General features: G+C 60.0%; 111 protein-coding genes and 2 pseudogenes (2 of these 113 cut by a window edge). 76 read left to right on the top strand and 37 right to left on the bottom strand.

From position 1 onward, the window contains the following. A protein-coding gene (locus NE357_RS28670) for a LysR substrate-binding domain-containing protein (RefSeq protein WP_169432510.1) crosses the window boundary here: on the top strand, positions 1–146 show its end. It extends 766 nt beyond the left edge of the window; only the last 146 of its 912 coding nucleotides appear in the window; its start codon lies beyond the left edge, outside the window; its stop codon occupies positions 144–146. Between the two features lie 97 nt (positions 147–243). Here the strand turns inward: NE357_RS28670 and NE357_RS28665 are convergent, their stop codons facing one another. After that, positions 244–858 carry a hypothetical protein gene (locus NE357_RS28665; RefSeq protein WP_169432509.1) on the bottom strand — a complete coding sequence of 205 codons (615 nt, stop codon included), beginning with the start codon at positions 856–858 and terminating at the stop codon, positions 244–246. Between the two features lie 510 nt (positions 859–1,368). Between NE357_RS28665 and purE the strand changes: the two genes are divergently transcribed. From purE to NE357_RS28645, 4 genes are all read left to right on the top strand, one after another. Then, positions 1,369–1,860 carry a 5-(carboxyamino)imidazole ribonucleotide mutase gene (gene purE, locus NE357_RS28660; RefSeq protein ID WP_007954291.1) on the top strand — a complete coding sequence of 164 codons (492 nt, stop codon included), beginning with the start codon at positions 1,369–1,371 and terminating at the stop codon, positions 1,858–1,860. A gap of 10 nt (positions 1,861–1,870) precedes the next feature. Then, complete coding sequence (locus NE357_RS28655) at positions 1,871–2,953, top strand: 5-(carboxyamino)imidazole ribonucleotide synthase (RefSeq protein WP_169432508.1); 1,083 nt, start codon at positions 1,871–1,873, stop codon at positions 2,951–2,953. Positions 2,954–3,066: 113 nt separating this feature from the next. Next, complete coding sequence (locus NE357_RS28650) at positions 3,067–3,312, top strand: GlsB/YeaQ/YmgE family stress response membrane protein (RefSeq protein WP_003229635.1); 246 nt, start codon at positions 3,067–3,069, stop codon at positions 3,310–3,312. 103 nt (positions 3,313–3,415) lie between these two features. Further along, positions 3,416–3,952, top strand: coding sequence for a DUF3299 domain-containing protein (locus NE357_RS28645; protein ID WP_169432507.1), 537 nt, complete (start codon positions 3,416–3,418; stop codon positions 3,950–3,952). Positions 3,953–4,000: 48 nt separating this feature from the next. On the opposite strand, the gene NE357_RS28640 is transcribed toward NE357_RS28645, so the two are convergent. Together NE357_RS28640 and NE357_RS28635 are read right to left on the bottom strand one after the other, a co-directional pair. Continuing rightward, complete coding sequence (locus NE357_RS28640) at positions 4,001–4,900, bottom strand: D-hexose-6-phosphate mutarotase (protein ID WP_169432506.1); 900 nt, start codon at positions 4,898–4,900, stop codon at positions 4,001–4,003. Positions 4,901–4,957: 57 nt separating this feature from the next. Continuing rightward, on the bottom strand, positions 4,958–5,362 hold the full coding sequence (locus NE357_RS28635) for an acyl-CoA thioesterase (RefSeq protein WP_003229628.1): 405 nt from the start codon (positions 5,360–5,362) through the stop codon (positions 4,958–4,960). Positions 5,363–5,741: 379 nt separating this feature from the next. Here NE357_RS28635 and NE357_RS28630 point away from each other — a divergent pair, with 379 nt between their 5' ends. The 8 genes from NE357_RS28630 to NE357_RS28595 all read left to right on the top strand — a co-directional run bounded on the left by NE357_RS28630 (position 5,742) and on the right by NE357_RS28595 (position 16,309). Beyond that, on the top strand, positions 5,742–7,040 hold the full coding sequence (locus NE357_RS28630; protein ID WP_169432505.1) for an MFS transporter: 1,299 nt from the start codon (positions 5,742–5,744) through the stop codon (positions 7,038–7,040). Positions 7,041–7,194: 154 nt separating this feature from the next. Further along, complete coding sequence (locus NE357_RS28625; protein ID WP_011336616.1) at positions 7,195–8,196, top strand: phosphate ABC transporter substrate-binding protein PstS; 1,002 nt, start codon at positions 7,195–7,197, stop codon at positions 8,194–8,196. 424 nt (positions 8,197–8,620) lie between these two features. Further along, positions 8,621–10,654 carry an ABC transporter permease subunit gene (locus tag NE357_RS28620; protein ID WP_169432725.1) on the top strand — a complete coding sequence of 678 codons (2,034 nt, stop codon included), beginning with the start codon at positions 8,621–8,623 and terminating at the stop codon, positions 10,652–10,654. Positions 10,655–10,669: 15 nt separating this feature from the next. After that, the gene (pstA, locus tag NE357_RS28615) at positions 10,670–12,340 is read left to right on the top strand and encodes a phosphate ABC transporter permease PstA (RefSeq protein WP_169432504.1); all 1,671 of its coding nucleotides are present in this window, start codon (positions 10,670–10,672) and stop codon (positions 12,338–12,340) included. A gap of 82 nt (positions 12,341–12,422) precedes the next feature. Further along, entirely contained in the window at positions 12,423–13,256 is an 834-nt protein-coding gene (pstB, locus tag NE357_RS28610) for a phosphate ABC transporter ATP-binding protein PstB (protein WP_065258233.1), read from the top strand. Between the two features lie 74 nt (positions 13,257–13,330). After that, the gene (phoU, locus tag NE357_RS28605; protein WP_065258232.1) at positions 13,331–14,092 is read left to right on the top strand and encodes a phosphate signaling complex protein PhoU; all 762 of its coding nucleotides are present in this window, start codon (positions 13,331–13,333) and stop codon (positions 14,090–14,092) included. Between the two features lie 186 nt (positions 14,093–14,278). After that, complete coding sequence (locus NE357_RS28600; RefSeq protein WP_169432503.1) at positions 14,279–15,226, top strand: response regulator; 948 nt, start codon at positions 14,279–14,281, stop codon at positions 15,224–15,226. A gap of 186 nt (positions 15,227–15,412) precedes the next feature. Beyond that, a complete protein-coding gene (locus tag NE357_RS28595; RefSeq protein WP_119426844.1) occupies positions 15,413–16,309 on the top strand; it encodes a peptidoglycan DD-metalloendopeptidase family protein in 897 nt (298 codons plus the stop codon). Positions 16,310–16,316: 7 nt separating this feature from the next. Here the strand turns inward: NE357_RS28595 and NE357_RS28590 are convergent, their stop codons facing one another. The 3 genes from NE357_RS28590 to phoB form a co-directional block, all read right to left on the bottom strand. Continuing rightward, positions 16,317–17,657: a hemolysin family protein gene (locus NE357_RS28590; protein WP_169432502.1), complete on the bottom strand. Its 1,341-nt coding sequence runs from the start codon at positions 17,655–17,657 to the stop codon at positions 16,317–16,319. A gap of 111 nt (positions 17,658–17,768) precedes the next feature. After that, positions 17,769–19,055, bottom strand: a complete 1,287-nt coding sequence (phoR, locus tag NE357_RS28585) for a phosphate regulon sensor histidine kinase PhoR (RefSeq protein ID WP_249314461.1) — start codon at positions 19,053–19,055, stop codon at positions 17,769–17,771. Between the two features lie 74 nt (positions 19,056–19,129). After that, on the bottom strand, positions 19,130–19,819 hold the full coding sequence (gene phoB, locus NE357_RS28580) for a phosphate regulon transcriptional regulator PhoB (RefSeq protein WP_007896474.1): 690 nt from the start codon (positions 19,817–19,819) through the stop codon (positions 19,130–19,132). 151 nt (positions 19,820–19,970) lie between these two features. Between phoB and NE357_RS28575 the strand changes: the two genes are divergently transcribed. Further along, on the top strand, positions 19,971–20,354 hold the full coding sequence (locus tag NE357_RS28575) for a COG4315 family predicted lipoprotein (RefSeq protein WP_169432500.1): 384 nt from the start codon (positions 19,971–19,973) through the stop codon (positions 20,352–20,354). 51 nt (positions 20,355–20,405) lie between these two features. On the opposite strand, the gene ubiA is transcribed toward NE357_RS28575, so the two are convergent. Both ubiA and NE357_RS28565 read right to left on the bottom strand, forming a co-directional pair. After that, on the bottom strand, positions 20,406–21,296 hold the full coding sequence (gene ubiA, locus NE357_RS28570) for a 4-hydroxybenzoate octaprenyltransferase (RefSeq protein ID WP_169432499.1): 891 nt from the start codon (positions 21,294–21,296) through the stop codon (positions 20,406–20,408). Next, positions 21,296–21,847, bottom strand: a complete 552-nt coding sequence (locus NE357_RS28565) for a chorismate lyase (RefSeq protein ID WP_169432498.1) — start codon at positions 21,845–21,847, stop codon at positions 21,296–21,298. Before NE357_RS28565 ends, ubiA begins: the two co-directional genes overlap by 1 nt. A gap of 199 nt (positions 21,848–22,046) precedes the next feature. Here NE357_RS28565 and NE357_RS28560 point away from each other — a divergent pair, with 199 nt between their 5' ends. The 3 genes from NE357_RS28560 (at position 22,047) to NE357_RS28550 (ending at position 23,849) form a co-directional block, all read left to right on the top strand. Next, a complete protein-coding gene (locus NE357_RS28560; RefSeq protein ID WP_169432497.1) occupies positions 22,047–22,214 on the top strand; it encodes a rubredoxin in 168 nt (55 codons plus the stop codon). A 20-nt stretch (positions 22,215–22,234) separates the two neighbouring features. After that, entirely contained in the window at positions 22,235–23,383 is a 1,149-nt protein-coding gene (locus NE357_RS28555) for an NAD(P)/FAD-dependent oxidoreductase (protein WP_169432496.1), read from the top strand. 190 nt (positions 23,384–23,573) lie between these two features. Continuing rightward, the gene (locus tag NE357_RS28550) at positions 23,574–23,849 is read left to right on the top strand and encodes an HU family DNA-binding protein (protein WP_003213368.1); all 276 of its coding nucleotides are present in this window, start codon (positions 23,574–23,576) and stop codon (positions 23,847–23,849) included. 99 nt (positions 23,850–23,948) lie between these two features. Here NE357_RS28550 and NE357_RS28545 read toward each other — a convergent pair whose 3' ends face one another. From NE357_RS28545 to NE357_RS28535, 3 genes are read right to left on the bottom strand one after another with little or no spacing between them, the layout of a single operon-like run. Further along, positions 23,949–24,893, bottom strand: coding sequence for a phosphatidate cytidylyltransferase (locus tag NE357_RS28545; RefSeq protein ID WP_039765128.1), 945 nt, complete (start codon positions 24,891–24,893; stop codon positions 23,949–23,951). After that, the gene (locus tag NE357_RS28540) at positions 24,890–25,489 is read right to left on the bottom strand and encodes a lysophospholipid acyltransferase family protein (RefSeq protein WP_169432495.1); all 600 of its coding nucleotides are present in this window, start codon (positions 25,487–25,489) and stop codon (positions 24,890–24,892) included. Before NE357_RS28540 ends, NE357_RS28545 begins: the two co-directional genes overlap by 4 nt. After that, positions 25,476–26,108, bottom strand: coding sequence for a CDP-alcohol phosphatidyltransferase family protein (locus tag NE357_RS28535; RefSeq protein ID WP_169432494.1), 633 nt, complete (start codon positions 26,106–26,108; stop codon positions 25,476–25,478). The genes NE357_RS28540 and NE357_RS28535 overlap by 14 nt, the downstream gene beginning before the upstream one ends. Positions 26,109–26,801: 693 nt before the next feature. Between NE357_RS28535 and tssA the strand changes: the two genes are divergently transcribed. From tssA to NE357_RS28340, 39 genes and pseudogenes are all read left to right on the top strand, one after another. Further along, positions 26,802–28,364, top strand: coding sequence for a type VI secretion system protein TssA (tssA, locus tag NE357_RS28530; protein WP_169432493.1), 1,563 nt, complete (start codon positions 26,802–26,804; stop codon positions 28,362–28,364). Between the two features lie 32 nt (positions 28,365–28,396). After that, entirely contained in the window at positions 28,397–28,900 is a 504-nt protein-coding gene (tssB, locus tag NE357_RS28525; RefSeq protein ID WP_003229587.1) for a type VI secretion system contractile sheath small subunit, read from the top strand. Between the two features lie 28 nt (positions 28,901–28,928). Further along, positions 28,929–30,404, top strand: a complete 1,476-nt coding sequence (gene tssC, locus NE357_RS28520; protein ID WP_085731350.1) for a type VI secretion system contractile sheath large subunit — start codon at positions 28,929–28,931, stop codon at positions 30,402–30,404. 9 nt (positions 30,405–30,413) lie between these two features. After that, positions 30,414–30,821: a type VI secretion system baseplate subunit TssE gene (gene tssE, locus NE357_RS28515; RefSeq protein ID WP_085708830.1), complete on the top strand. Its 408-nt coding sequence runs from the start codon at positions 30,414–30,416 to the stop codon at positions 30,819–30,821. Between the two features lie 11 nt (positions 30,822–30,832). After that, positions 30,833–31,357, top strand: a complete 525-nt coding sequence (locus tag NE357_RS28510; protein ID WP_169432492.1) for a PAAR domain-containing protein — start codon at positions 30,833–30,835, stop codon at positions 31,355–31,357. An 11-nt stretch (positions 31,358–31,368) separates the two neighbouring features. Next, positions 31,369–32,361, top strand: a complete 993-nt coding sequence (locus NE357_RS28505; protein ID WP_169432491.1) for a DUF6402 family protein — start codon at positions 31,369–31,371, stop codon at positions 32,359–32,361. After that, positions 32,358–32,744, top strand: a complete 387-nt coding sequence (locus NE357_RS28500; protein WP_169432490.1) for a hypothetical protein — start codon at positions 32,358–32,360, stop codon at positions 32,742–32,744. The genes NE357_RS28505 and NE357_RS28500 overlap by 4 nt, the downstream gene beginning before the upstream one ends. 264 nt (positions 32,745–33,008) lie before the next feature. Beyond that, a complete protein-coding gene (locus tag NE357_RS28495; RefSeq protein WP_085606169.1) occupies positions 33,009–33,431 on the top strand; it encodes a hypothetical protein in 423 nt (140 codons plus the stop codon). A 69-nt stretch (positions 33,432–33,500) separates the two neighbouring features. Beyond that, positions 33,501–35,288, top strand: a complete 1,788-nt coding sequence (tssF, locus tag NE357_RS28490) for a type VI secretion system baseplate subunit TssF (RefSeq protein ID WP_169432489.1) — start codon at positions 33,501–33,503, stop codon at positions 35,286–35,288. Beyond that, positions 35,252–36,259 carry a type VI secretion system baseplate subunit TssG gene (tssG, locus tag NE357_RS28485; RefSeq protein ID WP_085612408.1) on the top strand — a complete coding sequence of 336 codons (1,008 nt, stop codon included), beginning with the start codon at positions 35,252–35,254 and terminating at the stop codon, positions 36,257–36,259. Before tssF ends, tssG begins: the two co-directional genes overlap by 37 nt. Before the next feature lie 11 nt (positions 36,260–36,270). Next, positions 36,271–38,928, top strand: a complete 2,658-nt coding sequence (tssH, locus tag NE357_RS28480; protein ID WP_169432488.1) for a type VI secretion system ATPase TssH — start codon at positions 36,271–36,273, stop codon at positions 38,926–38,928. A gap of 10 nt (positions 38,929–38,938) precedes the next feature. Further along, a complete protein-coding gene (locus tag NE357_RS28475; protein WP_169432487.1) occupies positions 38,939–40,459 on the top strand; it encodes a sigma-54 interaction domain-containing protein in 1,521 nt (506 codons plus the stop codon). A gap of 93 nt (positions 40,460–40,552) precedes the next feature. After that, complete coding sequence (locus NE357_RS28470; RefSeq protein WP_053125091.1) at positions 40,553–40,693, top strand: hypothetical protein; 141 nt, start codon at positions 40,553–40,555, stop codon at positions 40,691–40,693. A gap of 18 nt (positions 40,694–40,711) precedes the next feature. Beyond that, a complete protein-coding gene (tagH, locus tag NE357_RS28465) occupies positions 40,712–41,905 on the top strand; it encodes a type VI secretion system-associated FHA domain protein TagH (protein WP_169432486.1) in 1,194 nt (397 codons plus the stop codon). A 5-nt stretch (positions 41,906–41,910) separates the two neighbouring features. After that, complete coding sequence (tssJ, locus tag NE357_RS28460) at positions 41,911–42,411, top strand: type VI secretion system lipoprotein TssJ (RefSeq protein ID WP_169432485.1); 501 nt, start codon at positions 41,911–41,913, stop codon at positions 42,409–42,411. A 2-nt stretch (positions 42,412–42,413) separates the two neighbouring features. Next, positions 42,414–43,745, top strand: a complete 1,332-nt coding sequence (gene tssK, locus NE357_RS28455) for a type VI secretion system baseplate subunit TssK (RefSeq protein ID WP_085731357.1) — start codon at positions 42,414–42,416, stop codon at positions 43,743–43,745. A gap of 5 nt (positions 43,746–43,750) precedes the next feature. Further along, entirely contained in the window at positions 43,751–44,626 is an 876-nt protein-coding gene (gene icmH, locus NE357_RS28450) for a type IVB secretion system protein IcmH/DotU (RefSeq protein WP_011336585.1), read from the top strand. Positions 44,627–44,639: 13 nt separating this feature from the next. Then, positions 44,640–48,179: a type VI secretion system membrane subunit TssM gene (gene tssM / locus NE357_RS28445; protein WP_169432484.1), complete on the top strand. Its 3,540-nt coding sequence runs from the start codon at positions 44,640–44,642 to the stop codon at positions 48,177–48,179. After that, positions 48,179–48,907 carry a PP2C family protein-serine/threonine phosphatase gene (locus tag NE357_RS28440; RefSeq protein WP_039765158.1) on the top strand — a complete coding sequence of 243 codons (729 nt, stop codon included), beginning with the start codon at positions 48,179–48,181 and terminating at the stop codon, positions 48,905–48,907. The genes tssM and NE357_RS28440 overlap by 1 nt, the downstream gene beginning before the upstream one ends. Next, positions 48,904–49,905 carry a serine/threonine-protein kinase gene (locus NE357_RS28435; RefSeq protein ID WP_169432483.1) on the top strand — a complete coding sequence of 334 codons (1,002 nt, stop codon included), beginning with the start codon at positions 48,904–48,906 and terminating at the stop codon, positions 49,903–49,905. The genes NE357_RS28440 and NE357_RS28435 overlap by 4 nt, the downstream gene beginning before the upstream one ends. 28 nt (positions 49,906–49,933) lie before the next feature. Further along, the gene (locus tag NE357_RS28430; RefSeq protein ID WP_169432482.1) at positions 49,934–51,976 is read left to right on the top strand and encodes a type VI secretion system Vgr family protein; all 2,043 of its coding nucleotides are present in this window, start codon (positions 49,934–49,936) and stop codon (positions 51,974–51,976) included. A gap of 51 nt (positions 51,977–52,027) precedes the next feature. Further along, on the top strand, positions 52,028–54,820 hold the full coding sequence (locus NE357_RS28425) for a glycoside hydrolase family 19 protein (protein ID WP_169432481.1): 2,793 nt from the start codon (positions 52,028–52,030) through the stop codon (positions 54,818–54,820). Continuing rightward, positions 54,820–55,752 (top strand): tetratricopeptide repeat protein, encoded by a 933-nt coding sequence (locus tag NE357_RS28420; protein WP_169432480.1) that lies wholly within the window; start codon positions 54,820–54,822, stop codon positions 55,750–55,752. Before NE357_RS28425 ends, NE357_RS28420 begins: the two co-directional genes overlap by 1 nt. A 199-nt stretch (positions 55,753–55,951) precedes the next feature. Further along, entirely contained in the window at positions 55,952–56,356 is a 405-nt protein-coding gene (locus tag NE357_RS28415; RefSeq protein WP_169432479.1) for a hypothetical protein, read from the top strand. A 175-nt stretch (positions 56,357–56,531) separates the two neighbouring features. Further along, on the top strand, positions 56,532–56,930 hold the full coding sequence (locus tag NE357_RS28410; RefSeq protein ID WP_169432478.1) for a hypothetical protein: 399 nt from the start codon (positions 56,532–56,534) through the stop codon (positions 56,928–56,930). A 27-nt stretch (positions 56,931–56,957) separates the two neighbouring features. Then, a complete protein-coding gene (locus NE357_RS28405; RefSeq protein WP_243433269.1) occupies positions 56,958–57,389 on the top strand; it encodes a hypothetical protein in 432 nt (143 codons plus the stop codon). Positions 57,390–57,398: 9 nt separating this feature from the next. Beyond that, positions 57,399–57,860: an XAC2610-related protein gene (locus NE357_RS28400; protein ID WP_169432476.1), complete on the top strand. Its 462-nt coding sequence runs from the start codon at positions 57,399–57,401 to the stop codon at positions 57,858–57,860. Positions 57,861–57,881: 21 nt separating this feature from the next. Continuing rightward, positions 57,882–58,403: a hypothetical protein gene (locus NE357_RS28395; RefSeq protein ID WP_169432475.1), complete on the top strand. Its 522-nt coding sequence runs from the start codon at positions 57,882–57,884 to the stop codon at positions 58,401–58,403. Continuing rightward, positions 58,403–58,930, top strand: coding sequence for a hypothetical protein (locus tag NE357_RS28390; protein WP_169432474.1), 528 nt, complete (start codon positions 58,403–58,405; stop codon positions 58,928–58,930). Before NE357_RS28395 ends, NE357_RS28390 begins: the two co-directional genes overlap by 1 nt. Before the next feature lie 26 nt (positions 58,931–58,956). After that, complete coding sequence (locus NE357_RS28385) at positions 58,957–59,532, top strand: hypothetical protein (RefSeq protein WP_169432473.1); 576 nt, start codon at positions 58,957–58,959, stop codon at positions 59,530–59,532. Between the two features lie 99 nt (positions 59,533–59,631). After that, positions 59,632–61,026: a TIGR01777 family oxidoreductase gene (locus NE357_RS28380; protein ID WP_169432472.1), complete on the top strand. Its 1,395-nt coding sequence runs from the start codon at positions 59,632–59,634 to the stop codon at positions 61,024–61,026. Between the two features lie 9 nt (positions 61,027–61,035). Beyond that, complete coding sequence (locus NE357_RS28375; protein ID WP_169432471.1) at positions 61,036–63,486, top strand: alpha/beta fold hydrolase; 2,451 nt, start codon at positions 61,036–61,038, stop codon at positions 63,484–63,486. Then, complete coding sequence (locus NE357_RS28370; RefSeq protein ID WP_249314359.1) at positions 63,483–63,995, top strand: hypothetical protein; 513 nt, start codon at positions 63,483–63,485, stop codon at positions 63,993–63,995. Before NE357_RS28375 ends, NE357_RS28370 begins: the two co-directional genes overlap by 4 nt. 87 nt (positions 63,996–64,082) lie before the next feature. Beyond that, a pseudogene (locus NE357_RS28365) lies at positions 64,083–64,520 on the top strand (hypothetical protein). Positions 64,521–64,524: 4 nt separating this feature from the next. Next, positions 64,525–65,019, top strand: a complete 495-nt coding sequence (locus NE357_RS28360) for a hypothetical protein (protein WP_169432470.1) — start codon at positions 64,525–64,527, stop codon at positions 65,017–65,019. Beyond that, positions 65,000–65,908 carry a tetratricopeptide repeat protein gene (locus NE357_RS28355; RefSeq protein WP_249314355.1) on the top strand — a complete coding sequence of 303 codons (909 nt, stop codon included), beginning with the start codon at positions 65,000–65,002 and terminating at the stop codon, positions 65,906–65,908. Before NE357_RS28360 ends, NE357_RS28355 begins: the two co-directional genes overlap by 20 nt. A gap of 2 nt (positions 65,909–65,910) precedes the next feature. Beyond that, positions 65,911–66,666: a lysozyme inhibitor LprI family protein gene (locus tag NE357_RS28350; RefSeq protein WP_169432723.1), complete on the top strand. Its 756-nt coding sequence runs from the start codon at positions 65,911–65,913 to the stop codon at positions 66,664–66,666. Between the two features lie 51 nt (positions 66,667–66,717). Then, complete coding sequence (locus NE357_RS28345) at positions 66,718–67,707, top strand: hypothetical protein (protein WP_249314353.1); 990 nt, start codon at positions 66,718–66,720, stop codon at positions 67,705–67,707. A 28-nt stretch (positions 67,708–67,735) separates the two neighbouring features. Continuing rightward, positions 67,736–68,824 carry a hypothetical protein gene (locus tag NE357_RS28340; RefSeq protein ID WP_249314352.1) on the top strand — a complete coding sequence of 363 codons (1,089 nt, stop codon included), beginning with the start codon at positions 67,736–67,738 and terminating at the stop codon, positions 68,822–68,824. Positions 68,825–68,886: 62 nt separating this feature from the next. On the opposite strand, the gene NE357_RS28335 is transcribed toward NE357_RS28340, so the two are convergent. After that, positions 68,887–69,255, bottom strand: a complete 369-nt coding sequence (locus tag NE357_RS28335; protein ID WP_243433273.1) for a DUF6124 family protein — start codon at positions 69,253–69,255, stop codon at positions 68,887–68,889. Positions 69,256–69,787: 532 nt separating this feature from the next. On the opposite strand from NE357_RS28335, the gene NE357_RS28330 reads away from it, so the two are divergent. Continuing rightward, positions 69,788–70,171 (top strand): SCP2 sterol-binding domain-containing protein, encoded by a 384-nt coding sequence (locus NE357_RS28330; protein ID WP_169432469.1) that lies wholly within the window; start codon positions 69,788–69,790, stop codon positions 70,169–70,171. 139 nt (positions 70,172–70,310) lie between these two features. Beyond that, positions 70,311–71,639: a hypothetical protein gene (locus tag NE357_RS28325; protein WP_169432468.1), complete on the top strand. Its 1,329-nt coding sequence runs from the start codon at positions 70,311–70,313 to the stop codon at positions 71,637–71,639. A gap of 59 nt (positions 71,640–71,698) precedes the next feature. Here the strand turns inward: NE357_RS28325 and NE357_RS28320 are convergent, their stop codons facing one another. The 6 genes from NE357_RS28320 to exbB form a co-directional block, all read right to left on the bottom strand. Beyond that, on the bottom strand, positions 71,699–73,099 hold the full coding sequence (locus NE357_RS28320) for an aminoacyl-tRNA deacylase and HDOD domain-containing protein (protein WP_169432467.1): 1,401 nt from the start codon (positions 73,097–73,099) through the stop codon (positions 71,699–71,701). Between the two features lie 79 nt (positions 73,100–73,178). After that, on the bottom strand, positions 73,179–75,254 hold the full coding sequence (gene recG / locus NE357_RS28315; protein WP_011336566.1) for an ATP-dependent DNA helicase RecG: 2,076 nt from the start codon (positions 75,252–75,254) through the stop codon (positions 73,179–73,181). A 9-nt stretch (positions 75,255–75,263) separates the two neighbouring features. After that, complete coding sequence (locus NE357_RS28310; protein WP_007954418.1) at positions 75,264–76,193, bottom strand: hydrogen peroxide-inducible genes activator; 930 nt, start codon at positions 76,191–76,193, stop codon at positions 75,264–75,266. A gap of 179 nt (positions 76,194–76,372) precedes the next feature. Next, positions 76,373–77,122, bottom strand: a complete 750-nt coding sequence (locus NE357_RS28305; RefSeq protein WP_169432466.1) for an energy transducer TonB family protein — start codon at positions 77,120–77,122, stop codon at positions 76,373–76,375. Further along, positions 77,119–77,547, bottom strand: a complete 429-nt coding sequence (gene exbD / locus NE357_RS28300; protein WP_169432465.1) for a TonB system transport protein ExbD — start codon at positions 77,545–77,547, stop codon at positions 77,119–77,121. The genes NE357_RS28305 and exbD overlap by 4 nt, the downstream gene beginning before the upstream one ends. Positions 77,548–77,553: 6 nt before the next feature. Further along, positions 77,554–78,507: a tonB-system energizer ExbB gene (exbB, locus tag NE357_RS28295; protein ID WP_169432464.1), complete on the bottom strand. Its 954-nt coding sequence runs from the start codon at positions 78,505–78,507 to the stop codon at positions 77,554–77,556. A gap of 188 nt (positions 78,508–78,695) precedes the next feature. On the opposite strand from exbB, the gene NE357_RS28290 reads away from it, so the two are divergent. Then, positions 78,696–79,553 (top strand): SDR family oxidoreductase, encoded by an 858-nt coding sequence (locus tag NE357_RS28290; RefSeq protein WP_169432463.1) that lies wholly within the window; start codon positions 78,696–78,698, stop codon positions 79,551–79,553. A gap of 137 nt (positions 79,554–79,690) precedes the next feature. Here NE357_RS28290 and NE357_RS28285 read toward each other — a convergent pair whose 3' ends face one another. The 6 genes from NE357_RS28285 to NE357_RS28260 form a co-directional block, all read right to left on the bottom strand. Beyond that, complete coding sequence (locus NE357_RS28285) at positions 79,691–80,431, bottom strand: hypothetical protein (protein WP_169432462.1); 741 nt, start codon at positions 80,429–80,431, stop codon at positions 79,691–79,693. Positions 80,432–80,504: 73 nt separating this feature from the next. Then, entirely contained in the window at positions 80,505–80,885 is a 381-nt protein-coding gene (locus tag NE357_RS28280; RefSeq protein WP_014340863.1) for a RidA family protein, read from the bottom strand. A 24-nt stretch (positions 80,886–80,909) separates the two neighbouring features. Continuing rightward, entirely contained in the window at positions 80,910–83,015 is a 2,106-nt protein-coding gene (gene spoT / locus NE357_RS28275; RefSeq protein ID WP_007954439.1) for a bifunctional GTP diphosphokinase/guanosine-3',5'-bis pyrophosphate 3'-pyrophosphohydrolase, read from the bottom strand. Positions 83,016–83,072: 57 nt separating this feature from the next. Next, positions 83,073–83,336 (bottom strand): DNA-directed RNA polymerase subunit omega, encoded by a 264-nt coding sequence (gene rpoZ, locus NE357_RS28270; RefSeq protein ID WP_003229503.1) that lies wholly within the window; start codon positions 83,334–83,336, stop codon positions 83,073–83,075. Positions 83,337–83,504: 168 nt separating this feature from the next. After that, positions 83,505–84,125, bottom strand: coding sequence for a guanylate kinase (gene gmk, locus NE357_RS28265; protein WP_169432461.1), 621 nt, complete (start codon positions 84,123–84,125; stop codon positions 83,505–83,507). A 10-nt stretch (positions 84,126–84,135) separates the two neighbouring features. After that, positions 84,136–84,999: a YicC/YloC family endoribonuclease gene (locus NE357_RS28260; RefSeq protein WP_169432460.1), complete on the bottom strand. Its 864-nt coding sequence runs from the start codon at positions 84,997–84,999 to the stop codon at positions 84,136–84,138. Positions 85,000–85,267: 268 nt separating this feature from the next. On the opposite strand from NE357_RS28260, the gene rph reads away from it, so the two are divergent. Next, positions 85,268–85,990, top strand: coding sequence for a ribonuclease PH (gene rph, locus NE357_RS28255; protein WP_169432459.1), 723 nt, complete (start codon positions 85,268–85,270; stop codon positions 85,988–85,990). Between the two features lie 29 nt (positions 85,991–86,019). Further along, complete coding sequence (locus NE357_RS28250; protein ID WP_169432458.1) at positions 86,020–86,388, top strand: DUF4870 domain-containing protein; 369 nt, start codon at positions 86,020–86,022, stop codon at positions 86,386–86,388. Between the two features lie 63 nt (positions 86,389–86,451). On the opposite strand, the gene NE357_RS28245 is transcribed toward NE357_RS28250, so the two are convergent. Then, positions 86,452–87,231 carry an exodeoxyribonuclease III gene (locus tag NE357_RS28245; RefSeq protein WP_169432457.1) on the bottom strand — a complete coding sequence of 260 codons (780 nt, stop codon included), beginning with the start codon at positions 87,229–87,231 and terminating at the stop codon, positions 86,452–86,454. A gap of 82 nt (positions 87,232–87,313) precedes the next feature. Between NE357_RS28245 and pyrE the strand changes: the two genes are divergently transcribed. Beyond that, entirely contained in the window at positions 87,314–87,958 is a 645-nt protein-coding gene (pyrE, locus tag NE357_RS28240; protein ID WP_169432456.1) for an orotate phosphoribosyltransferase, read from the top strand. A gap of 70 nt (positions 87,959–88,028) precedes the next feature. Here pyrE and argB read toward each other — a convergent pair whose 3' ends face one another. From argB to coaBC, 4 genes and pseudogenes are all read right to left on the bottom strand, one after another. Then, positions 88,029–88,934, bottom strand: coding sequence for an acetylglutamate kinase (gene argB / locus NE357_RS28235; RefSeq protein WP_003229488.1), 906 nt, complete (start codon positions 88,932–88,934; stop codon positions 88,029–88,031). Positions 88,935–88,958: 24 nt separating this feature from the next. Next, a pseudogene (locus tag NE357_RS28230) lies at positions 88,959–90,335 on the bottom strand (phosphomannomutase/phosphoglucomutase); the annotation flags it as partial. Positions 90,336–90,592: 257 nt separating this feature from the next. Beyond that, positions 90,593–91,048 (bottom strand): dUTP diphosphatase, encoded by a 456-nt coding sequence (gene dut / locus NE357_RS28225; RefSeq protein ID WP_007954445.1) that lies wholly within the window; start codon positions 91,046–91,048, stop codon positions 90,593–90,595. 5 nt (positions 91,049–91,053) lie between these two features. Beyond that, a complete protein-coding gene (coaBC, locus tag NE357_RS28220; protein ID WP_085606127.1) occupies positions 91,054–92,262 on the bottom strand; it encodes a bifunctional phosphopantothenoylcysteine decarboxylase/phosphopantothenate--cysteine ligase CoaBC in 1,209 nt (402 codons plus the stop codon). A 135-nt stretch (positions 92,263–92,397) separates the two neighbouring features. Here coaBC and radC point away from each other — a divergent pair, with 135 nt between their 5' ends. After that, positions 92,398–93,072 carry a RadC family protein gene (radC, locus tag NE357_RS28215; protein ID WP_169432454.1) on the top strand — a complete coding sequence of 225 codons (675 nt, stop codon included), beginning with the start codon at positions 92,398–92,400 and terminating at the stop codon, positions 93,070–93,072. A 67-nt stretch (positions 93,073–93,139) separates the two neighbouring features. On the opposite strand, the gene NE357_RS28210 is transcribed toward radC, so the two are convergent. Then, positions 93,140–94,726, bottom strand: a complete 1,587-nt coding sequence (locus NE357_RS28210; RefSeq protein ID WP_169432453.1) for an ABC transporter substrate-binding protein — start codon at positions 94,724–94,726, stop codon at positions 93,140–93,142. Between the two features lie 79 nt (positions 94,727–94,805). Between NE357_RS28210 and NE357_RS28205 the strand changes: the two genes are divergently transcribed. From NE357_RS28205 to rpmG, 3 genes are all read left to right on the top strand, one after another. Continuing rightward, entirely contained in the window at positions 94,806–94,973 is a 168-nt protein-coding gene (locus NE357_RS28205) for a hypothetical protein (protein ID WP_169432452.1), read from the top strand. Between the two features lie 199 nt (positions 94,974–95,172). Continuing rightward, positions 95,173–95,406, top strand: a complete 234-nt coding sequence (rpmB, locus tag NE357_RS28200; RefSeq protein WP_003177273.1) for a 50S ribosomal protein L28 — start codon at positions 95,173–95,175, stop codon at positions 95,404–95,406. A gap of 11 nt (positions 95,407–95,417) precedes the next feature. Beyond that, positions 95,418–95,573 (top strand): 50S ribosomal protein L33, encoded by a 156-nt coding sequence (gene rpmG / locus NE357_RS28195; RefSeq protein WP_003177274.1) that lies wholly within the window; start codon positions 95,418–95,420, stop codon positions 95,571–95,573. Between the two features lie 73 nt (positions 95,574–95,646). On the opposite strand, the gene NE357_RS28190 is transcribed toward rpmG, so the two are convergent. After that, positions 95,647–96,009 carry a cupin domain-containing protein gene (locus NE357_RS28190; protein ID WP_169432451.1) on the bottom strand — a complete coding sequence of 121 codons (363 nt, stop codon included), beginning with the start codon at positions 96,007–96,009 and terminating at the stop codon, positions 95,647–95,649. Between the two features lie 235 nt (positions 96,010–96,244). On the opposite strand from NE357_RS28190, the gene NE357_RS28185 reads away from it, so the two are divergent. Both NE357_RS28185 and NE357_RS28180 read left to right on the top strand, forming a co-directional pair. Further along, entirely contained in the window at positions 96,245–97,738 is a 1,494-nt protein-coding gene (locus NE357_RS28185) for an aldehyde dehydrogenase (RefSeq protein WP_085708877.1), read from the top strand. 184 nt (positions 97,739–97,922) lie between these two features. Beyond that, complete coding sequence (locus NE357_RS28180; protein ID WP_169432450.1) at positions 97,923–99,068, top strand: MFS transporter; 1,146 nt, start codon at positions 97,923–97,925, stop codon at positions 99,066–99,068. A 21-nt stretch (positions 99,069–99,089) separates the two neighbouring features. On the opposite strand, the gene NE357_RS28175 is transcribed toward NE357_RS28180, so the two are convergent. Then, positions 99,090–100,658: a phospholipase D family protein gene (locus tag NE357_RS28175; RefSeq protein WP_169432449.1), complete on the bottom strand. Its 1,569-nt coding sequence runs from the start codon at positions 100,656–100,658 to the stop codon at positions 99,090–99,092. 60 nt (positions 100,659–100,718) lie between these two features. Beyond that, positions 100,719–102,140, bottom strand: coding sequence for an aminotransferase-like domain-containing protein (locus NE357_RS28170; protein WP_169432448.1), 1,422 nt, complete (start codon positions 102,138–102,140; stop codon positions 100,719–100,721). A gap of 179 nt (positions 102,141–102,319) precedes the next feature. On the opposite strand from NE357_RS28170, the gene NE357_RS28165 reads away from it, so the two are divergent. Then, entirely contained in the window at positions 102,320–102,565 is a 246-nt protein-coding gene (locus NE357_RS28165; protein ID WP_169432447.1) for a DUF1127 domain-containing protein, read from the top strand. 113 nt (positions 102,566–102,678) lie between these two features. Here the strand turns inward: NE357_RS28165 and NE357_RS28160 are convergent, their stop codons facing one another. Continuing rightward, positions 102,679–103,989: an NAD(P)/FAD-dependent oxidoreductase gene (locus tag NE357_RS28160; protein ID WP_169432446.1), complete on the bottom strand. Its 1,311-nt coding sequence runs from the start codon at positions 103,987–103,989 to the stop codon at positions 102,679–102,681. 145 nt (positions 103,990–104,134) lie between these two features. On the opposite strand from NE357_RS28160, the gene NE357_RS28155 reads away from it, so the two are divergent. Beyond that, the gene (locus NE357_RS28155) at positions 104,135–104,488 is read left to right on the top strand and encodes a YkgJ family cysteine cluster protein (protein WP_007954485.1); all 354 of its coding nucleotides are present in this window, start codon (positions 104,135–104,137) and stop codon (positions 104,486–104,488) included. Between the two features lie 4 nt (positions 104,489–104,492). On the opposite strand, the gene NE357_RS28150 is transcribed toward NE357_RS28155, so the two are convergent. Beyond that, entirely contained in the window at positions 104,493–104,981 is a 489-nt protein-coding gene (locus NE357_RS28150) for an Lrp/AsnC ligand binding domain-containing protein (RefSeq protein ID WP_003177284.1), read from the bottom strand. Between the two features lie 154 nt (positions 104,982–105,135). Here NE357_RS28150 and dadA point away from each other — a divergent pair, with 154 nt between their 5' ends. The 6 genes from dadA to NE357_RS28120 all read left to right on the top strand — a co-directional run bounded on the left by dadA (position 105,136) and on the right by NE357_RS28120 (position 111,229). Then, positions 105,136–106,440, top strand: coding sequence for a D-amino acid dehydrogenase (dadA, locus tag NE357_RS28145; RefSeq protein WP_085708888.1), 1,305 nt, complete (start codon positions 105,136–105,138; stop codon positions 106,438–106,440). Beyond that, positions 106,412–106,765, top strand: a complete 354-nt coding sequence (locus NE357_RS28140; protein ID WP_039765240.1) for a RidA family protein — start codon at positions 106,412–106,414, stop codon at positions 106,763–106,765. The genes dadA and NE357_RS28140 overlap by 29 nt, the downstream gene beginning before the upstream one ends. 94 nt (positions 106,766–106,859) lie before the next feature. Continuing rightward, positions 106,860–107,933: an alanine racemase gene (gene alr / locus NE357_RS28135; RefSeq protein WP_169432720.1), complete on the top strand. Its 1,074-nt coding sequence runs from the start codon at positions 106,860–106,862 to the stop codon at positions 107,931–107,933. 89 nt (positions 107,934–108,022) lie between these two features. After that, positions 108,023–108,571, top strand: coding sequence for a cupin domain-containing protein (locus NE357_RS28130; protein ID WP_003229444.1), 549 nt, complete (start codon positions 108,023–108,025; stop codon positions 108,569–108,571). A 182-nt stretch (positions 108,572–108,753) separates the two neighbouring features. Continuing rightward, a complete protein-coding gene (locus tag NE357_RS28125; protein ID WP_034152043.1) occupies positions 108,754–109,170 on the top strand; it encodes a c-type cytochrome in 417 nt (138 codons plus the stop codon). Positions 109,171–109,306: 136 nt separating this feature from the next. Next, positions 109,307–111,229, top strand: coding sequence for an acetyl-CoA hydrolase/transferase family protein (locus tag NE357_RS28120; RefSeq protein ID WP_169432445.1), 1,923 nt, complete (start codon positions 109,307–109,309; stop codon positions 111,227–111,229). A 66-nt stretch (positions 111,230–111,295) separates the two neighbouring features. Here the strand turns inward: NE357_RS28120 and NE357_RS28115 are convergent, their stop codons facing one another. Next, entirely contained in the window at positions 111,296–111,868 is a 573-nt protein-coding gene (locus NE357_RS28115) for a xanthine phosphoribosyltransferase (protein ID WP_007920398.1), read from the bottom strand. Positions 111,869–111,926: 58 nt separating this feature from the next. Further along, positions 111,927–113,343, bottom strand: the 3' portion of a protein-coding gene (gene rep / locus NE357_RS28110) for a DNA helicase Rep (RefSeq protein ID WP_039765244.1). The gene runs 593 nt beyond the window's last position; 1,417 of the gene's 2,010 nt are visible here — the last part of the coding sequence; the start codon falls outside the window, past its right edge; it ends in the stop codon at positions 111,927–111,929.

The raw sequence follows: 113,343 nt of genomic DNA, 5'->3' as shown, positions 1-113,343 counted from the left end.
CCCGCGGCGAACTGGTTGTCTGCGGCGGCCCGCAATGGCATGTGCCGCTGGAGATCCGCCTGTACCGCTGCGCACTGGTGCGCAAGGCCAACGTGCGGTTGTTGTGGCGCAAGCTGGAAGGCGGTGCAGCGAGTGGCAATAACTGAATGAAAGCAGAGGCGAATGTTGTTTTTCGCCTCTGCCAAGCCGGGTGAGCTTTATTAAAATACGAGAGCTCGTGGGATGCGGCAGGTTTGCATCAGTTCAATCGTCGTCCCAATCGTCTTGGGGGCGCGGCACGGCCCGCTGTGCAATCGGTTTGTCCAGGTAATTGCGAATGTTCTCTCTGTTTTTATCACTGAAGCGGTTGGCATTGCTTCGAAGTGGTGAGAAAGTATCATCACTCATGATTGTTTCGCTCCACCAGCCGTTGTACAGGATTTCGCTGTCTTCATGAGTCGCGCCGAACATGTGGCCCGCTTCGTGAGCAGGAACCATGTCGCTTCTTATCGAGGATATGCCCGCGTAACCCTTGTTTTGTGCAATTCCCATTGTGCTCGGGTTTATATTGTCGCGAGTCAGCAATAGATATTTGTTGAATCTTGTGTGCGAGTCTTGCAGGAGCACGGAGCCGAAATGGCTTTTTAATTTTTCTGCCCAAGCGTCCAAAGAACTGGCGGCGGATATTTTTTTATAATCAAAACCACTCAAGGTCTCTGCTTCTGACGGGGTGAACATATTGACTGATAGCTTGCGGCCGGACAGTTCCTGGATTTCGTCGGTAAACCAGGAAAAATGGGTGTTGTACAAGTCTCGTCTGCTGTCGTCCGATAAGTCCTCATGGATGAAGACGTTCAGTGTTAAAGGCTGTTTGGCCATGTTCCGTTCCTTTGGATGATTGCAATTTACTTGGTAGTGACGGGCAGGCGTGATGGTGCCGACTGTCCTGCCGTTGCGATTTTGGAAGTGCTATTAATATGGATTTGTTGCTGTGCAATATAAGTTTTTGTTTTTGGGTGGGGTCTCTGTTTTTTTATTTCATGCTGGGTTGTATATCATTTAAATTTTGTTGTGGCTCTTGGGAATGTTTTGATTTTTATTACATGAACTCATGCGGAAATTTGAGTACGCTCTCCATTCGACCTGTTGATCATGTTTCCCGTGGGAAAAAACGAAGCAATATTCTTGAACCTAGAGTCAGCAAAATGTGTGGTTAGGTTCAGATGACAGATGGTCGCGACGGGGGCTGTTTATTGCTTTCTTTGCGGTATACTGCGCGGCCTTCGGCCGGTACGTCCGGCCATTTTTCGTACAATCAAGCCACGCAACCTGCGTGGCTTGTTGTTTTATGACGCGCCTGCGGGCGCTCCAGAGAGAAGAGGCGCGACGATGAGTGCACTGGTTGGCGTGATCATGGGCTCCAAGTCCGATTGGTCCACCCTTAGCCACACCGCCGATATGCTGGAAAAGCTCGGCATCCCTTACGAGGTCAAGGTGGTCTCTGCCCACCGCACCCCGGATCTGCTGTTCCAGTACGCCGAAGAGGCTGAAGGCCGCGGCATCGAGGTGATCATCGCCGGTGCCGGTGGCGCAGCCCACTTGCCAGGCATGTGTGCGGCCAAGACCCACCTGCCGGTGCTGGGCGTTCCGGTCCAGTCGGCGATGCTCTCGGGCGTCGATTCGCTGCTGTCGATCGTGCAGATGCCGGCCGGCATCCCGGTGGCCACCCTGGCCATCGGCAAGGCCGGTGCGATCAACGCAGCCCTGCTGTCAGCGAGCATCCTGGGCGCCAAGCATCCACAATTCCACGCGGTACTGAAGACCTTCCGTGCCGAGCAGACGGACAGCGTCCTGGACAATCCAGACCCACGTATTGCCTGAGGTTGTTGAGATGAAGATCGGTGTAATCGGTGGCGGCCAGTTGGGTCGCATGTTGGCCCTGGCGGGCACCCCGCTGGGCATGAACTTCGCTTTCCTCGACCCTGCGCCGGACGCTTGCGCCGCCGCGCTGGGCGAACACCTGCGGGCCGATTACGGCGATCAGGATCATCTGCGCCAGCTGGCCGATGAAGTCGATCTGGTGACCTTCGAGTTCGAAAGCGTCCCGGCCGAGACCGTGGCCTTCCTGTCGCAGTTCGTGCCGGTCTACCCGAGCGCCGAAGCCCTGCGCATCGCTCGCGACCGCTGGTTCGAGAAAAGCATGTTCAAGGACCTGGGGATTCCAACCCCGGCGTTCGCCGACATCCAGTCGCAAGCCGATCTGGACGCCGCGGTCGCTTCGATCGGTCTGCCGGCCGTGCTGAAAACCCGCACCCTGGGTTACGACGGCAAGGGCCAGAAAGTCCTGCGCAAGCCGGAAGACGTTGTCGGTACCTTCGCCGAACTGGGCAGCGTGCCTTGCCTGCTGGAAGGCTTCGTGCCGTTCACCGGCGAAGTATCGTTGATCGCCGTGCGTGCCCGCGATGGTGAGACCAGGTTCTATCCACTGGTGCACAACACCCACGACAGCGGCATTCTCAAGCTGTCGGTCGCCAGCTCCGATCATCCGTTGCAGGCCCTGGCCGAAGACTATTCCGGCCGCGTCCTCAAGCAGCTGGATTACGTTGGCGTGATGGCATTCGAGTTCTTTGAAGTCGACGGTGGCCTCAAGGCCAACGAAATCGCCCCGCGTGTGCATAACTCCGGGCACTGGACCACCGAAGGCGCCGAGTGCAGCCAGTTCGAAAACCACCTGCGGGCCGTCGCCGGTCTGCCGCTGGGTTCGACCGCCAAGGTCGGTGAGAGCGCGATGCTCAACTTCATCGGTGTGGTTCCGCCGGTCGAAAAGGTCATCGCCATCGACGATTGCCATCTGCATCACTACGGCAAGGCCTTCAAGGCCGGGCGCAAGGTCGGACACGCCAATCTGCGCTGCAAGGACAAGGCGACCCTCGAGCAGCAGATCCTCAAGGTCGAAGCGCTGATCGCCGAGTAACGAGAGTTTCATCTGGCAGCGGCGGAACCATTGCGGGGCCGCCGTTCTCTGATGGCAGGATGCGAAAGTCTGACTAGGCTTCATCGCATATCTACCATTCAGAGGGAAATGCCATGGGAATTATCGGAACCATCTTTATCGGCCTCATCGTCGGCCTGCTGGCGCGGTTCCTGAAACCGGGCGATGACAGCATGGGCTGGATCATGACCATCCTGCTCGGTATCGGCGGTTCGCTGGCAGCCACTTACGGCGGTCAGGCCCTGGGCATCTATCAGGCAGGTCAGGGCGCAGGCTTCATTGGCGCGCTGGTTGGCGCGATCGTGCTGCTGGTGATCTACGGTCTGATCAAAAAGAACTGATCCAAAGCGACAAAGTCCTCTCTGCCAATCCGGTAGGGAGGGCTAGAATGCTCGACGATTCACTTTGCCCTCCTTATTCGAGCATCCTTTACCGAGCACCTTCATGCGCCGTCTTCTGTTGACTCTCCTTTTGCTGGGCAGCGGTCTGGCCCACGCCGGCGAACTGCCGGAAACCGACTGGCTGGAACTGATGCCCAAGTCGGACCAGAAAGCCCTCGAGGCCATGCCTGAAATCGACCACAACTCCCCGGAAGCCACCGGCACCTTCACCCAGAAAGGCGGGATGAAGCAGGCCAAGGGTTTGCCGGCGGTGATGTATTCGACCAAGACCGTGGCGTCGATGAACGACAAACACATCCGCATCGGTGGTTATCCGGTACCGCTGGAATCCGACGCAAAGGGCCGCAGTACGCTGTTTTTCCTCGTGCCATACCCCGGCGCGTGCATCCACGTGCCGCCGCCACCGCCGAACCAACTGGTGCTGGTGCGTTATCCAAAAGGCTTGAAGCTGGACGACATCTACACACCGCTGTGGGTGACCGGCACACTGAAGATCGAAAAGGTCAGCAATGACCTGGCCGATGCGGCCTACGCACTGGATGCGGACAAGGTGCGGGTAGTGCAGGAGTCGGATCTGTAATTCAGACCCGCAAAAAAAATCGCAGCCCCAGGGCTGCGATTTTTGTTTTCAGAGCGGCTGACTGCCGACGCTGACACCCATCGTATGACTGGCACTCGGTGCCAGTGTCACAACGTCGTCCATCACATTCGCCGTCTCGATGCACAGCATGCGCTGCCAGCCGTCGTTGTCCATGTCGCTGAACGCGGCGGCGCGGTCGATCCATGGGTTCCAGATCACGGCGGTGCGTGAGCCGGTCGCGGTCAGCACGATGCGCCGCTCCCAGGCCGGGTCGACGATGCTCAGTTGCGGCGGGACGTCGAGATAGATGCGGTCGGTTTCCCCGGCAAAGCGCAGGTCGCCTTGCTGGGCGTGCGTCTTCCAGTCATCCAGCGTCTCGATGTAGTCCAGACCGTCCACGCCTTCGACGCGCACGTTGCGCACATCGCTGACCGCGAAATAGCTGTGCAGCGCCTGGCTGATACTGACGGTGTTGACACCGCGGTTGTGGCTGGTCAGGCTGATGTTCAACTGATCATTCAGATGCAGGGTCAGAGTCAGGTCAACCTGATGCGGCCAACCCGCAAACCCGCCTTCGGGATACGGCAGCTTGAATTCAACCTTGACGCCCTGGTCCTCGGCTTCGATGCCGCCTAATTCCCAATCCATTGCCCGGACAAACCCGTGGGCGGCGGCCGGCTCTTCGCTGACACGCATCGCCTGCACGCTCTGCGGGTTGCGTTCGAACTTGCCGAACCACGGCCAGCACACCGGCACACCGGCGCGGATGCTCTTGCCGGTCTTGAACACGGCCTTGTCGTTGAGCCAGATGATCGGCGGCTGGCCATCGATCTGATAACTGAGGATGTGCGCGCCTTGCTGGGCCACCAGCACTTCGGCCTGACCGTGGCGGATGCGCCAGCAGTTCAGTTCATCCAGTTTCACGGCTTCAACGTTGGGCGTGTTCATCGGACAACTCTCGATCAGCAACTTGGACGACTATCGACCGTGAAACGGTCGCGAGGTTTAACGTGCGCGTGGCGGAACCGAACGGGTGCGACCGCTGCCATCGATGGCCACGAACACGAACACCGCCTCGGTCACTTTACGCCACTCGCTGGACAGCGGGTCGTCGCTCCACACCTCGACCATCATCTGGATCGAGCTGCGGCCGATCTCCAGGGTCTGGGTATAAAAGGACAATTGCGCGCCGACAGCCACCGGCACCAGGAACGCCATGCGATCGATGGCGACCGTTGCAACACGACCACCGGCGACGCGGCTGGCCATTGCGGTGCCGGCCAGGTCCATCTGCGCCACCAGCCAGCCGCCGAAAATATCGCCGAAGCCGTTGGTTTCGCGGGGAAGCGCGGTGATTTGCAAGGCCAGGTCGCCTTGCGGGATCGGATCTTCTTGTTCGAGCTCTATCATGCCGGGGGTGCCTCTGACCCGTGACTCTTCGTTGGGTATTGCTGGTGGTAGCCGTCTTCAGGAAAAACGATTCAGCACCGAACATACTACGTTCGTCACGTTTTCCATAAGGCAACTAAAGGGGAAACTCTGCGAAACCGGCTGGATCCACGCGCCAGGGCGACCAACGACGTTTTCGCACAGCAACCCCCTACAAGCCGGAGCAGGATTGCGAGTATATCGGTCGGTAGACTCCGCGACGACCATCCGGTTCTCATTTCGACCGTCAAATACGCGCCTCTATGTGCTTTTTCGAACAATTTGCTATGGTGCCGAACCTGCCCGAGCCACAGCCAGCGTTGTTGTGGCGGCAGATCCGACTATAAGAGAAGACCTTGCCATGACCACAGCGCCCTCGAGTCTCGCGCAGCCAGACCAACCCGCACGACCCTTGACCCGCAATGACTACAAGACTCTGTCGCTATCGGCCCTGGGGGGCGCGCTGGAGTTCTACGATTTCATCATTTTCGTGTTCTTTGCCACCGTGGTCGGCAAATTGTTCTTCCCCGCCGACATGCCCGAGTGGCTGCGCCTGATGCAGACCTTCGGCATCTTTGCCGCCGGCTACCTCGCGCGGCCGCTGGGCGGTATCGTCATGGCGCACTTCGGCGACCTGCTGGGGCGCAAGAAGATGTTCACCCTGAGCATTTTCATGATGGCCGTGCCGACCCTGATCATGGGCCTGCTGCCGACTTACGCGCAGATCGGCCTGTGGGCGCCGATCCTGCTGCTGTTGATGCGCGTCATCCAGGGCGCGGCGATTGGCGGCGAAGTGCCGGGGGCGTGGGTCTTCGTTTCCGAACACGTGCCCGGAAAGCATGTCGGCTATGCCTGCGGCACCCTGACCAGCGGCCTGACGGCGGGCATTCTGCTCGGCTCGCTGGTCGCCACTGCGATCAACAGCATTTATACGCCAACGGAAGTTTCGGATTACGCCTGGCGGATTCCGTTCCTGCTCGGTGGCGTGTTCGGCCTGTTCTCGGTCTACCTGCGCCGCTGGCTGCACGAAACCCCGGTATTTGCCGAACTGCAACTGCGCAAGGCTCTGGCCGAGGAAGTGCCGCTGCGCGCGGTGCTGCGTGACCATCGCGGGGCCATCGCAGTCTCGATGCTGCTGACCTGGCTGCTGTCGGCCGGCATCGTCGTGGTGATCCTGATGACCCCGACCGTGCTGCAGACGGTCTATCACTTCTCGCCGACGGTGGCGTTGCAATCCAACAGCCTGGCCATCGTATTTTTGAGCGTGGGCTGCATCATTTCCGGCGCGCTGGCGGACCGCTTCGGCGCCGGTCGCGTATTCGTATTCGGTTGCCTGGGTTTGCTGGCCAGCTCCTGGACCTTCTATCACAGCCTCGCCGACCATCCGAACTGGCTGTTCCCGCTGTATGCGCTGACCGGTTTCCTGGTCGGCACCATTGGCGCGGTGCCTTATGTGATGGTGAAAGCGTTCCCGCCGGTGGTGCGCTTCAGCGGTCTGTCCTTCTCTTATAACGTCGCCTACGCCATCTTCGGCGGCCTGACCCCGATGGTGGTCAGCCTGCTGCTGAAAGAAAGCGCGATGGGGCCTGCCTACTATGTGGCGGTGCTGTGCGGGATGGGGATCCTGGTCGGCGCGTGGCTGTGGAGCAAAGGTCGCTAAGCCACCTTCACACTTGCCGTTACAACTGAAAGGCCAGCCTTCCGACAGGGATGCTGGCCTTTCATCCAATTGTCATATTTCAGCCATAGAGTGTTCACACGGCCTGCTGATACTTGGCCCCGACTTAACACACCCTATTTGCTAGGAGTAAGGCATGAAACTGAAGCGTTTGATGGCGGCAATGACTTTTGTCGCTGCTGGCGTTGCGACTGCCAACGCGGTTGCCGCTGTTGACCCTGCTATCCCGAGCTACACCAAGACCACTGGTGTGTCGGGCAACCTGTCCAGCGTCGGTTCCGATACCCTGGCCAACCTCATGACCCTCTGGGCTGAGAACTACAAAAAAGAATACCCAAACGTAAACATCCAGATTCAGGCCGCTGGCTCCGCCACCGCGCCACCTGCGCTGACTGAAGGCACCTCCAACCTGGGCCCGATGAGCCGCAAGATGAAGGACACCGAGCTGGCGGCCTTCGAACAGAAATACGGCTACAAGCCAACCGCTATCCCGGTTGCCGTGGACGCCCTGGCTGTGTTCGTGCACAAGGACAACCCGATCCAGCACCTGACCATGGAACAGGTTGACGCGATTTTCTCGTCCACCCGTCTGTGCGGCGCCAAGGCCGACGTGAAAACCTGGGGCGACCTGGGCGTGACCGGCGACCTGGCCAACAAGCCGGTTCAGCTGTTCGGTCGCAACTCGGTATCCGGTACCTACGGCTACTTCAAGGAAGAAGCCCTGTGCAAAGGCGACTACAAGCCTAACGTCAACGAACAGCCAGGCTCGGCTTCGGTCGTGCAGTCGATCAGCTCCTCGCTGAACGGCATCGGTTACTCGGGCATCGGCTACAAGACCGCCAGCGTGAAAACCGTTGCTCTGTCGAAGAAAGGCAGCACTGACTTCATCGAAGACACCGAAGAAAACGCCCTGAACGGCAAATACCCGCTGTCGCGTTTCCTGTACGTGTACGTCAACAAAGCCCCGAACAAGCCTCTGGCCCCGCTGGAAGCCGAGTTCGTGAAACTGGTTCTGTCGAAACAGGGCCAGGAAGTGGTCGTGAAAGACGGCTACATCCCGCTGCCAGCCAAGGTTGCTGCAAAAGCACTGGCTGACCTGGGTCTGCAGGAAGGCGGCGCTGAAGTCGCAAAAAAGTAACAAACTGAGTCAGGGGTGAACCCCGCCTGACTCCCGTGTGGGGCCCGGCCCGCAAGCGGCCCGGCTCCCACACTCCCCGAATTCTTCTATCCACTGCCAGTGCCCTGCTGGCGGCGGATTTGGTGCGTCACTGCATTGTCATCTTTCTGTCATACAGGATCGCTAGGGTGTGCGCATGAATGATCTGGCCAATTCCAAAATGACTACGAACCCTCCCAAGCGCATTGATTTCAATACGCCTGAGTTGCAACGCAAGCGCCGCATTCGCGCGCTCAAGGATCGCTTCACCCGCTGGTACGTCCTCGTCGGCGGTCTGGCGGTGCTGGCAGCCATCACCCTGATCTTCTTTTTCCTCGCCTACGTCGTCGCGCCCCTGTTCAAGGGTGCGGAACTGACCGCGAAAGACGCCATCACCCCGGCCTGGATGCAGGACGCCGGCAAGCCGCTGATGATTTCGCTCGAAGAGCAGAATCAGGTGGCCATGCGCGTTTCCGACAAGGGCCAGGCGCTGTTCTTCGATATCGACAGTGGCGCTGAATTGAAGCGCGTCGATCTGCCTTTGCCGGCAGGCGCCAGTGTGACCTCCATCGGCGAAGACCAGCCGGGCCATCCGCTGGTGGCCGTGGGCCTGTCCAACGGTCAGGCGCTGGTGTTCCGTCACACTTATAAAGTCAGCTACCCGGACGGCAAGAAAACCATCACCCCGGCGATCGAGTTCCCGTACGGCGAAGCGCCGATTGCGCTGAACGAGAGCGGCGGTGCGCTGGAGCACGTCAGCCTCAATGCCACCGACTCGACCCTGATGCTGGTCGGTTCCACCGGTTCGCAACTCAACGTGCTGTCGCTGACCAGCGAAGAAAACATGATGACCGGCGAAGTCACCAACGAGCAGAAGCGTATCGATCTGCCGCAGATGACTGAGCCGGTGAAAAACATCTTCGTCGACCCGCGTCAGCAATGGCTGTACGTGGTCAACGGTCGCGCTCAGGCCGACGTGTTCAGCCTGCGCGACAAGAGCCTCAACGGTCGTTACAAACTGCTGGAAAACGCCGATGCGCAAGTCACTGCCGCCACTCAACTGGTAGGCGGTATCTCGCTGATTGTTGGCGACTCCACCGGGGGCCTGGCCCAGTGGTTCATGGCCCGTGACACCGATGGCGAGCTGCGCCTGAAGCAGATCCGCACCTTCCGGATGGGCAAGACGCCGATCGTTGAAATCACCGCCGAAGAGCGCCGCAAAGGCTTCGTTGCCCTGGATGCTTCCGGCAAGCTCGGCGTGTTCCACAGCACCGCGCACCGCACCTTGCTGGTCGATCAGGTGGTCGAGGGCCAGGGTCTGTTCGGTCTGTCGCCACGGGCCAATCGTGTGATCGTCGAGGCCGGCGGCAAGCTGCAACCGCTGCTGCTCGACAACCCGCACCCGGAAGTTTCATGGAGCGCGCTGTGGAGCAAGGTCTGGTACGAAAACTATGACGAGCCTAAATACGTCTGGCAATCGACTGCGGCCAACACCGATTTCGAACCGAAACTGAGCCTGTCGCCACTGACCTTCGGCACCCTGAAAGCCGCGTTCTACGCGATGCTGCTGGCTGCACCGCTGGCCGTTGCCGCTGCGATCTACACCGCGTACTTCATGGCCCCGGGCATGCGCCGCAAGGTCAAACCGGTGATCGAGCTGATGGAAGCGATGCCGACGGTGATCCTCGGTTTCTTCGCCGGTCTGTTCCTCGCACCTTATGTGGAAGGGCATCTGCCAGGCATTTTCAGCCTGCTGATGCTGCTGCCGATCGGCATCCTGATCGCCGGTTTCACTTTCAGTCGCCTGCCTGAGTCGATCCGCCTGAAAGTCCCGGACGGCTGGGAAAGTGCGCTGCTGATCCCGGTGATCCTGTTCGTGGGCTGGCTGTCGCTGTACATGAGCCCGTTCATGGAGAACTGGTTCTTCGGCGGTGACATGCGCATGTGGATCTCCCACGACCTGGGCATCACCTACGACCAGCGCAACGCTCTGGTGGTCGGTCTGGCCATGGGCTTTGCGGTGATCCCGAACATCTACTCGATCGCTGAAGACGCCGTGTTCAGCGTGCCACGCGGCCTGACCCTGGGCTCGCTGGCCCTCGGTGCCACGCCATGGCAGACCATGACTCGCGTGGTGATCCTGACCGCCAGCCCGGGCATTTTCTCGGCACTGATGATCGGCATGGGCCGTGCAGTCGGCGAGACCATGATCGTGCTGATGGCCACCGGCAACACCCCGGTCATGGAAATGAACCTGTTCGAAGGCCTGCGCACCCTGGCCGCCAACGTCGCGGTGGAAATGCCGGAGTCGGAAGTCGGCGGCAGCCACTACCGCGTGCTGTTCCTCTCGGCGCTGGTGCTGCTGTTGTTCACCTTCGTCATGAACACCCTCGCAGAACTGATTCGTCAGCGTCTGCGCAAGAAATACTCGTCGCTTTAAGAAAGGTAGAAGTCTGTGAAACAGAACTCCCTGAAAGGATGGTTCAAGAGCGGCGCCCCGGGCGTCTGGATCAGCGGTGGCGCGGTGTCCATCGCGGTCATCATGACCATTGGCCTGCTGGCGGTGATTGCCGTGCGCGGTCTGGGTCACTTCTGGCCGGCGGACCTGATCCACGCCAGCTACGACGTGCCGGGCCAGGGCAATCACCTGGTCATCGGCGAAGTGGTGCAGAAGGAAGAAGTGCCCCGCGCACGCCTGAAGAGCGCCGGCCTGCCGGTGCCTGACCAGGGCCCGGAATTCATGACCCGCGAGCTGATCAAGGTCGGCAACCGGGACCTGAACGGCAACGACTTCACCTGGATCGTCGGCGAGTGGCTGACCAATCAGACGAATCCGCCGGAGCTGATGGCGCTGGAGCGTCGTGAGTGGGGCAACTTCTACGGCTACCTGGTCAACGTCAAGCAGGACGGCAAGGTGATCGCCGAAGGCGAAGCGGCCTGGCCTGAGCTGCAAGCGCGGATCAACCGCGTGAACGGCCTCGCCGCGCAGCTCAAGTCGCTGGAAAAGACCGACATCGGCGCGATCAACGCCGGTCTCGAGCGCATCCGCCTGCATGGCCGCAAACTGGAACTGGAAGGCAAGCTCGACGCCACCGCGCAAGCGGACATGGAATCCGAGCGCGCCGAGCTGAATGCTCGCTATCAGGACATCGAGGCGCGTCTGGCCGATCTGCACGCGCAGTTCAACCGCGACGCTTTGACCGCTCGGGATGCCAACGGCAAGGAAATCGAAATCGGCCTGGGCAAAGTGGTTCACGCTTACCAGCCCAACGCCATGGGTACCTTCACCAAGATCGGTTTCTACTTCAGCAAGGTCTGGGAATTCCTGTCTGACGACCCGCGTGAAGCGAACACCGAAGGCGGGATCTTCCCGGCGATCTTCGGCACCGTGATGATGACTCTGATCATGGCGATGATCGTGACCCCGTTCGGCGTGCTGGCGGCGGTGTACCTGCGTGAATACGCCAGGCAGAACACCCTGACCCGGATTATCCGGATCGCGGTGAACAACCTGGCGGGTGTTCCGGCGATTGTTTACGGCGTGTTCGGTCTGGGCTTCTTCGTCTACGTGCTGGGTGGTTCGCTCGACCGTCTGTTCTTCCCGGAAGCGCTGCCGGCACCGACCTTCGGTACGCCGGGTCTGCTCTGGGCTTCGTTGACCCTGGCGCTGCTGGCGGTACCCGTGGTGATCGTGGCCACCGAAGAAGGTCTGGCGCGTATCCCGCGCACCGTGCGTGAAGGCTCGTTGGCCCTCGGCGCGACCAAGGCTGAAACCCTGTGGAAAATTGTGCTGCCGATGGCCAGCCCGGCGATGATGACCGGCATGATCCTCGCCGTGGCTCGCGCCGCCGGTGAAGTGGCGCCGCTGATGCTGGTGGGTGTGGTGAAACTGGCGCCGTCGCTGCCGGTGGACGGCAACTACCCGTACCTGCACCTGGATCAGAAGATCATGCACCTGGGCTTCCACATTTACGACGTCGGCTTCCAGAGCCCGAACGTCGAGGCTGCGCGGCCGCTGGTCTACGCCACGGCGCTGCTGCTGGTACTGGTGATCGCCACCCTGAACCTGTCGGCGGTGTACATCCGTAACCACCTGCGCGAGAAGTACAAGGCGCTGGACAGCTGATCGCCGTCACAAGAATTGAAGGGCTGCCAGCCTGTATCCCGGCAGCCAACCGAACCGAATTTGTTAGCACAGGGGATCTCCCATGCAGCACGAAACACATACCCATGGCATCAACATGTCTGCCTTGGGCCGCGACAAGCAGAGCCTGAACCTCGAGCAGGAAACCGTGGCCATCGAAGTGCCGGGCCTGAGCCTGTTCTACGGCGAGAAACAAGCGCTGTACGACGTCAGCATGAACATCCCGAAACAGCGCGTGACCGCCTTCATCGGCCCGTCCGGCTGCGGCAAGTCCACGCTGCTGCGGACCTTCAACCGCATGAACGACCTGGTGGACGGCTGCCGCGTCGAAGGCGCGATCAACCTGTACGGCAACAACATCTACCGCAAGGGCGAAGACGTGGCCGAGCTGCGTCGCCGGGTCGGCATGGTGTTCCAGAAGCCTAACCCGTTCCCCAAGACCATCTACGAAAACGTGGTCTACGGCCTGCGCATCCAGGGCATCAACAAGAAGCGCATCCTCGACGAAGCCGTCGAGTGGGCATTGAAAGGCGCGGCCCTGTGGGACGAAGTGAAAGACCGTCTGCATGACTCGGCCCTCGGCCTGTCGGGTGGTCAGCAACAGCGTCTGGTGATCGCCCGGACCATCGCCGTGGAACCGGAAGTGCTGCTGCTCGACGAACCGTGCTCGGCCCTCGACCCGATCTCGACCCTGAAAGTCGAAGAGCTGATCTATGAGCTCAAATCCAAGTTCACCATCGTCATCGTGACCCACAACATGCAGCAGGCGGCGCGGGTGTCGGACTACACGGCGTTCATGTACATGGGCAAACTGGTGGAATTCGGCGACACCGATACCCTGTTCACCAATCCGGCCAAGAAGCAGACCGAAGACTACATCACCGGTCGTTACGGCTAGCAGACACTGGTTGTCGCTCACTGAATTGACGCTGCGGCCCGCCGCACCTTACCGGACGCTCCAAGGACGCCAACATGATTAGTAAAGAAGGCCTTACCCATCACATTTCCGCGCAGTTCAACGCCGAACTGGAAGAAGTGCGCAGCCACCTGCTGGCCATGGGCGGACTGGTCGAAAAGCAGGTCAACGACGCGGTCACCGCGCTGATCGAGGCCGACTCGGGCCTGGCCCAGCAAGTGCGCGAAATCGATGACCAGATCAACCAGATGGAACGCAACATCGACGAAGAATGCCTGCGCATTCTGGCCCGTCGTCAGCCGGCGGCGTCCGACCTGCGTCTGATCATCAGCATCTCCAAGTCGGTGATCGACCTGGAGCGTATCGGCGACGAAGCGACCAAGATCGCCCGCCGTGCGATCCAGCTGTGCGAAGAAGGCGAAGCGCCGCGCGGTTACGTCGAGGTGCGCCACATCGGCGACCAGGTGCGCAACATGGTGCGTGATGCGCTGGACGCCTTTGCTCGCTTCGATGCCGATCTGGCGCTGTCGGTGGCACAGTACGACAAGATCATCGACCGTGAATACAAGACCGCCCTGCGCGAGCTGGCGACCTTCATGATGGAAGACCCGCGCTCTATCTCGCGGGTCTTGAGCATCATCTGGGTCCTGCGTTCGCTGGAGCGGATCGGCGACCACGCACGCAACATCTCGGAGCTGGTGATCTACCTGGTGCGCGGCACCGACGTGCGCCACATGGGCCTCAAGCGCATGAAAGAAGAAGTTGAAGGGACAAGCGGCGAAACCGCTAATGTTCCGGGCGATGCTGACGATAAGTAAGATTGCCTGAGAAAAGCGCCCGGCCCTTTGGCCGGGCGTTTTGTTTCTGCTTTCACATGGCAGATCCGAATGAAACAGCGAATTAAAGCAGCACCCGCGAACGAAAAGTCCCGGCGTGACTGAAGAGTTTTGGCAATGTGCCATCAGCCAGCGTTATGCTTGCCGGGATTTTAATAGGGGTGTTGGATGAGCAAGATCAGTGTGTTGGTCGTGGACGATGCATCGTTCATTCGTGACCTGGTGAAAAAGTGCCTGCGTAATTACTTCCCGGGGATCCGCACCGAGGACGCCATCAACGGCAAGAAGGCCCAGGCCATGCTGGCCAAGGAAGCCTTCGACCTGGTGCTGTGCGACTGGGAAATGCCGGAAATGTCCGGCCTCGAGCTGCTGACCTGGTGCCGTGAGCAGGACAACCTCAAGACCATGCCGTTCATCATGGTTACCAGTCGCGGCGACAAGGAAAACGTCGTGCAGGCGATTCAGGCCGGTGTTTCCGGCTACGTCAGCAAACCGTTCACCAACGAGCAACTGCTGACCAAGGTCAAACAGGCCCTGAACAAGATCGGCAAGCTCGATGCCCTGATGAACAGCGCGCCAACCAAGATGAACTCGGCGTTCGGCAACGACTCCCTGAGCGCGCTGACCGGTGGCAAGGCTGCGGTTGTCGGTGCTGCACCGGCCGCCAACCCGTTTGCCAAACCTGCCGCTGCAGCCCCGGCACCTGCCGCCGCGCCACAGCGTGGCCTGCTCAACAGCCCGCCGGTGAAAGCCCCGGCAGCCTCCAGCGCTCCGGCCGGCGGTCGCGGTCAGGGCCAACTGCGCCTGCCGGGCGGTACCCAGCAATGCGTGATCAAGGCCTTGAGCATCAAGGAAGCGCTGTTGGTGGTGAAACGCACTGACAGCCTGCCACAGGTCCTCGACAGCGCCGTGCTGGACCTGGAACAGGGCGACAACGCCGAAATCGCCCGCCTCAACGGCTACCTGCACGCCGTGGTCGCCCACGAGCCGAAGCCCGACAGCGAGTGGCTGCAACTGACCTTCCGCTTCGTCGACCAGGACGCGCAGAAGCTCGACTACATCTCCCGCCTGATCGCCCGCGGCACGGCGCAGAAGCACTTCGTTCCGGGCGCGTAAGCGTCGCGGCCAAAAAGGTCGCAGCCATGTGGCATCCCCCGCAACGGATCGTATTCCAATGCGGGGAGTGCCCGGGCTGCGACCTTTTGTTTTGTGCTGTGCCAAATTTGAAACATCTGTCGACTAGCCTGGTCTGCTTCAGCTGCTAGGCTCATTCCCAGGCCTTACTCGACAGAGCTTTTGCCCATGCCCCTGCGCCTGCTGTTTTTCTGTGGTCTGTTCATGGCCTCCACCTCGACGGTGGCCATGACGATCTACAAATCCACCGATGCCAACGGAGTGGTTTCGTACAGCGACCGTCCGAGTAAAGGCTCCCAGGTGTTCGTGTTTCAGGACCGGATGGTCGAGCGCCTGGAGCGTCAGGTGTATCTCGACATCAAGAAACAGAAGGGCACTGACGTCGTGTTCGTGCGCAACGACCTGTATGCACCGGTCGAGGTTGCGCTGGCGTTTACCGGGATGAGCAACGTGCGTGGCGCACCGACGGAAACGATCCGCCGGGTGCTGCCGGCGCGCAGCAATACACGGCTGGCGTTGCTGACGGCGGTGTCCGGTGGCAAACCGCTGGTGTATACGCCGCAGTTCCAGTATTCCCTCGGCGACCCCGCTGGCGCCGCACAGAGCTATCGCTATCCGTTTCCCTGGCGTGGCGGGCCCTTCCGCCTGAGTCAGGGCGCCAATGGCGACTACAGCCACTATGGGCCGAAGAACAAATACGCGATGGACATCGCCATGCCGGTGGGCACGCCGATCATTGCGGCGAGGGCCGGGGTGGTGGTGAAGACCGAGAACTCGCAGAACGGCCGCGGCACCGATCCTTCCGGCAACTTCGTGCGGGTGCTGCACGACGACGGCACGATGGGTGTGTACCTGCATCTCAAGCAAGGGTCGGTGAGTGTGCGTGAAGGGCAACGGGTGGCGGTGGGCAGTCCGCTGGCGCTGTCCGGCAACACCGGCAACAGCAGCGGCCCGCACCTGCATTTCGTGGTGCAGCGCAATACAGGAGGGGGGCTGGTATCGATTCCGTATCAGTTCAACCAGCCGCTGGGCGCATTGCCCAACTTTGCGTTGGGCAAGCGGTAATCCCCCATCAGTCGAGCATCAGCACCTTGGCCAGAATGATCTTCGGGCCTTTCATCTTCTTGATGATGATGCGCAGGCCTTCGACTTCCAGCACTTCTTCCTCTTCCGGTACCCGTTTCAGGGTTTCGTAGATCAGCCCGGCGAGGGTTTCGGCCTCAATGTGGTCCAGATCGATACCCAGCAGGCGCTCGACCTTGAACAGGGGTGTATCGCCCCGTACGAGCAACTTGCCCGGCTGGTAGGCGAGGATGCCGCGCTCGGCCTTGCGGTGTTCGTCCTGGATGTCGCCGACCAGCACTTCCAGCACGTCTTCCATGGTCAGGTAGCCGATGATGTTGCCATCGGCCTCTTCGACCAAGGCGAAGTGCGAGCCGCCCTTGCGGAACTGCTCCAGCAGCTGCGACAGCGGCATGTGCCGCGACACGCGCTCCAGCGGGCGGGTCAGTTCGGCGAGGTTGAACGACTCGGGAATGTGATCCAGCGCCGCCAGTTCCAGCAGCAGATCCTTGATGTGCAACAGGCCGACGAATTCCTTGCGCTCGCTGTCGTACACCGGATAGCGGCTGAACTTGTGGCGACGGAACATCGCCAGGATTTCTTTCAGCGGTGCGTTGAACTCGAGGGTGATCAGGTCTTCGCGGGAGTTGGCCCAGTCGACCACTTCCAGCTCACCCATTTCCACCGCCGAGGCCAGCACGCGCATGCCCTGGTCGCTCGGGTCCTGGCCACGGCTGGAGTGCAGGATCAGTTTCAGTTCTTCACGGCTGTAATGGTGCTCGTGATGCGGGCCGGGCTCACCTTGCCCTGCAATGCGCAGGATGGTGTTGGCGCTGGCGTTGAGCAGGTAGATCGCCGGGTACATGGCCCAGTAGAACAGATACAGCGGCACCGCCGTCCACAGCGACAGCAGCTCGGGTTTGCGGATCGCCCAGGATTTGGGCGCGAGTTCGCCGACCACGATGTGCAGGTAGGAGATGATGAAGAACGCGGTGAAAAACGAGATGCCTTTGACGACTTCGGCCGACTGCACGCCGACCGCGCTCAGCAGCGGTTCGAGAATGTGTGCGAACGCCGGCTCACCGACCCAGCCAAGTCCCAGGGAGGCGAGGGTGATACCGAGCTGGCACGCCGAGAGGTAAGCATCGAGCTGACTGTGCACCGTGCGCAGGATGTGCCCGCGCCAGCCGTGCTGCTCAGCGATGGCTTCGACCCGGGTCGAGCGCAGTTTGACCATGGCGAATTCCGCCGCAACGAAGAAGCCGTTGAGCAAAACCAGGATCAGAGCGAAAAGAATCATGCCGAAATCGGCGAATATTGTTGCGAGGGACAAGCCAGGGGAAGGGTCCATGATGGAGTTTTGCGGGTTCCGTGTGATTCGAAAGAAAGAAAAATCCGCACCTGAAAGGCAGGCGCAAGTCAGCCAATGTAGCGGCTGACCTGGCGATTGCCTAGTCCGGCGTTACTCAGCGGCGCTGACGGCCCGTGCCTGGGCGACCTGAGCCGGGGCGAAATGGCAGGTGAACGTGCTGCCGTGGCCGGGCACGCTGCTGATCTCCATTCGCGCGCGGTGGCGCAGCAGCACGTGTTTGACGATGGCCAGGCCCAGCCCGGTGCCGCCGGTGTTGGAGTTGCGGCTGGAGTCGACGCGGTAGAAGCGTTCGGTCAGGCGCGGCAGGTGTTTGCTGTCGATGCCGATCCCGGAATCCTGCACGCTCAGGTGCGCGCCCTGATCGTCGCCCCACCAGCGAATGCGGATATTGCCTTCGGCCGGGGTGTATTTGACGGCATTGAACACCAGGTTGGAAAACGCGCTGCGCAGTTCCGCCTCGCTGCCCTTGAGCAGGATGCTGGCGTCGGCTTCCAGGGTGATTTTCTGATTCTTCGATCCGGACAGTTGCTGCGCATCGCTTTTGATCGACCGCAACAGGGTGTCGATGTGCACCGGCTGGTTGTCCGACGGATAATCGGTGGCTTCCAGTTTGGCCAGCAGCAGCAAGTCGTTGAGCAGGGTCTGCATGCGTCCGCCCTGTTGCTGCATCTGCTGCAGCGCGCGGCTCCAGCGCGGGTTCACTTCCTCGACGTTGTCGAGCAGGGTTTCCAGGTAGCCGCAGATCACCGTCAGCGGGGTGCGCAGCTCGTGGGAGACGTTGGCGATGAAGTCCTTGCGCATCTGCTCCAGCTGATGGATGCGCGTGACATCGCGCACCAGCATCAGGTGTTCGTTATTGCCGTAGCGCGTGAGGTACAGCTGGATACGCACGCGGTCGTTGGTCGGCGAAGGGATTTCCAGCGGTTCGGCGTAACTTTCCTGCTCGAAGTATTCCTTGAAGCGCGGATGGCGTACGAGGTTGGTCACTGGCTGACCGCTGTCCTGCGGGGTTTTCAGGCCGAGCAGGGTTTCGGCGGCGCGGTTCCACCACTCGAGGTTGCCGTCGCTGTCGAGCATGATCACCGCGTCTTTCAGTGCGGCGGTGGACTCCTGGACGCGGTCGATCACTGCTTGCAGGCGCCCGCGCACCCGTTGGTCGCGGCGTTGCAGGTGGTAGATGCTGTCGAATACTTCGCCCCACAGGCCGTAGCCATCGGGGGGGGCTTCATCGGGTTGGTGCAGGCGCAGCCATTCGTGCAGGCGCAGCAGTTGCTTGAGCGTCCAGGCCAGGTACAGGCCCAGGCCCGCTGCGAGGCTCCAGCCGTAGTAGCCGGTGATCAGGCCGATCACCAGGCAGGCGGTGACCAGCAACAGCATGTGGCGAATCAGGGTGCCATGCCAGTTTTGGTTCACGGGGAATACGGTCCTTGTCAGCGGGTCTGGCGGTCGGCTCAGGCCTTGGTGGAAAACCGGTAGCCGGTGCCGCGCACGGTTTGTACCAGATTTTCGTAGGCATCGCCGAGGGCCTTGCGCAGGCGCCGGATGTGCACGTCGACGGTGCGCTCTTCAACATAGACGTTGCCGCCCCAGACCTGGTCCAGCAACTGGCCACGGGTGTAGGCACGTTCCTGGTGGGTCATGAAGAATTGCAGTAGTCGGTATTCGGTCGGGCCCATCTCGGCAGGTTTGCCGTCGATGGTCACGCGGTGGCTGATCGGGTCGAGCAGCAGGCCGCCGACTTCGATCGGTGCTTCGCCATCGGTCGGGCCGGCACGACGCAGCACGGCCTTCAGGCGTGCCACCAGTTCACGCGGGGAAAACGGTTTGGTGATGTAGTCGTCGGCACCGACTTCCAGACCCTGGATCTTGTTGTCTTCTTCACCCTTGGCCGTGAGCATGATGATCGGGATGTCCCCGGTCAGCTCGTCACGCTTGAGGCGGCGGGCCAGCTCGATGCCGGAGGTGCCGGGCAGCATCCAGTCGAGCAGGATCAGATCCGGTTTGCGGTCGACGATGATGGCGTGAGCCTGCTGCGAGTTCTCTGCCTCAAGGCAGTCATAGCCGGCCATTTCCAACGCAACGGCGATCATTTCGCGAATGGGCGCTTCGTCGTCGACGATCAGAATGCTCCTGCCAACCATGCCTTAATCCTCTTGTCATTTAACTGTCTTGCGCCGCATTAGATAACGGAATTATTGCAGTCGTGTGACAGTATTTTAGTCCGGCGGCGATTGTGCGAATCCTGAACTAAGCTCTAAGTCCGAATCCTGACAACCACAAGAGAAGGTTTCCATGACACAAATGACTGCTTCCTTTAAGGCTTTGCTGATGGCTGCCGCCCTGGCTTTGCCTGGACTGGCGATGGCGGCCGAGCCGGCCATGATGAAAGACGGCATGATGGTCGATCACAAAGGCATGACCGTTTATACGTTCGACAAGGACGCGGGCGGCAAGTCGATGTGCAATGACAAGTGCGCCGATAACTGGCCACCGATGATGGCGCCGGCAGGTGCGAAGGCGGAAGGCAAGTGGACGGTGATCAAGCGCGATGACGGCAAGATGCAATACGCCTACGACGGCAAGCCGCTGTATACCTTCAAGATGGACGCCAAGCCTGGTGACATGATGGGCGACGGCAAGATGGAAGCGTGGCACGTGGTTCGCGAGCACAAATAAACGCAAATTCCCTGTGGGAGCGAGCAAGCCCGCTCCCACAGGTCATGCACTTCAGCGCAACGCGTAATCCAGCACGATCCCGACGAAAATCGCCAGCCCGGCCCAGTGGTTGTGCAGGAACGCCTTGAAGCAACGCATCCGGTCCCGGTCGCGGGTGTACCAGAACTCCCAGGCGTAGCACCCGGCCGCCACCAGCAGGCCGAGGTGGAACCACATCCCCAGCTCGAATTTCGACCCGGCCAGCAACAGGCAGCCCAGTGACAGTGCCTGCAAGGTCAGGATGATCACCCGGTCCGCCTCGCCGAACAGGATCGCCGTGGATTTCACGCCGATCTTCAAGTCATCGTCGCGGTCGGTCATTGCGTAATAGGTGTCGTAGCCCACCGTCCACAGCAGATTGGCGATCCACAGCAGCCAGGCCGTCGCCGGCAACTCACCGGTCTCGGCGGTGAAGGCCATCGGCATGCCCCAGGAAAACGCCGCCCCCAGCACCACTTGCGGGTAATAGGTGTAGCGCTTCATGAACGGATAGGTGAACGCCAGCGCCAGCCCCCCCAGCGACAGCCAGATCGTCGCGGCGTTGGTGCACAGCACCAGCAGGAAACTCACGCCCATCAGCAGGGCGAAGAACACCAGTGCCTCTTTCGAGCTGATCTTGCCGGCAGCAATAGGCCGCTGCGCAGTGCGTTTGACGTGGCCGTCGACCTTGCGGTCGGCCCAGTCGTTGATCACGCAGCCGCCGGCGCGGGTCAATACCACGCCGAGGACGAAAATCACGATGTTGGCCAGTGATGGCGAACCTTTGCCGGCAATCCACAGGGCCCAGAGCGTCGGCCACAGCAGCAGGTAAATGCCGATCGGCTTGTCCATCCGGGTCAACTGGATGAAGTCCCAGGCGCGCGGGTTCAAGCGATTCAGGGATTTGAGCAGGCTTTGATACATCAGCAGTTCTCCGGACGGGCGCGGACGGCTTCCCACAGCGTAGGCAGGAAAATCTCCGCCACCAGTACGCTCAATGCCCCACGGTCGAAACGTGAGCGGCGGCCCCACAGACCGGCAGCCCGGGAACCTTCGGGCAGCCAGTGCTCCGGGTAATGGCAGACTTCGATGGCGCGACGCTGGAAGGCGTGATCGCAGAACAGCAGTTCGCCCAGCGAGCGGCTGCCCAGTTCATCCATGTGCAACCCGTCGCCCTGCAAGGCACTGCGCGACGCCACGCTGCGGGCGAACACCCAGGCCTCGTCATGACCGCGCAGATACACCTCGCGCACCCAGCCTTCGCTGCCTTCGGCCAGTTCCAGCGCTGCGCATTCGTCGTCGCGCAGGGTCTGCCAGCCCTCGAACAGCGGCGTGACACTGAAGCCGTCATCGGACAGGCGCGTCAGGCGGCGGGTCAGGGAGCCTTCGTCGAACAGCCAGTCGAGCGTGGATGTGTCGGGGAGGGGTGTCAGTTCGCTTTGCGGGCGCCACAGCGGAGCGTTTGTGTGTTGCACAATGAGTCAGTATTGGCAGCAAATGAGGCGGCGAGCTTACCATGGCAAACCGCGAGTTTGATTGATCCGGGCCGCCATTGCGCCGAACAGGCTTGCATCCGGTCGGTTCGATCAGTACAAAACGCCCTGAGCCGGATGGCAGCGCAGCACCATCGACCGTCCGTGCCGGACAACGCCTGAATCCTGAGGAAGTACCTGAATGAAGAAGTGGCAATGCATCGTCTGTGGCCTGATCTACAACGAAGCCGAAGGTTGGCCGGATGACGGCATTGCGCCGGGCACCGCCTGGCAGGATGTGCCGGAAGACTGGCTGTGCCCGGACTGCGGCGTTGGCAAGATGGACTTCGAAATGATCGAAATCAACTGAGCATCAACAAGGAGTAAGGCATGAACGCACCTGTCGTAATCGTCGGCACCGGGCTTGCGGGTTACAACCTGGCCCGCGAGTTTCGCAAACTCGATGGCGAAACCCCGCTGCTGCTGATTACCGCCGATGACGGACGTTCCTACTCCAAGCCGATGCTGTCCACCGGTTTCGGCAAGAACAAGGACGCCGACGGCCTGAGCATGGCCGAGCCGGGTGCCATGGCCGAGCAACTGAACGCCGAGATCCGCACCCACACCCGCATCAGCGGCATCGATCCGGGCCACAAGCGCCTGTGGATCGGTGAGGAAGCGGTGAGTTATCGCGACCTGATCCTCGCCTGGGGCGCGGAAACCGTGCGTGTGCCGATCGAGGGCGACGGCGGGGATCTGGTGTTCCCGATCAACGACCTCGAAGATTACGCACGTTTTCGTGCTGCAGCGGCAGACAAGCGTCGGGTGTTGCTGCTCGGTGCCGGCCTGATCGGCTGCGAATTCGCCAACGACCTGATTCTGGGCGGCTATGAGGTGCAACTGGTTGCACCGTGCGAACAAGTGATGCCGACCCTGTTGCACCCGTCCGCCGCCGCAGCGGTGCAGGCCGGGCTGGAAAGCCTCGGCGCGCGCTTCCACCTCGGTCCGGTGCTGACCCGATTGCAAAAGGTCGCTGATGGGCTGGAAGCACACCTCTCCGATGGTCAGGTGATTCCGTGCGATGTGGTGGTGTCGGCCATCGGCCTGCGCCCGCGCATCGATCTGGCAGCGGCTGCCGGCATCCAGACCAATCGTGGTGTAGTGGTCGACCGTCACCTGCAAACTTCTCACGCCAACATTTACGCCCTGGGCGACTGCGCCGAGGTCGACGGGCTGAATCTTCTGTACGTCATGCCCCTCATGAGCTGTGCGCGTGCGTTGGCACAAACCCTGGCGGGCAATGCGACGGCGGTGAGCTACGGCCCGATGCCCATTACCGTGAAAACCCCGGTGTGCCCGTTGGTCGTTTCGCCACCGCCACGGGGCAGAGAAGGTGTCTGGACCGTTGAAGGGCAGGGCGCCGACATCAAGGCCCTGTGCCACAGCGCCGATGGTCAGCTCCTCGGTTACGCGCTGACCGGTGCAGCGGTGATGGAAAAACTCGCACTGAACAAACAGCTTCCGGCCTTGCTGGCGTAAATACCGGTCGTTCTGTCGGAATCACCCCGCTTTTGCCCCCACAAAGGTCGCGGGGAGACTGGCGCCGCCCTTAACCGCGTGCCATCCTCACTCCCGTCTGCCGCAGAGTAGAGCCTGCGGCGCCTTGGGCGCTGTTCCAACGAGAACAGCACGGACATAACAACAAAAAACCGTCAAAGGGGCTTCACTAATGCGTAAACCAGAACTCGCCGCTGCAATCGCTGAAAAAGCAGATCTGACCAAAGAACAGGCCAACCGCGTTCTCAACGCCGTTCTCGAAGAAATCACCGGCGCCCTGCACCGCAAGGACAGCGTCACGCTGGTGGGCTTCGGCACCTTCCTGCAACGCCACCGCGGCGCCCGCACCGGCAAAAACCCGCAAACCGGTGAACCGGTGAAGATCAAGGCCAGCAACACCGTTGCGTTCAAGCCAGGCAAATCGTTGAAAGACAGCGTCAATCCGTAATGGCGGCGAGCGCCCGGTCAGCCGGGCGCGCTGCATGAAAAATGGGCATACCGATTGCGGTCGGATGCCCATTTTTTGTGGCTGATGATTGCGTCCGGATCAGGCCGAAAAGAAGTACCGGGTCAGGTGGAAGAAGATCGGCGCGGCGAAACAGATCGAGTCCATCCGGTCGAGCATCCCGCCGTGGCCCTTGATCATCGTGCCCCAGTCCTTGGCGCTCAGGCTGCGTTTGATCGCCGACATGACCAGACCGCCGAGGAAGCCCATGACCACGATGACCAGCGACATCAGCAACGACTGCCAGAAGCTGAACGGTGTCATCCAGAACATGCAGCCACCGATCAGCGTGGCGGACAATCCGCCGCCGACCAGTCCTTCCACGGTTTTCGACGGGCTCACCAGCGGCGCAACCTTGCGTTTGCCGAAGAGCTTGCCGAACACGTACTGCAACACGTCGCTCATCTGCACCACGAACACCAGGTAGAACAGCAGCAGGGCGTTCTGACCCTGGAAACCCTGCAGATCCAGCAACAGCAGCGCCGGCGCATGGCTGATGCAGTAGATGCAGATCATCACGCCCCACTGAATCTTTGCCGTGCGCTCGAGGAAGCCCTCGGTGTCCTGGCTCAGCACGGCAATCGCCGGCAGCAGCAGGAACGCGTACACCGGCACCAGCAGCGTGAACATCGAATACCAATGGGTGCCGATCAGCAGGTATTGCAGCGGGATCAGAATGAAAAACGCCGAAAAAAGCGCGTTATGGTCACCGCGCGCGGTCGGTGTCAGGGTGATGAACTCGCGCAGCGCAAACAGCGAAATGAAGCCGAACAGCACCACCGTCGCATTGGGGCCCAGCAGCCAGGAGACGAAGAAAATAATGACCATCCCCCACCAGGCATTCACGCGCTGGTTGAGGTTTTCGATGGTCGCGATCGAGCTTTCGCTCTTCGCCCGGCGTGCCAGTACGCCGCCAATCAGCGAAGCCACCGCGAGCAACCCGGCGATTGCCGCGAAGAACCACAGGAACTTGGTTTCCAGACTCATTTCGACAACCTCACGATGGCGTCACGCGCCCGTTCCAGAAACGCCTTTTTTTCCTCGCCGGTAATTCTTTGCAGCGGGTCGCCGATGCGGATCGTACAGATGATCGGCAGCGGCACATGTTTGCCCTTGGGCATCGAGCGATGCAGGTTTTCCAGGTAGATCGGCACCAGATCGACGTCGGGAAAAGTCTCGGCCAGGCGGAAGATTCCGGATTTGAATTCCCCCGGCAGTGGCTGAGTGGAGCGCGTCCCTTCAGGAAAAATGATGATCGAATGACCGGCCCGCACCACATCGAAGATCGGCTCGAGCACGTTGGTACCCGGCGCCGGATTGCGCTCGATCAGCACCGCATTCAGTCCTTTCAGCGAGATATATGACAGAAAACGGTTCTTGCCCCAGTAGTCGGCAGCCGCCACCGGTTTCACGTTCAATCGGGCTTCCGGTGGCAGTGCGGCGATGATTGCCAAGGTGTCCATATGGCTGGTGTGGTTGGCGTAGTAGATGCGCTGGCGCGTGAGATCCGGCGGGCTTTCCCAGCGGGCGGTCACGCCGATCAAGAAGCGCAGCACCGAAATCAGCGCATTACTGATCCACATGGGCATTCCCCTTCAGTTGTCTGGCGATGGCCAGGGTGCGTGTCACGCAGGTCGCGACGGAGCCAAGGGCGATGATCACCAGCGCGATCAGCAAAGCGTAGTGGGTCGCGTAGTAGATGGTTTCGAACACGTTCAATAGCAACGCCACGGTCATCACCGCCATCCGGTGCTGCTTGGCCATCGGCCCCATGAAGCTCTGGGTGAGCCCGAGTGAACCACCGAACACCCGGACATACGCCGTGAGCGCGGCAGCCAGTGCGGCAAACCAGCCAAGATCGGACTGGCCGATGGCAAAACCCAGCCCGACGATCAGCAGGCTGTCCGCGACCCGATCCGGAAACTCGTTGTACAGGCTGCCGATGGCCGACTGCTTGCCGCCTTCGATCGCCACCATCCCGTCGAACAGATTGCAAAGCAGCCGCAGTTGAATGCCGGCGATGCACAGGATCGAACCGGCCACGCCGTTATCGATGTACAGCGTCACCGCGCCGAACAGCGCGAAGAGCATGCTGATGACGGAGATCTGGTTGGGGGAGATGTCCCGCTTGACCAGTTCATCCGTGAAGCGTTTCGCCCAGCCCGCCGAGCGGGTCTTGATGGGCCGTCTGTTTTCATCCATTTGCCAATGTCCGTATCAGTGGTAAGCCGTCAATTGATGACTGAGGCTGGCAATATAAAGGCACGTTCGCAGCATGAAATATATTGATGTAAGAACAGGTCCGCGACATTTGTCAGAACAATCCACATCAAAAGTGTGTGCTTACGCAGGGTGGATCGATTGACGAAAAGACGGCGACTTGCATGAAGTCCTGCAATTGTGCGGAAAAAGAAGTCTTGTGAAGTATGCAAAGTGTGAGCTGCCATCAAATTGATGGCACTTTTATTGTTGCCTGTTGTCGTCCGGGATTTGTTTAAAGATGCCTGTCCGTTTTCGGAAGATTCCTACTTTATTTTCTTTCCAGTGTTGTCATGCTTTCGTTCGTGTTTTGGAACGTGCGTTCAAGGAGGCTTCGGCGGGTTTCGGGCAGCCGCTCTGGGACGCCGGTTACGCCGTGGTTTGAACGGCTCGTTTGATATAAGCGGAAATCAGGGAAACCCCTGACACATATAGGGCGATCTCCTACAGCGCCCAATGAACAGTTCGTCTTGTTGTTTAATCAGATGCTTGCTAGTGGCCATCATAGTGATTACGATGCGCCCACTTGAAAGAGCACACACTCAATTGGATGAGTCTTCCGACTGCTCTTCGATACTGTCCCGCGCTGCTGCAACTCCAATAGGCGCACGACCGTAATCCAAATAAAGGCCATGGATGTCCTACTCAAGCAAACTTTCCGCCCATTACCTCGAACTCGCTAAAGTCTCTGTTTCCAAAGAGAATTTTGCGGGTGAAGACGTTCGTTTCTCGAGCGAATTCGAGGCCCTGGAAAGCGAGCTGGCCAAAGCCTCGTCGATGCACGAAAGCGGGCAGATCGACTGGCTGAAAATTCGCGAAAACAGCGAAAACCTCCTGCGTACCCAATCCAAGGATTTGCGTGTCGGCGCCTGGCTGACCTGGTCGCTGTACCAGCGCGAATCCTTCCCCGGCCTGCTGGCCGGCCTCGGTTTTCTGCACCATCTGTCGGAAAACAACTGGGCCGAGATTCACCCGCTCAAACCCCGCACCCGGGCCGCCGCCATCGGCTGGCTGGTGCCGCGTCTTGAGCAGGTGATCACCGAGAACATCGCGATCAAGGAACAGCTGCCGATGTTCCGGCAGTTGTCCGAACACCTGTCCGGTCTCGACGCGGCCTGCACCGAGCATCTGGGCGATGATGCACCGTTGTTGCTGCCGCTTTCCCGCCGTCTGAAAACCATGATCCAGCGCGCCGCCGACAACCAGCCGGCGCCCGGCGTGGTGGGGGCTGCGGTGGCCCAGGTCAAGCAGGCGGCAACTCAGTTGCTGGCCCCCGGCGCGCCGATCGACAACGAGAAAGAAGCCCACAAGGCCCTGCGCGCCCAGCAGGAAAGCGCCCGTCCGTTGTGCGCCTGGTGGCTCAAGCAGAAAGCCACAGACCTGCGCGCCCTGCGCCTCAACCGCACCTTGCTGTGGATGACGATCGACGCGGTGCCCGAGCGCAACGCCGAGCAGATCACTGTGTTGCGTGGGTTGCCGGTCGACAAGCTCAAGCAGTATCAGGACCGTTTCGATCAGGGCAAATACGCCGACCTACTGGTGGAACTGGAGGCGAGCCTGGCGAAGGCGCCATTCTGGTTCGATGGCCAGAGGATGGTCTGGGAATGTCTCCAGAACCTCAACGCCGAGCTGGCCATGCGCGAAGTGGAAATCCACTTCGCGCTTTTGATTCAGCGCCTGCCCGGCATCATTGAGCTGCGTTTCCATGACGGCGCGCCGTTCGCCGATCCGTCCACCCGGGCGTGGATCGCCGCCAACGTCATGCCGCACCTGCAAAGCGCCAGCGCGCCGCGCAAGGTCGAAACCGAAAACGCCGAAACCCAGCCAGCCTGGGAAAAGGCCCTCGAAGAAGTCCAGCCGATCCTGCGCAAGGAAGGCCTCAAGCCCGCGGTGCAGATCCTCAAGCAGGGTCTGCAATCGGCGCACGGCGGCCGCGAACGCTTCTTCTGGCAGTTCGCCCTCGCGCGGCTGTGCTTCCTGGCCAAGAAATACGAACTGGCCAAGAACCAGCTCGAAACCCTCGATCAGACATTACAGGACTCAGGCCTGCACGCCTGGGAGCCCGATCTTGCATTGGAAGTGCTGCACCTGCTGCACAGTTGCTGCGAGTTGTTGCCGCAGAACCATGCCGTACGTGAACGCAAGGAAGAGATTTATCGCAGGCTGTGCCACCTCGACCTCGAAGTGGTACTCGAATAGGCCCCAGGGCCACAACCGCAAGGAGAAAAGCCATGGCCAAAGAAGGCTCGGTAGCCCCCAAGGAACGCATCAACGTCACCTTCAAACCCGCCACCGGCGGTGCTCAGGAAGAGATTGAACTGCCGCTGAAGCTGCTGGCAATCGGTGACTACACCCACCGCAAGGACGATCGCAAGATCGAGGATCGCAAGCCGATCAGCATCGACAAGATGACCTTCGACGAAGTGCTGGCCAAGCAAGAGCTGGGTCTGACGCTGAGCGTGCCGAACCGTCTGCAGGAAGATGGCGAGGCCGACGAGCTGGCCGTGCAACTGCGCGTCAACTCCATGAAGGACTTCAACCCGGCCAGCCTGGTCGAGCAAGTGCCTGAGCTGAAAAAACTGATGGAACTGCGCGACGCGCTGGTGGCCCTCAAAGGCCCGCTGGGTAACGCACCTGCGTTCCGTAAAGCCATCGAAGGCGTGCTCGCCGACGATGAATCCCGCGGTCGCGTACTCGGTGAGCTGGGCCTGAACGCCGCAGCCCCGGACGCTTGAGACTCCAGCAGCCAAGGAAGCCAACACAATGAGCACTAGCGCAGCACAACAGAACGCCGCCGAAAACGGCGAATACAGCATCCTCGACAGCATCATCGCCGAAACCCGCCTGACGCCGGACGACGAAGCCTACGACATCGCCAAGCGCGGTGTGTCGGCGTTCATCGAAGAGCTGCTCAAGCCGCAGAACAACGGTGAGCCGGTCAAGAAAGCCATGGTTGACCGCATGATCGCCGAGATCGATGCCAAGCTCAGCCGCCAGATGGACGAAATCCTGCACCACCCGGACTTCCAGGCCCTGGAATCGTCGTGGCGTGGCCTGCAACTGCTGGTCGACCGCACCAACTTCCGCGAAAACATCAAGATCGAAATCCTCAACGTCTCCAAGGACGACCTGCTGGACGACTTCGAAGATTCGCCGGAAGTGATGCAGTCGGGCCTGTACAAGCACATCTACACCGCTGAATACGGCCAGTTCGGTGGTCAGCCGGTTGGCGCGATCATTGCCAACTACTACATGTCCCCAAGCTCGCCGGACGTGAAACTGATGCAGTACGTGTCCAGCGTAGCCTGCATGTCCCACGCGCCGTTCATCGCCGCCGCCGGCCCGAAATTCTTCGGTCTGGAAAGCTTCACCGGTCTGCCGGACCTGAAGGATCTGAAAGATCACTTCGAAGGCCCGCAATTCGCCAAATGGCAGAGCTTCCGTACCTCCGAAGACTCCCGCTATGTCGGCCTGACCGTTCCGCGTTTCCTGCTGCGTAACCCGTACGACCCGGAAGAAAACCCGGTCAAATCGTTCGTGTACAAGGAAAACGTTGCCAACAGCCACGAGCACTACCTGTGGGGCAACACCGCTTACGCGTTCGGCACCAAGCTGACCGACAGCTTCGCCAAATTCCGCTGGTGCCCGAACATCATCGGCCCACAGAGCGGCGGCGCGGTTGAAGACCTGCCTCTGCACCACTTCGAAAGCATGGGCGAAATCGAAACCAAGATTCCTACGGAAGTTCTGGTTTCCGACCGTCGTGAATACGAACTGGCCGAGGAAGGCTTCATCTCCCTCACCATGCGCAAAGGCTCCGACAACGCGGCGTTCTTCTCCGCAAGCTCGGTGCAGAAGCCGAAGTTCTTCGGCATCAGCGCAGAAGGCAAGGCGGCAGAGCTGAACTACAAGCTCGGCACCCAACTGCCGTACATGATGATCGTCAACCGCCTGGCTCACTACCTGAAAGTGCTGCAGCGCGAGCAACTCGGTTCGTGGAAAGAGCGCACCGACCTCGAGCTGGAACTGAACAAGTGGATCCGCCAGTACGTGGCCGACCAGGAAAACCCGAGCGCCGAAGTGCGTGGCCGTCGTCCGCTGCGCGCTGCGCAAGTGATCGTCAGCGACGTTGAAGGCGAGCCGGGCTGGTACCGCGTCAGCCTGAACGTGCGTCCGCACTTCAAGTACATGGGTGCCGATTTCACCCTGTCGCTGGTTGGCAAGCTGGACAAAGAGTAAGAGCGACTCATGGACGGATACGGCAGCCTTTTCGAACGCCTCAACGGCGACGCGGAACTACGCAAGGGCAGGAGCCTCGAGGCTTCGGCCATGGCGTCGGTGGCTGCCCATCTGGCCAAAATGCTCAGCACCCGGGCCGGCAGCGTGCAAACGCTGTCCGACTACGGGTTGCCCGATCTCAATGACATGCGCCTGAGCCTGCACGACTCCCTGAGTCAGGCCCGCCTGGCCATCGAAAGCTTCATCGAAGCCTACGAACCGCGCCTGAGCAACGTGCGTGTCATTTCCCTGCCGCGTGACCACGACCAGCTTCGCCTGGCCTTCAGCATCGAAGGCCTGCTGGAAGTCGAGGGTTTCAAGCGTCAGGTCAGTTTTGCCGCGCGCCTGGATGGCAGCGGTCAAGTGAAGGTCACCTAAGGAGAACCCCGATGTCTGGCAAACCTGCAGCACGCGTATCCGACCCCACCGCTTGCCCGCTCCCCGGCCACGGCACCAACCCGATCGCCGCCGGTTCCGGCGACGTGTTCTTCGACGGCCTGCCGGCGGCCCGCGAAGGCGATGCCTCCGCGTGTGGTGGTGCGATGGTCGGCGATCTGGCGACGACGGTTCTGATCAACGGCAAACCGGCCGCCACGGTCGGTTCGGTTGGATCTCATGGCAATAAAGTAACGGCTGGATCCGGGACGGTGATTATCGGCAATTCGCATTCGCCCGCGCCGTTTGTGCCGCCGTTGCCGGTGGAGATTCAGTGGCCGTTTAGTCAGCATTTTGTGGTTCGTAATCCTAGAACCGGAACACCGGTCGCTGACCGGCCGTACACCTTGCGTACAGCCTCCGGTAAAGAGGTCAAGGGCGTTACTGATGCAAAAGGCCGAACGAGGCCTATTGCTTCCCACCTCGCTGAAAGTGTCACGCTTATCGTCGAAGAACAGACTTCGCTCGTGATTGCTTAAGGAACTATCACATGCCGGCACCCACTCCTGTAACAGCTCAACTCACCCCTTCCTCTGACAAGAAGCCAGCGGAAGCGGCCGTCGATCATTTCCAGATCACAGATATTCCAGGTGTGATGAGAAAAATGGGCTGGAAGGAAAGCGCTCGAATCATGCAGCGTTGGTTCGACGGTGCGCCTTTTGTGATGTCCTCAAGTGAGAAGCGGGGACGTCTTGCCGTTGACAAGATCACCCAAGAAAAACTGTTTGATGATTTGGATTTTGAATGGCTTACCTCTTCCTCACCCCACACAGGTGAAACCATCAAAGAGCTTATTGCGAAGGCCGCAAGCCCCAGTCAATACAATGAGCTTATTGGCCGTCAAAAGGGACTGACGCAGTTAGCACCGGGGCTTTTGCAATTTATGACTTGCATGAGAACGCTTGGAGTTCTTGATGAGGCTAACCAGGACCTTGCTAGGGGTGCTCATGACTACAGTGCCCTGAGTGCACGAATGCTGGAGTCTGCAACGCAATATAATTTTCGATCTATCGGGATTACCACTTCGGAAAAGAAGAATAATCCATTGGATGATGTGTACGGCACATTGGGTGGATTTGTTATTAAATTTGCAGTCACAAAATTCAGCACTACACCCAAGACGAAAAAAATGGCTGCTACATTAACGATTGAAGAAATTGGTTGTTATGTACGTGATACATATGAGTTTCTGAATGAAGATGGCAGCGACCAACTGCTTGGGTATTGGAATCACGACGGCGTTGTCAGGCCGAGCATTTTTGCATATTTAACTTCGCCGGAAACATATGAGTCTGAGGGGAAGGTTTACTTCAAAGTGACCAATGATAGTTACAATAATTACCGCAGCAAACTTGGCAAGGGTGGTGATTTGTTTGTGTACTCTACGGTCAAGAAAATTCCTGTATCCATTCATCATCGTTTTACCTCTGCAGATTTTGCAGAGTTTTCGCAACGATCAGCCAAGCCTAAGGCAATGCCATGAAAGCGTCCCTTAGAAAGAGCTTTTTACTTTTTTCGTTGTGCGTGCTTGTGCCAGTTTTGGTTCTTTTGGGCTTGAAGGTGCTTAGCTCAAAGGCCGCGGAGCCTCTTTTCATTGACTGGAATGACTCAGGAAGCTGCTATATCGCAACGTATTCACCGAATTACAATTTTTTGGGTGTAGTGGCTGGTCGTGCGTTTAAGTACTTTAGCAGTCCGTATTTTTATCGCGTTTATACAAAAAATAACGATCTACTAAAAACATCAGAATGGTATCTCTGGCGGGATGAGGGGAGTCCCGGCGTTGCACCCGAGTTTCGCGGAGAGATGATTGTTTATCCAGGCTCTGAAGGCTGGGAAAGTTGGATAGTTTCAGAGTGTCGTTGATGCCTGATTTAAAGGCGGCCTCGCTACCTGAGAAAGTTGGAGAGCGGTATTCATGGACGCAATGAGTTTGCAGGGGTATCTGGCCGGTGTTGCTGACAGTGATCTGTTTGGCTGCCTGGCCTTGTTGAGCTTGTTATTGCTCCTGACTGCCTCACATCGGGCGGCTCGAAATTCACGTCTTCACCGCGCACTGACGCTCTCGGTTTTGGCTGCTGTTGTAGCTATCCATGGCCTTGGATCGTGGTACGGAAATCTGAGACCAGCATGAGCAACTACTACCGTATCGCCATGTGCCTGTTTGTCCATGCCTTCGGATGTGTGGCCTACGTGTTTTTGAATAATGCAGTAGTACATGCCTACAAGCATCTGAACGGTGGGTTCACCACCCGTGGGGTCGCCATCGGTATTGCCAGCTACGCGATGTTTTACATTTTTCTCGGTGTCAATTTTATTGCTGCGCTCATTCCAAGCCTCGTTGCCAAGCTGGTGATTCTGAGCCTTATGGTGGGCTTCATCCTGCTTTGGATGCTCCCCGACAACCCATTGAGAGCCTTGTTTTATGGCGTGGCTCAAGGTTGCGTCACCTTGCTGGCAATCCTCGCTTCTCAAGTCATTGAGTTGCGCTGGGTATCAAGAAACATCGCTGGACGCATCCAGCCGAACCAGCCTGAGAGTGCCATCCAATGATCAGGTCAGGTATCGAGCGTAATCCGCAGGACAGTTATTCCATGAGTTCCACTACCAGGCAGGTAACCCGTGTCCTTTAACCACTACTACCAAAGCGAACTCACCGCACTGCGCCAACTGGGCCGCCGTTTCGCCGAGCGTAGTCCGGCGTTGGCGCCGTTCCTGGGGCAGGCCGGGCGGGATCCGGATGTGGAGCGGTTGCTGGAAGGCTTTGCGTTTCTGACCGGGCGGCTGCGCCAGAAGCTCGATGACGAGTTGCCGGAGCTCAGCCATTCCCTGATGCAGCTGCTGTGGCCGAACTACATGCGCCCGCTGCCGGCGTTCAGCATTCTGCAGTTCGATCCGCTCAAGCGTTCCGGGCCGGCGCTGAAGGTCGAGCGTGACACGCCGATCGAGAGCGTGCCGATCGAAGACGTGCGTTGCCGCTTCCGCACCTGCTACCCGACCGAAGTCATGGCCCTGGATCTGGCTGCGCTGAACTACTCGGTGAAGGGCGACGGCTCGTTGCTCAGCCTGCGCCTGGAGATGAGTGCCGACGGCCACCTCGGCGAGCTGGAGCTGAGCAAACTGCGCCTGCACTTTGCCGGCGAGCGCTACATCAGCCAGATGCTCTACCTGAGCCTGCTGCGCAACCTCGACGGCATCGAACTGATCCCGCTCGACGGCGCCGGCAAGCCCATCGATGGCGTGAGCGGCAAGCCGATGGCGTTCAAGATTCCGGGCGACCGGGTCAAGCCGGTGGGCTTTGCCGAAGAAGAAGCGTTGATCCCGTATCCGCTGAACACCTTCCGCGGCTATCGCTACCTGCAGGAATACTTCGCCTTCCAGGACAAGTTCCTGTTCGTCGATGTCCACGGCCTGGACATTCTCAAGGCGCTGCCGGAAGACACCCTCAAGCAGATGCGTGGCCTGGAATTGCGCTTCGACATCCGCAAGAGCGGCATCATGCGCATGCGTCCGACCCTGGATAACGTGAAGCTGTTCTGCACGCCGATCGTCAACCTGTTCAAGCACGACGCGCTGCCGATCCGCCTCGACGGCAAACAGGACGAATACCTGCTGCTGCCGGCTGAATACGATCTGGAAAACTGCGGCGTGTTCTCTGTGGAAACCGTGACCGGCTGGAAGCCTGGCGGCCTCGGCTATCAGGAGTACGTGCCGTTCGAATCCTTCGAGCACGACCCGAGTTTCGACGTGCCCAACAGCCGTCCGCATTACAGTATCCGCCAGCGCTCGTCGCTGCTGCACGACGGCCTCGACACTTATTTGAGCTTCGGCATCCGCCACACCGAAGCCCACGAAACCCTGTCGATCGAGCTGGTCTGCACCAACCAGAACCTGCCGCGCAAACTCAAGCTCGGGCAGATCTGCATGGCCTGCGAAGAGACCCCGGAGTTCCTGAGTTTCCGCAACATCACCCCGGCCACTTCCAGTTTCGCGCCGCCGCTGAACCGTGACTTCCTGTGGAAGCTGATCAGCAACATGTCGCTTAACTATCTGTCGCTGGCCGACGTCAATGCACTGAAGGTGATTCTCGAAACCTACGACCTGCCGCGCTACTACGACCAGCACGCGGAGAAGGTCAGCAAACGCCTGCTCGGCGGTCTGAAACTGATCAAGCATCACCACGTGGACCGGTTGCACCGTGGTCTGCCGGTGCGCGGTCTGCGTACCGAACTGACCATCGACCCGGAAGGGTATATCGGTGAGGGCGACCTGTTCGTCTTCGCCTCGGTTCTCAACGAGTTTTTCGCGCTTTACGCCAGTCTCAATTCATTCCATGAGCTGCGGGTAAAAAGCACACAGGGAGAGGTGTACCAATGGACACCACGTATGGGCCTGCAGCCCCTGCTTTAAGCGGGCTGACGAAGGTAATACGCGAGTACTCGCTGTTTCAGGCCGTGCTGCTGGTGATCGACCGGCTGCGCGATGCGCACCCGTACCTGAGCGAAGACGACCTGTACGACCAGCTGGAATTCCAGGCCAACCCGAGCCTTGGATTTCCGCGCAGCGATGTCGATCGCGTGGAGTTTTTCGAAGAGCACGGACAGATGCGCGCGCGGCTGCGGTTCAACCTGATCGGCCTGGTCGGTTCCGGTTCACCGCTGCCGGCGTTCTACGGCGAGCAAGCCCTGGGCGACAGCGAAGACGGCAACCCGACGCGCAATTTCCTCGACCTGTTCCACCATCGCCTGCAACGGCTGATGCTGCCGATCTGGCGCAAGTACCGCTATCGCGCGAGCTTCCAGAGCGGCGCGGTCGACCCGTTTTCGTCGCAGCTGTTCGCTCTGATCGGCCTCGGCGGCGACGAGATCCGCAAGGCCAAGGAACTGAACTGGAAACGCCTGCTGCCGTACCTCGGCCTGCTGAGCCTGCGCGCGCACTCGGCGGCGTTGATCGAAGCGGTGCTGCGTTACTACTTCAAGCACGAAGACCTGGTCATCGAGCAGTGCATCGAGCGCCGCGTGGAAATCCTCGAAGAACAGCGCAACCGCCTCGGCTTCGCCAACAGCTTGCTGGGTGAAGACCTGGTGCTGGGCGAACGCGTGCGCGACCGCAGCGGCAAATTCCGCATTCACATCACCGAACTCGACTGGGAGCGATTCCACGAATTCCTGCCCATCGGTTTCGGTTACCAGCCGCTCTGCGCGCTGGTGCGGTTCACCTTGCGTGACCCGCTCGATTACGACATTCGCCTGGTGCTGCGCCCGGAAGAAATCCGCGAACTGCGCATTGGCGAGAAGAACGACTGTCGCCTGGGGTGGACCAGTTGGCTGGGCTGCGAAAAAGCAGACGGCGTGGTGACTCTGGGCAGCAAAATTCATTAAGGACGTGAGCCATGATCAACGTAGACCTGCAACAACTCATCCAGGCGCTGGACGCCGAAACCCGTCGCGATCTGGAGCGTTCGGCCGAGCGCTGCGTGGCCCGTGGCGGCAGCAAGATTCTGGTCGAAGACTTGCTGCTCGGCCTGCTGGAGCGCCCGAACGGTCTGCTCTCCCGCGCACTGCAGGATGCCGACGTTGACGCTGGCGAACTGAGCGCCGCGCTGCAATCTCGCGTTGAACACAGTGCCTCGCGCAACCCGGTGTTTGCCCCGGAACTGGTGCAGTGGCTGCAAGACGCGCTGTTGGTCGCCAACCTCGAACTGGGCCAGACCTCGGTTGAAGACGCCGCCCTGATCCTCGCGCTGCTGCGCAACCCGATGCGCTACGCCGGCAGCCGTTATCAGCCGCTGCTCGCCAAACTGAACATTGATCGCCTGAAAGAATTCGCTCTGTCGCAACAGGAGCAACCAGCCGCCAACGGTAAGCCGGCCGCTCAGGGCGAATCGCTGCTGCAGCGCTTCACCCACAACCTGACGCAACAGGCCCGCGACGGCAAACTCGACCCGGTGCTGTGCCGCGATGGCGCGATCCGCCAGATGGTCGACATCCTCGCCCGTCGCCGCAAGAACAACCCGATCGTGGTCGGTGAAGCCGGTGTCGGTAAAACCGCCATCGTCGAAGGACTGGCCTCGCGCATCGCTGCCGGTGAAGTGCCGCAGGTGCTCAAGGGCGTCGAGCTGCTGTCGCTGGACATGGGCCTGCTGCAAGCGGGCGCCAGCGTCAAAGGTGAATTCGAACGTCGTCTCAAAGGCGTGATCGACGAGGTCAAAGCCTCGCCGAAGCCGATCATCCTGTTCATCGACGAAGCCCACACCCTGATCGGCGCGGGCGGCAATGCCGGCGGTTCCGACGCCGCCAACCTGCTGAAACCGGCGCTGGCCCGTGGCGAACTGCGCACCATCGCCGCGACCACCTGGGCCGAGTACAAGAAATACTTCGAGAAAGACCCGGCGCTGGCTCGTCGTTTCCAACCGGTTCAACTGCACGAGCCGACCGTGAACGAAGCGGTGACCATCCTGCGTGGCCTGGCTCAGGTCTACGAGAAGAGCCACGGCATCTACCTGCGTGACGACGCCGTGGTGTCGGCAGCGGAACTGTCCGCCCGTTACCTGGCCGGTCGGCAACTGCCGGACAAGGCGGTCGATGTGCTCGACACCGCGTGCGCCCGCGTTCGCATCAGCCTCGCCGCTGCCCCTGAAAGCCTGGAGCGCCTGCGTGGCGAACTGGCTGAAGGTGGCCGTCAGCGTCAGGCCCTGCGTCGCGATGCCGAAGCCGGTCTGCTGATCGACCACGAAGCGCTGGAGGCACTGGAAGCGCGCCTGGACGAAGCCGAAGGCGAAATGGTCGCACTGGAAACCCTGTGGACCGAGCAGAAGCAACTGGCCGAGCGCCTGCTGGAACTGCGTCAGCAACTGGCCAAGGCCCGTGAAGCTGCCGCCATCGAGCCAACCGTCAGCGTTGAGGAAGACGCCGAAGGCACGGTGATCGAAACCGTGGTCGCTGAAGTTGAAGAAGGCCAAAGCGTCGAAGCACTGGAAGCACAACTCAACGAAACCCACAGCGCCCTGACCGCCGCTCAGGTCAAGGAGCGTCTGGTCAGCTTCGAAGTCTGCCCGCGTCTGGTGGCCGAAGTGATCAGCGCCTGGACCGGCGTGCCGCTGGCGCAACTGGCCCGCGAACACAACGCCAAGGTCGCGAGTTTCGCCACTGACCTGCGCACCCGCATCCGTGGTCAGGAACAGGCCGTGCACGCACTGGATCGCTCGATGCGCGCCACCGCTGCCGGCCTGAACAAACCTGACGCACCGGTCGGCGTGTTCCTGCTGGTGGGCCCGAGCGGCGTCGGCAAGACCGAAACCGCCCTGGCACTCGCCGACCTGCTGTACGGCGGCGACCGCTTCATCACCACGATCAACATGTCCGAGTTCCAGGAGAAGCACACCGTTTCCCGCCTGATCGGTGCACCGCCAGGCTACGTCGGTTACGGCGAGGGCGGCATGCTCACTGAAGCCGTGCGCCAGAAGCCGTACTCGGTGGTGCTGCTCGATGAAGTCGAGAAGGCCGATCCGGACGTGCTCAACCTGTTCTACCAAATCTTCGACAAAGGCGTGGCCAACGACGGCGAGGGGCGCGAGATCGACTTCCGCAACACGCTGATCCTGATGACCTCGAACCTGGGCAGCGACAAGATCAGCGACCTCTGCGAAGACGGCGCGCGTCCGACCGCCGAAGTGCTGGAAGAAACCATTCGCCCGGTGCTCAGCAAGCACTTCAAACCAGCGCTGCTGGCGCGGATGAAAGTGGTGCCGTACTACCCGGTCGGCGGCCCGGTACTGCGCGAGCTGATCGAAATCAAACTCGGTCGTCTGGGCGAGCGCCTGAACCGTCGTCAGCTGGATTTCACCTGGTGCCAGAACCTTGTCGATCACCTGTCCGAGCGTTGCACCCAGAGCGAAAGCGGTGCGCGCCTGATCGATCATTTGCTCGACCAGCACGTGCTGCCGCTGGTGGCTGACCGCCTGCTCGACGCCATGGCCACCGGTGAAAGCCTCAAGCGCGTGCATGCGACGCTCGACGGCGAAGCCAGCGTGACCTGCGAGTTCGCCTGAGGTGAGTGTGATGTTCACTCAAGTGCCGCAGCCACTGCTCTATGCCGAAGCCTTGCTGGCGCAGTTCGCCAGTCTGTCGCGGGCGGCGGACGGTGCTGCGCTGCTGGGTGACTTCGTGCGCGGCGTGGCCGGGTTGAGCGGTTGCGAATTGGCGCAGCTGTATCTGCTCGATGCCACCCACACGTGCCTGGGAATGAACGCCGAGTGCCTCGACGGCTTGTTGCAGCCGCGTGGGGCGGCGAGCCTGCCGGCGGACTACAACGGCGAGCAGTTGCTGCAATTTGCCCTGTGCCAGAACCGCGTGGTGAGCTTCGACGACCTGGGCGGCAGCCTGCAGGAAACCAGCTTTCTGCCGGCATCGTCCACGCCGTGGCAGTCGCTGTTGTGCGTGCCGCTGGTCAATCAGCAGAAGGCTGTCGAGGGATTGTTGCTGTGCGCCAGCCGTCGTCACATCAACCTGCAAGGGTTTGCCGATTCTCTCGGTCAGCTCGGCTCGTTCGTGCTCGGACAGTTGCACTTGCTGCAACGTCTGCGCCAGCCGGTGGATGCGGCCGCGCCGGTCGTGCGCAGTCTGCCGAGTGCCAGCGGCTACGGCCTGATCGGCAAGAGCGCGGCCATGCGCCAGACCTACTCGTTGATCAGCAAAGTCCTGCACAGCCCGTACACCGTGCTGTTGCGTGGCGAGACCGGCACCGGCAAGGAAGTGGTCGCGCGGGCGATCCACGATTGCGGGCCCCGCCGGTCCCAGGCGTTCATCGTGCAGAACTGCGCGGCGTTCCCGGAGAACCTGCTGGAAAGCGAGCTGTTCGGCTACCGCAAAGGCGCGTTCACCGGCGCCGACCGCGACCGCGCCGGGCTGTTCGACGCGGCCAACGGCGGCACGCTGTTGCTCGACGAAATCGGCGACATGCCGCTGTCGCTGCAAGCCAAGTTGCTGCGCGTGTTGCAGGAAGGCGAGATCCGTCCGCTGGGTTCCAACGACACCCACAAGATCGACGTGCGCATCATCGCCGCGACGCACCGCGATCTGTCGGTGCTGGTCAGCGAAGGAAAATTCCGCGAGGACCTGTACTACCGCCTCGCGCAATTTCCGATCGAATTGCCAGCCCTGCGCCAGCGCGAAGGCGACATCCTCGACCTGGCCAAACACTTCGCCGACAAGGCCTGCACCTTCCTGCAACGCGATCCGGTGCGCTGGTCGGACGCGGCGCTGGAACACCTGTCCGGTTACACCTTCCCCGGCAACGTGCGTGAACTCAAAGGCCTGGTCGAGCGGGCGGTGCTGTTGTGCGAGGGCGGCGAGTTGCTGGCCGAGCATTTCTCACTTCGCCTGGAACCGATGCCGGAAGACAACTGCGGCCTCAATTTGCGCGAACGACTGGAGCAGGTCGAACGCCATCTACTGCTCGATTGCCTGCGCAAGAACGATGGCAACCAGACGCTCGCCGCCCGGGAACTGGGCCTGCCGCGCCGCACGCTGCTGTACCGGCTCGGCCGCTTGAACATCAATCTGGGTGATTTCGATGGGTAGGCGAAAGTCCGTCGGATTCACCTCGTCCGCTTATATCAGCGCCGCCCGAAAGGGTCGGCGCTTTGTGCTTTGTCTACACCTGGAGACCCTCTGATGTCTGTTCGTCACTGGCACGCTGTCCTGCTGACCCTCGTCGTTCTATGCGGCCTCGGCGGCTGCAGCGGCAATTACAAATTCAACGATAACGATTACCGCCCATTGGGTGATCCGCAGGCGGCCAATCGCGGCAAGTGACCGCAAGGAGCATCAAACATGGAATTGGTTTTCGAAATGCTGAACACCAAGCAGTTCGTGCCCACCGAGCTGTGCCAGCGGACCTTCAAACAGGCCGGTGGCGTGATCGGGCGGGGTGAGGACTGCGACTGGATCATCCCTGACCGCAAGCGTCACTTGTCCAATCACCACGCGATCGTCAGCTATCGCGAGGGCACGTTTTTCCTGACCGACACCAGCAGCAACGGTGTTCAGGACGGCGACAGCGGCGCGCGCCTGCACAAGGGCGAGCCGGTGCGCATCGAGCACGGCAGCACCTACGTGCTGGGCGACTTCGAGATTCGCGCACGACTGGTGCGCGACCCGGCGACGTTCGACGGTGAAGTCGGCCTGCCACGCGCCGCCGGCAGCATCATTCCGGACGATGCGTTCCTCGATCTCGATCCGCTGAAGTCGCTGGAGCAGCAAGAGCGCGTGTACTCGGAATTCGAGGAAATGCTCGCACCGGTGACCGACCCTGAAGACTCCCGTCAGCGCGCCGACTATGCGCGCATCGACATGGAAAGCCTGATGGTGCCGGAGCTGATCGTCGAGCCCAAACCTGAGCCTGCGCCTGCACCGAAAGCCGTCGAGCGTCAGAGCGAAACGTTCTGGGACAAATTCGGCGCAGCCCTCGGCGTGGACGTGAAGCACCTCGGCCACGACGAACGTGAAGCCCTCGCGCTGAATGCGGCACGTCTGCTGCGCCAGAGCATCGGTGGTCTGCAACAGAGCCTGCGCACCCGCTCGGAGCTGAAGAACGAGCTGCGTCTGGCCCAGACTACCGTGCAAGGCACCAACAAGAACCCGCTGAAATTTGCCGTCGATCCGAGCGAAGCGCTGGACATCCTGTTGCAGCCGCACAAGCCGGGACACTTGCCGGCCGAGCAGGCGATCTCCCGTGCGTTCCGCGACTTGCAGGCGCATCAGGTGGCGCTGTTGACCGCCAGCCGCGCGGCGGTGCGCGGCACCCTGGAGCACTTCTCGCCGGAACAGCTGACCCTGCGATTCGAGCGCGACAACAAGCCACTGCTCGCCACCTCCGGCGGGCGCTGGAGAGCGTTCAACCGTTACCACCAGGCGTTGCGTCAGGACGATGACTGGAGCGAGCGCCTGCTGGCCCGCGACTTCGCCCAGGCCTACGAAGAACAGATCCGCCTGATTTCCACCCTCCACACCGACCACCAAGGATGATGCGCATGTCTCGCCGCTCGACCGCTTTTTTCAAGACGCTGACGGCGCTCACCGTACTGGTGCTGCTCGCCGGTTGTTCGTCGATGTCGCCGTATTCGAAAGTGACCAAGGTCAACCTGAAGATCACCGGCAGCGATCAGTTGAACCCGGACCTCAACGGGCGTCCGTCGCCGATCGTGGTGCGCCTGTTTGAACTCAAGCACCCGGTGACCTTCGAGAACGCCGATTTCTTCAGTCTGTACGAACGCGCCAAGGAATCCCTCAACCCGGATCTGGTGGCCAGCGAAGAACTCGAACTGCGCCCGGGTGAAACCGTGGAAATGAAGCTCAGCGTGGAGGAGGGCAGCCGTTACGTCGGCATCCTCGCCGCGTACCGCGACCTGCCGGAAACCAAATGGCGCTACACATTCCAGGTCACGCCGCTTGAGGTCACCGAAGCCGATCTGACCCTCGATCGGACCGGTATCCGCAACACCCACGAAGCGCTCGCCAAGGCAGATGACTGATCATGAATACCCATAAAGTCATCTGGCAGGAAGGCATGCTGCTGCGTCCGCAGCACTTCCAGCACAACGACCGCTACTACGATCACCAGATGAAGACCCGTACCCAGTTGCTGGGCGGCTACACCTGGGGTTTCCTGAACCTTCAGATCGACTTGCAATTCCTCAACATGGGTAAGCTGGTGATCAGTGAAGCCTCGGGGATCCTGCCGGACGGCAGCCTGTTCGAACTCGGTGGCAACACCGAACCGCTGGCGCTGGACGTGCCGCCGAACACCGGCAACATGCCGATCTATCTGGCGCTGCCACTGGTTACCGGTAACCACATCGAGGCCCGTCGCCCGGAGCAGTCGGACGTTCTTGCGCGTTACACCGCGTATGACGCCGAAGTCGCTGACTCCAACGCGGGAGACGATTCCGCCAGTCAGGTCAGTTGCGGTCGTCCGGACTTCAAGCTGTTGCTCGGCGAGCAGCAGAGCGACCAGGCCTACGTGAAGCTGAAGATCTGCGACGTGCTCGACACCACGCCCGACGGCGTGATCAGCCTCGACCCGGATTTCGTGCCGACCTACATTCAGGCCCACGCGTCCAGTTACCTGCTGTCGTGCCTGAAGGAAGTGATCAGCATGCTCGGTCACCGGGGCGACACCATTGCCGAGCGGATTCGTTCGAACGGCAAGGTCGGCGGCGCGGAGATCGGCGACTTCATGATGCTGCAACTGATCAACCGCACCGAACTGTTACTGCGTCACTACCTGGGCCTGGAGCAGGTTCACCCCGAAGAGTTGTACCGCACGCTGCTGACCATGCTCGGCGATCTGGCGACCTTCTCCAGCGACAGCAAACGCCCGCGTCTGGACAGCCGTTACTCCCACGCCGACCAGGGCGCGAGCTTCCGCAAACTGATGGAGTCGATCCGTCAGGTGCTGTCGATGGTGCTGGAACAGCACGCCATCGAGCTGATCCTGCAAGCGCGTCAGTACGGGATCATCGTGTCGCCGCTGCACGACCACAAACTGCTGGGCTCGGCGTCGTTCGTGCTGGCGGCCAGTGCCAACTGCGACTCCGAAGAACTGCGCAATCGCTTGCCTGCGCACCTCAAGGTCGGCCCGGTGGAGCGTATCCGCCAACTGGTCAACCTGCACCTGCCGGGGATCAAGGTCAAACCGTTGCCGGTGGCCCCGCGGCAGATCGCGTTCCACTCCAACAAAACCTATTTCATCCTCGAACTCAGTTCCGAAGACCTGGCACAACTCGAGCGCTCCGGCGGCTTCGCGTTCCACGTGTCCGGCGAATTCGCCGAGCTTGAACTGAAATTCTGGGCCATCAGGAACTGACCGACATGATCAAGGACATGGAACACAACCAGGACGACAAAACCGTCCTGCTCGACCGTCAGGGCCATGGCCCGGCGGCGAGTCCGCTGACCGACTTCGCCGCGCCGCCGCGCTTCGAACAACTGGAAGAACGGATGATCTACGCCGCGCGCCTGCGCCCGGCGGAAGCCTTCAACATCAGCCTCAATTCGCTGGTGGCGGCCTCGTCCGAACTGCTGTCGGAAGTGGTGCGCCTCAAACACAGCGAAACCCGCGAAGACCTCTACGCGCTCAACGAGCGCCTGACCGCCGGGCTCAAGCTGTTTGAAGTGCGCGCCCTGCACAACGGCGCCGAAAGCAGCCAGGTGATGGCCGCCCGATACGTGCTCTGCACCGTGGTCGACGAAGCTGTCGTGACCACGCCGTGGGGCAACGAGAGCGAGTGGTCGCAAATGAGCCTGCTCAGCAGCTTCCACAACGAAACCTTCGGTGGCGAGAAGTTCTTCCAGCTGCTCGATCGGCTGTCGAAAAACCCGGTCAAGCACCTGCCGATGCTGGAGCTGATGTACCTGTGCCTGTCCCTCGGTTTCGAGGGCAAGTACCGCGTGCAGGCGCGCGGCATGCTGGAGCTCGAAGGCATCCGCGACGCCCTGTACCGGCAGATCCGTCAGTTGCGCGGCGACGTGCCGCGTGAATTGTCGCCGCAGTGGGAAGGCCTCAACGATCAGCGCCGCAACCTGGTGCGCATCGTGCCGGCGTGGATGGTGGTGCTGTTCACCTTCGTCTGCCTGGTGATGATGTATTCGGGCTTCGCCTGGGTCTTGGGCGAGCAGCGCGACACCGTTCTGCAACCTTATCAGCCGCTTGATCCGGCCGCGGCCCAGCCGCAGTCGCAGCCGTAAACAGGGACGTGTGATGAAAAAGTTTTTCAAGAAAGTCGGCGCCTTCCTGCGCCAGACCTGGGTCTGGACCCTGCTGCTGGTGCTGTTCGTGGCGCTGCTGGTGTGGTTCGTCGGCCCGTTGTTGGCGGTAGATGACTACAAGTTCTGGGAGAGCGCGACGTCGCGTCTGCTGACCATCAGCGTGCTGTTCCTGATCTGGGGCCTGACCATGGTCTTCGTCAGCTGGCGCGCCGGTATCCGCAAGAAAGCCGTCGAAGAAACCGAAGACGGGCAGGACCGTATCCGCCGCGAAGAGTTGATCGACGAAGAGCAGAAAGAGTTGAAGGAGCGTTTCAAGGACGCCCTGAAAACCCTCAAGACTTCGAGCCTGTATCGCGGCCGCAGCGAGCGCTGGCGCAATGACTTGCCGTGGTACTTGCTGATCGGCCCGCAGGCCAGCGGCAAGACCAGCCTGCTGGACTTCTCCGGGCTGGAATTTCCGATCAACAAGATCGATCGCAAGCTGACCCGTGATACCCACGGTACCCGCCACTGCGACTGGTACTTCGCCGACCACGGTGTGCTGATCGACACCGCCGGCCGCTACCTGACCCAGCCGGATGCGGAAGTCGACGGCAGCGCCTGGACCACCTTGCTGGAGCTGCTGCGCAAGCGTCGTCGTGGTCGTCCGTTGAACGGCGTGCTGGTGACCATTCCGGTGGAAACCCTGACCAGTGGCAGCGAACAGGACATCGAAACCCTGGCCCGTCAGGTGCGTGCGCGTCTGCAAGACGTCTATCAGAAGCTGCACGTCGATGTGCCGGTGTATCTGGTGCTGAGCAAGGCTGACAAGCTGCTGGGCTTCGACGAGTTCTTCGACCAACTGACCCGCGAAGAAAGCGATCAGGTGCTGGGCACCAGTTTCCGCAAGGATCAGGTCGGCACCGACGTGGCGGTGCTGCGCAACGAGTTCGAAGAGCTGCTGCGTCGCCTCAACAGCCAGGTGATCATGCGCATGCACTCCGAGCGCGATACCCAGCGCCGGGGCCGCATCCTCGACTTCCCGCATCAGATGGGCCAGATCGGCGAGCGTCTGTGCCTGCTCGTCGACATGGCGTTCACCGGCAACCGCTACCAGCGTGCGACGCAATTGCGTGGTTTCTACCTGACCAGCGCACCGCACCTGACCCACGAAATGGATTCGACCACCGCCGGCATCGGCGCGAGTCTGGGCATGAGCGCCGGCGTGTTGCCGACGCTGCGCAGCGGTCGTTCGCGTTTCATCCACCACTTGCTCAGCCGGGTGATTTTCCCCGAGGCCGATCTGGCCGGTCTGGACAAGCGCGAGCGCAGCCGCATCCACTGGGGCCAGCGTGCGCTGTACGTCGGCGCACTGGGCGCGCTGGTCCTGTTCGGCATGCTCTGGGCCGGTGGTTTTTCGGCCAACTACGAGCGTCTGGAAGACCTGCGCAACCTGGCGCAGAACTGGACCCAGCAACGCACGGCACTGTCGCCGCGCGATGACGCCATGGGCGCACTGAAAACCCTCGACTCCAGCTACGCCGCCACCCAGGTGTTCCCGAACAAGAGCGACGTGTCTTACCACGAGCGTGTCGGTCTGTATCAAGGCCAGGACGTCAGTCCGGTGGTCAAGGAAGCCTACGAACGCGAGCTCGAAAAGCAACTGCTGCCGCGTGTCGCAACGATGCTCGAAGGCCAGATCCGCGCCAACATGAAGGACCGCGAAAAGCTGATCAACAGCCTGCGCGCGTACCTGATGTTGAACATGAAGGATCGTCGCGACGCGGCATGGCTCAAGGACTGGATCGCGGCTGACTGGTCGCAGCGCTACACCGGCAACACCGCGGTGCAGAACGGTCTGAACGCGCACCTTGAGCGTCTGCTCAAGCAGCCGTTCATCTACCCGCTCAACGAGCAACTGGTGACTCAGGCGCGTCAGGTCCTGCGTAGCGAATCTTTGGCCGCCGTGGTTTATCGCATGCTCCGCGAGCAGGCGCGCAACCTGCCGGACTATCGCTTCAGCCAGCACCTCGGCCCGCAGGGCTCGCTGTTCATCGGCACCGAATACGTCATCCCGGGCTTCTACACCCAGACCGGCTATCAGCAGTATTTCTCGGTACAAGGCGCGTCGCTGGTGACCGACATCCTGCGTGACAACTGGGTGCTGGGCGAAGGCGCCGGCATCAGCGACATGGACTTGCGTCGCCTGATGGTCGAGCTGGAGCAACTGTACTTCCGTGACTACGCCAACTACTGGAGCGAGGCCGTTGGCCAGGTGGCGCTGCCGCCGATCAGCGATGCCGGTGAAGGCGCCGAACAACTGGCGGGCCTGACCTCGGCCAACTCGCCGGTGCTGGCTCTGCTGACCGAAGTGCGTGAAAACACTCGTTTCCAGGCAGCCCCTGAGCCGGTGGACGAAGCCGGTGACGCCGCCGATGCGCTGGCGGGGCAGAAGGGCAAACTGGGCAAGGTCGGCAAACTGGCCTCCGCTGTCGCGGACAAGGCTTCGGCCATGAACGTGGCGAAAAACCTGCCGGACACCGCCAAGAAGGCTCTGCAACGTCGCTTCGAGCCGTTGCACAAGCTGCTCGATGACAACAACGGCCCGGCCGCTGACCTGACCCCGGCCTTCACCGCGCTCAACGACCTGCAACTGCAACTGGCGGGCCTCGCCCGTTCCAGTACGCCGGAGCAAGCCGCGTTCGAACTGGCCAAGACCCGCATGAGCGGTCAGCGTGATGCGCTGACCAACCTGCGCAATGCGTCCGGTCGTCTGCCGCGTCCGCTGAGCGTGTGGTTCAACGTGCTGGCCGAAGACTCGTGGCGCCTGGTGCTCAACGATGCCTATCAATACCTGAACGGCCGTTATCAGAGCGAGCTGTACAGCGTGTATGGCAAGACTATCAGCCAGCGTTACCCGTTCAGCGCATCGAGCACCAGCGATGTGGCGATCAGCGATTTCCGCGAGTTCTTCCGGGCTCAAGGCACCATCGACCGCTTCTTCGACAGCTACATGCGTCCGTTCGTCAGCGGTGATCCGGGCAACTACCGGATGCGCAGCATCGACGGTCGCAGCCTGCCGGTGTCCAAGGTCTTCCTCGACCAGATGGCGGCGGCCCTGAACATCCGTCAGAGCTTCTTCTCGATCAACCCGGCCGAGCCGACCGTGCAGTTCAAGCTGGAGCCGTACACACTCGATCCGGCGGTCAGCCGTTCCGAGTTCAAGTTCGGCGACAAGACCATGGAATACCGCCACGGTCCGATCCTGCCCATGAGCTTCAAGTGGCCGACCGATGCTGAAGACGGTCGCACCAGCCTGGTCATGGACAAGATGGCCGGACGCCCGATCGGCATCGAGAAGAACTCCGGCCCGTGGTCGCTGTTCCGTCTGTTCGACCTGATGCAGACCGAGTACCTGACCGGTCGTGATGTGCTGGTGCTGAAAGCCGACGTAGGTGGCCTGCGCGCCAACTACCTGCTGACCAGTCAGCGCACGCCGAACCCGTTCGACATGGGCGTGATGCGCACCTTCCGTATGCCGGTGCAGCTCTGATGCTGGTGGCCAGTCCCTGGCGCAGCGCGGCGCGAACCGACCCGGGCAAGGTGCGGTCGCGCAACGAAGATGCCTTCCTCGACACCCCGCAGCATGGGCTGTGGGTGGTCGCGGACGGCATGGGCGGTCATCAGGGTGGCGACATCGCCAGCCAGTTGATCGTCGCCAGCCTGGCTGAACTGCCGCAGCACGAAGACTTCGACGAACGCCTCAAAGCCATCCGCCAGTGCCTGCACTGGCTGAACCGGCGCCTGGGGCAGGAGTTGACCGTCACCGCCGGGCGCCACGACAGCATCATGGGCAGCACCGTCGTGGCGCTGCTGGTGGAAGGCAATCGCGCGGCCTGCATCTGGGCCGGCGATAGTCGTTGCTATATGTGGCGCGGACAGCGGTTGTATCAGCTGTCGAAGGACCATTCGCTGCAACAACAATTGATCGACGAGCAACAGATGAGTGTCGAGCAAGCGGCCGCTCATCCGGCCGCCCAGGCATTGACCCGGGCGGTCGGCGCGGCGGAACAACTGACCCTGGATGTGCTGGAGCTCGAGGTCTATCCGGGCGATGTGTTCCTGCTGTGCAGCGATGGTTTGTATCAAGGCCTGAGCAGCGATGCCCTCGGCAATGCCCTCAGCCTGGCGGCGCCACACGTGGCGCTGGAACGTCTGTTCGACGGCGCCCTGCGGGGTGCCGCTCGCGACAACCTGACGGCCGTGGTGATCCGCCAATGACTGAAATCGAATCCTCAGTCGACGACTTGCTGATGAGCGAAGAGCAGGCCAGCAACCTGACTTACTTCGCCTTCGCCAGCGAAAACAAGGCAGAGCCTTTGCTGGCGCCAACCAAGGCCAGCATCGGCGCACTGCCGGACGTACTCGCCGGCCGCTATCACCTCGAGCGCCTGCTCGGGGCCGGCGGCATGGGTGCGGTTTACCGGGCCCGGGATCTGCTGCACGAACAGTTCGGCGATCCCGATCCCTACATTGCGCTGAAAATCCTCAGCGAAGAATTTGCCGAGTCGCCGGACGCCAGTGCCTTGCTCTACAGCGAGTTCGCCCTGACCCGACGCCTGCGCCACGACAACGTGCTGCGACCGCACACGTTCGAAGTGGACACCGATTGCCAGCGGGCCTTCATCACCATGGAACTCATGCGTGGCCTGACCCTGGACAAACTGCTCTGCGAGCGGCCACTGGGCCTGCCGTGGAAAGAACTGCGCGACATCGCGCTGCCGCTGCTCGACGCGCTGGCCTACGCCCACCGTCGCGGCGTGCTGCACGGTGACATGAAACCGAGCAACGTCATGCTCAGCGAAGACGGCGTGCGCCTGTTTGACTTCGGTCTAGGACAAGCCGAGGAGGGCATCCTGCCCGGCCTGCCGCACCTGAGCCGCGAGCGCTTCAACGCCTGGACCCCGGGCTACGCCGCCCCCGAACTGCTCGAGGGCCAACCGCTGTCGGCCAGCGCGGACGTGTACGGCGTGGCCTGCGTGATCTATGAACTGGCGGGCGGCAAACACCCGTTCCGCCGCTTGCCCTCGACCCAGGCACGTGACGAACACCTGGAGCGCGAGCTGCAAGCACCGTCGAATCTACCGAAACACTGCTGGCCCGCGCTGCGTACCGCGCTGGCCTTTGACCCGGCAGAGCGCAACATCACTGCCGACCAATTGCGTGACGCCTTGGGCGCCACTTCGTCCTGGCTGCAGCGTTTGCGACTGCGGGCGTAACGGATGACATTCGAACAGGGAGCACTTTATGTTCAACCCAGCTAACGAAACGCACTTCAGCCTCACCGTTGAAGACTACGTAGGCGACCTGCAAGTGCTGTCGTTCACCGGCACCGAAGGCATCAGCCAGCCATTCCGTTTCGACCTGGAACTGGTCAGCGAAAACCCCGATCTGGACCTGGAAAAACTCCTGCACAAACAGGCGTTCCTCGCCCTCGATCCGCAAGGCTCGGGCATCCACGGCCAGATCTACCGCGTCGCCCAGGGCGATGCCGGCAAGCGCCTGACCCGCTACAAGGTTTCGCTGGTGCCGCAGCTGCAATACCTGCATCACCGCACCAACCAGCGCATCTACCAGCAGATGTCGGCGCCGAAAATCATCGCGCTGATCCTCGACGAGCACGGCATCAAGGGCAACGCCTACAGCTTTCAGCTCAGCCAGCCGTGCCCGGATCGCGACTACTGCGTGCAGTACGACGAAACCGACCTGCATTTCGTCCAGCGTCTTTGCGAGGAGGAAGGCATTCACTACCACTTCCAGCACAGCAAGAAAGGTCACCTGCTGGTGTTCGGTGACGACCAGACCGTGTTCCCCAACCTCGGCCAGCCGACCGCGTATGTGCAGGGCAGCGGCATGGTCGCCGAAGAACCGGTGATCAAAGGCTTCAAGCTGCGCCTGGAAACCCGCACCAGCCGCACCACGCGCCGCGACTACGACTTCGAAAAACCACGCCTGCAAATGGAGGCGGCCTACAAACCGGATGGCGATAGCACTGAACCGGATCTGGAAGACTACGACTACCCCGGCCGCTTCATCGACCGCGCGCGCGGCAAGTTCCTCAGCCAGCGCGCCCTCGAACGCCACCGCGCCGACTACCGCCAGGCCGAAGGTCGCGGCGATCAGACCAAACTGGTCAGCGGCCACTTCATGGAAATGTCCGACCACCCGCGCAGCGAGTGGAACGACCTGTGGCTGCTCACCGAAATCTTCCACGAAGGCAAACAACCGCAAGTCCTCGAAGAGTCGGTCACCAGCGACACCACCGACAACAAGGATGACTTCCACCAGGGCTACCGCAACACCTTCCTCGCCACCCCGTGGGACGTGTTCTACCGCCCGGCCCTCGAACACCCGAAACCCCGCGTGCTCGGCAGCCAGACCGCCATGGTCACCGGCCCCAAAGGCGAAGAAATCCACTGCGACCAATACGGCCGCATCAAGGTGCAATTCCACTGGGACCGCGAAGGCCTGGCCGACGACAAGACCAGTTGCTGGCTACGCGTCTCCAGCTCCTGGGCCGGCGACCGCTACGGCGCCATCTCCATCCCGCGCATCGGCATGGAAGTCCTCGTCACCTTCCTCGAAGGCGACCCCGACCAACCCCTGGTGACCGGCTGCCTGTACCACAAGGAAAACCCGGTGCCGTACGCCCTGCCGGCGAACAAAACCCGCAGCGTCTTCAAAACCCTCAGCTCCCCGGGCGGCGGTGGCTACAACGAACTGCGCATCGAAGACAAAAAAGGCGCCGAACAAATCTTCATCCACGCCCAGCGCGACTGGGATGAAAACGTTGAGCACGACCAGAAGATTCGGGTCGGGAATGAACGCCACGATACGGTGGTGAAGAACACCTACACCGAGCTAAAGGCTGAAGAGCACCGCACCACCATCAGCGACCGCAAGATCGAAGCGAAAGCTGACGATCACCTGACGGTAGGAGAGAGCCAGCACGTCAAACTTGGTACCGCCCAGTTGACCAGTGTGGGGAAAGAGATCCACCTGAAGTCTGGCGACAAGATGGTGATTGAGGCCGGCACCGAACTGACCATTCTGGGCGGTGGGAGCTTTATCAAGCTCGATGGCGGTGGTGTGACGGTGGTTGGGCCGGTGGTGAAGATTAATGCTGGCGGGTCGGCGGGGAGTGGCACCGGGATCGGGATCAAACCGCCGGTGCTCCCGGGGGCGGCGGATAAGGATAAGGCGGGGAGTTTGATGGATCAGGCGTTGTTGAATGCGCCTGAAGAACAGGTCAAACGCAAGCCAAAACGCATGCTCAATTTTTCTGGGTAATACATCGACGGCAATCCAAGCCACCAGGGATCAGAATTCAGGTAATTGGTAATGACAGAGACAACGAACAAAATTCAAAAATGGTCGTATCCCCTGAAGGTAGGGACAGCCGAAGCGACCGATCCACAGCAGTTCTACAAAGCGTTAGCTAAAGCAAAGGACGGTTACTACCCATTGGGGGCCAATGGTCTTTGGCATGGTGGCGTTCATTTCGATGAAGCTTCAGGGTTGGTGAAGGATCTGACGGAGGTCAGGTGCATCGCTGATGGAGAAGTCGTCGCCTACCGTATTGACGAGAAGTATCCGACTTCGGATTTTGGCTCGACGCACTCGGTTTATTCGACGGGGTTTGTGCTGGTTAAGCATCGACTTGAGTTACCGGCACCTCCGGCGCCTGTAGCCGGGGCGGCTCCCGCAAGCTCGCCGGTGGCAGGGCCAAGCCTGACGTTTTTCAGCCTCTATATGCACTTGCTGGATTGGGAGGGTTACAAAGCGAACCCTACGCTTAAAGACCGGCCGGGTTTTTGGGGAAAGGGGCTTTATGAAGTTAAGGCCAATGCTCCAGACAAGCCTTTGGGCATCCGGATGCGAAGTGGTAACGCCGGGCACTTTCCCGTCTTGGCAGTTTTGCCCCGGGGGACGACCGTGGTTACACAACCTGCCCCAGCGAATCAAATGTGGGTTGCGGTTATCAGCGTTAGTCCTGAAATCGCAGGCTTGCCTGCGGGCGGATGGGTATATAAGGGTCAATTGAAAGACTTGGGGGGTGGCAAGTATTTCGTGGGTAACGAAGCTCAAGATCCTATCCCTGGAGGCGCTCAGCACGGAGCGAATATCAGGGGCGCCCATACCAGCGGCCTCCCGCTTAGCCACTTACCAGCAGGCGCACAAGTACGGCTTGGTGACGAAGCGACACCTAACAACTTTCGTAAGCTCGCCGAAATCGTCAGTGGCCAGGCGACTCCAGCCCTAGCCGCCGGCGCGGATGGCAAGTTTCCTGGGTTTATTTGGCTGCAGTCACTTACGCCGAAGAGTGAGCCGCATAGCCCGATGGGAGATGTTGTTGTCCTCTCTCCGACATACAAGATCAAAGCTGGTGAAGTTCTCGGGCATGTTGGCAAGTATCAAAACCATTCAGATGCAGCTCCGAAGAACCTCCTGCACCTAGAGGTTTTCAGCTGTGAGGATGTGAAGGCGTTCACTGAGCAGAGTAAAGCTAAAGCCGCAGGGGCACCCGTCGCTGAGAAATCAATAGTCAAAATACCTGTAGGCACCAAGCTTATTACGCACGTGCAAGGTATGAACGCTACAAATCCTCCTAAGGCATCAGACGCTGGGAATGATGTGGGGTACGATTTTTATGTCCCTGTAGGATTGCTGGAGACGCTACCTGCGGACAAAAAAATAAAACAAACAGTCACAATGGGGCAGTCAACGACAACCACGTATTGGTGGCGTCTAGATGGTCTTTTGGGGGACAAGGACGGTAACGGGATTGATGGGTGGTTTGCGGAGCAAGACATAGTTATTTCGCGACATTCACCATTTGAGTGGAATGGCTTCGATTTTATCGAAGAGACCACCAGCAACGCCGATCACTTTGCAGCGTTTTTACATGCCCAAGAGAATCTCAGTGAGCAGGAGCGTGAGGGCTATTTGCCAAACGTGGAGGCGGCTATTGCGGGTTCCGTTAACGAGAAGCTGTATAAAATACTTGATAGGGACGGGGATAAAAAAATCGCCCCGACTGAGATTGCAGAAGCATTGAACAAGCCTTGGTTCTCTCAACCAATATCGCAAATGGTCACCCGTTATGAAAATGAGTGGGACTTTAAAAAAGATAAGTGGGATGCCCTAGACGAAATAATTGGGCATAGCGATTCTGAACCTCATAAAGAATGGGTAGAAGAAAAGGCGCGAATTGAGAAGCTCAGTTGGTGGAGCAAGCTGTTGGGGCAGCACGGAATCTCCAATGATGCGAGAGTGCAACATATTCATCCTGTCGGACTAATTTCTTCGTTTGCACATAGCGGTGGCTGTAGTTGTTCGGATGTTATTACTAAAGAGCAAATTAAATTAATTGCCCCAGCGGCTACGCAGGCTAATATTGACAAGTACACAGATCTGCTAACTGAAATGTACGCTACGGCTGGAATTGTTACCTGTATAAGTAAGGCGCATGTTTTGGCGCAGATGTTACATGAGAGTGGCAGTCTTGGAGTTACGATTGAGGGTTATAATAGTCTTCCTTCGTATGCGCCATATATTGGTCGGGGCTTGATCCAAATTACTTACGAAGAAAACTATAAGGCTTATGGTATTTTTATAGGCGAAAATTTCTTGGGCGCGCCCGACTATAATAAAATGGCACAGCTGCCTCATAGTGTGGTTTCCGTGGGGTGGTTCTGGGCGAATTTTAAAAAGTTAACTGCGAGTTCGGATTTGGATGATTTTATCTATTGTACTGCCGTGGTGAATGGTGGCTTCAATGGTTACGATGATAGATTGCAGTTTTTGAATCGAGCAATTGAAGCGCTTGATATAAAAGGGTGCGCCAAGCTGAATAAATTTGGCGTCTATGAGTTGGCTGACAGTAAAGCATATAAAAATGCCAAGTTTTCGTTTGCTTGGGGGCTATGGAGTGATCCGGCGGGAGGAACTAGCGGGAAGGCCGCAGACCGAAATCAAGCGATTATAGGGTATAAGCGTTTTATTGAGCTATATAACTCGGACTCGTCCGTAAGTGGCAATGCTACCCGCAAATACTACGCATCTTCCCGCACCGCGTCTGTCGCGAAACAGTATGCTGAAGCTCGAATAGTTGCTCTTGGAGGAACTCTATGATGAAGTTTTTATTTGGTTTCATGCTTTTTTCCGTGTTCGGCGTTGTGCAGGCAGCTACTCAATGTCAGATCGATCTGAATTCCGATGGAGTATGTGATCATTATGCTGTGTCCTCTTCTGCGGAAGATGAGACTTTTTCAAATATAACCATCGATATTGGTGGTAGTGATAAAAAAATAACAGGTGGTTTTGAGCTCGGTAGCGGCGGGCTTTCAGAGGGATATATACCAGGTGATTTTTCACTTCTGATTGACTACTACCCGCATAACACACTGATAACGAAGTATGACTTCAGATGGGATCGAAGTCTTAACGATTTCTTGCTATACAAAATGTCCGGCTGGGAGGAGCCTGATCGTGATGAAAAATATTCTATTGGCGACGAGAACGTGCCAGGCGAGGATAGAATTCCTCGTGGATTTGATGTGCGGCGCATTGAGTGTTGCGTAAAGTTTTCCCAATTTTCTGGTAATGGTCCTGCTGTCAAGAACATGAGTGAAAGTGCAAAGGTTGCCGAAATTAATAAAGACTTTAAGTATGTATTGAAGAAGCTTCCTGAAGGTGAAAAAGGGGGGCTTTTTCTTCAGCCCGGCACAAGTGGGGAACGAATTAGCATTCCAAAAGATTTGGTATATGAAATATCATTGATTGTTGGGGATAATAATGTTGGAGCGATCAATGATTATGCTTATTATTTATACCGTAATAAAGAGAGTGCTTTGGCAGTATTGCTTCTGAAGAAAATTCACCAAAAGTATCCTGAAAGGTTAGTTGCCATACTGAATTTGGCAGATGCTTATTGGGATCTGGGTATGAAAGAAGATGCTTGCCCTCTTTATGCGAGTTATATCGATAAGATGAATGTGCTTGGCAAGTCTTCACGTATACCTGCATCCGTTAAAGATAAGGATTTTTGTATAAGGAGGGGCTGATATATTTGTCATGATAATAAAAAAAGGTGACAGATTTATTTGTGGAGCCAAAATCGTCTAAATCGGTTTTCGGGGAGTGGTCGAATGCCTGCTTGATCCGCGCGACGATAGAGCGAGCCCGTCAATTGGCTATGGCTCCGGGCAAGAGCAAACAGTGAACTAAAGCATTTGATCAGCAGGTTTATGGAGTGGGTGAGTCTTGAAAGGATTGTCGCTGTTTTCAGTTTTGTGTTTTTCATGTTGTGCATTTGCAGGCAACGCACGAGGGCCGGTCGTCGATATATTCAAAGCCGATGTCGCTTACGTTTCCGGAAAACTGGTCCGTTACTACCAAACGTTCGATAGTCCCTGCGTCAATATTCAGATTCTCAAGCCTGGGGGACAAGGGGCTGCGAGCGACTCGATAGCATTCTGCGAAATTGCAGGGAAGAGTTTTAACAACGGCTTCACCGATGTCTCATTGGATAGGGCCACGTTTTCCGACACCGAATTGCAGTTGGCCTTCAAGCTGATGTCGTTGGTTGGAGTGAATGAAACTACCGAATTATGCAAATTCCGCGTTGATGGTGAACATCTCGCAGAACCTGAATGTACGGCGCAGTAAGGGTCGTGCATTGCACATCGGTCAGCCACGCCATCGGAGAGTCAAAGTGAATTTCGTTCCCCTGTTGTTCCTGGCGTTGACGTGGGCGTTGTCCGCAAGCGCAGCGCCAGCCGGTGTCAGTACAAGCCATACAATGCCCACCGCGATGGTCGCTGCACTCACGAAGGAAAACCAAATGCCTGCCGAGAGTTTTCGCGCCATTGCAGATGGCGTGGTGAACTGGAGCGGTGGAACGATGGCTGCCGTGGTGATTGAGGATCCGCATGGCATTTGCGCGATTTACAGGTATCAAGACGGCCGGTTGGATCTGCCTTTTGACGGCGTGCCCTGTAAGTTTCTGGGGCCACCCACGCTGATGTCGGACAGAAAAACTGCTTTGCCCGATGTCGTGTTCGCCGTCGAGTTGTTTGTCCCCAACCGGGGCGGGATGGCCAATCACAAGGTCGCGTTTTATTACGATGCCGAGAAGAACGCTTATTGCGAGAGTCAGTCGCTTGCGAGTTGGTATCTGTCGGGAAATCGGGCGCTGGCTCCTGATCTTCAGGATGGACAGTGTGTAGCGGGATCGGAATAGGCAGTGCCCCCGATCTCTCATAAGGAAATGAACGTGAAAAAAGCCCTTCTTCTGCTGGTCAGCCTCTTCCCCCTGATGGCTTATGCGGAGGTCACCACCGAATCACTTTGCTTCGAACTTTCACAGGACAGCCCGGTGAAGTTCGAACTGCGTACCTACTACGACTCATCCAGCAAGTGGTCAGGTGGATTCGTCAAGTACGCCAAGTCCAGCGAGCCCATCTCCATTGTGTTGACGGATTCCGAGGAGGAGATGCTCGGTCCCGACGCCCCTTGGCAGAGAGCCACAACGTGGTCTGAAGTCGTCAATGGCAAAGTTGCGGGAACCTACGATTTCGTGACTCAAGGGGCGCAGATCGTCTCGATGAAGTACACGAAAAAGTCCAACGGAAAGGTTTACCACTTCTTGAATAACCCCAACATCGACTCCTCCCTAGAGTCCGGATGCGAGTGGGAGTAGAACGAGTAAATGCAATTCAAAACTCTAGTGGTTTCATTGCTTGCCCTGCTGTGGACGATCTCGGTGTGGGCCGAACCAACCACGTTCAGTCCAGCCAAAGGCGTCGAAGCGACATTGATACTCGAAGGTTCCACTCTGAATGTCGCTCTTAAAAACGCAGCGCACAGCGAGTCGCAGACAATCAATTTTCAAGCGGAAAAACCGCTGCATATGCAGATCGGTGATTTCAATTTCGACGGTATGAAGGACTTTTCTGTCTGGCAGATTGATGACGGTATGGGTACTTACTCCTACTTCAGAGTGTTCATCTACCAACCTGAGACAAACCGCTTCGAAGAGGCTAAGCCCGATTGCGGCGATGGCTTCGTCAACCTGCGCGTAGACAAAAAGCGTAAGGCGTTGCTCAGCACTTATTGGGGCATGAACGGGCCAGAGCAATGCATTACCCGATTCACCAAACGCAAGACCTGAATGGCTCAAGGAAGAACACTGTTGAAACATTTTTTTGCGGTACCGAGTTGCGGTATGACAACACGCAGGCTGAACCACTGGCTTTCCATCGCATTGTTGAGCACCGTCCTGTGCACAAGCGCCTTCGCCTCTTCTGAACAGCAATGCCCGGCTAACAACTTCGCTGACTTCGTCAAAATCTTTTCATCGGACTCGGCGGTACAGAAAGCGTTTACCGCGTTGCTGATTCAGGCAACTCATGTCGTGGCTGAAGGCAACATACCCAAGGTTGTCGTGCGCAGCGTCAAGCATTTGCCCGCCGATGAATTGAGCGTGCTGGGTACGGAAAATGCTGCCGCGTTGAGCCTGTCTACCGAGATCGCGTTTCCGAACAAGGTGGTCGTGCGTGATCAGCAGGGTACCTTCTTGAAGATTTTCGTCTTCAAACACAGCGACTGCTGGGTGCTGAACAGTGTTGAAGACTGGACGCTCGAAGCGGTGATGGATGACGTGGCTCGAACAGATCGCCCTTCACCCGGTGAGCGCGAGTTGAAAAAAGCGTGATGTTCGATCGGCTGGTCAACAAGGCATCTGGCGAATCCGGTGTCTCTTTGTACGCAGCAGCGCTGGACAGCTATGTGGACGGTGCCCGCAAAGGTTCGGCCCAGGCGGCAGTGGCGGCCGCGGGAATCAGTCTTTCCGGGCAGGCACCGCGATTGCCGAATGAACAGATTCTGGCGCTCATGAATCAGGCATTTCAGAGTAATCCCGACGATGGCGTGTTCCTCTCCTTGTTTTACTGCGATGAGGGTGAGTACGACGATCACAAGGCCTGCATTGATCCGCAAAAATCGATGGCCACATTGGAAAGCGCCGCGCTACGAGGCTCTAGCCACGCACTCCTGCGATTGGGTGACGTCTACGAAACCGGCACTGTCGTCGCTGCTGATCTGCCCCGTGCAATGGCCTGTTATCGCGAGGCCAGCAAGACCGAGCTTAAGTCGGGCCCTGCTGCGGTCGAGCGTTTGTTGGCCCGAGGCGTCATCGCGGACAGCTCCATTCAATGCATTGGTGCGGGTCATACACAGTGAATGGAAATGTGTACAAGGACATTCAATTGAGCGTGCCCCAATCTTGTTTCACCTGGGTGTTCGCGTTCTGCACGGCACTTCTATCACCGACAGTGTTTGCTCAAGAATCCACCTGCGAGTTTCATGACGTCCAATCAACCCTTGAGGTGGTCAGTTGCCTCAACGAGGGCGCCGTGGAAGTCTTGAAGCTGTCGCCGCGCAATCATCCAGCTTATGAAAGTGATATAGACCGCCTCTCTACGTTTATCGTGCGGGGTAATGACCTCAACGAGGTCAAGAAGATGGTGGGGGTGAGTGCTTTGTCGTCGCCTTACAACTTGCTCGTCAAGTTGCCGAATGCTGAGGGAATCATGCATTTCGATCAGTTGCCCGAATCAGCCACTAAAAAACTGGCGATGCCAGGCTGGGTACTGATGGATGCGCGGGATGTCGTGTACGAACGACAGGGTGGCGGGGAAGGTTTTGGACTTGTATGCAGTACCCATGAAAAAGCGACCGGCTCTGAATATGTAGTCGTCACCCAATGTAATGGTTTTTACGAAGAGGATATTGCCAGGTTGAAGGATTTACTCGGCGTGATCGACGCTCACTCCGCGCAATAGCGATCACTGAACGGGACCAAACGTTTTGTCTTCGCGCGACTGACAACCCCCATTTTCCTTTAAACTCCCCGCCCTCAAGGAACACGCTCAGGACACGGAATGCCAGCCCCCTCTTTCTCTCTTCGCCCCGCGATGGTGCTTTGGCTGTATGCCACGGCAATCGTGCATGTGCTCGCCGGTCTCACGCTGACCTGGGCCGGTCATTCCGGATTACTCGACGGCTATCTTCACACCCTCGAACTCGCATTCTGGGGCGCCGATGCGGTCCCTGCCGCCGGTCACGAGCAGCAGGTCTGGTGGCTCGCGCTTTTCGGCGCGACGCTGCAAAGTTATTCGCTGTACATGCTCGCGTTGGTGCACCTCGGCAACCGTCTTAAAGCTCCCGCAATTTGGGGCTGGTTGATGGCGGGCATCCTGTTATGGGCGCCTCAGGACATGTGGCTTTCAGCTCAACAACAGGTCTGGTCGCATCTGTGGCTCGACGGTTTTGCGCTGCTGGTGCTGTTGCCGCCGCTGATCTGGTTGCTGCGCCATGATCGTCGGAGATCCCCACCAGAAAGAACCGTGAGCAAGTCCAACCCCTTTGCCGGCGGCGCCTACAAGCGGGTACTGATCACCGGTGGCACCGGGTTTATCGGTGAAGCCGTAGTCAATCAATTACTCGATGCCGGCCACACGGTCGGCGTGTTGGCGCGTGATCCGTTGAAAGCGGCGAACCTGTTCGACGGTCGCGTTCGCTGTGTACGGTCGTTGAGCGAACTCGGCCGCGACGAACCTTTCGACGTGGTGATCAACCTCGCCGGCGCACCGGTCGCCGGTCCACGCTGGAGCCCCGAGCGGCAGGCTCAACTGCTCGCCAGTCGGGTCGATACCACCGAAGCCTTGATGACCTGGCTGAAGCACACGAGCCATAAACCCGCGCTGTGGATTCAGGCCTCGGCCATCGGTTTCTACGGCGTGCGCGATGCCAACGAAAGCCTCGATGAGCAGGCCTGCAAGGGCGACGGTTTCATGGCCGAACTCTGTGCGCGTTGGGAGGCTTCCGCGCAACCCGCGACGCAGTTTGGTGTTCGTCAGGTTGTGCTGCGCCTCGGCGTGGTGTTTGGGCCGGGTGGTGCGTTGTTGCCATTGCTGATCCCCTTCCGCCTGGGCTTCGGCGGGCGCATGGGTGATGGTCGGCAGATCATGAGCTGGGTGCACCGCGACGATGTGATTCAGGTAATCGCTCGATCCCTCCACGATGAAAATTTGCGCGGCACCTACAACATGGTCGCCCCCGAAACCGTCAGTCAGGCAGCCTTCGCCGAGAACGTCGGCAGGGTTCTTAAGCGTCCGGTATGGTTCCACATTCCTGCAGCGCCAGTGCGTGCGTTGGCCGGGGAAATGGCTCAGCTGTTCTTCGACGGTCAGCGCGTGGTGCCGCAGCGTTTGAGCGAGGCGGGCTACACGTTCCGCTATCCGACCCTCGACGCCGCACTGCGCGATCTGGCCTGAGGATCGCCCATGAGCAAGCCCTTGATGTACCTGCTCGCCGGCAACGGCAGCGCCGCCGATTGGTGGGATGACTCGCTGCCGCATTTTCAGCGTTACGACGTGGTGCCGCTAGAGCTGCCGGGCTTCGGCGCCAACCCGCAGCCGCCCTGCGAGGATCTGGCGGCTTATGCGCAGACCTTGTTGGCGATGACGCAAAAGGGCAGCGCGATCATGGCTGTCGGGGTCAACGCGTTGCTGGTGCTGCATGCGCTGCAACGCCGGCCCGGGCACTTTTCTCGCAGTGTCTTGCTGGCGCCGGTGGGCGCCTTTTTGTGGCAGCGCCGATTGCCGGCGCTGATGTCACCGCTGCCAATCCGCAAGTCCATTCATTGGCTGCTGTCGAACAGACCCACGCTGTTCGCGCGCAAGTTCTCCAACCAGACCTGGACGCCCGCGCAGTACCAGCGCATGGGCGCCGGTTATGCGCGTTGCCGTGCGTTTGTGCCGCACTGGGATCTGATCCGTGCCGACACCGCGCTGCCATTGCTCGAGTGGATCACCGGCCCGGTCGAGCTGGTCTGGGGCGATCAGGACAAGGTGCTCGGCATCGAACAAGCGGCGGCATGGTCGGCGATTCTTGCGCGCGCGGACCTGACCATCAGCCTGAAACCCGATTGGGGCCATTACCCGTGGATCGACGCGCCCGCGCAGTTTGCGCAGTGGCTGGAGTCGGGCGAACGCGGGTTTGTCGCGCACACCAAGGGCGGGCGTTTGCGTCTGGCGGAACTGGCCCGTCAACCGGTGCCGGCGGCGCTGACCCTCAACGATTGCAACGATCCGCGACTACCGACCTTCCTCGCCCGCCAACCGCAGGCGATCTGGGCGGTACGTTCCTCCAGTTATGGCGAAGACCAGGCCGACTCGGCGAATGCCGGTTTGAGCACGACCTACCTGCGCGAGCCGGCCGCCAACGTGCCGGCGCGCATTGCCGCGCTGACTGCCGAAGGCGTCGAGGAAGTGGTGGTGCAGCGCTTCATCACGCCGCAGGTGTCGGGCATCGCGTTTGTGCGTCATCTGTCGGTGGAACTCGAGTGGGTTGAAGGTCATCTTGAGTCCCTTGCCGACGGTCAGATCAGCCCGGAACGGGCGACGCTTTCGCGGCTCGGCGATGCCTGGCGCAGCGGCACGTTCACAGCCGCCCACGGTTTGACCGAAGACGTGCTGTGGCGCTTTCTCCAGGATGTCTTGCGGGTGTTTCACTATGTGCCGGGCGATGTCGAATGGGCCTGGGACGGTACGCAACTGTGGCTGCTGCAATACCGGCCGATCAGCGACTACGGCTGGCGCCGGCACCTGACGGCCGCCAACATCGCCGAGATCCTGCCGCCGCAACCCAGCATGCTGGTGGAGTACGCCCAGCGCCGGGCCGCCGCGAGCATTCCGGCGATCATGGCCCGTTGGGATACGCGGGTGTTGCAGGACAACGAGCCGTTCACGGCTGTATTTGGCGGTGCGTCCTACATCAACAACGACCTGTTTCTCGCACGGTTGGCCGACTGGGGCATCAGCGCCAGCAACTATGCCGGTGAAGTCGGCGGCGCGACCCCGCATCTGCCGTGGCGACCGCTGCGGATGTTGCGTTCGCTGCCGTTGTTCCTGCGCATGCAGCGTATCGCTCGGGGGCATTTGCTGAGCCTTGAACACGGCTTGCGGCGCTTCGACCAAGAACTGACCGACCTCGTCGCCCAGGGTGCTGACGGTCAGCAACTGGCCGACTGGTTCACCCGGTTCTATGTGTTCGTGGTGCAGGGCAATCTGTGCATCGCCACGGCGCTGGCCAGCAGCGGCGGGAACTGGCTTGGCCGACCACCCACCGCTTACGACAACCTGGAAAACAGCCCTCATCGGCTGCCGTGGGAGACCGATCCGGCCACACCTCGACCCGTATCGAGCGCGTTGCCATTACAGGCCTTCCCGCAATGGTCAGGGCTGATTCGCCTCGCGCATTCGACCGGCCTGCCGGGCCTGCGTGGTTACTACCTGCAAGTGCGCGAGTGGTATCGCGACAACCTGATGCGCATCTTCTTCCGCCTGCATCACGCCATGCCTCTGGCGGATCGCGAACACTGGTTTGCGCCGCACCCGGACATCCGCACGCGCGACGGCAGCTTCTGGCAGGACGGCCGCGAAGGGGCCGAACAGGCCACCGGATTCATGATCTACCCGGGGCAGGTGAGGGGCATTCTTGGCGAAGACATCTTGCTGGAAGACACCCTCGATCCGGGGCGTCACGCACACTATCAGGCAGCGCGGGCGGTTATTGCGCGGATGGGCGGGCGGTTGTCGCATGGTTCGACGTTGTTGCGGGAACTGCGCAAGCCTTCGGCGGTGATGCCGCAGGTGGATCTGGCGTGGATCGGGTGCGAAGTGTTGTATCGGGATGGGGAATTGGAATTGATGAATTCGAAGGATGTGAAGTGAAACGACTGTTGTTGATGTGTATGGCCTGGTTGCCGATGGCGAGCATGGCGATGGATGTGTGCAATTCCGAGTCTGATACCAAGCACTTTCTCTCTCAGTGGTCAGAGAGTCGAGATAACAAGCCTGACGACATACTTTCCGGCCTCCACAAGGACCAATTTTCTGTGGAGTACGGCAAGGTTGTGTACCGCGGTGATCTCAATGACGACGGTCAGGAAGACTTCATTTTCACCTCCTACTCAAGTCGCGGATCAGCGGGTGACTCAACCTTCGCCTTCCTGATCCAGTGCCATGGTTACTTGAAGCATGTCGGTGGAGATTATTTCGCCAGAGTGAAGGTCTTGGATGGTCCGCCCAAGAACGGCGGAGACTTCAAAGACATCGCAATCTATTCCTACGTCAGGGATAAGCGCGACCAGATCAGTTACATGGGAAAAGACGCGTTAACTCGGCGTCATCTATGGCAATTCAACCCGCAGACACAGCGTTATGAAGGTCAGTCTGAGTAAGCCAGCGGTTTCCCACTGCAGTTATGGAGTTAGTACTTGAAAGGATTTTCGATTGTTCTCGGCAGCTTGCTGTCAGCTGCCACTTCCATCGCATTCGCCGCTGATCCCGACTTCAAGGATTACACCGTCACCCCCGTTTTCAGCGGCCCCAACCATGAACCGGTGCAACAGGAACAAAGCAACCCGGGCGAAGGCCCTGCAAGGCAAGGTCAACTTCGCCGGCCATTACATCCTGTACAGGTTCGGCTGTGGCGGCGGCGCCATTTGCGGCGAAGTGCTGGACACCCAGCCGGTGATGTCGTTGGCGGTCTTCCGAATGCCTATGACGGCAGCACTTTCGACACGACGTATTTGCCCGATAGTCGCTTGATCATCATTTCAGGCGTCACGCTCGATGGCGAAGAAGACGCCCAGGGAAATCACTTGGAAAACCGTAACCGGGATCGGTACTACGAATTCGTGAACAACGAGTTCCGGCTGCTTGGCATGACCGACTTGGAATCGCCGTCAATCGATGAGGAATGAGTGGATGAACCGTCTTCTAGCAGGCAGCCTTTCGCTGCTGCTCTCATTTCCAGCTTTCGCCGCTCCCCAGGACGCCTACACCCAGCGCGATGTCATGCAATGTGGCGGTGTTGAAGTGGTGATGGTGTCGTCGTGCCGATCCGTGACGGTGGATGACGCGGAAACCCACCTCATCCCGGTCTGCTCCGATCAGACGATCAACATTGGCGGCAAAGTGTTGCGCCGCAACATCGACAAGGTTTCACAGCTCACGTCTGACGGTAAGAAGACGAAGATGCTGAGTAACGTGGCAGTGGAGATGGATTGTGTAAAAGGAAGCAAGGGCAGCCTGGTGTTCATCGGCGGTTATGGCGGGTGTGGGTCCTGCCCGGAGTGGCGCGGGTATTACTCCACCGCTGGAAGGTTGGAGCATTACAGCTACAGCAATAGTTATCGGTCGTTTGGTTCGAAGGGTTCCTGGGAAGGGCTCATAGAGGCTTATGGCATCACTGAAAGATAGTTACAGCAAACAAGCCCTGCGGTTAAAAGGATCGACTATGGGCAGCCTTAGATCCGCACTATTGCTCGCGAGTCTGTTGCTGGCGAATGGGGCTACGGCAGAAGAAGTGCGAGTCACTGGAGTCGACGGGCACACACTGACATTGCATTTGAAAGCAAAGGTATGGCCCGAACACTCAGTGGAAGCGGCGAGTGCGACCTTTACCGCGAATGGAAAAACATTCCCGCTTTACGGAACCGATATCGGGGTCGAAGTCCTTCCTCGATGGCTTAGCCCTGACAAGAAGACCTTACTCGTGAACCAAACGATGTATGGAATGTTGTCAGACGGGAGTGGTGAAGACAGCTTCCAGTCACGAAGCCACTGCGATGTGATTTCGATGGAGACCGGTTGTGTCCTGCTTCAGCGTGATGATCAGTTCTGCGCTGGTAAATGGGTGGGCAATAGCTGGACTACCGACGAGGGTGAAGTACTCAAAGCTGAAATGGAGACACCTTCCCCACAGGCACTACTGAAAACCCTCTCGAACATTGAATCTGCGCAATATCGAGCCAGCGAGATCGAATGGAGCTTGGTCATGGGGGCGGATTCGTACATGGCTTGCCATCCACCGGCTCGCAATGTTCAGGGTATCAATGATCTTGGTTTCTATTTGGCTGAGGGCGGCAACGATGCACTGGCGCTGAAGTTGTATCGCGGCGTCGAGGCAGTCGGTAAACGCACAGTGCTAATGTTGAACATCGCCGATTCACTCTGGCGCCTTGATCGCAAAGACGAAGCGCAGCGCTATTACAGCCAGTACCGCGACGCGATGAGCGCCGACGGCAAGGCGCAGAAAATACCTCAACGTGCAGTTGAGCGATCCGTCATTCAGGGAATGAAAAATTGAACATGTTTGTGCGCTTTATCGCGTTGTCCTTTGGATGCCTGTTTGCCTCTTTCGCAATGGCCGATGACGACTGCAAAGAGATTTCCGTGAGCTCACAGGTCGATCGCTGCGTGGAGGCGGCCCGCAAGGAAGCCGATGCACAGCTCAATATCAGCTACAAAAAACTACTGGCGCGCTTCGAGTCTCAGCAGCGGAGCGACCCGGAGCAGGGCAAGACGCTGGTCGCCATGGCCAGAGAATCCCAGCGCGCCTGGATCAAGCTGCGCGACACCACGTGCCCGCTCGAAGCCACGGAAATCGAGCCTGGGATGGCCGCGCATGTCACGACCATCAACAACTGCATGGCCAGAATGAGCCTAGAGCGTGCAGCCTTCCTGGATGCGGTCGTCCCGGATGATCCGAGTGAAGTGATCGATGTCGCCAAGGTTTCCAGTTCTGCTTCGCAACGATACGGCGATGTGGTGGCTCGTTATGTCACTACGTTTGGCAGCCCCTGCCTCAATGTTCAGATCCTCGCGCCCAAGGGCAATTGGCGGGTGCTCTCCTCAAAACGGTTTTGCAGTTTTAATGGCAAATCGTTTTGGGATGGTTACGCCAGTGCGTTGTTTGAGGATCATGCATTCACTGCGGATGGTTTACAGCTGACGCTCAGCTTGTTCGAGCTTCGTGAGGAGGCAGAGAAGCGCCTCGCCTGTGTAATTCCGATTCAAAACGAGCAAATCAAAGAGCTGAGATGCGGCGCACCTGAGTCATCGTGAAACCATCAGCGTAAATATTTAGAAGATTGATCAGCAGGGAAGTGATCGGAATTGAACAGGCTCTTAAGTTGTTTTGGTGTGCTCGGGCTCATCGTCGGCTTGTCGACTCAGCCGGCATCGGCAAGTGACCCTCAAACCATCGGTGAACTGCATCCCCCGGTGGTTGCTTCGTTGGGTGATCAAAAGATCACGGTGTTCTTTTTGAAGAACAACCTCAAGGGTCAGGTCAGGGGCGTGCATGTGCCAGGTGCCGAGATTTTCTACGCGCCCATGAATGCGGTGAATCCTTCGCTGAATTATGTGTGGAAGGTTGAAGACGAACAGATTGCCTCGGTGTTCTTCTTCGAGCGCAAATTCCCTGAGCGAGCGGGGAAGTCCATGTTTGTCCTGACAAAACACAAAGTTCTGGACGAACATTTCGAAGGAGATTCCTATTCGGTGCTGGAACTGCCGCTCTTCAAGGACGGCGACCACTTGGCTTTGCAGTTCTTTCGAGGTGACCCGCCAGACCCTGAGTTGCAGAACTGCCTTGACGGTATAAATCGGGAAAACGGCGTAGAAGTCGTGTGTGCCTACAAGGATGCAGCGAGTATCAAAAAGCGTCTGGCAGACCTTGATGCAAAGACCATTGCCAATTCAAAGCTTCAACAAGATCGCCAGAGGTCGCCTAAAACTAAGGATGACGTGACCAGTGTCGCTTGCCCCTCACCCAACTTTTCAACCTTCCTCTCAGCCTTCTCTGAGCGCGCAGAGGTGCAGAAAGCCTTCGTCCAGCAGCCGCTGAAAATGGTCACGACCGTGGCCGGTGATCCCGAACCCGAGATGCAAAAAAGCAGCCTCAGCGGCGATCAGCTCAAATTCCCGATCATCCCGGATGTAGCGAAGCGAGAGGCTCAGGGCCTGACGTTGACCGTCAAGGACGAGCAGGGTGATCACGCCGTTGCGATCCTGCAGAAACCGGATACCGATTATGTCTTCGAGTATCGGTTTGTCCGTGGGCAATGCTGGCGGCTGGAAGAAGTGATGGATTACTCGCTTTGAAGCAGGTGGCAAGTTGAAAAGATTAGGTTTGATCGCGTTATTGCTGTGTTCTTTCACTGCTGTGGCGGGGCCGATGTTCCCGTCACTCACGTCGTGCAGGGACGTTGGCAGCGACTGTGCGCTGGCGCTGAAGGACAATTTTCTGGTGGACGCACACTCCGGGCAGCGTCTCTCCGAGACGGAGGAACCGGCTGGAGCGATGAGTGGCTTTTGGCTGTATCGAGATGGCGAGCGCTACATCCTTCAGGAAGAAAATTACTCCCAGGCGAAGTCGCGCCGTTGGCTGGTTTTTACTTACGACAGCGGCAAAGTTGTGCTCGACGGCGCTTATGTTTTCTCGATCGACATTGATATGAACACCGGGCCCTACTGGCATGGCTACGACTGCCGAGGTGATGCCAAGCCGTTCGCCGTGCCAACGAAAGACTCGTTCAGTGAAGTCGCTTTGGAGGCGTTATGCGGGGAGGCCGAAGGCTGGGTCGTCTCGGGCGGGGATACCAAGGTGCCGGTGTCGGCCAAAGGGCTGGCCGTCAGTGTTCCCGTTTATCACGACCGCAATCGTGAGGGTTCAGCGACGTACCTGTTTACTGAAAGCGATGTTCCGGATCTTTCGAAACTGGTTTGCCTGTCCAACTGTGCTGATGTCGCGCAAACGCCGGAGCGCGTTTCGCAGGAGACGGCGCCGTTGAAGCGCGGGCAGGATGGAACGTTGTGCTCGGATGATGAAGACATCTACTTCAGTTGCCCGTTGCGGGGCGGTAAGACGGTTTCTGTTTGTGCGACGGGAAACAGCAAGCCCACGGTCGGCTCTGTTCAATATCGCTACGGTGTGCCGGGGAACATCGAGATGGTCTACCCGAAGAACGCGATGCCACCCAAGGGCAAATTCTTTGTTGTAGATGCGTCGGAAGGCAGCGTGAACCTGAACATCATCAAGTTCAAAAGCGGTGCGTATACCTACCTCGTTAGTCAGGCCTTCGTGAGTTTTCTGACAGTGCTCAAGGAGGACAAAGTTGTATTCAGGCAGCGATGCGACTCAGGAAGTTATTCCTTCATAAACCGGGCTGCGCTTCTTGGGTTGGAGACGCGACCCAAAAGCGCAGAGGACTTTCGCTAATCGCTGCTGCCGAAGATCAGGAAAGGGGACTCAACGTCCCCTTTTTCCCGCCCGCAATTCAGCTACGGCTTGCCCTGATACTCCCGAAACTCGATGTGATCGAGCGTGCCTTCCACCATCAACCGCACGCCGTCTGCCATTCTGCTCAGGCCCAGTGCCATCGAGCGGCGGGGGCCGTCGAGGTCGTCGGCCAGGTTGGCGGCTATGGCGCTGATGGACAGGAGGTCTTCGGAGGCGTTGGCCATGAGGGCTTCGGCGTCGGTGTCGGGGCAGAGGGCGAACAGGCCGCCCAGGCGTTTGGGGCGTGAGGCTCTGGGTTTGAAGTGGTGGTCGAGGGCGCGTTCGGCGGCTTCGTGGAGTTTCTTTGAATCGAGGGATTCGTAGGGGGAGGTTTCGGGTGTTTCTGGGGGATTGGGTGTTGGTTTGATCATTGCGCAGCTTCCTGGAATTGTGAGGCCGACACCCATTCGCTTGCACTTCGAAAGAGGTGGCAGCTATGCGTTGGTGTGCAAGACCGGTCCAGGTGGCCGGCAGACTCGAGAGTCTCCGACGCACAGCCGCCATAACGATCCGCGAGCATAGGAAAACGCTCAGCGAATTGCCATCAACGATTGTGCACCTGAACCGGACTTGCACGTCCGAGTCACCGATTTTGCGGTGACACACAGAGGCTATCGGTGATGTCCAAGTTCGCCTAGTTCATGGGTATCCCGGCGTATTGCGGGAAATTTCCCATAGGTTTGCGGGGGAGAAGATCAAAAGATCGCAGCCTTCAGCAGCTCCTACAGGAATGTGTTTCTTCAGGTGTAGGACGGGGATCAAGTCCAGAGGGTGAAATCGTGACTTGGTAGTCATCATGCGAGAAAATCGCTGCATCGTCTTCTATCCGTGCAAGAGAGTGGCGAATCCATCCGAATCCCTTACACTCCCCCAGCCGTTCATTTTCCTTTTGAGGCTGTGCGCATGAAATTTCGTTTTCTTCTGTGGATGCTGGGTCTGTTGATGGGTAAGGCCAGTCGGACAAATCCTGCGTTCCAGCAGCAGTTGGGTGACAAGGATCTGGTGTTTCAGCTACAGACTCTGGACGGGAAAGTGGCGCGGCATTTCGTGGTGAAGGACCAGCGCATTACCAGCAAGTCTGGCGTGGTGGCGGAGCCGGCGTTTGCGATTGCGTTCAAGGACGCGGCGTTCGGGTTTGCCACGATGCAGGCCAAGAACAAGCAGCTGGCGTTCATGCAGGGGATTCAGGACAAGTCGATCCAGCTCAAGGGCAATCCGGCGCTGGTGATGTGGTTTCAGGGGTTGATGAAGTATTTGAAGCCGCGGAAGGTCAAACCCAAGATTTGAGGCCGTTCAGTTCGGCCATTTGGCTGTTGTAGGTATTCGCACTGTCATTTCTGACAGGTGAAATCTCGTCATTTTCAGAGCATTTTAAGGTTGCGTTCGAAGTTGAAGAATTTCTATGCAACCTTGAGGATTTATGAAAATGAATCGAAATCTGAAAAATACTCAACCTGGTCAGCCGGATCCGGATTTTGCTACTGGCGGTAAGCTGACGATGCCTACAAGAGAACTTCCTGGAAATGATTGCAGTGGTCTCATGGCGCTGGCAGACAACAAGTTTCTAGTTGTGAACAATCAGGAAGGAGGTGAGTTCATTTATGTCGCACGGATGACCAGCCAAGGGCAGATTGATGATGGATCCGGGTACGGTGATGGGAACCGGGGCGTTGCTAAAATATTTTTTCCTAATGAGTACGTCGGTGTTATTGGTCTTGGACCTCTGAGGGATGGGGGTTGTTTGATATCGGCGTACACACTCACTCGTGGTCAAATACTCATTAGATTATCGAGGAGTGGTGCCTTGGTAGATGGTTTCGGTAAGGGCGGTGTACTTGCTATTTCTGATCTTGGGATCGCAACAGTAGGTCAGAAATGGGAACCCAAGAAAGATTCGGCACCTCGACACGATCTCTTGCCCGATGAGGCAAGTAACCGGACTAGCCCCGCAACGCGGCTTTCTTTTGCTGAGCAGCCAGATGGAAAAATCGTATTCGCCAGCACTGTAGAAAGCCCGGCGTCTAGCGCGGGAGTTGTCGTGCGTGTTACTCCTCTTGGTGGGTTAGATAAAACTTTCAATAAGGTAGGCTATGCGATTGCTGACCTTGGAAGCGGCTTGGAAAGCATAGGTCGAGGCGTGGGGTCTCAGCGGGGCGGAGGTTTGGTGCTGTTTGGCACATTCTATTCTGATACTGGAAGGGGGGCTTATGCGGTACGTTTTCACGCGGATGGAACGCCTGATAAGCAATTTCGAACGCTAAAGCTACCTGGCCCGACCATCGCCGACATGAGTATAAGGGAGCGCGACGATTTGATTGCTCTTGTCGGAGGCAGTACTGAAGGGTTTGAAGAAGGGCAGGGCGTGATTATTGTCTTGAATCGCGATGGGAAGCCCAATCTGGTTTTTAATGAAGGGAAACCGTTGTATACGAAGTTACAGCCTATGGGCGAGAAGTGGGAGCGGTGCGCGTTTAGTGGAGTGGGAGATAGTGCACTAACTGTCTCGGGTACAACTGCAGGTAGTTTTTTAACTGATAAAACGCATTCCGTCATTGCGCGTTTAAAATTAACGGCTGCGCTGGATCCGGAGTTCAACGGCAAAGGCTGGTATGGATTCAACGAGCCTCGTCATTTGGAAGTTACACGTGATATGGCAATCTTGCCGAATGGCGACATTCTTGTAAGCGGTGCATTTCATGCAGGCCGTGATCATCTCTTGCCTTATGGCAGCTTTGTCATCAAGTTGAAAGGATAGTTAAAGAGGCTCGCTCCCACAGAAGCTGTGAAACCCTGTGGGAGTGGGCCTGCTGAGTTTTAGGCCTGGCTGAACTGCGAAGCCAGTTCGCGCAGCAGCACTTCCGCCTCAAGCACTTTGCTGACCACATCATTGGCCTTGTCGCGGCTCAGGCCAACGCGTTCCAGCAGCGCATCCGGAATGTCTTCATCCGGGCCGGAGCCGATCCCGCGGCTGCGCAGCAGGCGCACGGCCAGGCAGACGAGGTTCGGGTATTCGGCGTAGGCGCCGTCGTAGTTCGGGTCGTGCTGGAAGCGCAGGGCGGTCGCCAGTTCCTCCGGCATGTCCCAGTAGCGCATCAGCCAGGAGCCGATCTGTTCGCGGCTGATGCCCAGCAGGTGTTGCTCGACATAGCTGTGGCACAGGTGCGGGTTGACCTCCAGGTGGCGGCAGATCAGCGAGAAGTGCGGCGGGAACACGTGGGCCAGCAGCAGGTAGCCGAAGTTGTGCAGCAGGCCGGCGAGGTAGGTCAGGCCGGATTCCGGGCGCTGGGCACGCGGCATGGCGCGGGTCAGGCCTTCGATGACGGCGGCGGTGTAGATCGACTGCTGCCAGTACGGCGTGGTGTGCTGCGGGTGATCCTTGGGCAGGCTCAGGGTCTTGCCGAGGGCCAGGCCCAGCGCCAGGTTGATCACCAGATCGAAGCCCAGCACGCGCACGATTGCGTCTTCCACCGAACGGATCTTGCCCGGCGACGCGTAGTACGGCGATGCCGCCCAGCTCACCACTTGCGCAGCCAGCGCCGGGTCGGTTTCGACCACGCCGGTGATGTCGTCGATGGTGGCGTTCGGGTCAACGCGCAGCTTGATGATTTTTTGCGCGGTTTCGGCCAGCGGCGGAATCTCGATGGTCGCTTCCAGACGCTGCTGGATGCGCCGCGCGGTGAACGCCTGCACGGCCTGGGTGATTTCCTCGCGGTCATCGTCCGGGCGGTCGAGGTTCGGGCGGATGCTGCTCAGGGCTTCGCCGAAGTTGGCGGCGCTGGCCTTGGTCAGCATGGTCTTGAAGTCTTCGCTGGCGATTTCCAGCAGCAGGCCCGGCTCGCCGGAGTTGATCAGCAACTTCGGCTCGCGCAGCAGGCTTTCTTCGTAGAGGCACGGCGAACTGGTCAGCGCCGGCAGGCCCGGCAGCAAGCTCAGGCTGTGTTTGCCGAGCATCTTTTCCAGGCGCTCGGTGGACACGGCGGTCAGGCGACGGCCCGTCAGCTCGGCGAGGCGGTTGAGATCCAGCAACTGGCTCTGTGGAAACAGCACCATCAGTGCACCGACCGCGTCGTCCAGCAACACGGCCTGCACTTTGCGCGAAGCATTGAGGCCGTGGTGGTCGAGTACCTCTTCGTAGGCGACGCCCAGCTTGTTGAGCAGCAGCCGAATAACAGACGGAGCGTGCGGGGATTCGGGGGCGAGAGCAGCTTCGGTCATGGTCTGTATCCGTTTTTGAAACAATTGCTGGAGTATAACCAGCTTGGTTGGAACGAGCTGTCAGAAACTGCGACGGTGCTCACACTTGGCCGTATTGCTGCCCGTGTCGCAGCCAGCGGTCGAGCAACGGGCTGACGTGGGTAGGCCAGCGCTCAAGCAAGGCCTGGGCGGCATCGCGCACGGCGGGCAGCAGATCGGCGTCGCGCATCAGGTCGGCGACCTTGAATTGCAGCAGACCGGTCTGGCGGGTGCCGAGCATCTCGCCGGGGCCGCGCAGTTCGAGGTCTTTTTCGGCGATGACGAAACCGTCGTTGGTCTCGCGCATGATGCCCAGGCGCTGGCGGCCGATCTGTGACAGCGGCGGATGGTAGAGCAGCACGCAATGGCTGACCGCGCTGCCTCGGCCGACGCGGCCACGCAACTGGTGCAGTTGCGCAAGGCCCAGGCGCTCGGGGTTTTCGATGATCATCAGGCTGGCGTTGGGTACGTCAACGCCGACTTCGATCACGGTGGTGGCAACCAGCAGTTGCAGGTTGCCGGCCTTGAACTCGGCCATGACGGCGGCTTTCTCGGCGGGTTTCATGCGGCCGTGGATCAGCCCGACCTTCAGCTCGCCGAGGGCGGCGGTCAGGTCTTCGAAAGTGGTTTCGGCGGCCTGGCAGGTCAGCTCTTCGGACTCTTCAATCAGCGTGCACACCCAATAGGCCTGACGGCCCTCGGCGCAGGCACTGCGCACCCGCTCGATGACTTCGACGCGGCGGGTGTCGGTGACCAGCACGGTGTTGACCGGGGTTCGGCCGGGTGGCAGCTCGTCGAGAATTGAGGTGTCGAGGTCGGCGTAGGCGCTCATCGCCAGCGTCCGCGGAATCGGCGTGGCGGTCATGATCAATTGATGCGGGCACATGCGCCCGCCGACGCCTTTCTGCCGCAACGCCAGACGCTGCTGCACGCCGAAGCGGTGTTGTTCGTCGATGATCACCAGCGCGAGGTTCTTGAACTGCACTTCGTCCTGGAACAGCGCGTGGGTGCCGACCACCATCGGCGTGCCGCTGGCGATCTGCTCCAGCGCGGCGACGCGGTTCTTGCCCTTGAGCTTGCCGGCCAGCCACGCCACGTCAATGCCCAGCGGTTCGAGCCAGCGCTTGAAGGTGATGAAGTGCTGTTCGGCGAGGATCTCGGTCGGCGCCATCAGGGCGACCTGATAACCCGCCTCCAGCGCCTGCAGCGCAGCGAGGGCGGCGACCACGGTTTTGCCCGCGCCGACGTCGCCCTGAATCAGCCGCAGCATCGGTTCGTGCTGGCTGAGGTCGTAGGCGATTTCGTTGCCGACTCGTTGCTGAGCGCCGGTCGGATTGAAGCCGAGGTTGGCCAGGTATTTCGCCGGCAGCTTCGTGGCTTTCGGCATCGCCGGTGCGCGCAGGGAGCGCATGCTCTCGCGCAGGCGCTGCTGGGACAGTTGATGGGTCAGCAGTTCTTCGAAGGCCAGACGATGCTGGGCCCAGTGATGACCGAGGGCGAGTTCGTCGACGTCGGCATCGGCGGGCGGGTTGTGCAGGTAGCGGATCGCGTCGGCCAGCGGCGCCAGTTGATAGTCGCGAGCCAGTTCGGTCGGCAGCCAGTCGGGCAGGGTGGCCGGCTTGAGCAGGGTCAGGGTCTGCATGCACAACTGACGCAGGCGGGCCTGGGTCAAGCCTTCGGTCAGCGGATAGACCGGGGTCAGGGTTTCATCCACCGGCGGCGGTTCGTCACCGTTGATGGCGCGGTATTCCGGGTGATAGATCTCCAGCCCCGAGGCGCCGGGCCGCGCTTCGCCGTAGCAGCGAATCCGCGTGCCGCGCTTGAGGCCTTCTTTCTGCGCGTTGCTGAAATGGTAGAAACGCAGGCTCAGTCCGCCGGTGCCGTCCTGCAAGCGCACGACGAGGCTGCGGCGCCGGCCCATGACCACGTCGGCGCCGCTGACGGTACCTTCGACCACGGCGTCCTGTCCCGGCCGCAACGCGCCGATCGGCACCACGCGGGTGCGATCCTGATAACGCAGCGGCAGGTGGAACAGCACGTCCTGAAGGTTTTCCAGGCCGACCTTGGCCAGTTTCTCGGCCATGGCTTCACCGACACCCTTGAGTGCGGTGACCGAGACCTGCGACAGCTCCGTCATGACGCTGGCTTAACCGGCCGTGACCGGTGCGGCTGGCTTGGCGACCGAGCACAGGCGAATGGAGTCGGCGAGGATCTCGATGGCTTTCGGCCGCGGGAAGCTGGCGCGCCAGGCGATGGCCACGGTGCGGAATGGCACCGGTGCCGACAACGGACGCACTTCGATCACGCCCGGAGCGTAGTGATGGCTGTCCACCGCCGACAGCGGCAGGATCGAGATGCCCAGGCCGGACGCGACCATGTGGCGAATGGTTTCCAGCGAGCTGGATTCCACCGTGGTGTGCTTGGCGCCGTCGTTGCCCTTGGTCAGGGTCGGGCAGGCTTCCAGCACCTGATCGCGGAAGCAGTGGCCTTCACCAAGCAGCAGCAGGCTCTTGTCGTTGAGCAGGGCGGCGTCGATGGACTCTTTCTGGGTCCACGGGTGCTGGGCCGGCATCAGGACGTAGAACGGCTCGTCGTAGAGTTGCAGGGTCAGCACGTCGGCTTCGTTGAACGGCAGGGCGATGATGATCGCGTCCAGTTCGCCGTTGCGCAGTTTGTCGCGCAGCACGTGGGTGAAGTTTTCTTCGATGTACAACGGCATCTGCGGGGCGACCCGGTGCAGTTGTGGAATCAGATGTGGGAACAGGTACGGGCCGACGGTGTAGATCGCGCCGACTTTCAGCGGGGCGGTCAGCTGGTTCTTGCCGGCCTGGGCCAGTTCGCGGATGCCCTGGGCCTGCTCCAGTACTTTCTGCGCCTGGGCGACGATGCCTTCACCGACCGGGGTCAGGCGCACGGCGCTTTTGCTGCGCTCGAAAATCAGCACACCGAGTTCGTCTTCAAGCTTTTTCACACCCACCGACAGGGTCGGCTGGCTGACGTGGCAACGCTCGGCCGCGTGGCCGAAATGCTGCTCTTGGGCGAGGGTAACGATGTAGCGTAATTCTGTGAGGGTCATAGCAAGCGTCCATGAAGATGCGGGCCAAGCATACCGGCTGCAATCGATAGACGCACGTTATCAGACTGAGTGATGAATGCCACACCGGACAATGCCTGTTTGCCGTTTGCAGATATGACAAAGGCACCGAAAGGTGCCTTTGTCTGTCCGGTGCAACTCCAACGGGGGGGCGTTGTGCGTCAGCGGCGCTTCTCGATCGAGTACACAAACGGCGCAACAATTTCGATGGAGCCGTTGTTCAGCATGTCCGCCGGCGGTTTGGGCAGCGGCTGGGCACGGCGGATCATTTCCAGGGTGGCCCGGTCCAGATCAGCGTTGCCGGAGCGGTCCACCAGCTCGAACGACAGCACATTGCCTTCGCCATCGACCACGAAACGCAGGCGGTTGGTTCCGGTCTTGTTCCGTGACCTGGCGCTGTCCGGGTACTTTTTGTACTTCTGCAGATGCGCGAGCAGCGCACCCTGCCAGCTGGCCTTGGCCGCCAGTTGTGCTGGCGACGGGCCTGGTGCCGGCTGGGCGGATTTCTCCGTTGGTGCCTGGGTCTGCTGAGGCTCTGCCGGTTTTTCCTCGGAAGGTTTTTCCTTCACGGGTTCCGGTTTCTTCTCGATCGGCTTCGGCGGTTGCGGTTTTGGCTTGGGTTTTGGTTTGGGCTTGGGCACGGCAATTTCTGCCTTGGGTGCTTCGGCCAGTTTCGGGATTGGCAGTTCTTCAACCGGAGCCGGTGGCTGCGGTGGCGTGACGACTTTTGGCGGTGCAGGCGGTGGCGGGGCCGGAACCGGTGCCAGCTCGACCATCATCGCCTGCGGCGGCAATTCGATGGGAGGGCGGGCGGTCCAGTTAAGCGCCAGCGCGATGGCCAGCGCATGCACACCCAGCACCACGGCCAGGCTACCGCTGTAACGCGTCAGCTTATGGCGCGTCGTGATCATTTCTTGACTGCGCTCTCGAGGCCGACCAGACCGACTTTCAGATAACCGGCGCTGCGCAGCTTGTCCATCACGCTCATCAGGTCGCCGTAGTCCACGCCTTTGTCGGCCTGGAAGAAGATGGTGGTGTCTTTTTTGCCCTGAGTCCTGGCGTCGAGCATGGCGCCGAGGGTTTCGGCTTTGACTTCGTCGTCACCGATGTACAGGCGCTGATCAGCCTTTACGCTGAGGAACACCGGTTTCTCCGGCCGCGGCGCCGGTTTGGCGGTCGAGGCGGGCAGGTCGACTTTGATGTCTACGGTGGCCAGTGGCGCGGCCACCATGAAAATGATCAGCAGCACCAGCATCACGTCGATGAACGGCGTGACGTTGATTTCGTGGTTCTCGGCCAGATCGTCGTCTGCGCCTTCTTTCAAATGCAGGCCCATGGCCGATTACCCCACTTTGACCATGTGCGGCTGCGAGCTGCTGCGCTCAGGCTGGTGGTCGAGGTCGCGGCTGACCAGCAGCAGGACTTCTGCCGATGCATCGGACACCTGAGCCTTGTAACCGGCGATGGAGCGGGCGAACACGTTGTAGATGACCACGGCAGGAATCGCGGCCACCAGACCCAGTGCGGTAGCCAGCAGCGCCTCAGCGATACCCGGTGCTACGACAGCAAGGTTGGTGGTCTGGGTTTTGGCGATGCCGATGAAGCTGTTCATGATGCCCCACACGGTGCCGAACAGGCCGACGAACGGTGCGGTGGAGCCGATGGTGGCGAGCACGCCGGTGCCGCTGCTCATGTTGCGGCCACAGGCGGCCACCAGACGCTCGAGGCGGAAGCTGACGCGTTCCTTGATGCCTTCTTTCTCGCGGGAATTGGCCGACAGGCGCATTTCTTCGAGGGCGTCATGCACCAGCAGGTTGGCGAGGGTGCCTTCTTTTGCTGCGGTGGTGCTGGCTTCCTTGAGGGTGGTGGCTTTCTTCAGGGCGGCGATTTCGCCACGCAGGCGACGTTTGGCGCCCATCAGCTCGAACCCTTTGGCAATCCAGATGGTCCAGGTAATGATTGAAGCGATGGCCAGACCGATCATCACGATTTTCACGATGATGTCGGCATTCTTGTACATGCCCCATGGCGACAGGTCGTGGGCCATGCCCAGGGAGTTGTCGGCTTCGAGGACTTCCGGTGCGTCGGCGGCGCTGGCGTCTACGGCCTGCACCGGAACGGTCGCGGCAGGTGCGGCGGCTGGAGCGCTCTGCTCGGTGGCGGCTGGTGCGGCCGGGGCTTGTGCGTCAGCGAAGGCGGCGGCCGGCGCCAGCATCAGGCTGAGGAGCAGGGCAGCCACTGCGCTCCAGGCGCGAGGTCGGTTGGTTGGCGAAGCGGGGTTTTGAATGCGTGTCATGCTGGCCGGACCTGAGATAGAAAAACGGTGATGCTCTTCCAGGCCTCGTGAGGCCGAGAACAAAAGTGACGTGCATTATTGCAAGTAATTCTTGTTAACAGAAGTAATAGAGTTGCTTTTTTTCCTTCATTGCTAGCCGCTCGTCCCCTGTCGAGGCTAGTCTGTCGCTTTCCGATGGGAGATTTTTGATGTCCGCGCCCTCTGTTTTGATCGCCGGTTGCGGTGATGTCGGCAGCCGTCTGGCCACGCAATTGCTGGCTGCCGGCTTTCAGGTGTATGGCCTGCGCCGGAATATTTCACGTTTACCGGACGGCGTTATCGGTGTCGCCGGTGACTTGTTCAATGAGGATTGCCCCGAGACCTGGCCGGTGGGTGCTATCGATTACCTGGTGTATAGCGCGGCGGCCACCGATCACGATGAGGCCGGTTATCGCGCGGCGTATGTGCAGGGGTTGCAGCATGTGCTGGGTTGGCTGAACGATTACGGTCAGGAGCCTGAGCGGTTGCTGTTCGTTTCCAGCAGCAGTGTTTACGGGCAGCAGAACGGCGAATGGGTCGATGAAAAATCCGAGACCGTTGCCGCGGGTTATTCCGGTCGGGTGATGCTGGAGGCCGAGCAGGTTGCGCTCAACAGCGGTATTCCTGCGAGCATCGTGCGCCTGACCGGCATTTACGGCCCCGGCCGTGAATGGCTGCTGACCCAGGTACGTCGGGGTTATCGGGTGGCGGTCGACCCGCCGCTGTATGGCAATCGCATCCATGCCGAGGATGCGGCGGGGTTGATGGCGTTTCTGCTGGACGCGGATCGCAAGGGCGTGGCGCTGGATGACATCTATATCGGCGTGGACGACGCGCCGGAGCCGTTGGCCGAGGTGGTGGCGTGGCTGCGCGAGTATCTGGGTGTCACCGAATGGTCGGAAGACGAGAGCGTGCGTCGCACCGGCAGCAAACGTTGCAGCAATGCCCGTGCGAAGGCGCTGGGCTGGGTGCCGAAGTATCCGAGTTATCGTGAGGGGTATGCCGCGATTCTAGAGGGCAAGTGCTGATTCTCAAGCGCAACAAATAATCGTGGGAGCGAGCTTGCTCGCGATGGCGGCATAACAGTCAGCATAAATGTTGAATGCTATGGCCTCATCGCGGGCAAGCCCGCTCCCACAGGGTTATATGCTGTTCTCAGGTGCAGTTACTGTTTTTCGAGCAACCACTTGCGCTCACCCGGGGTGAACTGCGGTTGTTCGTCCGCCAGTGCCGTGTTCACGGCCTGCAAAATTTCAAGCTCCTTGCCTTTGCGCACGAAGATCCAGTTGTTGCCCTGACCGTTCTGTTGCAGCCACATGCTGTCGTTGCCGCTGCTCATCGATGCGCAGTCGCCCGCCAGGCACAGGGCATAGCGGTCGGCGCCCGGCAGGCCGGAGACTTGTCCGTCGGCCTGGAATTGCACCGTGGCACCTTCGCCCTGGCCGCTGGCGATTGTCCAGTTTCCGCCCAGGTAGGCCGAATACAGCGCCCGTTCGAAGCTGGCGCCGATCGGTGCGCCCTCCGGCACCGGAATCTGCGCGCGGTCGAAGAGCTGCTGTGGTTCATTTTCGCTGGCGGCCTGGTGCAACTGGCTGCCGTCACGTTTCAGCTCGCTGGCCGAGCTGCCATAGAAATCGACTTTCCAGGCGCCGGACTGTTCGCCGAGCAAACGACCTTCCACGTTTTCGAAACCGTTGGTGTAGCGGGCCTGACTGGCCTTGGTGTTGATGTCCCATTCCAGGTTCGGGCCGTAGGCCTGAAGCGCTTCACGCAGGGGGCCGCCCTTGGCGGCGGCATCGATGGCGATCTGGTTGATCCAGGTGCCGCTGATGTCACGGTCGGCAGGGTTGCTGGCGCAACCGCCGAGGAAAATGGCGAGCAGCGAGAGAGCAAGCGCTTTGCGCATGGTGGAATCCTTTCAAAACCTTTTCTTTACCGCAGAGCAGTCGGCGCGACCTTGAAGGGCCGCGCCGTGCGCATTACTCGATGACCAGAATGGCATCCATTTCAACCTGCGCACCCTTTGGCAGGGCAGCAACGCCGATGGCGGCGCGCGCCGGGTACGGCTGGTCGAAGTACTTGCCCATGATCTCGTTGACCTTGGCGAAGTGGCTCAGGTCGGTGAGGAAGATGTTCAGCTTGACGATATCCTTGAACGAACCGCCGGCGGCTTCGGCCACGGCTTTCAGGTTCTCGAAGACCTGGACGGTCTGGGCTTCGAAACCTTCGACCAGCTCCATGGTTTTCGGGTCCAACGGGATCTGGCCCGACATGTAGACAGTGTTGCCAGCCTTGATCGCCTGGGAATAAGTACCGATGGCGGCCGGGGCCTTGTCGCTGGTGATAACGGTCTTGGTCATGTATGACTCCTTGTAATGTTTAAGTTATGCACGCATGCGGGTGATGCGGATCACGCCGGTCAGTGCGCGCAGTTTCTTGATCACGCGGGCCAGGTGCACACGGTCGTGGACGCTGACCACCAGTTGGACGACGCTGATGCGGCCATCGCGTTCGTCCATGCTGATTTTCTCGATATTGCCGTCGGCTGCGTTGACGCTGCTGGCCAGCAGGGCAATCAGGCCGCGCTGGTGTTCCAGCTCGACGCGCAGTTCGACGTTGAATTCACCGGTGACATCCTTGGCCCACGAGAGCTGGATGCATTTTTCCGGGTTGTGGCGGATTTCGCTGATGTTGCGACAGTTGTCCAGGTGCACGACCATGCCTTTGCCCGCCGACAGGTGCCCGACAATCGGGTCGCCCGGGATCGGCGTGCAGCATTTGGCGTAGCTGAGCACCAGACCTTCGGTGCCGCGAATCGCCAGCGGGCCTTCAGGGCTTGGCAGTTGTTCGCCTTCGCCGAGCAGGCGGCGGGCCACGACGTAGGCCATGCGGTTGCCCAGGCCGATGTCTTCCAGCAAGTCTTCGATCAGTTCGAGGCGGTACTCGGTGAGCATCGCCTTCACGCGTTCGGCCGGAATCTGTTCCAGCGCGCTGTCGAAGCCGTTGAGCACCTTGTTCAGCAGGCGTTCGCCGAGGCTGATGGATTCGGAGCGGCGTTGCAGTTTCAGCGCATGACGGATGTGGGTCCGCGCCTTGCCGGTGACCACGAAGTTGAGCCACGCCGGGTTCGGCCGCGCGCCGGGGGCGCTGACGATCTCGACCGTGGAGCCGCTTTGCAACGGTTCGGAGAGCGGTGCGAGGCGACGGTTGATCCGGCAGGCGATGCAGCTGTTGCCGACGTCGGTGTGCACCGCGTAGGCAAAGTCGACCGCCGTGGAGCCTTTGGGCAGCTCCATGATCCGGCCTTTGGGCGTGAACACGTAGACCTCGTCCGGGAACAGGTCGATCTTCACGCTCTCGATGAATTCCAGCGAGTTGCCGGCACGTTGCTGCATTTCCAGCACGCCCTTGACCCACTGACGGGCCCGGGCATGGGTGCCTTTGGGCTGCTCGTCGCCGCTGGATTTGTACAGCCAATGGGCGGCGATGCCGTTGTTGGCCATCTCTTCCATTTCACGGGTGCGGATCTGGATTTCGATCGGCACGCCGTGCATGCCGAACAGTGTGGTGTGCAGCGACTGATAGCCGTTGGCCTTGGGGATCGCGATGTAATCCTTGAAGCGCCCCGGCAACGGTTTGTACAAATTATGTACAGCACCCAGCACGCGGTAGCAGGTATCGACCTTGTCGACGATGATCCGGAACGCGTAGACGTCCATGATCTCGTTAAAGGCCCGACGCTTGCCGCGCATTTTCTTGTAGATGCCGTAGAGGTGTTTCTGGCGACCGCTGACTTCACCCTGGATGCCGTCGATGGCGAGGCAGTGGCCAAGGGATTCCTCGATCTTGTTGACGATTTCCTTGCGGTTGCCCCGGGCGCGTTTGACGGCCTGGTAGATCCGCGCGGAACGCATCGGGTGCATGGCCTTGAAGCCGAGGTCTTCGAACTCGATACGGATCGCGTGCATGCCCAGCCGATTGGCGATGGGTGCATAGATCTCCAGGGTTTCCTTGGCGATGCGCCGGCGTTTTTCGCCGGACAGCACTTCCAGCGTGCGCATGTTGTGCAGGCGGTCGGCGAGCTTGACCAGGATCACGCGGATGTCGCGTGCCATGGCCATGGCCATTTTCTGGAAGTTTTCAGCCTGGGCTTCGGCCTTGGTCTCGAAATTCATCTGGGTCAGTTTGCTGACCCCGTCGACCAGTTCGGCCACGGTTTCACCGAACTGCGCTTGCAGCGCTTCCTTGGCGATACCGGTGTCTTCGATCACGTCATGCAGCATCGCGGCCATCAGGCTCTGATGGTCCATGTGCATGTCGGCAAGAATATTCGCCACGGCAAGAGGATGCGTGACGTACGCCTCGCCGCTACGGCGGCGTTGGCCGTCGTGGGCTTGTTCGGCGTAGAAATACGCTCGGCGGACCAGGTTGACCTGGTCGTTGCCGAGGTAGGTCGATAAGCGATCGGCGAGGGCGTCTATGCTCGGCATGATGTCTCCTGCCGCAAGCTGTGATCCCGCGCCGTGCTACGTCGACCAGGCATAGGCTTAGACGGCCTCGTTGGACTCGTCCTCGAACGCAGCGAAGACCGGGTCTTCGTGGACGATTTCCTGCTCGGCGATGAACTCGTAGCTCATCAGGCCTTCAGCGATTTCACGCAGCGCAACTACGGTCGGTTTGTCGTTTTCCCACTGAACCAGGGGCTCTTTGCCGCCGGTGGCCAGTTGACGGGCACGCTTGGTAGAGAGCATGACCAGCTCAAAGCGGTTTTCCACGTGTTCTAGGCAGTCTTCAACGGTTACGCGGGCCATGGTATTCCTCGGAGCGAATGCAATATGCGCGCTGCCCGGTTGGGCGAGCGGACTCAACAGTTTAAAAAATCACCAGCGATTAGGGAAGCGCTGATTTTTTGACCAGGCTCTTCAACGCGCCGCAAGCACCAATGTAAAGCCCTTGCAGCGGTTTTGGGAAGTGCTGTTTCAGCCCAGCAATTCAGCCAGCAATCTGCCGAAACGCACTTGTTGGCGTTTCTGTTGCAGCTGATTGGCGCGAAAAATCGCTTTCAGATCATCCAGCGCGTGGGCGAAATCGTCGTTGATGATCAGGTAATCGTACTCAACGTAGTGGCTCATCTCGCTGACGGCTTCGCGCATCCGGCCGTCGATGATTTCGTCGCTGTCCTGGCCACGGTTGGTCAGGCGCTGGTGCAGGGCCTGAAGCGATGGCGGCAGAATGAAGATCGAGCGTGCCTGGGGCATCAGCTTGCGCACTTGCTCGGCGCCTTGCCAGTCGATTTCCAGAATCAGGTCGTGACCTTCGTCCAGGGTCTGCTGCAGACGACTTTGCGAGGTGCCGTAAAAGTTGCCGAAGACTTCCGCGCGTTCAAGGAAATCGCCGTGCTCGCCCATCTTCACGAACTCTTCGCGGCTTACGAAGTGGTAGTTCACTCCGTCCACCTCGCCCGGGCGCATGGCACGGGTAGTGTGGGAAATCGAGACGCGAATGTCCGGGTTGGTGTCTGTCAGGGCCTTGACCAGACTGCTCTTGCCCGCGCCCGAAGGGGCGGAAATGATGTACAGGGTGCCGGTGCTGTGGGTCATGTCTGTTGCCTTACTCAATATTCTGCACTTGTTCGCGCATCTGCTCGATCAACACCTTGAGGTTGACCGCCGCCTGGGTGCTGCGCGGGTCGAAGGCCTTGGAGCCCAGTGTGTTGGCTTCGCGGTTGAGTTCCTGCATCAGGAAGTCCAGGCGCCGACCGGCGGCACCGCCGGACTTCAGGACCCGGCGAACTTCGATGATGTGAGTGCTCAGGCGATCCAGTTCTTCGGCCACGTCGCTCTTTTGCGCGAGCATCACCATTTCCTGTTCCAGGCGCTGCGGGTCCATCTCGGCCTTCATGTCGGCGAAGCGGTCGAGGACCTTCTGGCGCTGGGTGGCGAGCATCTGCGGAACCAGTTCGCGCAGCGTCACCACGTCTTCCTCGATGGAGGTCAGGCGATCGTTGATCAGGCGTGCCAGCTCCGCGCCTTCGCGCTCGCGGCCGGACTTCAGCTCCTTCAGGCCTTGATTGAACAGCTCCAGCGCTTCGGCGTTAAGGGCTTGTGGATCGCTCGCATCGGCCACCAGCACGCCCGGCCAGGCCAGCACTTCCAGCGGGTTCAGCGCGGCCGGGTTCTTGATCAGGCCGGCGACGGTTTCGGCAGCGGCGACCAGCTGCGCGGCGCGTTCGCGATCCACTTGCAGTGGCTTGCCGGTACTTTCCTCGGTGAAGCGCAGGGTGCATTCCAGTTTGCCGCGCGACAGGCCCTGACGCAGGGCTTCGCGGACAGCGCCTTCGAGGTCGCGAAACGACTCCGGCAGGCGCAGGTGGGGTTCCAGGTAGCGGCTGTTGACCGAGCGCAGTTCCCAGCTCAGGGTGCCCTGAACGCCGGCTTTCTCGACGCGGGCGAAGGCGGTCATGCTGTGCACCATGGCGGTGACCTCGCGATACAGATCGGCGCGAATTGAAGCTCCGCAGCTCGATATCAATGAATTTAAGCCGACTGGCAGCAAAGGCGCAGGATTGTAGCGCAGTGCGGCGGATGCGCCCAAACACACGGTGTGACAAAGGGCTGCAGGCCGTCGGCAAAGCGCGTTTCAGGGCTTTCGGTCGTCGGCCGGATTTTTTAACGAGTGCCCAGGCGCGGTGCGCGGCTCTATAATGCTCCGCAGTTTTCCGTCCCCAGTACAGGTATCTCCTATGAAACGTCCAAGTGGTCGCGCTGCCGATCAGCTCCGCTCGATCCGCATTACCCGCAACTACACCAAGCACGCCGAGGGATCGGTACTGGTCGAATTCGGTGATACCAAAGTCATCTGCACCGTCAGCGTCGAAAACGGCGTACCGCGTTTCCTCAAAGGTCAGGGCCAGGGTTGGCTGACCGCCGAATACGGCATGCTGCCCCGTGCCACCGGCGAGCGTAACCAGCGTGAGGCGAGCCGTGGCAAGCAGGGTGGCCGTACCCTGGAGATCCAGCGCCTGATCGGCCGTTCCCTGCGCGCTGCGCTGGACATGTCCAAGCTGGGCGACGTCACCCTGTACGTCGACTGCGACGTGATCCAGGCCGACGGCGGTACCCGCACCGCGTCGATCACCGGCGCCATGGTTGCGCTGGTCGATGCCCTGAAAGTGATCAAGAAGCGCGGCGGCCTGAAGGGCGGCGACCCGCTCAAGCAAATGATCGGTGCCGTTTCCGTGGGCATGTACCAGGGCGAGCCGGTGCTGGATCTGGACTATCTTGAAGACTCCGCCGCAGAGACTGACCTGAACGTAGTGATGACCAGCACCGGCGGCTTCATCGAAGTGCAGGGCACCGCCGAAGGCGCGCCGTTCCAGCCTGAAGAGCTGACCGCGATGCTGGAACTGGCCAAGAAAGGCATGAATGAGATCTTCGAACTGCAACAGGCTGCACTGGCCGACTGAGCAGGTTCGCAACCCGCAAGGAGGACGCGATGAGTGATGAGCAAGAGCTGCTACCCAAGCCGAGCCAGGAGGTTCGCCAATGGGCGATGTTTTGTCACTTGTCCGCCTTGCTGGGGATCTGGATTCCGTTCGGTACGCTGATCGGGCCGTTGATCCTGTGGCAGATGAAGCGCGAGACTGATCCTTTCATCGACGCCCAGGGTAAAGAAGCACTGAATTTCCAGATCACCGTGGCGATCGCTTCGATGATCTGTTTCGTGCTGATGCTGTTGCTGATCGGGTTCGTGCTGTTCGGTCTGCTGGCCATTGCAGCGCTGGTGCTGACGATCATCGGTGGGGTGAAGGCCAACGAAGGTTTCCCGTATCGCTATCCGTTCACTTGGCGGTTGATCAAATAATGAACGATCGCCCACAAAAAAACCGACAGTGACGTCGGTTTTTTTGTGTCTGCGAAAGGCCGCTTAGATAGTCAGCGTCCAGTCGTAGTCCACGATCAGCGGCGCGTGCTGCGAGAACCGTGGCTGACGTGGCAGGCGTGCGCTGCGCACGACGCGTCGCAGGCCCGGGGTCAGGATCTGATAGTCGAAGCGCCAGCCCAGATTCAGCATCTCGGCCTGTTCGTTGTCCGGCCACCAGCTGTACTGGTCGCCTTCGCGGCTGACTTCGCGCAGGGCGTCTACGTAGCCCATGTTGCCGACAATCTCGTCCATCCAGGCGCGTTCCGGCGCCAGGAAGCCCGGGGATTGCTGGCTGTCGCGCCAGTTCTTGATGTCGAGCTTCTGCTGCGCGACGTACAGCGAGCCACAATAAATGTACTCGCGACGTTTGCGCCGCTGTTTGTCCAGGTACTTGCCGAAGTCGTCCATGAGCTTGAACTTCTGGTTCAAGTCCTCATCGCCGTTCATCCCCGAAGGAAGCAGCAAGGTGGCAATACTGACTTTGTCGAAATCTGCTTGCAGGTAGCGCCCGTAGCGGTCGGCCGTCTCGAAACCGAGACCGCTGATGACAGCCTTCGGTTGCAACCGCGAATACAAAGCCACGCCGCCTTGGGCAGGGACTTCAGCATCGCAGGCATAAAGGAAGTAGCCATCCAGTTGGAAGGCTGGGTCATCCAGTTCAAAGGCGGAGGCACGGGTGTCCTGCAGGCAGATGACGTCGGCATTCTGTGCCTGCAGCCAACTGAGCAAACCACGCTCGACTGCAGCCTGAATACCATTGACGTTCACACTGATGATCCGCATAAATGGCCCCAAAAATCGCGTGCGTGTATGATACACGGCGTCAAGCTAATTAGCTAAATCCGTGGTATTTGGGGTTTTTTTCATGCAAGCGTATCAGCGCGATTTCATTCGTTTTGCCATCGATCGCGGCGTTTTGCGCTTCGGTGAGTTCACCCTGAAGTCCGGGCGCACCAGTCCTTACTTCTTCAATGCCGGCCTGTTCAACACGGGCTCGGCCCTGGCGCAGCTGGGGCGTTTCTACGCGGCAGCCATCGCCGAAAGCGGCATTTCTTTCGACGTACTGTTCGGCCCGGCCTACAAAGGCATTCCGCTGGCAGCAACCACTGCCGTGGCGCTGGCCGAGCACCACAACCGTGACTTGCCATGGTGCTTCAACCGCAAGGAAGCCAAGGCCCACGGCGAAGGTGGCAGCCTGGTCGGCGCACCGCTGACCGGCGACGTGCTGATCATCGACGACGTGATCACCGCCGGCACCGCGATCCGTGAAGTGATGCAGATCATCGCTTCCCAGGACGGCGCCAAGGCTGCCGGGGTGCTGATCGCCCTGAACCGTCAGGAGCGCGGCAACGGCGAGTTGTCGGCAATCCAGGAAGTCGAGCGTGATTTCGGTATCCCGGTCATCAGCATCGTGTCGCTGAACCAGGTGCTGGAATTCCTGGCTGACGATCCGCAGCTCAAGCAGCACCTGCCAGCCGTTGAAGCCTATCGCGCCCAGTTCGGCGTCTGATCGCGTCTTCAGGGCAAAAAAAGACCCCGCTCAGCCAGGCTGAGCGGGGTCTTTTTGTTTGCGCGAGCGCTTATGGGCGCTTGCGATTACTGATCAGCGTACCCACACCGGTGTCGGTGAAGATTTCCAGCAGGATCGCGTTCGGTACACGGCCGTCGATGATCAGCGAGCTGCCGACACCACCCTGAACCGCTTCCAGTGCACAGCGGATCTTCGGCAGCATGCCGCCGTAGATGGTGCCGTCGGCGATCAGGTCATCGACCTGCTGGGTGCTCAGGCCGGTCAGCACGGTGCCCGACTTGTCCATCAGGCCGGCGATGTTGGTCAGCAGCATCAGCTTCTCGGCTTTCAGCGCTTCGGCGACTTTACCGGCCACCAGGTCAGCGTTGATGTTGTACGACTCGCCGTTCTCACCCACGCCGATCGGCGCGATCACCGGGATGAAGTTGCCTTTGACCAGCAGGTTCAGCAGTTCGGTGTTGATCCCGACCACTTCGCCCACCTGGCCGATGTCGATGATTTCCGGCTGGGTCATCTCCGGCGTTTGACGGGTGACAGTGAGCTTCTTCGCCCGAATCAGCCCGGCGTCTTTACCGGTCAGGCCGATGGCGCTGCCGCCGTGGCGGTTGATCAGATTGACGATGCTTTTGTTCACCTGACCACCGAGGACCATTTCCACCACGTCCATGGTCGCGGCGTCGGTGACGCGCATGCCGTCGACGAAGTGGCTTTCGATCGACAGGCGCTTGAGCAGATCACCGATCTGCGGGCCACCGCCGTGCACGACCACCGGGTTGATGCCAACGGCCTTCATCAGCACGATGTCGCGGGCGAAGCCGGTTTTCAGCTCCTCGCTTTCCATCGCGTTGCCGCCGTATTTGATCACCAGGGTCTTGCCGACATAACGTCGGATGTAAGGCAGCGCTTCGGACAGGACCTGGGCGGTGTGGGCGGCGGCTTCGCGTTCGAGGGTCATTCAGGGCTCCGGGTGAATCAGAAATCAGAACGGTAGTTGGAGATCAGGTGCAACGCGTTTCAGTTGGGCATGGAACACAGCCTTGATGCGCTGCAATTCAGCCTCGTCATCGGCCTCGAAGCGCAGCACCAGCACCGGTGTGGTGTTGGAGGCGCGCACCAGGCCCCAGCCTTTGGCGTAATCGACCCGCACGCCGTCAATGGTGGTCAGGTCGGCGCCTGGGCCCCACTGCGCATCGTGCAGTGCATCAATGATGCTGAATTTGCTCTCTTCGGTCACATGGATATTGATTTCCGGCGTGGAAATATCGTTCGGGAAGGTCGCGAACAGCTCCTCGGCCGAAGATTTTTCCTTGCTGAGAATTTCCAGCAGCCGTGCGGCGCTGTAAATACCGTCGTCGAAACCGAACCAGCGTTCCTTGAAGAAAATGTGCCCGCTCATTTCACCGGCCAACAATGCGCCGGACTGTTTCATTTTCTTTTTGATCAACGAGTGACCGGTCTTCCACATTAGCGACTGGCCACCATATTCCTTGATCAGCGGGATCAGGCGGCGGGTGCATTTGACGTCGAAGATGATTTCCGCGCCCGGGTTGCGGGCCAGTACGTCGCGGGCAAACAGCATCAGCAGGCGATCCGGGAAGACGATGGTACCGGTGTTGGTCACCACGCCGACGCGGTCGCCGTCACCGTCGAAGGCCAGGCCGATGTCAGCCTTGGTTTCCTTGACCTTGGCGATCAGGTCGACAAGGTTTTCAGGCTTGCCCGGGTCCGGGTGGTGGTTCGGGAAGTTGCCGTCGACTTCGCAGAACAGCGGGATGACTTCGCAGTTCAGCGCTTCGATCAGTTGCGGGGCGATCACGCCGGCCGCGCCGTTGCCGCAATCGACCACGACTTTCAGGCGCCGGGCCAGTTTGATGTCCTGGACGATTTCGGTGGTGTAGCGGTCGAGGATCTCGACCTGGGTTACGCTGCCCTGGCCGCTGGTCAGGTTGCCGGTCTTGATACGTTCATGCAGCACCTGGATCTGTTCGTTGGCGAGGGTGTCACCGGCGATCACGATCTTGAAGCCGTTGTAGTTCGACGGGTTGTGGCTGCCGGTGAGCATCACGCCGGATTTGCCGGCCAGCACGTTGGCGGCGTAGTACAGCGCCGGCGTCGGCACCAGGCCGACGTCGCTGACATGGCAGCCGCTTTCGGCGATGCCGCGGATCAGTTCGGCAACCAGTTCCGGGCCGGACAGACGGCCGTCACGACCGACGGACACGTTCGGTTCGCCCTGGGCCAGGCTCTGGGAGCCGATGGCGCGACCGATCCAGTAGGCGGTTTCGCCATTGAGGAATTCCGGCACGGTGCCGCGAATGTCATAGGCGCGGAAGATGCTGTCGGGAAGCTTCGGGGCGACTTGGGCGGGGGTGCTCATCTGCGAAAATGCTCCATCTCGAAAGTGGCTGGACACACCGACGACTCATTCGACGGCAAGCTCAAACTGAAGGGTATGACGGCGGTTTTCACAGAGAGTTCGTGGTGTGAAAGGGCCATGACGCCTTGTGCGGCGTGGCTTTGGCCTGCCAATGCCTTGATTTTCAGCGGTAAAGCTTGCAGATGAATCTACGTATTTTTATGGCGAAGGAGCAGGCTCCCACGCCACAAGACAAATCACTTGGTGCCGGAATGGCCGAAACCGCCAGCGCCGCGCTCGGTCTCGACGAACTCTTCGACCATTTCGAAATGCGCCTGCACTACGGGCACCAGCACCAGCTGCGCCAGACGCTCGCCCACCGGCATGGTGAACTCGGTCTGGCCACGGTTCCAGCAGGAGACCATCAGCGGGCCCTGGTAGTCGGAGTCGATCAGGCCGACCAGATTGCCCAGCACGATGCCGTGCTTATGGCCCATGCCCGAGCGCGGCAGGATCAGCGCGGCGAGGTTCGGGTCGCCGATGTAGACCGACAGACCGGTCGGGATCAGCACGGTTTCACCCGGCTTGATGACGATGTCCTCTTGCAGCATGGCGCGCAGGTCGAGGCCGGCGGAGCCTGGCGTGGCGTATTGCGGCAGCGGGAATTCAGTACCGATGCGTGGGTCGAGGATCTTGGCTTGCAAAGCGTGCATGTAAATTAAACCTGGTTCAGACGTTCGGCGATAAAAGTGACCAGTTGGCGAGCGATCTTGCTCTTGCTGGTCTGGGCGAAGACCGTGGCGTGCAGCGCACGGTCGATGACGCTGCAGGCGTTTTCTTCGCTGTTGAAACCGATGCTCGGGTTGGCGACGTCGTTGGCGACGATCAGATCGAGATTCTTGTCCTTCAGCTTGCGTGCTGCGTAGTCGAGCAGGTGTTCGGTCTCGGCGGCGAAACCGACACTGAACGGACGGTCGGGACGGGTCGCGATGGTGGCCAGGATGTCCGGGTTGCGCACCATTTGCAGGACGAAGCCGTCACCGCTCGTAGGGTCTTTCTTCAATTTTTGCGGGGCGACGACTTCCGGGCGGTAGTCCGCGACCGCTGCCGAGGCGATAAAGATGTCGCAAGGGATCGCGGCTTCACACGCGGCGAGCATGTCGCGGGCGCTGACCACGTCGATGCGGGTGACGCGATCCGGCGTCGGCAAATGCACCGGGCCGCTGATCAGGGTGACACGGGCGCCGGCCTCAACCGCCGCTTCCGCCAGGGCGAAGCCCATTTTGCCGGAGCTGTGGTTGGTGATGTAGCGCACCGGGTCGATGTTTTCCTGGGTCGGGCCGGCGGTGATTACTACGTGCTTGCCGGTCAGCGCCTGACGCTGGAAGCAGTCCGCCGCGAGCTGGGCCAGATCGGTGGCTTCCATCATGCGGCCCATGCCGACGTCGCCGCAGGCCTGGCTGCCGGAGGCCGGGCCGAAGGTCTTCAGGCCACGGCTTTCAAGGAGTTGCAGGTTGGCCTGGGTCGCCGGGTCGCGCCACATGGCCTGGTTCATGGCCGGGGCGACAGCGACAATGGCGTCGGTGGCCAGCACCAGCGTGGTCAGCAGATCGTTGGCAATGCCTTGGGCCAGACGGGCGAGCAGGTCGGCGGTGGCCGGGGCGATCAGCACCAGATCGGCCCATTTGGCCAGTTCGATGTGGCCCATCGCCGCTTCCGCGGCCGGGTCGAGCAAGTCCAGGTGAACCGGGTGGCCGGACAGCGCCTGCATGGTCAGCGGGGTGATGAATTCGCTGCCGCCACGGGTCATGACCACGCGCACTTCGGCGCCCTGATCGATCAGGCGGCGCACGAGATCGGCGCTCTTGTAGGCAGCAATGCCGCCGCCGACGCCCAGAACGATGCGTTTCCGATACAGCCGCTGCATAGGTCTGCCTTTCATTTCGTTGGTGACATACGTGGCGAAACCCCCTCCCCAGGGTGAATTCGCCCGCAAAAAAGATGGGCTACGATATCACAGCGACCGCTACGGAACAGCGGCGCCCACAGACAAGGAAGGTGTATGAGTATTCGCGATTGGCCGGCGGCGGAAAGGCCGCGGGAGAAGCTGCTTGAACAGGGCTCGGGAAGTCTTTCCGATGCCGAATTGCTGGCGATTTTTCTGCGGACCGGCGTATCCGGTAAAAGCGCGGTGGATCTGGCGCGACACTTGTTGAATCAGTTCGGCAGCCTGCGTGCGTTGCTGGAGGCTGATCTCGGGGCGTTCAGCGAGCAATTGGGTCTGGGGCCGGCGAAGTTCGCCCAGCTGCAGGCCGTGCTGGAGATGGGGCGGCGACATTTGGCCGAGCGCATGCGGCAGAAAACGGCGCTGGAGAATCCGCAGGTGGTCCGCGATTACCTCAAGGCCATGCTGCGCCATGAGCCGCACGAGGTGTTCGGCTGCCTGTTTCTCGACTCCAAACATCAGGTGCTGACCTTCGAGACCCTGTTTCGCGGCTCTATCGACAACACCGCGGTACATCCCCGAGAAGTGGTGAAGCGCTCGTTGGCCAATAACGCGGCCGCCGTGATCCTGTGCCACAACCATCCGTCGGGCAACAGCGATCCGAGTCAGGCTGATCGATTATTGACCAAGCGCTTGCAGAAGGCTTTGGAGTTGGTTGACGTGCGGGTGCTCGATCACTTCATCGTTGGCGATGGGGAGCCGTTGTCGATGGCGGAGTGTGGCTGGATGTAGCTTCCAAGTACAAACGCTAACCCCTGTGGGAGCAAGCCCGCTCCCACAGGTTTTGTGTTGTGGCGGGTTATTTGAGGGTGACCTTGGAATAGTCCTGCCGCCCGAACGGGGAGACCGAGTAACCCTGCACGTCTTTGCGCGTCAGTGCATACGCCGTCGGATGCGCCAGCGGCAGCCACAGCGCCTGCTGCTGGATCTGCGCCTGCGCCTGCTCATACAGCTTGGTGCGCACACCTTGTTCGCTGGTGGTCTTGCCGGCGCTGATCAGCTTGTCCAGGTCGGCATTGCAGTAGCGGGCGAAGTTGGTGCCGGATTTCACCGCTGCGCAGGAAAACTGCGGCGTGAGGAAGTTATCCGGGTCGCCGTTGTCGCCGGCCCAGCCCATGAACAGCAGGTCATGCTCGCCCGCCTTGGCACGACGGATCAGCTCGCCCCATTCGATCACGCGGATTTCCGCCTGAATGCCGATCTCCGCCAGATCCGACTGCAGCAATTGCGCACCGAGGCTCGGGTTGGGGTTGAGCAGGCTGCCGGACGGACGTGTCCAGATGGTGGTCTGGAAACCGTCCTTCAGGCCGGCCTTGGCCAGCAATGCCTTGGCTTTTGCCACGTCGTGCGGGTAACCCGGCAGATTCTTCGCGTAGCTCCAGGTGTTCGGCGGATACGGGCCGTTGGCGGCTTCGGCAGTGTCTTCGAACACAGCCTTCAGGTAGTTGGCCTTGTCGAAGGCGAGGTTGATTGCCTGACGCACTTCCGGTTTGTCCAGCGGCGGATGCTGGCTGTTGATGCCGACGAATGCGGTCATGAACGCGTCAGTCTTTTCGACTTTCAGCGTCGGTTCCTGCTTCGCGGCCTGTACGTCCAGCGGTTTTGGCGACAGGGCAATCTGGCACTCGTTGCGCCGCAGTTTTTGCAGGCGCACGTTGGCGTCCGGGGTGATGGCGAAGATCAGCGGGTCCACTGCCGGTTTGCCGCGGAAGTAGTCCGGGTTGGCCTTGTAGCGGATCGAGGCGTCTTTCTGGAATCGGGTGAAGACGAACGGGCCGGTGCCGACCGGCTGGCTGTTGAGCTTGTCGGTCGAGCCGGCCTTCAGCAGTTTGTCGGCGTATTCCGCGGAGTAGATCGAGGCGAAGCCCATGCTCAGGGTCGCCAGGAACGTCGAGTCCGGGTGATCGAGGGTGAAGCGCACGGTCAGCGGGTCCAGTGCGTCGATCTTCTTGATCAGGCTCGGCAGTTGCATCGACTGGGCATGCGGGAAGCCACTCTGGGCGACCTTGTGCCACGGGTTGGCCGGGTCGAGCATGCGGTCGAAGCTGAATTTGACGTCTTCGGCGGTCAACTCGCGGGTTGGCTTGAAGTAGTCGGTCGTATGAAATTTCACCTGCGGGTGCAATTTGAAGACATAGCTCAGGCCGTCGGTGCTGACTTCCCAGCTGTCGGCCAGGCTAGGGACCACCTTGCCGCTGGCGGTGTCGAAGTCCACCAGGCGATTCATCAGTACGTCGGCCGAGGCGTTGGTGGTGGTCAGCGAGTTGTATTGCACCACGTCGAACCCTTCAGGGCTGGCCTCGGTGCAGACGCTCAGGGCGGCGGCATGGGCCAGGGGGCTCAGCAATAGCGGGGCGAGCAGCAGGGGGAGGGCAGCGAGGCGCATGGTCGGCTTCCTTTACAGATCGAAGGCCCATCTGCAAGTGCAGTCTGGAAAAGGCCTACCCTAGTGGTCGCAATTGCAAATGACTATCCCCTTTTTGCATTTTCGAGTCCTGGCGGCCGGGGAATTGTCGGAAATGGCGGCAGGAAAAATCCCGAATGCGGGTATGATCGATTTTCTTCGACGAATGGTAAAAATTGCCGGCAGCCTTTACCCAAGGCGCTTGCAGGCGGAAAAAGCGGCTTTTTAGCTATTCATTGCACACGGAAAGTTGTTGCTCCGTGGTCTTTCTGGTATAAAGCAGCGCTCTTTTCTAGGGGCCCGGTTCCTTCGCTTGTAGGTGTAGCCGGTAAGACCTCTAAAGAATCGCGGCGCCTGGCGCCACAATGACTAGAGATTAAGCGGCCAACCCATGCCGGGTTGGGCATGTGGTTTTAGAGGGCTGAGGCATGTCTAGAGTATGTCAAGTTACCGGTAAGGGTCCGGTAACCGGGAATAACATTTCCCACGCAAACAACAAAACCCGTCGTCGTTTCCTGCCGAACCTGCAGCATCACCGCTTCTGGGTTGAAGAAGAGAAACGTTTCGTACGCCTGCGCGTTTCCGCCAAAGGCATGCGTATCATCGACAAGCGTGGCATCAGCGTTGTGCTGGCCGAGCTGCGTCGCGACGGCAAGGTTTAAGGGAGCTAATCATGCGTGAATTGATTCGTTTGATCTCGAGCGCCGGTACTGGTCACTTCTACACTACCGACAAGAACAAGCGTACTACCCCGGACAAAATCGAGATCAAGAAATATGATCCGGTTGTTCGCAAGCACGTGATCTACAAGGAAGGCAAAATCAAGTAATTGATTTTTCCCGACTTACGAAAAAGGCCCGTATCTCACGATACGGGCCTTTTTTGTTGTCTGGCGAAAAGCCTCAGGCCTTCTGTTCGAAGATCACATAGACCTTGCGGCACGCTTCCAGCACTTCCCAGGTGCCACGGAAACCGGCGGGAATCACGAAGCGGTCACCGACACGCAGGGTCTTGGCGTTGCCTTCGCTGTCTCGCAGCACTGAAACGCCCTGGAGGATTTCGCAGTATTCATGTTCGGTGTAATTCACCGTCCACTGCCCAACCGCACCTTCCCACACGCCGACGCCCATTTGCCCGCAAGGGCTGTCGTACTGATTGAACACCGCCTGCTCGGGATCGCCCTTCAATACTTTGGCCGGGTCCGGGCGGTAGCGCTCGGCCTGGTCCATGGTCAGGCTGATGTCGACGACGTTCTGGATGTTCATTGTTGTTTTCTCCCGTGATGACGGCGCGGTGGCTTGAAAGGGCCAAAGTCTATGTTGATTAAATTGAACGCCGCAAGGCCGTATAAGGAGCTTATGTCAAATATATTGAAACAACCCCGGCCGCTGGTTTAGGGTGGCGGATGCCTTGGGCCGAAAAGCAGGCTGGCCGGGCAGTATTCCTGAGGACGACCGCGACGATCGCGGCGCTCGTATTGAACAAGAGGAGGACACTCGAATGACCACCCTGACTCGTGCCGACTGGGAACAACGCGCCCGCGACCTGAAGATCGAAGGCCGCGCCTACCTCAACGGCGAGTACACCGATGCCGTCTCCGGCGAGACCTTCGAGTGCATCAGCCCGGTCGATGGCCGTCTGCTGGGCAAGATTGCCAGCTGTGACGCCGCCGATGCCCAGCGCGCCGTGGAAAACGCCCGCGCCACCTTCAATTCCGGCGTCTGGTCGCGCCTGGCGCCGACCAAACGCAAAGCCACCATGATCCGTTTCGCCGGCCTGCTGAAACAGCACGCCGAAGAACTGGCCCTGCTCGAAACCCTCGACATGGGGAAGCCGATCAGCGATTCGCTGTACATCGACGTGCCGGGCGCCGCGCAGGCGTTGAGCTGGAGCGGTGAAGCGATCGACAAGATCTACGACGAAGTCGCCGCTACGCCGCACGACCAGCTGGGTCTGGTAACCCGCGAGCCAGTGGGTGTGGTCGGCGCCATCGTGCCGTGGAACTTCCCGCTGATGATGGCCTGCTGGAAACTCGGTCCGGCGCTGTCGACCGGTAACTCGGTGATCCTCAAACCGTCGGAAAAATCCCCGCTGACCGCCATCCGCATCGCCGAACTGGCGGTCGAGGCCGGTATTCCGAAAGGCGTGCTGAACGTGCTGCCGGGCTACGGTCACACCGTCGGCAAGGCGCTCGCTCTGCATAATGATGTCGACACCCTGGTGTTCACCGGTTCGACCAAAATCGCCAAGCAACTGATGATCTATTCCGGCGAATCGAACATGAAACGCGTCTGGCTGGAAGCTGGCGGCAAGAGCCCGAACATCGTGTTTGCCGATGCGCCGGATCTGCAGGCCGCCGCCGAATCCGCCGCCAGCGCCATCGCCTTCAACCAGGGCGAAGTCTGCACTGCCGGTTCGCGTCTGCTGGTCGAGCGTTCGATCAAGGACAAATTCCTGCCGATGGTGATCGAGGCGCTGAAAGCCTGGAAACCGGGCAACCCGCTGGATCCGGCTACCAACGTTGGCGCGCTGGTCGATACCCAACAGATGAACACCGTGCTGTCCTACATCGAGTCGGGCCATACCGACGGCGCCAAACTGGTGGCTGGCGGCAAGCGCATTCTTCAGGAAACCGGTGGCACCTACGTCGAGCCGACGATTTTCGACGGCGTGAGCAACGCGATGAAGATCGCCCAGGAAGAGATCTTCGGCCCGGTGCTGTCGGTCATCGCTTTTGATACCGCCGAAGAGGCGATCAACATCGCCAACGACACGCCTTACGGCCTGGCGGCAGCGGTCTGGACTCAGGACATCTCCAAGGCACACCTGACCGCCAAGGCACTGCGTGCCGGCAGCGTGTGGGTCAACCAGTACGATGGCGGCGACATGACCGCGCCGTTCGGCGGCTTCAAGCAGTCGGGCAACGGCCGTGACAAGTCGCTGCATGCATTCGATAAATACACCGAGCTGAAGGCGACCTGGATCAAGCTGTAAGCCGTTGACGGGAGCCCGGTCACTCCAGGCTCCCTGACGAAACAGAGACCCTTGTGGGAGCGGGCTTGCTCGCGAAGGCGGTGTGTCAGTCAGCAATAATGTCGACTGTCAGACTGCATTCGCGAGCAAGCCCGCTCCCACATTGGTTTTGTGTGAATAAAAATTATCCACAGGAGCGTGGACCATGCGTTGGGCGACGTATTTCGCCGTGTTGGCGTCTGTCTTGAGTGTTGGCCTGACCCTCGGTGTCAGCATGCCGCTGGTGTCGTTGCGTCTGGAGGGCTGGGGTTACGGCTCGTTCGCCATTGGTGTGATGGCCGCGATGCCGGCCATTGGCGTGTTGCTCGGGGCGAAGATTTCCAGTCATCTGGCGGCGCGTTTCGGCACGGCGAACCTGATGCGCCTGTGCCTGTGGGGCGGCGCATTGTCCATCGGCCTGCTGGCACTGCTACCGAGCTACCCGATCTGGCTGGTGCTGCGGTTGATGATCGGGGTGATCCTGACCATCGTCTTCATCCTCGGCGAAAGCTGGATCAACCAACTGGTGGTCGAGCAGTGGCGCGGGCGGCTGGTGGCGCTGTATGGCAGCAGTTATGCGCTTAGCCAACTGTCCGGTCCGTTGCTGCTGGGCGCACTCGGCACCGCGCATGATTACGGCTTCTGGGTCGGCGTCGCTCTGCTGATTGTCTCGCCGCTGTTGCTGCTGGGTCGCAGCGGGGCGCCGAGCAGCGAGGCCAGTAGCGTGACGTTCGGTGATCTGTGGGGCTTCAGTCGCGAGCTGCCGGCAATTGCCTGGGCGGTGTCGCTGTTCGCCGCGTTCGAGGCGATGATTTTGACCCTGTTGCCGGTGTATTGCCTGCAACAAGGCTTTACGGCAGAAATGGCGCTGGCGATGGTCAGCACCGTGGTGGTGGGCGATGCGCTGCTGCAATTGCCCATCGGTGCATTGGCCGACTACCTGTCTCGGCGGACCTTGTTCGCCGGTTGCGCCGTGGTGCTGATGCTGTCGAGTCTGGCGATCCCGATGCTGATCGACACCTTGCTGATCTGGCCGCTGTGGGTGCTGTTCGGCGCCAGTGCCGGTGGCTTGTTCACCTTGTCGCTGATCCTGATCGGCGAGCGCTACCGTGACGATGCGCTGGTGCGCGCCAATGCACATGTCGCGCAACTTTGGGGTGTCGGTTGCCTGATCGGGCCGTTGGCGGCGGGGGCGGGCAGTCAATGGATCAGCGGGCACGCGCTGCCATGGTTTATGGCGGCCGGGGCGTTCGGGCTGGTGATACTGCTGTTGCGGCAAGGTGCGTTCGGCAAGGTGCCGGAGCCTGCCTGAGGATCCGACCGGGGCGGATCGCTACAGCATCCGCTCCAGCCCCACCGTGGTGCTGAACCACGCATTGACGCGCCGCCACCAGCTGCCGGGCTCCTTGGTCAAGGTGTGCATCTGGCCGTTGTCCTCGGTGACCCATACCACTTTCCCGTCTTGCAGTTTCGCCTCGTAGCTCAGCGCCGGGGCCATGCCTTGCAGGGCCAGTTCCCGCACATGGGCTGCCAGTTCGGGGCTGTCCACCAGCACCCCGACTTCGGTGTTCCACAGCACCGAGCGGGGGTCGAAGTTGAACGAGCCGATGAACGCTTTCTTTCCGTCGAAGATCATCGCCTTGCTGTGCAGGCTGGAATCCGAGCCGCGAAACGACTTGCTGTAAAACAGATGCGGGCCGCTGCCGAAGTTATCCCCAGGCTGGCGCCGCAGCTCGAACAGTTTCACGCCATGTTCCAGCAACGCCTTGCGATACGGCGCATAACCACCGTGTACTGCCGGCACATCGGTGGCTTCCAGCGAGTTGGTCAGCAGGCTCACCGATACGCCCGCATCGGCCCGGCCGGTGAGGTAAACCAGCCCCGGCTGGCCCGGTACGAAGTAGGCGGAAATCATCATCAGTTCCTTGCTGACACCCCGCAGTTCCGGTGCCAGTTGCGTGGTCAGCAGCAGTTGCGGATCGGGCTCGCCGTCCGCCAGCACCTTGCTCGGTGCATCCCACAACGCCTGGTTCCACGCCCAGATCAGCTCTCGGCGCCAGATGTCCATGCGCGGGTGGGTGGTGAAGGTCATCAACTGCTGATAGAGCGCGTGATTTTGTTTGCGGGTTTCCTCGAGGGATTCTTCCAGGCGCGTGCGGGTGTTCTGCAGGTCTTTGGCCGAGGGTTTGCTGGAGAGGAATTCGTCGATCGGTTTGCTCAGGGCGCTGTTCCAGTACTGGTCGAAACTGTGTCCGAGCTGCTCGGCGACCGGTCCGACGCTGAGCATGTCGATGTCGGTGAAGTTCAGATTGGGCTCGGCATCGAAGTACTCGTCACCCAGATTGCGTCCGCCGACGATCGCGGCGCTGTTGTCCGCCAGCCACAGTTTGTTGTGCATCCGCCGGTGTTGCTGCGACAGGTTGAACAGCCGGCCTGCGGCGCGGGTCACGCCGGTGCTGCGGCCCAGGTGCAATGGATTGAACAGGCGGATCTGGATATTCGGATGCGCCGCCAGCGTGGCGATGATCAGGTCGAGACCGTCGCTGGTGGTGTCGTCCAGCAGGATGCGCACCCGCACGCCACGGTCGGCGGCCTTCAGCACTTCTTCCACCAGCATTCGCGTGCTGATGCCGTCATGGACGATGTAGTACTGCAGGTCGAGGCTGCTCTGGGCGTTGCGGATCAGTTCGGCGCGGGCGGTGAAGGCTTCGGTGCTGTTGGACAGCAGGCGAAAGCCGGACTGGCCCTTGTAGGGAGCCGCCTGGGCCTGGATCGAGCGGCCGAACGCGGAGTCGGACGCCGGCAAGGCCTGGCTCGATTCGCGCGGTACGTCGATAGACGCACAACCGCCAAGGAACGAGGCGAGTACCAGCAGAGCGAGTAGGGGCTGTCTGAAGCTCACGTGGGATTGTTCCGGTTGGCGGCAGGGTTGGGCATATGGACGCTGTTTGCTCGTGAAAAGTCAGTCGGCTTCCGCCAGCAATCTGATTGCCGTTGCACCGACTTTGCGCACCGCCTCTTCGATCAGCGGTGTAGGTTTGGCACCGTAGTTCATGCGCAGGCAATTGCGGTACTTGCCCGAGGCGGAAAAGATGCTGCCGACGGCAATCTGTACGCCTTGGTCGTGCAGCGCTCGATTCAGTTTCAGGGTATCGAAACCTTCCGGCAGTTCGACCCAGAGCATGAAGCTGCCTTGCGGACGGCTGGCGCGGGTGCCTGCCGGGAAATAACGGGCCACCCAGTCGATCATCACGTCGCGATTGCGCTGGTATTGCGTGCGCACCCGCCGCAAATGCGGTTCGAAGTGCCCTGCCTTGAGAAATTCGGCGATGGCGATCTGCGGCTGTGGGGCGGTGGAGCCGGTGCTGATGTATTTCATGTGCAGTACCCGCTCAAGGTATCGACCCGGCGCGACCCAGCCGATGCGCAATCCCGGCGCGAGCGTCTTGGAGAACGAGCTGCACAGCAACACGCGGCCATCCTCGTCGAAGGATTTGATCGTGCGCGGACGCGGGTAGGTGTAGGCCAGCTCGCCATATACATCGTCCTCGATGATCGCGACGTCGAAGCGCTGGGCCAGATTGAGCAAGGCCCGCTTGCGCGACTCCGGCATGATGTAACCGAGCGGATTGTTGCAGTTGGGCGTGATCTGGATGACCTTGATCGGCCATTGCTCCAGCGCCAGTTCCAGCGCTTCGAGGCTGATGCCGGTGAGCGGGTCGGTGGGGATTTCCAGGGCTTTCATGCCCAGCCCTTTGAGGGTCTGCATGGCGCCGTGAAAGCTTGGCGATTCCACCGCGACGATGTCACCCGGCTCGCAGATCGCGTGGATGCTGGTGGACAGCGCTTCATGGCAACCGGTGGTGATGACGAGGTCGCTGGCGCTCAACTGGCAGCCGGAATCGAGCATCAGCCGGGCGATCTGTTCGCGCAGTTCGAGGGAGCCGTGGATGTTGTCGTAATACAGACCGGGCATGTCCTGGCGGCGGCTGATACGGGCCAGTCCGCGCAGCAGCGGTTTCATCGTCGGTGACGAGATGTCCGGCATGCCGCGACCGAGTTGCACCACGTCCTTGCGCGGCACCGTGCGAATCAGTTCCAGCACCTGATCCCACTGGGAAATTTCCACCGGGCGCTGGGCCGGGCGCCCGACCGCCGGCAGTTCCGGCAGCTCGCGGCCGACCGGCACGAAGTACCCGGATTTGGGCTTTGGCGTGGCCAGGCCGCTGTCTTCCAGCATTCGATAGGCCTGCTGCACCGTGCTCAGGCTGACCCCGTGTTCTACGCTCAAGGCGCGCACCGACGGCAGGCGATCACCAGGACGGTAGAAGCCTTGTTCGATGCGGGTGCCGAGCAGTTCGGCGAGGTTCACATACAGGGTCATGGCACTGCCTCGATGCAGGTGATTCGAAAAACCAGTACAGATGCGGCGTAAATCGACAATTCAGTCCCGGAGACAGCAAATCTGTATGGAAATAATACAGATGTGTTGAATCTGTAATGCTTTTGTCGGCCCGCGCATCATGGAATCTCTGGCTACCCAAGTAAACAGGAGCGACAAAAATGAACGGCTTGAGCGATGTGCGGCTGACGTTACACAGTCAGGAACTGGAGGCAGGGCAACAGGACAACGCGCGCAACGAGATGCTGCGCAACGCGCCGTCCGGCCTGAACCGCTGGGGCCTGTTCTGGCATCGTCTGCACACACGCAAAGCGCTGCTGGGCCTGACGGCGGAGCAGCTCAAGGATGTCGGGCTGACTCGCGAACAGGCGCTGGAGGAGGGGTTGAAGCCGTTCTGGCGGATCTGAATCTTCAGAACTCATGAGGTCCATTCGCGAGCAGGCTCGCTCCCACAGGGGTTTGCATTCCAAGGTGGGAGCGAGCCTGCTCGCGATGGCGGCCTCAGGATGCTACAAAACCATCAGACCAGTTCTTTAAGGCGATGCCACAACATCCCCAACGCCAGCAACGGCGAGCGCAGATGCTTGCCACCGGGGAAGGTGATGTGGGGCACTTTGGCGAACAGGTCGAAACCGCCGCTGTGCTGGCCGCTGATGGCCTCGGCCAGCAACTTGCCCGCCAGGTGCGTGGCATTCACCCCGTGACCGGAATAGGCCTGGGCGTAATACACGTTCGGCTGATCGCTTAGCCGGCCAATCTGCGGCAGACGGTTGGCTCCGATGCCGATCATCCCGCCCCACTGATACTCGATTTTCGCCGAAGCCAGTTGCGGGAACACTTCGAGCATCTTCGGCCGCATGTACGCGCCGATGTCCTTCGGATCACGACCCGAGTAATGGCAGGCGCCGCCGAACAGCAGACGACGGTCCGCCGAGAGGCGGTAGTAATCCAGCGCCACCCGTTGGTCGCAGACCGCCATGTTCTGTGGCAGCAGGGCGTGGGCCTGTTCTTCGCTCAGCGGTTCGGTGGCGATGATATAGCTGCCGGCGGGCAGCACCTTGCCGCTGAGTTGCGGATTCAGATTGTTGAGATAGGCGTTGCAGCCGAGCACCAGAGTCTTCGCCCGCACCGAGCCTTGCTTCGTGTACACCCGGACTTCAGGGCCGTAGTCGATGCGGGTGACCGCCGATTGTTCGAACAGCTTCACCCCCAGTTGCTGCGCCGCGGCGGCTTCGCCGAGTGCCAGGTTCAATGGATGCAGATGCCCGGAACCCATATCGATCAGGCCGCCGACGTAGCGTCTGGAACCGACCACGGTGTGCATCTCGCTCGCTTGCAACAGTCGGGTTTCATAGCGGTAACCGAGACCTCGGAGTTCTTCGGCATCCTCGGCAAAACCCTCGAGATCGCGGGGTTTGTTGGCGAGGTCGCAGTAGCCCCAGGTCAGGTCGCAGGGGATCTGAAAACGCTCGACGCGTTGTCGGACGATTTCCACCGCTTCCAGGCCCATGAGTTTCATCTGGCGCACGCCGTCGGTGCCGATCACGTTGGCGAACTGGTCAAGGCCGTGACCCACCCCGCGAATCAATTGCCCACCATTGCGGCCGCTGGCGCCCCAGCCAATCCGGTGCGCTTCCAGCAGCACGACGCTCAGGCCGCGATCTGCCAGCTCCAGCGCGGTGTTCAGCCCGGAGAAACCGCCGCCGACCACGCACACGTCCGCGATCAGCTCGCCTTGCAGCACCGGATGGTCGGGCTGCGGCAGGCTGCTGGCGGCGTAGTAAGAGGCAACGTGGGGTTGGCTCGCGAAGGCTTGGGCGCGGGCATTCATGGGCGTCATCCTGAACGGGTGTCGAGAAAATTTGACGGAGCATAAGCCGCAGGCCCGAGGCCGGGCAACATTGGTCGGCCCGTGGTGTCTGGATCACGGCTTTTGCGGCACAATTGCCGCCTATTTCGCTCCGGTTACCGCTGCAATGAGCTGCAACAGTCAGAAAATCCGCACCCTGCGTCAGCAGATTCCCACGTTCGAGTGCGTGCCGGGCTGTCATGACTGCTGTGGGCCGGTGACCACCTCGCCCGAGGAAATGTCCCGCCTGCCGCGCAAGACGCGTGCCGAGCAGGACGCGGCCATGGAAGAACTCAACTGTGTGCACCTGGGGCCGAACGGCTGCACGGTGTATGACGAACGGCCGCTGATCTGCCGCTTGTTCGGCACCACCCAGACCTTGCCGTGCCCCAACGGCCGTCGGCCGGTGGAGCTGATTCACCCACGGGTCGAGAAGCAGGTGTTCGAGTACATGGCCGAGAACCGACAGGTGCTGGTCTGAGCGTTCAGTCCGGAATCGGCAGGCTCAGGCTCTCTTTCACTTCTTCCATCACGATGTAGCTCTTGGATTCGCGTACGTGCGGCAGCTTGAGCAGGATGTCGCCCAGCAGCTTGCGGTACGAGGCCATCTCGGAAATCCGCGCCTTCACCAGATAGTCGAAATCCCCTGACACCAGGTGGCACTCCAGTACGTGGGGCAATTTCAGCACCGCGCGTCGGAACTCTTCGAAAGTATCGCCGGACTTGTAGTCGAGGCTGATCTCGACGAACACCAGCAGACTCCCCTTCAAGTGCTGCGGATTCAGGCGGGCGTTGTAGCCCATGATGATCCCCTCACGCTCCAGGCGTCGCACCCGCTCGGTGCAGGGCGTGGTGGAGAGCCCGACTTTCTCGCCCAGTTCAGTGAATGAAATCCGCCCGTCCGCCTGCAGGATCCGCAAGATGTTGCGGTCGATCTTGTCCAGCTCACGTTTGGTCTGAGTGTTGGTACGCATAGGGGATGCGCCTCCGTGAAAAGGGTTTTTGCCGAGAATTGTCGCCAAATATAGGCGCTTATACAGTGAAAAGCACTGGCGAATCTTTTTTACACTGCGCGCATCATTGCTCTGACAACAGACGTACGCGGCACGCCGCGAGAGGGATACAAAAATGCGCGTTATGGTCTTGGGTAGCGGCGTCATCGGTACCGCCAGTGCTTACTATCTGGCCCGTGCCGGGTTTGAAGTGGTGGTGGTCGACCGGCAGCCCGCCGCGGCCATGGAGACCAGTTTCGCCAACGCCGGCCAGGTCTCGCCGGGCTACGCCTCGCCGTGGGCCGCGCCGGGCGTTCCGCTCAAGGCCATCAAATGGCTGCTGCAACGCCACGCGCCGCTGGCGATCAAGGCCACCGCCGACATCGACCAGTACCTGTGGATGGCGCAGATGCTGCGCAACTGCACCGCCAACCGTTACGCGGTGAACAAGGAGCGCATGGTGCGTCTGTCCGAGTACAGCCGCGACTGCCTCGACGAATTGCGCGCCGAAACCGGCATCGCCTACGAAGGTCGCAGCCTGGGCACCACCCAGCTGTTCCGCACCCAGGCTCAGCTTGATGGCGCCGCCAAGGACATCGCCGTCCTGAAAGAGTCCGGCGTACCGTTCGAAGTCCTCGACCGCGCCGGCATTGCCCGCGTCGAGCCGGCGCTGGCCAGCGTCACCGACATCCTCGCCGGTGCCCTGCGCCTGCCGAACGACCAGACCGGCGACTGCCAGATTTTCACCACCCGCCTCGCCGAAATGGCCGTGAACCTGGGTGTGGAATTCCGTTTCAACCAGGACATCCAGCGCCTCGACTTCGCCGGTGACCGCATCAACGGCGTGTGGATCGACGGCAAGCTGGAAACCGCCGACCGCTACGTGCTGGCCCTCGGCAGCTACTCGCCGCAACTGCTCAAGCCGCTGGGCATCAAGGCCCCGGTCTATCCGTTGAAGGGCTACTCGCTGACCGTGCCGATCACCAACCCGGCCATGGCCCCGACTTCGACCATCCTCGACGAGACCTACAAGGTCGCGATCACTCGTTTCGACAACCGCATCCGCGTTGGCGGCATGGCGGAGATCGCCGGTTTTGACCTGTCGCTGAACCCGCGTCGGCGCGAAACCCTGGAGATGATCGTCAACGACCTTTATCCTCAGGGCGGCAATCTGGCCGAAGCGAGTTTCTGGACCGGTCTGCGTCCAACCACGCCGGATGGCACGCCGATCGTCGGCGCCACCCCGTTCAAGAACCTGTTCCTGAACACCGGTCACGGCACCCTCGGCTGGACCATGGCGTGTGGCTCCGGTCGCTTGCTGGCTGACCTGATGGCGAAGAAAAAGCCGCAGATCAGCGCCGAAGGCCTCGATATTTCCCGTTATGGCAACAAGACCCAGGAGTCCGCAAAGCATGGCAATCCAGCGCCAGCTCACCAATGAGCGCATGAGTCAGATCGTCAGCCACAACGGTACGGTGTATCTGTCCGGGCAGGTCGGCGATGACTTCAACGCCGGTGTCGAACAGCAGACCCGCGACGTACTCGCCAACATCGAGCGTCTGCTCGATCTGGCCGGCACCGACAAACAGCATCTGCTGTCGGCGACGATCTATCTGAACGACATCGAGGCGCACTTTGCCGGCATGAATTCGGTGTGGGATCAGTGGCTGCCCAAAGGCGCCGCGCCGGCCCGTGCCACGGTTGAAGCGAAGATGGCCAAGCCGAGCATCCTGGTCGAGATCTCCATCGTCGCCGCGTTGCCGTAACACGTTGTAAAGATCCCTCTCCCGGTGCTGTTGGCGGTTCACGCCGCCAGCCAGCGCCGGTTTTTATTCCATGACCGCCAAGAAGTCTGCTGCCATGCGTCCTGCCCGTGCCCTGATCGACCTTCAAGCCCTGCGTCACAACTACCGTATCGCCCGCGAAGTCACCGGTGCCAAGGCATTGGCGGTGATCAAGGCCGATGCCTACGGCCACGGCGCAGTGCGATGTGCCCAGGCGCTGGAGGCTGAAGCGGATGGCTTCGCGGTGGCCTGTATCGAAGAAGCCCTGGAGCTGCGTGCCGCTGGCATTCGTGCGCCGGTGCTGTTGCTTGAAGGTTTTTTCGAAGCCGATGAGCTGGCGCTGATCGTCGAGCACGATTTCTGGTGTGTGGTGCATTCGCTGTGGCAGCTCGAAGCGATCGAACAGACGACGTTGAGCAAACCGATCACTGTGTGGCTGAAGCTCGATTCGGGCATGCACCGTGTCGGCCTGCATCCCAAGGATTACCCGGCGGCTTACCAGCGTCTGCTGGCCAGCGGCAAAGTGGCGAAAGTCGTGCTGATGAGCCACTTCGCCCGTGCCGATGAGCTGCACGAGCAGAGCAGCGCCGATCAGGTTGCAGTGTTTGAAGCGGCACGTCAGGGCCTGGCAGCCGAAGTCAGCCTGCGCAACTCGCCGGCGGTACTGGGCTGGCCACAGATTCACAGCGACTGGGTGCGTCCGGGCATCATGCTTTACGGTGCCACCCCTTTCGAAGAAGCCAACGCCGTGGCCGAGCGCCTGCAACCGGTGATGACGCTGGAGTCGAAAGTCATCAGCGTACGTGAATTGCCTGCCGGTGAACCGGTGGGCTATGGCGCCAAATTCATCACTGACAAACCGATGCGCATCGGCGTGGTTGCCATGGGTTATGCCGACGGTTACCCGCGTCAGGCACCGACCGGCACCCCGGTGCTGGTGGCCGGCCAGCGCAGCCGCATTCTTGGCCGGGTGTCGATGGACATGCTGTGCATCGACCTGACCGATGTGCCGGAAGCCGGCCTGGGTTCGACCGTCGAGCTGTGGGGCAAGAACATCCTCGCCAGCGACGTGGCGAAGTGGGCGGATACCATTGCGTACCAGATCTTCTGCAACCTGCGCCGGGTGCCAAGGCTCTATTCCGGGGGTTGAAGCCCGGGCCGGGCCCAAGTGTTGTAAATACTGAACGCTGTCGCCATGATAACGCTCAATATTTCTACAACACTCAGGAGGCCCAAGCCTTGGACGTCGGTGAACGACTGCAATCGATCCGCAAGCTCAAAGGGCTTTCCCAGCGTGAACTCGCCAAGCGCGCGGGCGTCACCAACAGCACCATTTCGATGATCGAAAAGAACAGTGTCAGCCCTTCGATCAGTTCGCTGAGGAAGGTGCTGGGCGGGATTCCCATGTCCATGGTCGAGTTCTTTTCCGAAGAAATCCTCCAGGAAAAACCGACCCAGATCGTCTACAAGGCCAACGAGCTGATCGACATTTCCGACGGCGCCGTGACCATGAAACTGGTCGGCCGCGCACACCCGAGCCGGGCCATCGCGTTTCTCAACGAAATCTATCCACCGGGCGCCGACACCGGCGAAGAAATGCTCACCCACGAAGGCGAAGAAACCGGAATTCTGGTGGAGGGGCGCCTGGAACTGGTGGTGGGCCTTGAAACTTTTATCCTCGAAGCCGGCGACAGCTACTACTTTGAAAGTACCAAGCCGCATCGTTTCCGTAATCCGTTCGACGCGCCGGCGCGACTAATCAGCGCAGCCACGCCGGCGAACTTTTAAACCGAGAGACGCCAGGCCACTGCGGCAAAGGTGTCCGGACTGTTTGACCGATGCGCAACAAGACCCCTTTAACTTTGGGGTTGTTTCAGTGTGGCGGGCTACCCGCTATACTTGCGCCCGCCTGCGAACCGTGGCCGCAGGCGTGAATAGCCACCATTGAGGGTGAACGCGTGAATCTAATTATGAAAATGCTGGCTGCACCAGCAACCGTACTGGCCCTCTGGGCTGTCAGCGCTCAAGCTGCGACGAATGACGACATTGCCAAACGCCTCGAGCCCGTCGGCCAGGTCTGTGTTCAAGGGCAAGAGTGCAAGGGGATGGAAGTCGCTGCTTCGGCGGGCGGCGGTGGCGGCGCCAAGACGCCGGATGAAGTGATTGCCAAACATTGCAACGCTTGCCACGGCACCGGCCTGCTGGGCGCACCGAAAATCGGTGACGCCGCAGCATGGAAAGAGCGCGCCGATCACCAGGGCGGCCTCGACGGCATCCTGGCCAAGGCCATCACCGGTATCAACTCCATGCCTCCGAAAGGCACCTGCGCCGACTGCTCGGATGATGAGCTGAAGGGCGCCATCCAGAAGATGTCCGGCCTGAAGTAAGGCGCGCTTCTGACGAAAAAAACCGTCTTCGGACGGTTTTTTTGTACCTGCGATTCAGGCCCGAGGCTGTTCATTGCAGCAAACAACCGGCAATCTCGGTCGTACCCCTATTCACGGAACGGGCAGGAGGCTTCAGATGGTGCAGTTGTGTTCGATCGAACAAGCAGTGGACGACGTACTGGCACGGTTGCCGGCGCACATCCACATGGGCCTGCCGCTGGGGCTGGGCAAACCCAATCCCTTCGTCAACGCGCTGTACCGGCGGGTTGCCGGATTGCCTGAACGGCAGCTGACGATCTACACCGCCCTGTGCCTCGGCCGTCCTGCCCTGGGCGATGGTTTGCAAAAGCGCTTCATCGAGCCCTTCGTCGAGCGGGTGTTCGGTGATTACCCGGAGCTGGAGTTTCTTGCTGACCTGCGCCGCGACAGTCTGCCGGCCAACATCCGTATCGAGCAATTTTTCATGCAGCCCGGCAGTCTGCTCAACAGCGCGCGGGCCCAGCAGGATTACGTCAGCAGCAACTACAGCCACGCCGCCCGTGACATCAACGCCGCCGGCCTGAACCTGGTGGCGCAGTTGCTCGCCAGCAGCAGTGAACATCCCGATCGCCTGAGCCTGAGCTGCAACCCGGACATCACCCTCGACCTGTTCCCGATGATCGCCAAACGCCGGGCGGCGGGGGAGACCATACTGCTGGTCGGTCAGGTGCACACGGAGTTGCCGTACATGCCCGGCGACGCCGAAGTGGATATCGACACCTTTGACCTGCTGATCGACGAAAAGGACAGCAGCACACTGTTTTCCACGCCGAACATGCCCGTCGGCTTTCAGGATCACTTCATCGGCCTGCACGCCAGTACGTTGGTGCGCGACGGCGGCACGTTGCAGATCGGTATCGGTTCGATGGGCGATGCGCTGACCGCCGCGTTGCTGGCGCGTCAGGCCGACAATACCGGCTACCGGGAGTTGCTGGCCGATATGAATCTCGGTCAGTGGGCGCAACTGATCGAACGCGAGGGCGGCATCGAGCCGTTCGCCAAAGGCCTTTACGGTTGCAGCGAAATGTTCGTCAACGGCCTGCTGGTACTGGCGGACGCGGGGATCATCCGGCGCAAGGTCTACCCTGACGTGCAGACTCAGGAACAGGCCAACGCCGGCACCCTCGACGAGGCCGCGCAAACCGACGGCATTTCAGTGCACGGCGGTTTCTTCCTCGGACCGCGCAGCTTCTATGAGCGATTGCGCGAACTGCCCCACAGCAAACGTCTTGAATTCAACATGACCCGCATCAGCTACATCAACGAGCTGTACGGTCAGGAAGAGCTCAAGCGCCTGCAGCGCATTGATGCTCGATTCATCAACACCGCATTCACCATGACCCTGCTCGGCGCAGGGGTGTCCGATCAGCTCCAGGATGGTCGGGTGCTCAGCGGCGTCGGCGGGCAGTACAACTTCGTCGCCCAGGGCCATGCGCTGCACGATGCGCGGTCGATCCTGCTGCTGCGCAGCTGGCGCGAATCCGGCGGCGATGTCAGTTCGAACATTGTCTGGGAATATGGCCACTGCACGATTCCACGGCACCTGCGCGACATCGTGGTGACCGAGTACGGCATCGCCGATCTGCGCGGCAAGTCCGATGCAGTGGTGATCGAGGCGTTGCTCAATATCAGCGACTCACGCTTCCAGCAGGGCCTGATCGAGCAGGCGCAGAAGGTCGGCAAGCTGCCGAAGGATTTTCGACTCGATCCGCGCTTTACCGACAACACCCCACAACGCTTGCAGGCGATTGCCGCGCGGCATCCGAACCTGTTTCCGGAGTATCCGCTGGGCTGCGATTTCACTGAGGTCGAGAAGGATCTGTTGCGGGCGCTGAACTGGCTCAAGAGCAAGTTCAAGCTGACCGAGATTCTGGAGCTGGGCAAGGCAGCGCTGGACGCGCCTGAGGCTTCGCTGTATCCGGAGCATCTGGCGCGCATGCAGCTCACCCATCCGGAAGGCCTGAAGGAAGACCTGTTTCAACGGTTGTTGCTCAGTGGCCTGAAGGCCACCGCGCAATAGTGTTCACCGTAAAACCAACTGTGGGAGCAAGCCCGCTCCCACAGGGATAATGCGATGAAGCCGGGGTTATTCGATGAAAGTAACCACGCCATCCTTCAGCGATTTCACGCGAGCCAGCGACTCGACGCGGTAACCCTGCGAATCAAGCTCCGCACGGCCGCCCTGAAACGACTTCTCGATCACGATGCCCAGGCCCGCGACGGTGGCGCCGGCCTGCTTGATGATCGAAATCAGCGCCTGGGACGCCTTACCGTTGGCCAGGAAGTCGTCGATGATCAGCACGCGGTCGCTGCTGGTCAGGTGACGCGGGGAGATGGCGACGGTGCTTTCGGTCTTCTTGGTGAACGAGTAAACGGTTGCCGACAGCAGGTTTTCAGTCAGGGTCAGGGACTGTTGCTTGCGGGCGAAGATCACCGGGACGCCGAGGTTCAGACCGGTCATGATCGCCGGGGCGATGCCCGACGCTTCGATGGTGACGATCTTGGTGATGCCGGAATCCTTGAACAGCGAGGCGAACTCGTCGCCGATCAGCTTCATCAGGGCCGGGTCGATCTGGTGGTTCAGGAAGGCGTCGACCTTCAGGACCTGGTCGGAAAGCACAATGCCTTGTTCGCGGATTTTCTGGTGCAATGCTTCCATGAAGCTGTCCTCTGTTGGCGCTTTGTGCGCCGAAGGTCTAGTAAAAAAGTGGTCAATTCTAGCGCTTTAACATCGCGCGTATATCAGCCAGTGCGCTGTTGCCCCGCACGGCTTTGACTTCGGTCGGTGTGTCGTCGTTGCCTTCCCAGGCCAGGTCGTCCGGCGGCAGCTCATCGAGGAAGCGGCTGGGCGCGCAGTCGATGATCTCGCCGTATTGTTTGCGCTTGGCGGCGAAGGTGAACGCGAGGGTCTGGCGCGCGCGGGTAATGCCCACGTAGGCCAGGCGGCGTTCTTCTTCGATGGTGTCGGCTTCGATGCTGGAGCGGTGCGGGAGGATTTCCTCTTCCATGCCCATGATGAACACGTAAGGGAATTCCAGTCCCTTGGACGCATGCAAGGTCATCATCTGCACGCCTTCGGCGCCGTCCTCTTCTTCCTGTTGACGTTCCAGCATGTCACGCAGGACCAGTTTGCCGATGGCGTCCTCGACGGTCATTTCGCCGTCTTCGTCTTTTTCCAGGGTGTTCTTCAAGGCTTCGATCAGGAACCAGACGTTGCTCATCCGGTAGTCCGCGGCCTTGTCGCTGGAACTGTTGGTGCGCAGCCAGTTCTCGTAGTCGATGTCCATGACCATGCTGCGCAGGGCCGAGATCGGGTCTTCGCCGGCGCATTGCTCGCGCACCTTGTCCATGAAGCGCTTGAAGCGCGACAGACGATCGGTGAAGCGGCTGTCCAGATGCTCGCCCAGGCCGAGTTCGTCGGTGGCGGCGTACATCGAAATCTTGCGTTCGGTGGCGTAGTTGCCGAGTTTTTCCAGGGTCGTCGAGCCGATTTCCCGGCGCGGTACGTTGATCACCCGCAGGAAGGCGTTGTCGTCGTCCGGGTTCACGATCAGGCGGAAGTAGGCCATCAGGTCTTTCACTTCCTGGCGGCCGAAGAAGCTGTTGCCGCCGCTCAAACGGTACGGCACCTGGTGGTGCTGCAGTTTCAGCTCGATCAGCTTGGCCTGGTAGTTACCGCGATAGAGGATCGCGAAATCGCTGTACGGGCGGTCGGTGCGCAAGTGCAGGCTGAGGATTTCCATGGCCACGCGCTCGGCTTCGGCGTCCTCGTTGCGGCAGCGGATCACGCGGATCTCGTCGCCGTGGCCCATCTCACTCCACAGCTGCTTTTCGAATTCGTGCGGGTTGTTCGAGATCAGCACGTTGGCGCAACGCAGGATGCGGCTGGTGGAGCGGTAGTTCTGCTCCAGCATCACCACTTTCAGGGACGGATAGTCGTCCTTGAGCAGCATCAGGTTTTCCGGCCGCGCGCCGCGCCAGGCGTAGATCGACTGGTCGTCGTCGCCTACCACGGTGAACTGGTTGCGCTTGCCAATGAGCATTTTCACCAGCAGGTACTGGCTGGCGTTGGTGTCCTGGTATTCGTCGACCAGCAGGTAACGCACCTTGTTCTGCCACTTTTCGAGGATGTCG

It is taken from the genome of Pseudomonas sp. G7(2022) (genome assembly GCF_052660475.1).
Note: the sequence above shows the minus strand (reverse complement) of the source record. Positions and strands in the feature narration are given on the sequence as shown.

What these genes read in the sequence shown, in the direction of transcription:
- NE357_RS28535 (WP_169432494.1), bottom strand. Translation starts at nt 26,108, where the DNA reads ATGGATGAAAACAGACGGCCCATCAAGACCCGCTCGGCGGGCTGGGCG.
- tssA (WP_169432493.1), top strand. Translation starts at nt 26,802, where the DNA reads ATGTCCTACTCAAGCAAACTTTCCGCCCATTACCTCGAACTCGCTAAA.
- radC (WP_169432454.1), top strand. Translation starts at nt 92,398, where the DNA reads ATGAGTATTCGCGATTGGCCGGCGGCGGAAAGGCCGCGGGAGAAGCTG.
- NE357_RS28435 (WP_169432483.1), top strand. Translation starts at nt 48,904, where the DNA reads ATGACTGAAATCGAATCCTCAGTCGACGACTTGCTGATGAGCGAAGAG.
- NE357_RS28495 (WP_085606169.1), top strand. Translation starts at nt 33,009, where the DNA reads ATGAGCAACTACTACCGTATCGCCATGTGCCTGTTTGTCCATGCCTTC.
- NE357_RS28620 (WP_169432725.1), top strand. Translation starts at nt 8,621, where the DNA reads ATGCAGGACGCCGGCAAGCCGCTGATGATTTCGCTCGAAGAGCAGAAT.
- tssG (WP_085612408.1), top strand. Translation starts at nt 35,252, where the DNA reads ATGGACACCACGTATGGGCCTGCAGCCCCTGCTTTAAGCGGGCTGACG.
- NE357_RS28420 (WP_169432480.1), top strand. Translation starts at nt 54,820, where the DNA reads ATGAAGTTTTTATTTGGTTTCATGCTTTTTTCCGTGTTCGGCGTTGTG.
- pstB (WP_065258233.1), top strand. Translation starts at nt 12,423, where the DNA reads ATGCAGCACGAAACACATACCCATGGCATCAACATGTCTGCCTTGGGC.
- coaBC (WP_085606127.1), bottom strand. Translation starts at nt 92,262, where the DNA reads ATGCAGCGGCTGTATCGGAAACGCATCGTTCTGGGCGTCGGCGGCGGC.
- NE357_RS28625 (WP_011336616.1), top strand. Translation starts at nt 7,195, where the DNA reads ATGAAACTGAAGCGTTTGATGGCGGCAATGACTTTTGTCGCTGCTGGC.
- NE357_RS28600 (WP_169432503.1), top strand. Translation starts at nt 14,279, where the DNA reads ATGAGCAAGATCAGTGTGTTGGTCGTGGACGATGCATCGTTCATTCGT.
- NE357_RS28285 (WP_169432462.1), bottom strand. Translation starts at nt 80,431, where the DNA reads ATGCGCAAAGCGCTTGCTCTCTCGCTGCTCGCCATTTTCCTCGGCGGT.
- NE357_RS28470 (WP_053125091.1), top strand. Translation starts at nt 40,553, where the DNA reads ATGTCTGTTCGTCACTGGCACGCTGTCCTGCTGACCCTCGTCGTTCTA.
- NE357_RS28590 (WP_169432502.1), bottom strand. Translation starts at nt 17,657, where the DNA reads ATGGACCCTTCCCCTGGCTTGTCCCTCGCAACAATATTCGCCGATTTC.
- NE357_RS28150 (WP_003177284.1), bottom strand. Translation starts at nt 104,981, where the DNA reads ATGCGTACCAACACTCAGACCAAACGTGAGCTGGACAAGATCGACCGC.
- NE357_RS28510 (WP_169432492.1), top strand. Translation starts at nt 30,833, where the DNA reads ATGTCTGGCAAACCTGCAGCACGCGTATCCGACCCCACCGCTTGCCCG.
- alr (WP_169432720.1), top strand. Translation starts at nt 106,860, where the DNA reads ATGCGTCCTGCCCGTGCCCTGATCGACCTTCAAGCCCTGCGTCACAAC.
- purE (WP_007954291.1), top strand. Translation starts at nt 1,369, where the DNA reads ATGAGTGCACTGGTTGGCGTGATCATGGGCTCCAAGTCCGATTGGTCC.
- NE357_RS28405 (WP_243433269.1), top strand. Translation starts at nt 56,958, where the DNA reads ATGAACGTGAAAAAAGCCCTTCTTCTGCTGGTCAGCCTCTTCCCCCTG.
- NE357_RS28185 (WP_085708877.1), top strand. Translation starts at nt 96,245, where the DNA reads ATGACCACCCTGACTCGTGCCGACTGGGAACAACGCGCCCGCGACCTG.
- tssM (WP_169432484.1), top strand. Translation starts at nt 44,640, where the DNA reads ATGAAAAAGTTTTTCAAGAAAGTCGGCGCCTTCCTGCGCCAGACCTGG.
- NE357_RS28190 (WP_169432451.1), bottom strand. Translation starts at nt 96,009, where the DNA reads ATGAACATCCAGAACGTCGTCGACATCAGCCTGACCATGGACCAGGCC.
- NE357_RS28550 (WP_003213368.1), top strand. Translation starts at nt 23,574, where the DNA reads ATGCGTAAACCAGAACTCGCCGCTGCAATCGCTGAAAAAGCAGATCTG.
- NE357_RS28160 (WP_169432446.1), bottom strand. Translation starts at nt 103,989, where the DNA reads ATGAATGCCCGCGCCCAAGCCTTCGCGAGCCAACCCCACGTTGCCTCT.
- rpmG (WP_003177274.1), top strand. Translation starts at nt 95,418, where the DNA reads ATGCGTGAATTGATTCGTTTGATCTCGAGCGCCGGTACTGGTCACTTC.
- NE357_RS28630 (WP_169432505.1), top strand. Translation starts at nt 5,742, where the DNA reads ATGACCACAGCGCCCTCGAGTCTCGCGCAGCCAGACCAACCCGCACGA.
- NE357_RS28205 (WP_169432452.1), top strand. Translation starts at nt 94,806, where the DNA reads ATGACTATCCCCTTTTTGCATTTTCGAGTCCTGGCGGCCGGGGAATTG.
- NE357_RS28380 (WP_169432472.1), top strand. Translation starts at nt 59,632, where the DNA reads ATGCCAGCCCCCTCTTTCTCTCTTCGCCCCGCGATGGTGCTTTGGCTG.
- NE357_RS28325 (WP_169432468.1), top strand. Translation starts at nt 70,311, where the DNA reads ATGAATCGAAATCTGAAAAATACTCAACCTGGTCAGCCGGATCCGGAT.
- NE357_RS28360 (WP_169432470.1), top strand. Translation starts at nt 64,525, where the DNA reads ATGAACCGTCTTCTAGCAGGCAGCCTTTCGCTGCTGCTCTCATTTCCA.
- tagH (WP_169432486.1), top strand. Translation starts at nt 40,712, where the DNA reads ATGGAATTGGTTTTCGAAATGCTGAACACCAAGCAGTTCGTGCCCACC.
- rpoZ (WP_003229503.1), bottom strand. Translation starts at nt 83,336, where the DNA reads ATGGCCCGCGTAACCGTTGAAGACTGCCTAGAACACGTGGAAAACCGC.
- rph (WP_169432459.1), top strand. Translation starts at nt 85,268, where the DNA reads ATGAAACGTCCAAGTGGTCGCGCTGCCGATCAGCTCCGCTCGATCCGC.
- NE357_RS28290 (WP_169432463.1), top strand. Translation starts at nt 78,696, where the DNA reads ATGTCCGCGCCCTCTGTTTTGATCGCCGGTTGCGGTGATGTCGGCAGC.
- dadA (WP_085708888.1), top strand. Translation starts at nt 105,136, where the DNA reads ATGCGCGTTATGGTCTTGGGTAGCGGCGTCATCGGTACCGCCAGTGCT.
- NE357_RS28170 (WP_169432448.1), bottom strand. Translation starts at nt 102,140, where the DNA reads ATGACCCTGTATGTGAACCTCGCCGAACTGCTCGGCACCCGCATCGAA.
- rpmB (WP_003177273.1), top strand. Translation starts at nt 95,173, where the DNA reads ATGTCTAGAGTATGTCAAGTTACCGGTAAGGGTCCGGTAACCGGGAAT.
- NE357_RS28350 (WP_169432723.1), top strand. Translation starts at nt 65,911, where the DNA reads ATGTTTGTGCGCTTTATCGCGTTGTCCTTTGGATGCCTGTTTGCCTCT.
- NE357_RS28140 (WP_039765240.1), top strand. Translation starts at nt 106,412, where the DNA reads ATGGCAATCCAGCGCCAGCTCACCAATGAGCGCATGAGTCAGATCGTC.
- NE357_RS28440 (WP_039765158.1), top strand. Translation starts at nt 48,179, where the DNA reads ATGCTGGTGGCCAGTCCCTGGCGCAGCGCGGCGCGAACCGACCCGGGC.
- NE357_RS28400 (WP_169432476.1), top strand. Translation starts at nt 57,399, where the DNA reads ATGCAATTCAAAACTCTAGTGGTTTCATTGCTTGCCCTGCTGTGGACG.
- NE357_RS28390 (WP_169432474.1), top strand. Translation starts at nt 58,403, where the DNA reads ATGTTCGATCGGCTGGTCAACAAGGCATCTGGCGAATCCGGTGTCTCT.
- tssK (WP_085731357.1), top strand. Translation starts at nt 42,414, where the DNA reads ATGAATACCCATAAAGTCATCTGGCAGGAAGGCATGCTGCTGCGTCCG.
- tssC (WP_085731350.1), top strand. Translation starts at nt 28,929, where the DNA reads ATGAGCACTAGCGCAGCACAACAGAACGCCGCCGAAAACGGCGAATAC.
- argB (WP_003229488.1), bottom strand. Translation starts at nt 88,934, where the DNA reads ATGACCCTCGAACGCGAAGCCGCCGCCCACACCGCCCAGGTCCTGTCC.
- NE357_RS28375 (WP_169432471.1), top strand. Translation starts at nt 61,036, where the DNA reads ATGAGCAAGCCCTTGATGTACCTGCTCGCCGGCAACGGCAGCGCCGCC.
- NE357_RS28335 (WP_243433273.1), bottom strand. Translation starts at nt 69,255, where the DNA reads ATGATCAAACCAACACCCAATCCCCCAGAAACACCCGAAACCTCCCCC.
- NE357_RS28355 (WP_249314355.1), top strand. Translation starts at nt 65,000, where the DNA reads ATGGCATCACTGAAAGATAGTTACAGCAAACAAGCCCTGCGGTTAAAA.
- NE357_RS28545 (WP_039765128.1), bottom strand. Translation starts at nt 24,893, where the DNA reads ATGAGTCTGGAAACCAAGTTCCTGTGGTTCTTCGCGGCAATCGCCGGG.
- dut (WP_007954445.1), bottom strand. Translation starts at nt 91,048, where the DNA reads ATGCACGCTTTGCAAGCCAAGATCCTCGACCCACGCATCGGTACTGAA.
- tssH (WP_169432488.1), top strand. Translation starts at nt 36,271, where the DNA reads ATGATCAACGTAGACCTGCAACAACTCATCCAGGCGCTGGACGCCGAA.
- NE357_RS28650 (WP_003229635.1), top strand. Translation starts at nt 3,067, where the DNA reads ATGGGAATTATCGGAACCATCTTTATCGGCCTCATCGTCGGCCTGCTG.
- NE357_RS28505 (WP_169432491.1), top strand. Translation starts at nt 31,369, where the DNA reads ATGCCGGCACCCACTCCTGTAACAGCTCAACTCACCCCTTCCTCTGAC.
- NE357_RS28250 (WP_169432458.1), top strand. Translation starts at nt 86,020, where the DNA reads ATGAGTGATGAGCAAGAGCTGCTACCCAAGCCGAGCCAGGAGGTTCGC.
- tssB (WP_003229587.1), top strand. Translation starts at nt 28,397, where the DNA reads ATGGCCAAAGAAGGCTCGGTAGCCCCCAAGGAACGCATCAACGTCACC.
- NE357_RS28665 (WP_169432509.1), bottom strand. Translation starts at nt 858, where the DNA reads ATGGCCAAACAGCCTTTAACACTGAACGTCTTCATCCATGAGGACTTA.
- phoR (WP_249314461.1), bottom strand. Translation starts at nt 19,055, where the DNA reads ATGCTGTTGCTGGTCACCGCCTGCCTGGTGATCGGCCTGATCACCGGC.
- tssE (WP_085708830.1), top strand. Translation starts at nt 30,414, where the DNA reads ATGGACGGATACGGCAGCCTTTTCGAACGCCTCAACGGCGACGCGGAA.
- NE357_RS28555 (WP_169432496.1), top strand. Translation starts at nt 22,235, where the DNA reads ATGAACGCACCTGTCGTAATCGTCGGCACCGGGCTTGCGGGTTACAAC.
- NE357_RS28500 (WP_169432490.1), top strand. Translation starts at nt 32,358, where the DNA reads ATGAAAGCGTCCCTTAGAAAGAGCTTTTTACTTTTTTCGTTGTGCGTG.
- NE357_RS28475 (WP_169432487.1), top strand. Translation starts at nt 38,939, where the DNA reads ATGTTCACTCAAGTGCCGCAGCCACTGCTCTATGCCGAAGCCTTGCTG.
- tssJ (WP_169432485.1), top strand. Translation starts at nt 41,911, where the DNA reads ATGTCTCGCCGCTCGACCGCTTTTTTCAAGACGCTGACGGCGCTCACC.
- NE357_RS28560 (WP_169432497.1), top strand. Translation starts at nt 22,047, where the DNA reads ATGAAGAAGTGGCAATGCATCGTCTGTGGCCTGATCTACAACGAAGCC.
- NE357_RS28115 (WP_007920398.1), bottom strand. Translation starts at nt 111,868, where the DNA reads ATGGAAGCATTGCACCAGAAAATCCGCGAACAAGGCATTGTGCTTTCC.
- NE357_RS28120 (WP_169432445.1), top strand. Translation starts at nt 109,307, where the DNA reads ATGGTGCAGTTGTGTTCGATCGAACAAGCAGTGGACGACGTACTGGCA.
- NE357_RS28410 (WP_169432478.1), top strand. Translation starts at nt 56,532, where the DNA reads ATGCCTGCCGAGAGTTTTCGCGCCATTGCAGATGGCGTGGTGAACTGG.
- ubiA (WP_169432499.1), bottom strand. Translation starts at nt 21,296, where the DNA reads ATGTATCAAAGCCTGCTCAAATCCCTGAATCGCTTGAACCCGCGCGCC.
- NE357_RS28260 (WP_169432460.1), bottom strand. Translation starts at nt 84,999, where the DNA reads ATGGTGCACAGCATGACCGCCTTCGCCCGCGTCGAGAAAGCCGGCGTT.
- exbD (WP_169432465.1), bottom strand. Translation starts at nt 77,547, where the DNA reads ATGGGCCTGCATTTGAAAGAAGGCGCAGACGACGATCTGGCCGAGAAC.
- NE357_RS28655 (WP_169432508.1), top strand. Translation starts at nt 1,871, where the DNA reads ATGAAGATCGGTGTAATCGGTGGCGGCCAGTTGGGTCGCATGTTGGCC.
- spoT (WP_007954439.1), bottom strand. Translation starts at nt 83,015, where the DNA reads ATGCCGAGCATAGACGCCCTCGCCGATCGCTTATCGACCTACCTCGGC.
- NE357_RS28245 (WP_169432457.1), bottom strand. Translation starts at nt 87,231, where the DNA reads ATGCGGATCATCAGTGTGAACGTCAATGGTATTCAGGCTGCAGTCGAG.
- icmH (WP_011336585.1), top strand. Translation starts at nt 43,751, where the DNA reads ATGATCAAGGACATGGAACACAACCAGGACGACAAAACCGTCCTGCTC.
- NE357_RS28595 (WP_119426844.1), top strand. Translation starts at nt 15,413, where the DNA reads ATGCCCCTGCGCCTGCTGTTTTTCTGTGGTCTGTTCATGGCCTCCACC.
- NE357_RS28320 (WP_169432467.1), bottom strand. Translation starts at nt 73,099, where the DNA reads ATGACCGAAGCTGCTCTCGCCCCCGAATCCCCGCACGCTCCGTCTGTT.
- recG (WP_011336566.1), bottom strand. Translation starts at nt 75,254, where the DNA reads ATGACGGAGCTGTCGCAGGTCTCGGTCACCGCACTCAAGGGTGTCGGT.
- NE357_RS28280 (WP_014340863.1), bottom strand. Translation starts at nt 80,885, where the DNA reads ATGACCAAGACCGTTATCACCAGCGACAAGGCCCCGGCCGCCATCGGT.
- phoB (WP_007896474.1), bottom strand. Translation starts at nt 19,819, where the DNA reads ATGGTTGGCAGGAGCATTCTGATCGTCGACGACGAAGCGCCCATTCGC.
- NE357_RS28330 (WP_169432469.1), top strand. Translation starts at nt 69,788, where the DNA reads ATGAAATTTCGTTTTCTTCTGTGGATGCTGGGTCTGTTGATGGGTAAG.
- NE357_RS28125 (WP_034152043.1), top strand. Translation starts at nt 108,754, where the DNA reads ATGAAAATGCTGGCTGCACCAGCAACCGTACTGGCCCTCTGGGCTGTC.
- NE357_RS28540 (WP_169432495.1), bottom strand. Translation starts at nt 25,489, where the DNA reads ATGTGGATCAGTAATGCGCTGATTTCGGTGCTGCGCTTCTTGATCGGC.
- NE357_RS28155 (WP_007954485.1), top strand. Translation starts at nt 104,135, where the DNA reads ATGAGCTGCAACAGTCAGAAAATCCGCACCCTGCGTCAGCAGATTCCC.
- NE357_RS28575 (WP_169432500.1), top strand. Translation starts at nt 19,971, where the DNA reads ATGACACAAATGACTGCTTCCTTTAAGGCTTTGCTGATGGCTGCCGCC.
- NE357_RS28635 (WP_003229628.1), bottom strand. Translation starts at nt 5,362, where the DNA reads ATGATAGAGCTCGAACAAGAAGATCCGATCCCGCAAGGCGACCTGGCC.
- NE357_RS28640 (WP_169432506.1), bottom strand. Translation starts at nt 4,900, where the DNA reads ATGAACACGCCCAACGTTGAAGCCGTGAAACTGGATGAACTGAACTGC.
- exbB (WP_169432464.1), bottom strand. Translation starts at nt 78,507, where the DNA reads ATGACACGCATTCAAAACCCCGCTTCGCCAACCAACCGACCTCGCGCC.
- pyrE (WP_169432456.1), top strand. Translation starts at nt 87,314, where the DNA reads ATGCAAGCGTATCAGCGCGATTTCATTCGTTTTGCCATCGATCGCGGC.
- NE357_RS28425 (WP_169432481.1), top strand. Translation starts at nt 52,028, where the DNA reads ATGACAGAGACAACGAACAAAATTCAAAAATGGTCGTATCCCCTGAAG.
- phoU (WP_065258232.1), top strand. Translation starts at nt 13,331, where the DNA reads ATGATTAGTAAAGAAGGCCTTACCCATCACATTTCCGCGCAGTTCAAC.
- NE357_RS28165 (WP_169432447.1), top strand. Translation starts at nt 102,320, where the DNA reads ATGAACGGCTTGAGCGATGTGCGGCTGACGTTACACAGTCAGGAACTG.
- NE357_RS28305 (WP_169432466.1), bottom strand. Translation starts at nt 77,122, where the DNA reads ATGATCACGACGCGCCATAAGCTGACGCGTTACAGCGGTAGCCTGGCC.
- NE357_RS28310 (WP_007954418.1), bottom strand. Translation starts at nt 76,193, where the DNA reads ATGACCCTCACAGAATTACGCTACATCGTTACCCTCGCCCAAGAGCAG.
- NE357_RS28430 (WP_169432482.1), top strand. Translation starts at nt 49,934, where the DNA reads ATGTTCAACCCAGCTAACGAAACGCACTTCAGCCTCACCGTTGAAGAC.
- NE357_RS28645 (WP_169432507.1), top strand. Translation starts at nt 3,416, where the DNA reads ATGCGCCGTCTTCTGTTGACTCTCCTTTTGCTGGGCAGCGGTCTGGCC.
- gmk (WP_169432461.1), bottom strand. Translation starts at nt 84,125, where the DNA reads ATGACCCACAGCACCGGCACCCTGTACATCATTTCCGCCCCTTCGGGC.
- NE357_RS28180 (WP_169432450.1), top strand. Translation starts at nt 97,923, where the DNA reads ATGCGTTGGGCGACGTATTTCGCCGTGTTGGCGTCTGTCTTGAGTGTT.
- NE357_RS28210 (WP_169432453.1), bottom strand. Translation starts at nt 94,726, where the DNA reads ATGCGCCTCGCTGCCCTCCCCCTGCTGCTCGCCCCGCTATTGCTGAGC.